Origin of the sequence: Agrobacterium sp. FDAARGOS_525 (assembly GCF_003938925.1) — a bacterium.
Lineage (GTDB): Bacteria > Pseudomonadota > Alphaproteobacteria > Rhizobiales > Rhizobiaceae > Agrobacterium > Agrobacterium pusense.
The window spans coordinates 1-115343 of record NZ_RKIU01000008.1; the positions used below are offsets into that span (position 1 = coordinate 1).

At 60.4% G+C, this 115343-nt stretch carries 95 protein-coding genes and 11 pseudogenes (1 of these 106 running past the window's edge); 44 read left to right on the top strand and 62 right to left on the bottom strand.

Annotated elements, in window-relative coordinates:
* The 7 genes and pseudogenes from EGT36_RS29410 to EGT36_RS29435 all read left to right on the top strand — a co-directional run.
* Positions 1 to 1326 (top strand): annotated as a pseudogene (locus EGT36_RS29410) (ABC transporter permease); the annotation flags it as partial.
* Positions 1327 to 1329: 3 nt separating this feature from the next.
* Positions 1330 to 2430: pseudogene (locus EGT36_RS29415) on the top strand (ABC transporter permease).
* A gap of 92 nt (positions 2431 to 2522) precedes the next feature.
* A pseudogene (gene adhP, locus EGT36_RS29420) lies at positions 2523 to 3560 on the top strand (alcohol dehydrogenase AdhP).
* A 164-nt stretch (positions 3561 to 3724) separates the two neighbouring features.
* Complete coding sequence (locus EGT36_RS29425) at positions 3725 to 3931, top strand: hypothetical protein (protein ID WP_125271718.1); 207 nt, start codon at positions 3725 to 3727, stop codon at positions 3929 to 3931.
* Between the two features lie 133 nt (positions 3932 to 4064).
* A pseudogene (locus EGT36_RS29430) lies at positions 4065 to 5973 on the top strand (phosphoketolase family protein).
* Positions 5877 to 6455 (top strand): annotated as a pseudogene (locus EGT36_RS31475) (phosphoketolase family protein); the annotation flags it as partial. The pseudogenes EGT36_RS29430 and EGT36_RS31475, both read left to right, overlap by 97 nt.
* Before the next feature lie 33 nt (positions 6456 to 6488).
* Positions 6489 to 7133, top strand: a complete 645-nt coding sequence (locus EGT36_RS29435; protein ID WP_286084382.1) for a CBS domain-containing protein — start codon at positions 6489 to 6491, stop codon at positions 7131 to 7133.
* A gap of 1521 nt (positions 7134 to 8654) precedes the next feature.
* On the opposite strand, the gene EGT36_RS29440 is transcribed toward EGT36_RS29435, so the two are convergent.
* The gene (locus EGT36_RS29440; protein WP_035226475.1) at positions 8655 to 9407 is read right to left on the bottom strand and encodes an IS6 family transposase; all 753 of its coding nucleotides are present in this window, start codon (positions 9405 to 9407) and stop codon (positions 8655 to 8657) included.
* Positions 9408 to 9607: 200 nt separating this feature from the next.
* Between EGT36_RS29440 and EGT36_RS29445 the strand changes: the two genes are divergently transcribed.
* On the top strand, positions 9608 to 10585 hold the full coding sequence (locus tag EGT36_RS29445; protein WP_035226480.1) for a Gfo/Idh/MocA family protein: 978 nt from the start codon (positions 9608 to 9610) through the stop codon (positions 10583 to 10585).
* 2 nt (positions 10586 to 10587) lie between these two features.
* Positions 10588 to 11577, top strand: a complete 990-nt coding sequence (locus EGT36_RS29450; protein ID WP_035226482.1) for a Gfo/Idh/MocA family protein — start codon at positions 10588 to 10590, stop codon at positions 11575 to 11577.
* 18 nt (positions 11578 to 11595) lie between these two features.
* On the opposite strand, the gene nagA is transcribed toward EGT36_RS29450, so the two are convergent.
* The 9 genes from nagA to EGT36_RS29495 form a co-directional block, all read right to left on the bottom strand.
* Complete coding sequence (nagA, locus tag EGT36_RS29455) at positions 11596 to 12726, bottom strand: N-acetylglucosamine-6-phosphate deacetylase (RefSeq protein WP_035226484.1); 1131 nt, start codon at positions 12724 to 12726, stop codon at positions 11596 to 11598.
* The gene (locus tag EGT36_RS29460) at positions 12726 to 13757 is read right to left on the bottom strand and encodes an SIS domain-containing protein (RefSeq protein ID WP_035226486.1); all 1032 of its coding nucleotides are present in this window, start codon (positions 13755 to 13757) and stop codon (positions 12726 to 12728) included. Before EGT36_RS29460 ends, nagA begins: the two co-directional genes overlap by 1 nt.
* On the bottom strand, positions 13754 to 14740 hold the full coding sequence (locus tag EGT36_RS29465) for an ABC transporter ATP-binding protein (protein ID WP_035226488.1): 987 nt from the start codon (positions 14738 to 14740) through the stop codon (positions 13754 to 13756). Before EGT36_RS29465 ends, EGT36_RS29460 begins: the two co-directional genes overlap by 4 nt.
* Positions 14737 to 15753, bottom strand: coding sequence for an ABC transporter ATP-binding protein (locus EGT36_RS29470; RefSeq protein ID WP_035226491.1), 1017 nt, complete (start codon positions 15751 to 15753; stop codon positions 14737 to 14739). The genes EGT36_RS29465 and EGT36_RS29470 overlap by 4 nt, the downstream gene beginning before the upstream one ends.
* A gap of 8 nt (positions 15754 to 15761) precedes the next feature.
* Positions 15762 to 16679 (bottom strand): dihydrodipicolinate synthase family protein, encoded by a 918-nt coding sequence (locus tag EGT36_RS29475; RefSeq protein ID WP_035226493.1) that lies wholly within the window; start codon positions 16677 to 16679, stop codon positions 15762 to 15764.
* A gap of 20 nt (positions 16680 to 16699) precedes the next feature.
* Positions 16700 to 17608 (bottom strand): ABC transporter permease, encoded by a 909-nt coding sequence (locus tag EGT36_RS29480; RefSeq protein WP_125271719.1) that lies wholly within the window; start codon positions 17606 to 17608, stop codon positions 16700 to 16702.
* Complete coding sequence (locus EGT36_RS29485; protein ID WP_035226499.1) at positions 17574 to 18533, bottom strand: ABC transporter permease; 960 nt, start codon at positions 18531 to 18533, stop codon at positions 17574 to 17576. The genes EGT36_RS29480 and EGT36_RS29485 overlap by 35 nt, the downstream gene beginning before the upstream one ends.
* A gap of 84 nt (positions 18534 to 18617) precedes the next feature.
* Positions 18618 to 20204 carry an ABC transporter substrate-binding protein gene (locus EGT36_RS29490; RefSeq protein WP_035226501.1) on the bottom strand — a complete coding sequence of 529 codons (1587 nt, stop codon included), beginning with the start codon at positions 20202 to 20204 and terminating at the stop codon, positions 18618 to 18620.
* Positions 20201 to 20932 (bottom strand): FadR/GntR family transcriptional regulator, encoded by a 732-nt coding sequence (locus EGT36_RS29495; protein WP_035226504.1) that lies wholly within the window; start codon positions 20930 to 20932, stop codon positions 20201 to 20203. Before EGT36_RS29495 ends, EGT36_RS29490 begins: the two co-directional genes overlap by 4 nt.
* A 255-nt stretch (positions 20933 to 21187) precedes the next feature.
* On the opposite strand from EGT36_RS29495, the gene EGT36_RS29500 reads away from it, so the two are divergent.
* The 3 genes from EGT36_RS29500 (at position 21188) to traR (ending at position 25134) form a co-directional block, all read left to right on the top strand.
* Positions 21188 to 22762 carry a putative N-acetylmannosamine-6-phosphate 2-epimerase gene (locus EGT36_RS29500; RefSeq protein ID WP_035226507.1) on the top strand — a complete coding sequence of 525 codons (1575 nt, stop codon included), beginning with the start codon at positions 21188 to 21190 and terminating at the stop codon, positions 22760 to 22762.
* A 26-nt stretch (positions 22763 to 22788) separates the two neighbouring features.
* Positions 22789 to 23955, top strand: coding sequence for an N-acetylneuraminate epimerase (locus EGT36_RS29505; RefSeq protein WP_035226509.1), 1167 nt, complete (start codon positions 22789 to 22791; stop codon positions 23953 to 23955).
* A gap of 474 nt (positions 23956 to 24429) precedes the next feature.
* Positions 24430 to 25134 carry an autoinducer-binding transcriptional regulator TraR gene (traR, locus tag EGT36_RS29510; RefSeq protein WP_035226512.1) on the top strand — a complete coding sequence of 235 codons (705 nt, stop codon included), beginning with the start codon at positions 24430 to 24432 and terminating at the stop codon, positions 25132 to 25134.
* Positions 25135 to 25137: 3 nt separating this feature from the next.
* Here traR and EGT36_RS29515 read toward each other — a convergent pair whose 3' ends face one another.
* From EGT36_RS29515 to traA, 5 genes are all read right to left on the bottom strand, one after another.
* Complete coding sequence (locus EGT36_RS29515; RefSeq protein WP_035226514.1) at positions 25138 to 25446, bottom strand: transcriptional repressor TraM; 309 nt, start codon at positions 25444 to 25446, stop codon at positions 25138 to 25140.
* A 320-nt stretch (positions 25447 to 25766) separates the two neighbouring features.
* Entirely contained in the window at positions 25767 to 26390 is a 624-nt protein-coding gene (locus tag EGT36_RS29520) for a TraH family protein (RefSeq protein ID WP_035226516.1), read from the bottom strand.
* Between the two features lie 18 nt (positions 26391 to 26408).
* Positions 26409 to 27626, bottom strand: coding sequence for a conjugal transfer protein TraB (locus EGT36_RS29525; RefSeq protein ID WP_051796455.1), 1218 nt, complete (start codon positions 27624 to 27626; stop codon positions 26409 to 26411).
* Positions 27595 to 28125, bottom strand: coding sequence for a conjugative transfer signal peptidase TraF (traF, locus tag EGT36_RS29530; RefSeq protein WP_035226518.1), 531 nt, complete (start codon positions 28123 to 28125; stop codon positions 27595 to 27597). The genes EGT36_RS29525 and traF overlap by 32 nt, the downstream gene beginning before the upstream one ends.
* The gene (gene traA, locus EGT36_RS29535) at positions 28122 to 31718 is read right to left on the bottom strand and encodes a Ti-type conjugative transfer relaxase TraA (RefSeq protein WP_035226520.1); all 3597 of its coding nucleotides are present in this window, start codon (positions 31716 to 31718) and stop codon (positions 28122 to 28124) included. Before traA ends, traF begins: the two co-directional genes overlap by 4 nt.
* Positions 31719 to 31963: 245 nt before the next feature.
* Between traA and traC the strand changes: the two genes are divergently transcribed.
* The 5 genes from traC to EGT36_RS29560 all read left to right on the top strand — a co-directional run bounded on the left by traC (position 31964) and on the right by EGT36_RS29560 (position 35320).
* Positions 31964 to 32260 (top strand): conjugal transfer protein TraC, encoded by a 297-nt coding sequence (traC, locus tag EGT36_RS29540; protein WP_035226521.1) that lies wholly within the window; start codon positions 31964 to 31966, stop codon positions 32258 to 32260.
* A 4-nt stretch (positions 32261 to 32264) separates the two neighbouring features.
* Entirely contained in the window at positions 32265 to 32480 is a 216-nt protein-coding gene (gene traD, locus EGT36_RS29545) for a type IV conjugative transfer system coupling protein TraD (RefSeq protein ID WP_035226523.1), read from the top strand.
* Entirely contained in the window at positions 32467 to 34395 is a 1929-nt protein-coding gene (traG, locus tag EGT36_RS29550) for a Ti-type conjugative transfer system protein TraG (protein WP_080823609.1), read from the top strand. Before traD ends, traG begins: the two co-directional genes overlap by 14 nt.
* Positions 34396 to 34642: 247 nt before the next feature.
* Positions 34643 to 34900 carry a WGR domain-containing protein gene (locus tag EGT36_RS29555; RefSeq protein WP_035228306.1) on the top strand — a complete coding sequence of 86 codons (258 nt, stop codon included), beginning with the start codon at positions 34643 to 34645 and terminating at the stop codon, positions 34898 to 34900.
* 141 nt (positions 34901 to 35041) lie between these two features.
* Positions 35042 to 35320, top strand: coding sequence for an HU family DNA-binding protein (locus EGT36_RS29560; RefSeq protein ID WP_035228304.1), 279 nt, complete (start codon positions 35042 to 35044; stop codon positions 35318 to 35320).
* A 41-nt stretch (positions 35321 to 35361) separates the two neighbouring features.
* On the opposite strand, the gene EGT36_RS30775 is transcribed toward EGT36_RS29560, so the two are convergent.
* From EGT36_RS30775 to EGT36_RS29590, 5 genes are all read right to left on the bottom strand, one after another.
* A complete protein-coding gene (locus tag EGT36_RS30775; protein ID WP_167378254.1) occupies positions 35362 to 35532 on the bottom strand; it encodes a hypothetical protein in 171 nt (56 codons plus the stop codon).
* 306 nt (positions 35533 to 35838) lie between these two features.
* Positions 35839 to 36156 (bottom strand): DUF736 domain-containing protein, encoded by a 318-nt coding sequence (locus EGT36_RS29570; RefSeq protein WP_035228302.1) that lies wholly within the window; start codon positions 36154 to 36156, stop codon positions 35839 to 35841.
* An 801-nt stretch (positions 36157 to 36957) separates the two neighbouring features.
* Positions 36958 to 37362, bottom strand: coding sequence for a type II toxin-antitoxin system VapC family toxin (locus tag EGT36_RS29580; protein ID WP_035228300.1), 405 nt, complete (start codon positions 37360 to 37362; stop codon positions 36958 to 36960).
* Entirely contained in the window at positions 37362 to 37604 is a 243-nt protein-coding gene (locus EGT36_RS29585) for a type II toxin-antitoxin system VapB family antitoxin (RefSeq protein ID WP_035228298.1), read from the bottom strand. Before EGT36_RS29585 ends, EGT36_RS29580 begins: the two co-directional genes overlap by 1 nt.
* A 146-nt stretch (positions 37605 to 37750) precedes the next feature.
* On the bottom strand, positions 37751 to 38671 hold the full coding sequence (locus EGT36_RS29590) for an ArdC family protein (RefSeq protein WP_035228295.1): 921 nt from the start codon (positions 38669 to 38671) through the stop codon (positions 37751 to 37753).
* Positions 38672 to 38828: 157 nt separating this feature from the next.
* On the opposite strand from EGT36_RS29590, the gene EGT36_RS29595 reads away from it, so the two are divergent.
* A complete protein-coding gene (locus EGT36_RS29595) occupies positions 38829 to 41804 on the top strand; it encodes a Tn3 family transposase (protein ID WP_125271721.1) in 2976 nt (991 codons plus the stop codon).
* On the opposite strand, the gene EGT36_RS29600 is transcribed toward EGT36_RS29595, so the two are convergent.
* Both EGT36_RS29600 and EGT36_RS29605 read right to left on the bottom strand, forming a co-directional pair.
* Entirely contained in the window at positions 41744 to 42631 is an 888-nt protein-coding gene (locus EGT36_RS29600) for an alpha/beta fold hydrolase (protein WP_080823613.1), read from the bottom strand. The two genes, EGT36_RS29595 and EGT36_RS29600, sit on opposite strands and share 61 nt — an antisense overlap.
* Positions 42632 to 42736: 105 nt before the next feature.
* The gene (locus EGT36_RS29605) at positions 42737 to 43699 is read right to left on the bottom strand and encodes a GlxA family transcriptional regulator (RefSeq protein ID WP_080823616.1); all 963 of its coding nucleotides are present in this window, start codon (positions 43697 to 43699) and stop codon (positions 42737 to 42739) included.
* 121 nt (positions 43700 to 43820) lie between these two features.
* Here EGT36_RS29605 and EGT36_RS29610 point away from each other — a divergent pair, with 121 nt between their 5' ends.
* Positions 43821 to 44627 (top strand): SDR family NAD(P)-dependent oxidoreductase, encoded by an 807-nt coding sequence (locus tag EGT36_RS29610; protein ID WP_080823618.1) that lies wholly within the window; start codon positions 43821 to 43823, stop codon positions 44625 to 44627.
* A 341-nt stretch (positions 44628 to 44968) separates the two neighbouring features.
* On the opposite strand, the gene EGT36_RS29615 is transcribed toward EGT36_RS29610, so the two are convergent.
* From EGT36_RS29615 to EGT36_RS29630, 4 genes are all read right to left on the bottom strand, one after another.
* Positions 44969 to 45394, bottom strand: coding sequence for a cupin domain-containing protein (locus EGT36_RS29615; protein ID WP_080823620.1), 426 nt, complete (start codon positions 45392 to 45394; stop codon positions 44969 to 44971).
* 48 nt (positions 45395 to 45442) lie between these two features.
* Positions 45443 to 46156: an SDR family oxidoreductase gene (locus tag EGT36_RS29620; RefSeq protein ID WP_080823622.1), complete on the bottom strand. Its 714-nt coding sequence runs from the start codon at positions 46154 to 46156 to the stop codon at positions 45443 to 45445.
* Between the two features lie 37 nt (positions 46157 to 46193).
* Positions 46194 to 46502 (bottom strand): putative quinol monooxygenase, encoded by a 309-nt coding sequence (locus EGT36_RS29625; protein ID WP_080823850.1) that lies wholly within the window; start codon positions 46500 to 46502, stop codon positions 46194 to 46196.
* A gap of 88 nt (positions 46503 to 46590) precedes the next feature.
* Positions 46591 to 47610 carry a zinc-binding alcohol dehydrogenase family protein gene (locus tag EGT36_RS29630; RefSeq protein ID WP_080823624.1) on the bottom strand — a complete coding sequence of 340 codons (1020 nt, stop codon included), beginning with the start codon at positions 47608 to 47610 and terminating at the stop codon, positions 46591 to 46593.
* Positions 47611 to 47726: 116 nt separating this feature from the next.
* On the opposite strand from EGT36_RS29630, the gene EGT36_RS29635 reads away from it, so the two are divergent.
* From EGT36_RS29635 to EGT36_RS29650, 4 genes are all read left to right on the top strand, one after another.
* Positions 47727 to 48131: a winged helix-turn-helix transcriptional regulator gene (locus tag EGT36_RS29635; RefSeq protein ID WP_125271722.1), complete on the top strand. Its 405-nt coding sequence runs from the start codon at positions 47727 to 47729 to the stop codon at positions 48129 to 48131.
* A 104-nt stretch (positions 48132 to 48235) separates the two neighbouring features.
* On the top strand, positions 48236 to 48994 hold the full coding sequence (locus EGT36_RS29640) for an SDR family oxidoreductase (RefSeq protein ID WP_080823627.1): 759 nt from the start codon (positions 48236 to 48238) through the stop codon (positions 48992 to 48994).
* A 58-nt stretch (positions 48995 to 49052) separates the two neighbouring features.
* Positions 49053 to 50210: an MFS transporter gene (locus EGT36_RS29645; protein ID WP_286084383.1), complete on the top strand. Its 1158-nt coding sequence runs from the start codon at positions 49053 to 49055 to the stop codon at positions 50208 to 50210.
* 108 nt (positions 50211 to 50318) lie between these two features.
* A complete protein-coding gene (locus EGT36_RS29650; protein WP_210211253.1) occupies positions 50319 to 51023 on the top strand; it encodes an ImmA/IrrE family metallo-endopeptidase in 705 nt (234 codons plus the stop codon).
* Positions 51024 to 51180: 157 nt separating this feature from the next.
* Here the strand turns inward: EGT36_RS29650 and EGT36_RS29655 are convergent, their stop codons facing one another.
* Positions 51181 to 53187 carry an ATP-binding protein gene (locus EGT36_RS29655; RefSeq protein ID WP_080823660.1) on the bottom strand — a complete coding sequence of 669 codons (2007 nt, stop codon included), beginning with the start codon at positions 53185 to 53187 and terminating at the stop codon, positions 51181 to 51183.
* A 232-nt stretch (positions 53188 to 53419) separates the two neighbouring features.
* Positions 53420 to 54601, bottom strand: a complete 1182-nt coding sequence (locus EGT36_RS29660; protein ID WP_080823662.1) for an RHE_PE00001 family protein — start codon at positions 54599 to 54601, stop codon at positions 53420 to 53422.
* Positions 54602 to 54615: 14 nt separating this feature from the next.
* Between EGT36_RS29660 and EGT36_RS29670 the strand changes: the two are divergent.
* A pseudogene (locus EGT36_RS29670) lies at positions 54616 to 56289 on the top strand (IS66 family transposase).
* Positions 56290 to 56294: 5 nt separating this feature from the next.
* Here the strand turns inward: EGT36_RS29670 and EGT36_RS29675 are convergent.
* Positions 56295 to 56642, bottom strand: coding sequence for a hypothetical protein (locus EGT36_RS29675; RefSeq protein WP_125271724.1), 348 nt, complete (start codon positions 56640 to 56642; stop codon positions 56295 to 56297).
* A 426-nt stretch (positions 56643 to 57068) separates the two neighbouring features.
* Between EGT36_RS29675 and EGT36_RS29680 the strand changes: the two genes are divergently transcribed.
* Positions 57069 to 58139: a site-specific integrase gene (locus EGT36_RS29680; RefSeq protein ID WP_172965757.1), complete on the top strand. Its 1071-nt coding sequence runs from the start codon at positions 57069 to 57071 to the stop codon at positions 58137 to 58139.
* A 91-nt stretch (positions 58140 to 58230) separates the two neighbouring features.
* Here the strand turns inward: EGT36_RS29680 and EGT36_RS29685 are convergent, their stop codons facing one another.
* Positions 58231 to 59106 carry a hypothetical protein gene (locus EGT36_RS29685; RefSeq protein WP_125271725.1) on the bottom strand — a complete coding sequence of 292 codons (876 nt, stop codon included), beginning with the start codon at positions 59104 to 59106 and terminating at the stop codon, positions 58231 to 58233.
* Positions 59107 to 59187: 81 nt separating this feature from the next.
* Here EGT36_RS29685 and EGT36_RS29690 point away from each other — a divergent pair, with 81 nt between their 5' ends.
* Complete coding sequence (locus EGT36_RS29690; RefSeq protein WP_112934546.1) at positions 59188 to 59814, top strand: hypothetical protein; 627 nt, start codon at positions 59188 to 59190, stop codon at positions 59812 to 59814.
* A 638-nt stretch (positions 59815 to 60452) separates the two neighbouring features.
* Here EGT36_RS29690 and istB read toward each other — a convergent pair.
* The 5 genes and pseudogenes from istB to EGT36_RS29720 all read right to left on the bottom strand — a co-directional run bounded on the left by istB (position 60453) and on the right by EGT36_RS29720 (position 66836).
* Positions 60453 to 61187: an IS21-like element helper ATPase IstB gene (gene istB, locus EGT36_RS29695; RefSeq protein ID WP_003501246.1), complete on the bottom strand. Its 735-nt coding sequence runs from the start codon at positions 61185 to 61187 to the stop codon at positions 60453 to 60455.
* Position 61188: 1 nt separating this feature from the next.
* Positions 61189 to 62688, bottom strand: coding sequence for an IS21 family transposase (istA, locus tag EGT36_RS29700; RefSeq protein ID WP_052821263.1), 1500 nt, complete (start codon positions 62686 to 62688; stop codon positions 61189 to 61191).
* A gap of 114 nt (positions 62689 to 62802) precedes the next feature.
* Positions 62803 to 62901, bottom strand: a pseudogene (locus EGT36_RS29705) (IS6 family transposase); the annotation flags it as partial.
* 92 nt (positions 62902 to 62993) lie between these two features.
* Positions 62994 to 65969, bottom strand: a complete 2976-nt coding sequence (locus tag EGT36_RS29710) for a Tn3 family transposase (RefSeq protein WP_125271726.1) — start codon at positions 65967 to 65969, stop codon at positions 62994 to 62996.
* Positions 65970 to 66185: 216 nt separating this feature from the next.
* Positions 66186 to 66836 (bottom strand): TetR/AcrR family transcriptional regulator, encoded by a 651-nt coding sequence (locus EGT36_RS29720; RefSeq protein WP_234823816.1) that lies wholly within the window; start codon positions 66834 to 66836, stop codon positions 66186 to 66188.
* A 141-nt stretch (positions 66837 to 66977) separates the two neighbouring features.
* Between EGT36_RS29720 and EGT36_RS29725 the strand changes: the two genes are divergently transcribed.
* The 6 genes from EGT36_RS29725 (at position 66978) to EGT36_RS29750 (ending at position 76209) form a co-directional block, all read left to right on the top strand.
* The gene (locus EGT36_RS29725; RefSeq protein WP_125271728.1) at positions 66978 to 68654 is read left to right on the top strand and encodes an electron transfer flavoprotein-ubiquinone oxidoreductase; all 1677 of its coding nucleotides are present in this window, start codon (positions 66978 to 66980) and stop codon (positions 68652 to 68654) included.
* A 92-nt stretch (positions 68655 to 68746) separates the two neighbouring features.
* Positions 68747 to 69868: a thiolase family protein gene (locus tag EGT36_RS29730; protein ID WP_092938768.1), complete on the top strand. Its 1122-nt coding sequence runs from the start codon at positions 68747 to 68749 to the stop codon at positions 69866 to 69868.
* 2 nt (positions 69869 to 69870) lie between these two features.
* Complete coding sequence (locus EGT36_RS29735) at positions 69871 to 72168, top strand: 3-hydroxyacyl-CoA dehydrogenase/enoyl-CoA hydratase family protein (RefSeq protein WP_125271729.1); 2298 nt, start codon at positions 69871 to 69873, stop codon at positions 72166 to 72168.
* Between the two features lie 23 nt (positions 72169 to 72191).
* On the top strand, positions 72192 to 73955 hold the full coding sequence (locus EGT36_RS29740; RefSeq protein WP_125271730.1) for an acyl-CoA dehydrogenase C-terminal domain-containing protein: 1764 nt from the start codon (positions 72192 to 72194) through the stop codon (positions 73953 to 73955).
* 130 nt (positions 73956 to 74085) lie between these two features.
* The gene (locus EGT36_RS29745; RefSeq protein WP_092938774.1) at positions 74086 to 75735 is read left to right on the top strand and encodes a long-chain-fatty-acid--CoA ligase; all 1650 of its coding nucleotides are present in this window, start codon (positions 74086 to 74088) and stop codon (positions 75733 to 75735) included.
* 12 nt (positions 75736 to 75747) lie between these two features.
* Positions 75748 to 76209, top strand: a complete 462-nt coding sequence (locus tag EGT36_RS29750) for a MaoC family dehydratase (protein ID WP_092938776.1) — start codon at positions 75748 to 75750, stop codon at positions 76207 to 76209.
* A 280-nt stretch (positions 76210 to 76489) separates the two neighbouring features.
* Here EGT36_RS29750 and EGT36_RS29755 read toward each other — a convergent pair whose 3' ends face one another.
* Complete coding sequence (locus tag EGT36_RS29755) at positions 76490 to 77701, bottom strand: IS256 family transposase (RefSeq protein WP_125271731.1); 1212 nt, start codon at positions 77699 to 77701, stop codon at positions 76490 to 76492.
* A 131-nt stretch (positions 77702 to 77832) separates the two neighbouring features.
* The gene (locus tag EGT36_RS29760) at positions 77833 to 78786 is read right to left on the bottom strand and encodes an HlyD family secretion protein (protein ID WP_172965758.1); all 954 of its coding nucleotides are present in this window, start codon (positions 78784 to 78786) and stop codon (positions 77833 to 77835) included.
* 84 nt (positions 78787 to 78870) lie between these two features.
* Between EGT36_RS29760 and EGT36_RS29765 the strand changes: the two genes are divergently transcribed.
* Positions 78871 to 79539 (top strand): TetR/AcrR family transcriptional regulator, encoded by a 669-nt coding sequence (locus EGT36_RS29765; protein ID WP_125271732.1) that lies wholly within the window; start codon positions 78871 to 78873, stop codon positions 79537 to 79539.
* Between the two features lie 208 nt (positions 79540 to 79747).
* On the opposite strand, the gene EGT36_RS29770 is transcribed toward EGT36_RS29765, so the two are convergent.
* From EGT36_RS29770 to EGT36_RS29790, 5 genes and pseudogenes are all read right to left on the bottom strand, one after another.
* Positions 79748 to 80907 (bottom strand): IS3 family transposase gene (locus EGT36_RS29770; RefSeq protein WP_125271733.1). Its coding sequence is split into 2 segments (ribosomal slippage): positions 79748 to 80643 and positions 80643 to 80907, totalling 1161 coding nucleotides; the frame shifts between segments, so codons are not numbered across the junction.
* A 64-nt stretch (positions 80908 to 80971) separates the two neighbouring features.
* Positions 80972 to 81148: pseudogene (locus EGT36_RS29775) on the bottom strand (phosphoketolase family protein); the annotation flags it as partial.
* A gap of 535 nt (positions 81149 to 81683) precedes the next feature.
* The gene (locus EGT36_RS29780; RefSeq protein ID WP_125271734.1) at positions 81684 to 82796 is read right to left on the bottom strand and encodes an ABC transporter permease; all 1113 of its coding nucleotides are present in this window, start codon (positions 82794 to 82796) and stop codon (positions 81684 to 81686) included.
* A gap of 2 nt (positions 82797 to 82798) precedes the next feature.
* Entirely contained in the window at positions 82799 to 85585 is a 2787-nt protein-coding gene (gene rbbA, locus EGT36_RS29785) for a ribosome-associated ATPase/putative transporter RbbA (protein WP_125271735.1), read from the bottom strand.
* Positions 85582 to 86652: an HlyD family secretion protein gene (locus tag EGT36_RS29790; protein WP_125271736.1), complete on the bottom strand. Its 1071-nt coding sequence runs from the start codon at positions 86650 to 86652 to the stop codon at positions 85582 to 85584. The genes rbbA and EGT36_RS29790 overlap by 4 nt, the downstream gene beginning before the upstream one ends.
* Positions 86653 to 86928: 276 nt before the next feature.
* On the opposite strand from EGT36_RS29790, the gene EGT36_RS29795 reads away from it, so the two are divergent.
* The 6 genes from EGT36_RS29795 to EGT36_RS29820 all read left to right on the top strand — a co-directional run bounded on the left by EGT36_RS29795 (position 86929) and on the right by EGT36_RS29820 (position 92580).
* Positions 86929 to 87543 carry a TetR/AcrR family transcriptional regulator gene (locus tag EGT36_RS29795; RefSeq protein WP_125271737.1) on the top strand — a complete coding sequence of 205 codons (615 nt, stop codon included), beginning with the start codon at positions 86929 to 86931 and terminating at the stop codon, positions 87541 to 87543.
* 169 nt (positions 87544 to 87712) lie between these two features.
* Complete coding sequence (gene glgP, locus EGT36_RS29800; protein ID WP_286084391.1) at positions 87713 to 90214, top strand: alpha-glucan family phosphorylase; 2502 nt, start codon at positions 87713 to 87715, stop codon at positions 90212 to 90214.
* 77 nt (positions 90215 to 90291) lie between these two features.
* Complete coding sequence (locus EGT36_RS29805; protein ID WP_125271739.1) at positions 90292 to 90501, top strand: hypothetical protein; 210 nt, start codon at positions 90292 to 90294, stop codon at positions 90499 to 90501.
* 81 nt (positions 90502 to 90582) lie between these two features.
* Complete coding sequence (locus tag EGT36_RS29810; protein ID WP_125271740.1) at positions 90583 to 90813, top strand: DUF2934 domain-containing protein; 231 nt, start codon at positions 90583 to 90585, stop codon at positions 90811 to 90813.
* A 133-nt stretch (positions 90814 to 90946) separates the two neighbouring features.
* Entirely contained in the window at positions 90947 to 91528 is a 582-nt protein-coding gene (locus EGT36_RS29815; protein WP_286084385.1) for an HdeD family acid-resistance protein, read from the top strand.
* Positions 91529 to 91902: 374 nt separating this feature from the next.
* Entirely contained in the window at positions 91903 to 92580 is a 678-nt protein-coding gene (locus tag EGT36_RS29820; protein WP_125271741.1) for a TetR/AcrR family transcriptional regulator, read from the top strand.
* A 226-nt stretch (positions 92581 to 92806) separates the two neighbouring features.
* Here the strand turns inward: EGT36_RS29820 and EGT36_RS29825 are convergent.
* Both EGT36_RS29825 and EGT36_RS29830 read right to left on the bottom strand, forming a co-directional pair.
* Positions 92807 to 93379: pseudogene (locus tag EGT36_RS29825) on the bottom strand (IS630 family transposase); the annotation flags it as partial.
* 61 nt (positions 93380 to 93440) lie between these two features.
* Positions 93441 to 93803, bottom strand: a pseudogene (locus EGT36_RS29830) (DDE-type integrase/transposase/recombinase); the annotation flags it as partial.
* 150 nt (positions 93804 to 93953) lie between these two features.
* On the opposite strand from EGT36_RS29830, the gene EGT36_RS29835 reads away from it, so the two are divergent.
* The gene (locus EGT36_RS29835) at positions 93954 to 94892 is read left to right on the top strand and encodes an IS110 family RNA-guided transposase (protein WP_037093109.1); all 939 of its coding nucleotides are present in this window, start codon (positions 93954 to 93956) and stop codon (positions 94890 to 94892) included.
* A gap of 16 nt (positions 94893 to 94908) precedes the next feature.
* Here the strand turns inward: EGT36_RS29835 and EGT36_RS29840 are convergent.
* Positions 94909 to 95298, bottom strand: a pseudogene (locus EGT36_RS29840) (IS6 family transposase); the annotation flags it as partial.
* Between the two features lie 409 nt (positions 95299 to 95707).
* Between EGT36_RS29840 and EGT36_RS29845 the strand changes: the two are divergent.
* Positions 95708 to 98059, top strand: a complete 2352-nt coding sequence (locus EGT36_RS29845) for a phosphoketolase family protein (protein WP_125271742.1) — start codon at positions 95708 to 95710, stop codon at positions 98057 to 98059.
* Positions 98060 to 98196: 137 nt separating this feature from the next.
* Here the strand turns inward: EGT36_RS29845 and EGT36_RS31255 are convergent, their stop codons facing one another.
* Entirely contained in the window at positions 98197 to 98379 is a 183-nt protein-coding gene (locus tag EGT36_RS31255; protein WP_286084394.1) for a hypothetical protein, read from the bottom strand.
* Here EGT36_RS31255 and EGT36_RS29850 point away from each other — a divergent pair.
* Complete coding sequence (locus EGT36_RS29850) at positions 98335 to 101070, top strand: cation-translocating P-type ATPase (RefSeq protein ID WP_286084393.1); 2736 nt, start codon at positions 98335 to 98337, stop codon at positions 101068 to 101070. The two genes, EGT36_RS31255 and EGT36_RS29850, sit on opposite strands and share 45 nt — an antisense overlap.
* An 18-nt stretch (positions 101071 to 101088) precedes the next feature.
* On the opposite strand, the gene EGT36_RS29855 is transcribed toward EGT36_RS29850, so the two are convergent.
* The 5 genes from EGT36_RS29855 to argF form a co-directional block, all read right to left on the bottom strand.
* Positions 101089 to 101469: a universal stress protein gene (locus tag EGT36_RS29855; protein WP_125271744.1), complete on the bottom strand. Its 381-nt coding sequence runs from the start codon at positions 101467 to 101469 to the stop codon at positions 101089 to 101091.
* Positions 101470 to 101472: 3 nt separating this feature from the next.
* On the bottom strand, positions 101473 to 101955 hold the full coding sequence (locus EGT36_RS29860) for a universal stress protein (RefSeq protein ID WP_125271745.1): 483 nt from the start codon (positions 101953 to 101955) through the stop codon (positions 101473 to 101475).
* Positions 101956 to 101967: 12 nt separating this feature from the next.
* Positions 101968 to 102327 (bottom strand): hypothetical protein, encoded by a 360-nt coding sequence (locus EGT36_RS29865; RefSeq protein WP_125271746.1) that lies wholly within the window; start codon positions 102325 to 102327, stop codon positions 101968 to 101970.
* A 122-nt stretch (positions 102328 to 102449) separates the two neighbouring features.
* Positions 102450 to 103355, bottom strand: coding sequence for a carbamate kinase (arcC, locus tag EGT36_RS29870; RefSeq protein WP_125271747.1), 906 nt, complete (start codon positions 103353 to 103355; stop codon positions 102450 to 102452).
* A gap of 1 nt (position 103356) precedes the next feature.
* Positions 103357 to 104346, bottom strand: coding sequence for an ornithine carbamoyltransferase (gene argF / locus EGT36_RS29875; RefSeq protein ID WP_125271748.1), 990 nt, complete (start codon positions 104344 to 104346; stop codon positions 103357 to 103359).
* Positions 104347 to 104413: 67 nt separating this feature from the next.
* Here argF and EGT36_RS29880 point away from each other — a divergent pair, with 67 nt between their 5' ends.
* Together EGT36_RS29880 and EGT36_RS29885 are read left to right on the top strand one after the other, a co-directional pair.
* Positions 104414 to 105166 (top strand): IS6 family transposase, encoded by a 753-nt coding sequence (locus tag EGT36_RS29880; protein ID WP_125271749.1) that lies wholly within the window; start codon positions 104414 to 104416, stop codon positions 105164 to 105166.
* A 42-nt stretch (positions 105167 to 105208) separates the two neighbouring features.
* Positions 105209 to 106357 carry an ROK family transcriptional regulator gene (locus EGT36_RS29885; RefSeq protein ID WP_125271750.1) on the top strand — a complete coding sequence of 383 codons (1149 nt, stop codon included), beginning with the start codon at positions 105209 to 105211 and terminating at the stop codon, positions 106355 to 106357.
* Positions 106358 to 106494: 137 nt separating this feature from the next.
* On the opposite strand, the gene trbI is transcribed toward EGT36_RS29885, so the two are convergent.
* The 11 genes in view from trbI to trbB are tightly spaced (at most 17 nt apart) and all read right to left on the bottom strand, a layout consistent with a single transcriptional unit that may run on beyond the window.
* The gene (trbI, locus tag EGT36_RS29890; protein ID WP_125271751.1) at positions 106495 to 107808 is read right to left on the bottom strand and encodes an IncP-type conjugal transfer protein TrbI; all 1314 of its coding nucleotides are present in this window, start codon (positions 107806 to 107808) and stop codon (positions 106495 to 106497) included.
* A gap of 10 nt (positions 107809 to 107818) precedes the next feature.
* On the bottom strand, positions 107819 to 108295 hold the full coding sequence (gene trbH / locus EGT36_RS29895; protein ID WP_125271752.1) for a conjugal transfer protein TrbH: 477 nt from the start codon (positions 108293 to 108295) through the stop codon (positions 107819 to 107821).
* Positions 108295 to 109149 (bottom strand): P-type conjugative transfer protein TrbG, encoded by an 855-nt coding sequence (gene trbG / locus EGT36_RS29900; RefSeq protein ID WP_125271753.1) that lies wholly within the window; start codon positions 109147 to 109149, stop codon positions 108295 to 108297. The genes trbH and trbG overlap by 1 nt, the downstream gene beginning before the upstream one ends.
* A 16-nt stretch (positions 109150 to 109165) precedes the next feature.
* Positions 109166 to 109843, bottom strand: a complete 678-nt coding sequence (locus tag EGT36_RS29905; protein ID WP_125271754.1) for a conjugal transfer protein TrbF — start codon at positions 109841 to 109843, stop codon at positions 109166 to 109168.
* Positions 109844 to 109860: 17 nt separating this feature from the next.
* Positions 109861 to 111051, bottom strand: a complete 1191-nt coding sequence (gene trbL / locus EGT36_RS29910; protein WP_125271755.1) for a P-type conjugative transfer protein TrbL — start codon at positions 111049 to 111051, stop codon at positions 109861 to 109863.
* Complete coding sequence (gene trbK, locus EGT36_RS29915) at positions 111045 to 111272, bottom strand: entry exclusion protein TrbK (protein ID WP_125271756.1); 228 nt, start codon at positions 111270 to 111272, stop codon at positions 111045 to 111047. Before trbK ends, trbL begins: the two co-directional genes overlap by 7 nt.
* A complete protein-coding gene (gene trbJ, locus EGT36_RS29920) occupies positions 111269 to 112078 on the bottom strand; it encodes a P-type conjugative transfer protein TrbJ (RefSeq protein WP_125271757.1) in 810 nt (269 codons plus the stop codon). Before trbJ ends, trbK begins: the two co-directional genes overlap by 4 nt.
* Entirely contained in the window at positions 112050 to 114512 is a 2463-nt protein-coding gene (locus tag EGT36_RS29925) for a conjugal transfer protein TrbE (RefSeq protein WP_125271758.1), read from the bottom strand. The genes trbJ and EGT36_RS29925 overlap by 29 nt, the downstream gene beginning before the upstream one ends.
* Positions 114513 to 114522: 10 nt before the next feature.
* Positions 114523 to 114822, bottom strand: coding sequence for a conjugal transfer protein TrbD (locus tag EGT36_RS29930; protein ID WP_125271759.1), 300 nt, complete (start codon positions 114820 to 114822; stop codon positions 114523 to 114525).
* Positions 114815 to 115219 (bottom strand): conjugal transfer pilin TrbC, encoded by a 405-nt coding sequence (gene trbC / locus EGT36_RS29935; protein WP_125271760.1) that lies wholly within the window; start codon positions 115217 to 115219, stop codon positions 114815 to 114817. The genes EGT36_RS29930 and trbC overlap by 8 nt, the downstream gene beginning before the upstream one ends.
* A protein-coding gene (gene trbB, locus EGT36_RS29940; protein ID WP_125271761.1) for a P-type conjugative transfer ATPase TrbB crosses the window boundary here: on the bottom strand, positions 115209 to 115343 show its final stretch. Its footprint extends 837 nt past the window's final position; 135 of the gene's 972 nt are visible here — the last part of the coding sequence; its start codon lies beyond the right edge, outside the window; it ends in the stop codon at positions 115209 to 115211. Before trbB ends, trbC begins: the two co-directional genes overlap by 11 nt.

A 115343-nucleotide genomic window follows, 5' to 3' on the forward strand; every position in this document is an offset into this window, starting at 1 on the left:
CTCATGCATGCCGGCAAGGTTCTCGTCAGCGATACGCCGCGCGCCATTGTCGAAAAGCGGTCCGCCGGGACATTGGAAGAGGCCTTCATTTCCTACCTGGAAGAGGCCATCGGTGAGGCTTCAGCTGCGCCCGCCCCAATCGCGCAGCGTGAAGAGGCGGATGAAGTCATCGCCCCCAAGCGGCTTCATCCGCCAACTCCACCTTCAACCTGCGCCGCATGTTTGCCTATACCCGGCGTGAGGCGCTGGAACTGCGCCGCGATCCGATCCGCGGGACGCTCGCCATCCTTGGCAGTGTCATCCTCATGTTCGTCGTCGGATTTGGCATCAACATGGATGTCGAAAACCTGGCGTTTGCCGTTCTCGACCGGGACGACACGACGATCAGCCGCGACTACACGCTTCAGATCGCCGGATCGCGCTATTTCACGGAGAAGGCGCCGATCATCGACTACAATGACCTCGACCGGCGCATGCGCAACGGCGAACTCAGCCTCGCCTTGGAGATACCGCCAGGCTTCGGGCGCGATGTCGCGCGCGGCAGCAAGGTCGAGATCGGCGCCTGGATCGACGGCGCGATGCCTTCACGAGCCGAAACGGTGCGGGGCTATGTGCAGGGCATGCATCAGACATGGCTGACCCAGAAGGCGCGTGAACTCTACGGAGACGCGGCAACGACCGGCAACTTCCAGATCGCCCTTCGCTACCGCTACAATCCGAGTGTCGAGAGCCTCAAAGCCATGGTGCCGGCCGTCATTCCGCTGCTTTTGATGATGATCCCGGCCATGCTCGCGGTTTTGAGCGTGGTGCGCGAAAAGGAACTGGGGTCGATCATCAACTTCTACGTGACGCCCGTCACCCGCATCGAGTTCCTGCTCGGCAAGCAGTTGCCTTATATCGCGCTCGCCATGCTCAACTTCTTCATGTTGACGGCATTCGCAGTCTTCATCTTCGATGTACCGCTGACGGCAGCTTCCTGACGCTGACGGGTGCGGCTCTTCTGTACGTCACGGCGGCGACCGGCTCGGACTGCTGATCTCCACCTTCATGAGCAGCCAGATCGCCGCGATTTTCGCAACCGCGCTGATCACGCTCATTCCGGCCGTCCAATATTCCGGCATGATCGATCCGGTGTCGTCCCTTCAGGGAGCAGGCGCCTATATCGGCCAGATCTATCCGACGACCTATTTCGTGACGATCGCGCGGGGCACGTTCTCCAAGGCGCTGGAGTTCAAGGATCTTGCGGCGTCTTTCATTCCGCTGCTGATCGCTGTCCCGGTTCTTCTTGCCAGTGGCGCGGCGCTCCTCAAGAAACAGGCGGGGTGATCCATGCGCTTGGCCAATATCGCCAACTCGGCGTCAAGGAGCTCCGCGGTCTCGCCCGAGACCCGATGCTCGTCGTCCTGATCCTTTATGCCTTCACCCTGTCAGTCTATACGGCATCGACCTCCATGCCCGAGACGCTCAACAAGGCTGCCATCGCCATCGTCGATGAGGACCAGTCACCCGTCTCGTCCCGCATCCTGACCGCCTTCTACCCGCCGTATTTTTCCATCCCGAAGATCATATCGCAGCACGACATGGACAGCCGCATGGATGCGGGCATCGATACCTTCGCCCTCGACATCCCGCCTAATTTCCAGCGCGATCTGCTCGCCGGCAGAGCGCCACGATCCAGCTCAATGTCGATGCTACACGCATGTCGCAGGCATTCAGCGGCGGCGGCTATATCCAGTCCATCATCTCCAGCGAAGTCAGCGAATATCTCAACCGCTACAGGGGAGAAGCGACGTTCCCGTCGATCTCACTCTGCGTTCCGCTTCAACCAGGAGCTCAACAAGGGCTGGTTCGGCGCCATCACCAATGTGATCTCGTCGATCACCATGCTCTCGATCGTGCTGACCGGTGCGGCCCTGAACGCGAACGCGAACATGGTACGATCGAGCACCTGCTTGTGATGCCGGTGACGCCGACGGAGATCATGCTGAGCAAGATCTGGTCGATGGGGCTCGTCGTCCTTGTCGCTTCGGCCGTGTCGATCGTGTTCGTGGTGCAGGGCGTTCTCCAGGTGCCGATCAGGGTTCTGTCGGTCTTTTTCTCGCAGGCGCGGCGCTGCAACTCATCGCCACCACATGCATGGGATCTTCCTGGCGACGGTCGCCGGTTCCATGCCGCAGTTCGGCCTGCTGCTGATGCTGGTCCTGCTTCCACTTCAGGTCCTGTCGGGCGGCGTCAGCCGCGCGAAAGCATGCCGCTGATCATCCAGGATATCATGCTGGCGGCGCCTAACACTCACTTCGTGATCCTGGCTCAGTCCATTCTGTTCGCGGAGCGGGCTTCGACGTTGTTGGCCGCAGTTGCTGGCGCTGGTGCTGATAGCGCGGCGCTTTTCGTCCTTGCCCTGCGCCGCTCCGAAGCTTCCTGCGATAGCAAAGGTTGGGCCACGATGACCGTGAGACGTAATCCGAGCCGCTTTAATTGAAAGGCATACCATTCAATCCGCAACAGGAGAAAACCTAGCCATGCAAGAACACATGAGGGCTGCGGTCGTTCATGAATTCGGTGCGCCGCTGACGATTGAAAGCGTTCGGGTACCGTGCCCGGACCTGGGGAACTGCTGGTCAAAGTGATGGCCTGTGGCGTGTGCCATACCGATCTGCACGCCGCCTCCGGCGACTGGCCGGTCAAACCATCCCCGCCCTTCATTCCCGGCCACGAGGTTGCCGGTACCGTGGCGGCCATCGGCCCGGGCGTGACGGACTTTACGATCGGCGATGCGGTCGGCATCGCATGGCTGCACGACGCATGCATGCGATGCGAACACTGCGAGACGGGTTGGGAAACGCTTTGCGAACATCAGCACAACACGGGTTACAGCTGTGATGGAGGTTTCGCGGAATATGCGATCGCCAACGCTGCATTCGCCGCAAGACTGCCCGGCATGTCGATTTCACAGCCGTGGCGCCCATACTGTGCGCGGGCGTGACGACCTACAAGGGGCTCAAGGAAACCGAAGTCCGACCCGGCCAGTGGGTGGCGATCTCGGGCATCGGTGGCTTGGGGCCAGGTTGCCATCCAGTACGCCAAGGCAATGGGATTGAAGGTGCTTGCATTGGATGTCGCACCTGAAAAGCTTGCTCTGGCCAGGCAAACCGGTGCCGATCTGGCTCTCGATGCGCGGAGTCCCGATGCGGTTACTGACGCGCTTCAGGCGACAAATGGCGGCGCACACGGCGTTCTGGTCACCGCCGTATCACCGCCAGCATTCTCGCAGGCGCTTCAGCTAGTTCGACGAAAAGGCACCGTTGCCCTCGTTGGACTGCCACCTGGTGAGTTCCCGACGCCTATCTTCGATGTCGTCTTGAAGCGCATTACCGTGCGGGGCTCCATCGTCGGCACACGCCGGGATCTGGATGAGGCAATCGCCTTCTTTGCCGAAGGCAAAGTCAAGGCGCATGTCACCTCGGCGCCGCTCGAGGACATCAACCGGGTTTTTGGGAGTGAAAGCTGGCCGTGTTGAAGGCCGCGTCGTGCTCGACATGACAGGCAAAGCCGCCTGATCAGATCAAGGCGCGTTTCAAATGGGGATGAGCATGAGTGCGTCTGACACCATGGCCCGCGACGTCGCCAAGATCAGTGTGGATGCTCATGTGCGCCACGCTATTTCGCTCAGCGTTTGCCGTCTGGCAGCACCCTCAGCGCCTCAAGAAGGATTGGAACGGCTATGACGATAGACCCGCCTCCGGCACCGCTTCATCTCGAGCACATTATCGCAGAAACAGTGACGGCGGATATGCGTGATGCCTTACGCCTTTCTGCCGCTCGCGTTTGGAATACGGGAGAGATTGCCTTCGGCGGCGATGTCGGCTTTGCGATTGATTCAATCGCGCAATCGTTGATGTCGACGAGCCAGGACGTGTTCGGCTTCTGATACAAGAATGGAGGAACGAGTCTGATTTCGTTGCCATGCCGGCCTGCAACGAGAAGACTATCGGATCCGACGTCTCAGAAGCATTCCTATTAGATAGCCCGTTCCAAATTCAATGATATTGTAAGGACCGACTATGACTGAAACCCGAAGCAACGCGGCTCCAGAGCTCAGCGCCAATGAACTCCACAAGATTGACGGTTGGTGGCGAGCAGCGAATTATCTGAATGTGGCGCAGATCTATTTGTTGGCCAATCCTCTGCTGCGCGAGAAGCTGACCGTCGATCATATCAAGCCACGCCTGCTCGGGCACTGGGGTACATCCCCCGGCTTGAACCTAATCTACGCGCATATGAACCGGCTGATCAAGAAATACGACCTGAACGCGATCTACATGGCCGGTCCCGGACATGGTGGGCCGGCGCTTGTTGCCAACGTCTATCTCGAAGGCAGCTATTCAGAGCTTTATCCGGAGGTGACCCAGGACGAAGCCGGTCTCCTTCGTCTCTTCCGGCAGTTTTCGACGCCAGGCGGCGTTCCAAGCCACGTCAGCGTACCGACGCCCGGATCTATCCATGAAGGCGGCGAACTGGGCTATGTGCTCGTCCACGCCTTCGGCGCCGTCATGGACAACCCGGGTTTGCTTGTTACTGCAGTCGTCGGCGACGGAGAGGCCGAGACCGGTCCCCTCGCCGGCAGCTGGAAAAGCATCGACTTCATCAATCCAACCCGGGATGGGGCCGTGCTGCCGATCCTGCATTTGAATGGCTATAAAATCGCCGGTCCCACGGTGCTGGCCCGCCACAGCGACGAGGATCTCGCCAAATTCTTCGAGGGGCAAGGGTATGAGCCGCATTTCGTCGAAGGCGATGTGCCGGAGATCGTGCATCAGATATTCTCGAAAACCTTGGAAGAGGCTGTCCTCAGGATCCGCCAGATCCAGTTATCGGCGCGCTCAGGAGAGATTCGCGGACGACCACGCTGGCCGATGATCGTGATGCGCACACCAAAGGGTGGACAGGCCCGAAGATCGTCGACGGCCTGCCGATCGAGGGCACTTTCCGGGCGCACCAGGTGCCGGTTTCGGAAGTGCTGACCAAACCCGACCATCTGCGCATTCTCGAAGACTGGATGCGCAGCTACAAGCCAGAAGAGCTGTTCGACGAGAATGGCGCATTTCGGCCTGAGTATGCCGAACTCGCTCCGGCAGGTGAACGGCGCATGGGAGCAAATCCCCACGCCAATGGCGGTAAACTCTCCATCCCATTGAAACTGCCGGATTTCGAGGATTATGCGGTGAAGTTCGACGAAAGAGCCAAACTGCGTGCCGGTTCGACATCTCGTCTAGGGGAATACCTTCGCGATATCTACAAAAGCAATCCCGACAACTTCCGCCTGTTCTGCCCCGACGAAACAAACTCAAACCGCCTCGGCGCTGTCTTTGAGGTCTCTGATCGCTGCCTGGTCAGTGAAATCCTGCCTGGCGACGATCATATCTCGCCGGAAGGCCGCATCATGGAGGTGCTCAGCGAGCATTGCTGCCACGGGTGGCTGGAAGGCTACACGCTGACCGGTCGGCACGGCCTGTTTGCCACCTATGAGGCGTTTGCCATGGTTGTGGACTCGATGTCGATGCAACATGGCAAATGGATGGAGCACGCTAAGCACGTGCCCTGGAGAGCCGACATCCCGTCACTGAACTACTTGCTGACTCGACGTGCTGGCGAAACGACCACAACGGCTTCAGCCACCAGGGTCCGGGTTTCATCGACACTGTCATCCACCGCAAGCCGGCTGTTGCCCGCGTCTACCTGCCACCGGATGCCAACTGCCTTCTGTCGGTCGCTGACCATTGCTTCCGCAGCTACAATTATCTCAACCTCGTTGTTATCGACAAACAGCCTCAGTTGCAGTGGTTGACGATGGAAGAGGCTAAGCACATTGCGCCAAGGGCGCGGGCGTGTGGGACATGTATAGCAATCAGCCGGAAGAGCCTGACGTGGTTCTCGCCTGTGCGGGCGACATTCCGACACAGGAAACGATAGCCGCTGCCTGGATCCTGCGCGAGCTTGCTCCCGATCTAAAGGTGCGTGTCGTCAACGTCGTCGATCTCATGCGGGTGTGCCCGGCTGATCGTCATCCACACGGGATGAGTGATACGGAGTTCACCGAGATCTTCACCACGACTGCGCCCGTGATCTTCGCCTTCCACGGCTATCCAGGTGTCATCCACGATCTTCTTCACGGGCGCCAGGCGCATGACCGGTTTCATGTGCGCGGCTATCTTGAAGAGGGCACGACAACGACACCCTTCGACATGGTGGTTCTCAACAAGATCAGCCGGCTGCATCTCTGCCTCGACGTAATGCGTTACGTGCCGGCCATGATGGAGAAGAACGCCGATCTCGCCGCGCATTGTACCGGCCTGCTTCGCGAACACGAGATCTACATTCGTAAGCATTTCGACGATCTTCCCGAGATCAAGGACTGGGTATGGTCGGAGCGGTCCGTTTCCGCTCATCAGTGAATAGGAGACGAAAACGTGTTTGCGAAAGACATCATGACCAGAAAGGTCAGGACCATCCACTCGACCAACAGCGTTCGTACGGCGATCGAGCTGATGGTGAACGAGGGTATCAGCGGCATTCCGGTGGTGGATGAAAACGACGTCGTCACCGGCATAATTACCGAAGGCGACTTGTTGCGGCGTGTGGAATTCGGCGCAGGTGCCAAGCGTGAGAACCCGGTGCGCGACACGCCCCTGCGTGACCTCGAAACGTATATCAAGGGTCACAGCTGGCGGGTGGGCGATCTCATGTCCACGCAGGTCGTTACTGTGACCAGCGATGCGTCGGTCGCAACGGTGGCCGAGTTGCTATTCCGGTACAAGATCAAGCGCGTACCGGTGGTGGAAGATGACCGGCTGGTCGGACTCGTTAGCCGAGTCGATCTTCTTCGGTCAATCGTCGATATACGATCAGATGCAATCGCCTCCGGGGAAGAGGCGATGGAGCGTGCCATCAGAGCCCGTCTCAACGCAGACCTGGGCATTGACAAGGAGCGGGTTTCAGTTTCAGTCCATGGCGGATGCATCTACCTAGATGGCAATGTCACCGACAATCTCGAAAAGCGCGCGGTCCAGGTGCTCATCGAGAATATCCAGGGCGGCTATAGCTTCGTCAATCGCTTGTCAGTCTCCCCTTAATTTTAACGAACTGCCAGGTGGCCGCCTTGAGGCCATGAAATGACAAAATTATCATCGCCGACTCGCGCCATGCCCACAGCTGGGAAAGGCACGTCGGCCGTCGTCAGAGGAGGCGCTAACGTCGGTTCCGTAACGTAAGATAGCTTCGGAAAGTAGGGCTAAACGCTTATGTCCCTGTGCCACAAAGTTCGATGGTGTAGTGGGGGTCTGACCTTGGAGTCGTCCGCAGCCGTAGCGCGATAGCTGTGAGGTCTCCACTCCGTTATCCGGGTCGATGAGGAGGGAGCCAGATGGAGACGTACGAGTACTTCACCGCTACCGTTGCCGCGTCGCCCCATGCAGGTACTCGGGGCTGTCTATGGCTGCTGCATCGATCCATCGTGCCGTGGGGACCACAACGATCAGCAGCGAAAGGTCGGATACATACTCCCTTCCGCTTCAGCTCCTCAAGCGCGAGCAGCGTACGCGCTTAGGCTATCGCTGCGTTGTTGAGGCTGAAGTGGGCCCAAGCGGATCGGCGCCGACGCGTTCCGGAACAGCCAATCTTTGAGACGGGAAGCATCAATTCCTTCTGGCCCCGCACGTCTTTCTCCATTCGTAACCGCACGAGGCTGCGTACGCAACTTGTGATTGAAATATACTGTGCGATTTGCTTCGCAAAGGTGTGACCTAAATCGCCTCTAGTAGTGGTAGGAGAAGTGAGGAATCAAGGTAGGCCGCCAGAATAGAAGACCATGTGCTCATCGTGTGTTAAAAGGACGGTGCCGCGATAAAGGAAATCGTGCGACGTACCGGTCATAGCCTTGGCTTGGTCCGCCAAGTGGCCAATGCCGATGAACCTCACCGCCAAACCTCCTGGTCGTGAGAACCTCCACTGTACTCTCCATGGAGAAACTCCCGTTGCTCGTCCACTAAAAGGCGACCACAGATCTCAGCGGCGGTGACGATTTGGCATCGGGACAGCGGTTACTGATCTCAGGCATTCGTGTCAGGTGAAAAGGAGGAAGCGCCAGCTTGACGGCCAAGTGCCTTCCAAAGGGCATAAGCTGCGAGTCTTCTGCTCGGAAAGCGTTTCGACCTTCTCAGAGTGGCGACAGCGTACGGAAGCTATTTTGACACCGTCCGCACTTGCTGACTGACGACTACATCATGTTACCCAAGACGGCAGTAGCATCTCCGGCGTGATTCTCAGCCATCCGGCGCCAAGTAGTCTCTCAGGGCACGTTTCCTTTCATCGCCTAAGATCCACCGACCGCTTCCAAAGCTCGTTCGATCGCCTCTAGCAGCATGGACGGATCGGCGGGCTTCGTCACCCAGGGAAGGCCTGCAAGGCCTCCCGGTGCAAATCCTGTGAGAAATAGTACCCTGTGAACACGACCGTGGGGATCAGGCGCTCGCGAAGAACCTTGGCCAGAGGTTCAGATGTGCCGTCAACCAGCTGGTAGTCAATGATCGCGAGCTGGACTGGGCGTGTCGCAAAGTTTTTCGGCGGGCGCAGTCATGCCGTAACGGGCTGCATTTTCATGCTTTGTTAACTTTTTGAAGTCCGAAGAGGCATGCGATGAGATCATTCTGGTCGTTGACAGACCAGCCGCCGGAAAAGCCGAAGCCCTTCCGCAGCCACAGCATGGCTTCGAACCCGGCGATCGTTCGCCTCGCGGTGTTGAACGTTCGGAAGCCGCCCACCTTGGGCATGTTCTTCTTCACCCGGAAGTGATCGCTTTCAATGCCTTGCTGCAAATGCTTGGTGACGTAATGGACCGGGTCCGGCGGGAGAAGCCTTTCCTCCACACCGTTCTTGATTGCAGGCGGAAAGGTTCCAGCGCCATCGGTGCCGATCTTGCCGGGTGAGAGCAACGGTTCGTCCTTCAACATCTTGCGGAAGAAGCGTTTGGCGGCATCCCGATCACGCCTTGCGGTCAGCAGGAAGTCCACCGGATTGCCGTGTTTGTCGATGGCGCGATAAAGATAACGCCACTGGCCCCGGATTTTGATGTAGGTTTCGTCGATCCGGATTGAACCACAATGCGGCTTTCGAAAGCGTCTCAGCCGCTTTTCGATCATCGGCGCATAGGCCAGAACCCACCGGTTGATGCTGCTATGATCCACGTCGAAACCGCGCTCTTTGAACATTTCTTCCAGATCGCGATAGCTCAACGGGTAACGCAAATACCACGACACCGCCTGAATAATCAGCCATGCCTCGAATTGCCGTCCTTTGAAATCGTCCTTCGACCGGCGCTTCAGCTTTTCGACAATGGCATTGAGAATCATAAATCCGCACTCCAACAAATCGGAGCGCCTTTTCATCACCGAAATCTCAAGTCAGCGTTAACGAAAAACTTTGCGACACGCCCCCCAATCCTCCCGGGGACCTCCTGTCGACACATCCTTGCGCTCGGCAATGTTATATGGGATATGGATAATCCTCTTGTAGGATATCTGTCAACACATTGAGCGCGGGAAGATCGGATATGAAAATGGCATTCTTCGGCGTTGGTCACTGGCACGCAGGAATGCATGCTGAAGCGGCCAAGGCTGCGGGCGCAGAAATTGTCGCGGCCTGGGATGAGGTATCGACCCACGCCACGGCGTTCGCCGACACATACGGCGGCAGGGCGACTGCCAGTGTTGATGAGGCAATAGCAGCGAAACCCGAGTTGGCCGTGGTCATGGGGCGCCCGGCGGAAATGGCCGAGATGGCAAGCCGGTTTGTTTCGGCCGGGATACCGATGCTGATCGAAAAGCCCGTCGGTGTTTCCGGAGCGGTGCTGAAGCCGATCGCCGATTTGGCTGAGCGACATGGATCGTTTGTTTCGGTCGCCCTTGCGCACCGTTTCAGCCCACTGCTGGCTGAGGTCTCGGCGCTGCGCCAAGCGGATCGGCTCGGCGAGGTTTCGCACTCGCATTTCAGGCTGATCAACGGGCCTCCACAGCGCTATGTCGATGACGGCTGCGGTTGGGTGCTCGACGCCTCGATCAGCGGCGGCGGCGCTTTGCGCAATCTTGGCATCCACGGCGTGAACGCCTTCGTCAATCTCTCCGGTGGACAGAACATCGACGTCGAGAGTGTCAGCTTCGGCCGGCAGCTGCATGGCACGTCAGTCGAGGATTACGCTCTCGTCGTTCTTCGAGCCGCAGACGGGAGCATCGGGCTTGTGGAGGCCGGCTATACCTTCGCTTCGATGACGCAAGGGATCTTCGAGTGGCGCGTGTCGGCGAGGAATGCGAGCCTGACTGACTTTGGCGGGCATCTGCAGGTCGCTACCCTGGACGACGGCAAGGTTCGCGACGTTGCCGCAACTCCGGTGGCGCGCCGCTACGACAACGTGATGGCCGATACGATCGACCGCCTCGAGAGCGGAAAGAAACCCGCCGTAACGCTCCAGGATCACTGGCGGGCGATGGACATCATTGACCGCTGCTATGCAATGGCAAAGAAGGAAGCTTGAACATGCTGGGCGTTGGTATCATCGGAGCAGGGTATTTTGGTGCGGCGCACGCCCGCGCGCTTCAAAAAGCAGGGACGGCCCGGCTGGTCGCTTCCTGCCGCAACGATGCGATCGGACTGAAGGCTTTCACGTCTGAATTCGGCGGCAAAGCCTATGTCGATTACCACGATTTGCTCGCCGACGGCGAGGTCGATGCGGTGGTGGTCGCCTTGCCGCACCATCTCCACACCGATGTAGCACTGGCGGCAGCCGAGGCCGGCAAGCACATCATGATCGAAAAACCGATCGCGCCGACGGTTGCGCAGTGCCGCCAAGTTCTCAGCGCCGCAGCCAAGGCTGGAGTAACGCTGATGCCCGGCCATACGATGCGGTTCACTCTTCCTTTCCTTGCTGCCCGTCGCATCATCGACAGCGGCGAAATCGGCGGCATGCGATTTGGTTCAAGCCGCATGATCAAGCTATGGATGGAAGAAAACCGTCGCGACTGGCATCTCGACGCCACCACCGGCGGCGGCATGCTCTTTACCGCTGGTATCCACGCGCTCGATCGGCTGCTGGCATTCGCCGGTCGCCGTGCTACGCACGTCAGCGCCGTCACCGCGACGGCCTTCCACAAGCAAAACGCCGATGATGTAGCGCTGATGCTCATCCGTTTCGGTGACGACACGGCGGGACAGGTCGCGAGCATCGGCTACCGCGACGGGGCCTTCATTTCTGGCGACGAGATCGTCTGCGACGGCGGCGTGCTTGCCGTCGATTTCTTCAAGGGCGTGACGCTTGGGCGCCGCATGCACTGGGAGCCGCTCGACAACTCGATGGAGCCGGATATCGCCGGGCAGGCATTAGTGCGTCAATGGCAGGCATTTGCCGAAGCCGTGGCATCAGGCTGCGAGCCCCCGGTCACCGGTGAGGACGGATTACATGTTGTCGCCTGTATCGAGGCTGCGTTCAAAGCTTCGCGGGAACGGCGTGAAGTCGCCATCGAAGGGTGAGGGCGGTCCTTGCCCCGGTCACGGGGCAAGGATGTCGCGCACGGTAAGATCGTCGTCGAGATGAACGAACTCAGCCGCTGCGCCGGGCTCAATGCGGCCGCGGCGGCCGTCGCCGATCAGCTCGGCGGGATAGAGCGAGGCCATGCGCAACACCTCTTCCACACTCAGCCCGAGATTCGCCACGGCAAAGCGAACGGTAGCCGACATGTCGATGTCGGCGCCGGCCAGCGTTCCGTCGGAAAGCGTCAGTCGACCATCGCGGCGGTGGACCGTGCGCTGGTTAAGCACGAAGCTGTCCCCTTCCATGCCGACCGATGCCATCGCGTCGGTGACAAGATAGAGACGCCCGGGCGCTCGTTTGGCGGCCAAAGCGGCTCGCAGACTTTCCGGATGGACATGGTGGCCGTCGGCGATGATACCCGCTGAAACCGTCGGTGACGCGAGAACCGCCCCCACCACGCCGGGATCACGGTTTCCAAGCTGGGTCATGGCGTTGAACAGATGAGTGGCCGAACGTGCGCCTGCGTCGATGGCCGCCATCGTGGAATCGTAGTCCGCGTCCGTATGGCCGAGGCTGACAATTACCCCCGCTTCAGCCAGGCGGCGGATCAACCGCGGTCCGACCTGCTCGACCGCGACGGTGACCAGGAGGACACCGATGCGTTCGCGGGCGCTGATCAGCTGCTCGACATCCGCATCGCTCATCGGTCGCATCAGTTCAGCCAGATGCGCACCCTTTCGCGCCGGGGCAAGATGCGGCCCTTCCAGGTGCAAGCCGAGAACGCCGGGCACGTTTCCAACCGCTTGTGCGGCGGCTTCGATCGCGGCGTCAGTGATGGCCTTGGTATCGGTGATCAGGGTGGGCAGGAGGCCGGTTGTTCCAAAGGGACGATGTGCCGCGGCGATGGCAGCCATGGTTGCGGCGCTCGGGCCGTCATTCAGCATCACACCGCCGCCGCCATTGACTTGCAGGTCGATGAAGCCCGGCGCAACGACGCCGATCCCGAGATCGCGAACGAAGCAGTCTGCCGGGATTTCTGCACGAGAAGCGAGGTCGACAACCATGCCATCGCGAATGAGAATTGCGGCCTCGTCGCGCATCGCGTTGCCGTCGAATATTCTCGCGGCGGTAAGTGCGGTAATGGTCATCACACGGTTTCCGTAACCTTGCACAGGTTGACCGGCCGGTCGGGATCGAACCCGCAGCGACGGCAGACCCGCTCGATCAGCACGTAGAACGAAACGATCATCGACAGCCCGTCCAGGAACGCATGGCCGGTCGATGCGACCGGCAAGTTCGTGCCCGGTGCGCTTGCCGTAGCCGCCGAAAAGACGCGGCCCCCGGCCGCTGCGATGCGATCAAGGCCGGCGCGGCCGACGTCGGCTGCGGCATCCTCGGGAAGGAGGGCAAGAACCGGGAAGCCGTTCTGGACGAGCCGCAACGGGCCGTGCATGACCTCAGCGGACGAAAAAGCCTCGGCGTGGATCGCGGCCACTTCCTTGCTTTTGAGTGCGGCCTCCTGTGCAACCGCGTAGGCGGGGCCCCGGCCCAGTACATAAAGTGAATCGCATGCCGTCAGCATCTCCTCGGCGGCCGACCAGTCGGCGTCGAGCGCCTTTGCCAGTGCGTCCGGCAGGTTGCGAAGAGCGGCAACGAGTTCCTGGTCGCCGGTCCAGCCTGCGGTAATGGCCGCGCCCGCCACTGCCGCCGCAATGAAGGATTTTGTGGCGGCAACGCTTTTTTCCGGTCCCGCCTCGAGCGGCACCACAATATCGGCACCCCTGGCCGCCGGACTCTCGACGACGTTGACCATGGCGATCGTCAGCGCTCCGGATGCCTTGGCACTGGCCTGCAGAGCGACCAGATCAGGGCTCTTGCCGGATTGAGAGACGGTGACGAGTGCTGCCCGTGACAGCTGCAGCGGCGCGCGGTAAACTGACGCCACAGAGGGCCCGATCGACACAACAGGGGTGCCCGTCTCTATCTCGAGCATGTACTTCAGGTAGCTGGCTGCGTGGTCGGAGGAACCGCGCGCGCAGGTGGCGACCAGCGGGGGCGCAAGTTTCGACAGTCTCCTGCCGAGGGCAAGCATTGACTCCAGTCGCGTATCGAGGAGACGTGCGATGGTCGCGGGCGTCTCTCTGGTTTCGCTTGCCATGGCACTCGTTTGATCGGTCAACAAAGCTCTCCTGCAACGCGGGTTTCAACATCGAGGTCATCGCGGATGCAGGCCTTGAAATGACCCGGCGCGACTTCGCGTAATTGTGGAACCGCTGCGGCACAGGCATCGAGCGCCTTCGGGCAACGGGTACGGAAGACGCAGCCGCTCGGCGGGTTGGCCGGACTCGGAATGTCACCCTTGAGGATCTGGCGCTCGGTCCTGGCGTCCGGATCCGGGGAGGGGATGGCCGACATCAGCGCCCGCGTGTAGGGGTGTTGCGGGCGAGCGTAGAGTTCCTCGCTGGTGGCGATCTCCATGATGCGGCCGAGATAGAGCACGATAACGCGGTCACAGATGTACTCGACCACCGCGAGATCGTGCGAGATGAACAGCATGGTCAGTCCGAGGCGCTGCTGCAGATCGCGCAAAAGGTTGACGACCTGCGCCTGGATTGACACGTCGAGTGCCGAGACCGGTTCGTCAGCAACGATGAATTCAGGCGCAAGCGTCAGCGCCCGGGCAATGCCGATGCGCTGGCGTTGGCCGCCTGAGAATTCGTGGGCGTAGCGGTTCAGGGCATCCTGCGGCAGCTCCACTTGCTCCAGCGCCTTGCGCGCGCGTTCGACGCGCTCCTGCTTGGTGCCGATGCCTTGAATTTTCAGGCCCTCCGTCAGGATCTCGCCGATGGTCATGCGCGGCGACAGCGAGGCGTAGGGGTCCTGGAAGATGTACTGCATGCGTGGGCGCTGGCGCCGCATTTCTCTGTTGGAGAGCTTGATCAAATCAGCGCCGTCGAAGACGACCTCGCCCGATGACGGCTCGATGAGCCGCAGCACCGAGCGGCCGATGGTGGTCTTGCCGCTGCCGGATTCGCCGACGAGGCCGACCACCTCACCCTTGGCGATGTCGAAGGAGATGTTGTCCAGGATCTTCAGCGTGGCACTGCGCGTCTGGTAGTGCTTGGCGAGGCCACGGACGGAGAGGAGAGGAGCGGTGGTCATGCGGCGATCTCCTGCCAGCGGATGCAGCGGCTGCCATGGGCTTCGTTGACGGCGGCAAGTTCGGGCACGGCTCTGCTACAGGCATCAATCGCAAAGGGACACCGCGGGGCGAAGGCACAGCCGGTTGGCATGTTGGCAAGGCTCGGCACCATGCCTGGAATGGCGTTCAGCTTTTCGCCGTTGCGCTTCATCTCGGTCGCAGCACCCAGCCGCGGCATCGATTTGAGGAGGCCCATCGTGTAGGGGTGGAGCGGGTTGCGGAAAACCTCGGCGACGGGACCAGTTTCGACGATGCGACCGGCGTACATGACCGCAACCCGCTGGGCAATCTCGGCGACGACGCCGAGATTGTGGGTGACGAACAGCATGCCCATGCCGCGCTCGCGCTGCAGTTTCTGCAGGAGATCGAGGATCTGCGCCTGGATGGTGACGTCGAGCGCGGTGGTCGGCTCGTCGGCGATGAGGAGCGTCGGATCGCAGGCGAGTGCCATGGCGATGGTGGCACGCTGGCGCATGCCGCCCGACATCTCGTGCGGATATTGTCCGGCGCGGCGACGGGCATCCGGAATGCCGACCTTGTCGAGCAGGGTCACGGCCGCCGCAAGGGCTTCGCGCTTGCCGGTGCTCCGGTGGACGCGCAGCGATTCCGAGATCTGGTCGCCAACGGTGAAGACCGGATTGAGGCTGGTCATCGGTTCCTGGAAGACCATGCCGATGTCGTTGCCCCGGATCTGGCGCATCGACTCCTCGTCGAGCTTGACGAGGTCCTTGAGCTTGCCGTCTTTGCCGCGGAACAGCACCTCGCCAGCGTCGATCGAGCCGATATTTCTTGCGAGAAGCCGCATCACCGACAGGCTGGTCACCGACTTGCCTGAACCCGACTCGCCGACCAGCGCCACCGTCTCGCCGGGACGGATGACGAGATTGACGCCGTCGACGGCAGCGATCTCCCGGCCGCGCACGCGGAAGACGGTTTTCAGGCCTCTGATCTCGAGAATGGGTTCGAGCGTCATCGGCAGCCTCAGCCGAGCAGGCCGACGGAACGCAGGATCTCGTCGACCTTGCGCGCCTCGGCGTCGTTGAGCGGCGCGCGCGGACGTGCCATGACGTTGGTGGAGATGACGCCCAGGCTGCGCATCGCGGTCTTGAAGCCGCCGACGCCGGTAGCCCCGCCGCTGACGCGGCCGGATGCGACCCAGACGATCTCGAACAGGCGGCACAGCCGCTCCTGTTCCTTACGGGCCGCATCCCAGTCGCCCTTCCGGGCGTGGTTCCAGAGGCGGACGTAACCGGCCGGGTCGACATTGGCGAGCCCGGGAACGACGCCATGCGCACCCATGTGCAAGGCGCTATCGACGACGATCTCTGAACCCGTCATCAGGAATACGTCCTTGTTGCCGGCCAGATCGCTAAGCGCATAACGGAAGTTACCGTCGTCGCCGGAGGAGTCCTTGACGCCAATGATCGTACCCTCGTTGGCCAGCGTCACCACTGTCTGGCGGGAGAGCTTGGTGTGGACGCAGACCGGAATGTCATAGGCGATGAGCGGCACGTCCACGGCGTCGCGGATCATGCGGAAGTGATCGATGGTCTCTGCCTGGTTGGTGAGGGTGTAGAAAGGCGCGGTGACAACCACGGCGTCGGCGCCGACCTCCCTGGCAGTGCGGGCGTGGCGGATGACACGGTCGGTCGTCGGGTCAATGACGCCGGCGATGACAGGCACGCGGCCGTTGGCGACCTTGACGGTGTGCTCGAGGATCTTGCGTCGTTCGGCGTCGTCGTAAAACACCACTTCGCTGGTCGAGCCGAGGGCGAACAGGCCATGGCAACCGTTGTCGATCAGATAGTCGAGAACACGCGTGTAGGAGGCGTAGTCGACCGAGAAATCGTCGTTGAGGGGGGTGACGACAGGAGGAACGACACCGAAGAACTTGGACATGATGCTTCTCTTTCAGGGTTTCAATTGAGTTCGGCGCGCGGGTCGAAGGCATCCCTAAGGCCGTCGCCGATGAAATTGATGGCAAGGACGGCCAGCACGAGCGCGCCACCCGGGAATAGCCATTGCCAGGGGAACTGCTCGAGCACCGCCGTGGAGCGCGCCGCATTGAGCATGTTGCCCCAGCTTGCGGCCGGCGGCGGCACGCCAAGGCCGAGGAAGGAGAGACCCGCCTCCAGCAGGATCGCATTGGCGACCTGCAGGGTGGCGTAGACGACCAGGATGTCGATCGAGTTGGGAAGGCCGTGTCGGAACAGCAGATGCCCGATGCCGGCACCCATGCCGCGCGATGCCATGACGAATTCGCGTTCGCGCAGTTCGAGCAGGCGGGCGCGGATCATGCGCGACAGGACCGGCCACGACAGCAATGCGATGACGACGACGGTCGACCAGATACCGGATCCGACGATGGAAGCGAGCACCAGAAGGAAGATCACCGGCGGCAGCGTCATCGCGAGGTCGACGCTGCGCATGGAGATGGCGTCAGCCCAGGAACCGCCGAAGGCGGAGATGGCCCCGACGAAGAAGCCGATGGCTGTCGACAGGACGACCGAGGAGACCGCGACAAGCAGCGAGATGCGGCCACCTTCGAGTGTGCGGGCAAGCACGTCGCGGCCGACGCCGTCGGTACCGAACCAGTGCTTCCATGACGGCGCGGCGTTCATGGCCAACAGGTCGATGTCGTTGGGCCTGTAGGGAAACCACAGCGGATAGGTCAGCACCGCAACGAGCAAGGGCAGCAGCAGCGCAATGCCGAACAGGGCCGCCCGGTTCTGGGCGAAGCGGTTGGTGGCGCGGGCCAGCGGGCCGGGAGAGGAATGGGCGATTACACTCATGTCAGGACACCTTGATGCGCGGATCGATGACCGCATAGGCAAGGTCGGTCAGGATGTTGACGACGATAACGCAGGCGCCGATGACAAGCGTCGCACCCATGATGACGGGGTAGTCGCGCGTCTCGACTGCGCTGATCAGCAAAAGGCCCATGCCCGGCCAGTTGAATACGCTTTCGATGAAGATGGCGCCGCCGACGGCAAGGCCGATGGTCGAGCCGATGAGGGTAACGACCGGCAACAGCGCGTTGCGCAGTGCATGCTTGGTCACGACCCAGAATTCCTTGACACCCTTGGCGCGGGCGGTCCGGACATAGTCCTGGTTCAGAACCTCGAGCATCGAGGCGCGCATGTAGCGCATGATCAATGCGGCATGGCCGATGGAGAGGACGAACGCCGGCAGGATCAAGTGATGCATTAGATCCCCGAGCGAGAAGTCGGTCGCGGGCGTCAGCATTCCGCCGGAAGGTGCCCATCTCAGCCGCACGGAGAATACGTAGAGCCCGAGCAGCGCGGTGAGGAAGGCAGGGCTCGAAATTCCGAGCAGCGCGAGCACCGAGAAGGAATAGTCGGGCAGCGAGTTGCGACGCACGGCGCTGACGATACCGGAAGCGATGCCCACGACGATGGCGATGGCGAGGCCCGCTCCCATGAGCAATAGGGTCGGGCCGATGCGCGAGGCGATCAGACCGCTGACGGTCTCGTTGAAGCGCTGAAGCGAATGGCCGAGGTTGCCCTGAACAGCCTGCGACAGCCAGGCGAGGTACTGGACAGGCAGTGGCTTGTCGAGGCCCAGTTGCGCGCGCAAGGCGTCCATCGCCTCCTTCGACATGGCGACATTAGGATCGATATAGGCGTCGATCGGGTCGCCCGGCGTCAGCTGCAGCAGCACGAAGATGAGTATCGTCAGCGCGAGCAGCATACCGAGCCCGATCAACAGGCGATGGAGACAATAGCGAAGCATACGGGTTCAGTGCTCTTTCCGGGCGTGATTCCAAACAGGAACGGGACGGCCATTGAATGGCCGCCCCTCCGAGTGGAAGTTGGCCTATTCGGCGATCGACCACTTTTCAGGGTGGGCCTGGTAAGGGCCGCCGGCGGGAGCCGGAGTCCAGACGAAGTCCTTAAGCTTGGCGGAGGCCACGCCGTAGCGGTTGGCGACCCACATCGTGCCCCACGGCAGGTTGGCGTTGGTGGCCTTGCAGACGTCCTGGTAGCGGGCATCACGCTTGGAGGCGTCCGTTTCGGCCAGGGCCGCGTCGAGCGCATTGGTGACGTCCGGCATGCGGATACGCATGAGGTTGGCGCCCGCCGGGGGGATCTGCTTCTCGTTGAGGCCGATGTTGATGTTGGAGGCATCGGGACCGTTCTGCAGACCGGCGTAGATCAGCGGGAAGTCGCCGGCATTGCCCGACTGCTGGTAGACGATCGAGTTGTAGGTCGGGGTGTCGACGGCGCGCGGTACGATGTTGATGCCGACCTGGGCGAGCATCGCCTGCATGGCGGCCAGCACGTTGGTCACCAGCGGCGAGTTGTAGTAGGTCAGGATCGTGATCGGCTTGTCGCCGTTGATCTTGTCCCAGCCGGCCTCGGCCAGCAGTTGCTTTGCCTTTTCCGGATCGTAGGCGTATTGGTCGATGCCTTCGGGGACCAGACGATCGGCCACGTAGACGCAGTTCGCCGGTTTGGCGGCACCGCCGTAGAGGCTCTGGATGATGGCGTTGCGGTCGATGGCGTGCATGAAGGCCTGACGGACCTTCAGGTCCTTCCACAGCAGCACTTCCTGGTTGAAGCCGACATAGTTGACGACATAGGAGTCGCCCTCGATCACCTTGAAGGCAGTGTCGTCATTGAAGGTCGAGACGTCGTTGGAATCGACATAGGTGAACTGGATCTCGCCTGAGCGCAGCGCGGCGATGGCGGCTGCCGGGTTGGCGAAGTAGCGGTTGATCAACTTCTCGGCCGCCGGCTTGCCACCGCGATAGTCGGGATTGGCGGCGAGCTCGACATACTGGTCGGTGACGTATTTGGTGAACTTGAACGGGCCGGTACCGATAGGCGAAGTCGACCACCAGGCGTTCTTGGCGATCTGCTCGGCCGGGATCGAGGCCAGCGCATGCTCGGGCAACATCATCACCTTGGTAAGTGTGTCGAGCATGCTCGGCGTCGCTGCCGAGAGCTTGACCACCACGGTGCGGTCGTCTGGGGTCTCGACCGCCTCGATGGCGCCAAGACGGGCGGCGAATACCGAGCCCGCCTTCTCGTTCTTGGCAAGCTCGATGGTGAACTTCACATCCTTTGACGTGAAGGGCTTGCCGTCGTGCCACTTGGTGTCGGCGAGCTTGAAGGTATAGACCTTCTGATCAGCGCTCACATCATAGGACTCGGCCAGCGCACCAATGACGTTAGCGAGCTTTTCGTCATAGATAACCAGCGGCTCGTAGTAGGTGACAAGCCACGTGAAGCCGCCGGTCGCCGCAAGCGGATTGAAGTTGCCCTGGAAACCGCCGGGGCCGACGTCGAAGCCGCCGGAGATGGTGCCGCCTTCGGCGAGGGCCGGGGTAAACGTTGCGCCAACGCCGCCGAAAAGCGCCACCGACAAGGCGAGTGCTGAGATCGTCGTTCTGAACTTCATGTATTCCTCCCTTTTGATGAACTGGTCTTGTTTTCGTCGATCACGCGACCGATCCCGGCATAATGCTTATCAAGGCGGTCTTTAGCGGCGGCGAGGTCGCCAGCTTCGACGGCATCGACAATCGCCGCATGTTCGCGCCAGGTCTGCATTGGATCGGCATTGTTGAGATTGACGAAATCGGATGCCTTGTAGAAGGCGAGCCAGAACACCTCGATCAGGCGCAGCAGCACCTCGTTGTCCTGGCAACGAAACAAAAGCTGATGGAAGCGGCGATCTTCGTCGGGAAAGCTCTCGCCCCGCTCGGCCCGCTCACGCATCCTGTCCAACGTCTCGCGCAATTCACGAATGTCTTGTGGACCAATTGCGTCGAGCGTCTTTTCAATCAGCCCGACTTCAAGCGTCCTCCGGATTGTGATGACTTCCTCGATCTGTTTGAGCGCACTGCCCAGACCATAGGCCAGGTTCTCCAGCAAGGGCTCGAACGAGAAGGCCTTCACAAAGACGCCGATTCCGCGCCGCGACTCCAAAACGCCCACCGATTCTAGCGCCTTGATGCCCTCGCGAACCGAATTGCGGCTGACGCCGAGCTGATTTGCAAGCTCACCCTCTGGCGGCAAAGGCGCACCTGCTTCGAGGCCGTTGTCGTCAATATATGAGCGAAGGCTCTCCTGCACCGATACGTGCAGGAGCGGCGCTCTCTTCAGCGGCTTGATCGATTTCAAATTCATTGTCGTCTCCGGTTGCTCGTTTCCGGGCGGAAAATAGCAACTATTGGTTAATTACCCACTTGTAGGATATCTGTCAATAGGATATTCGTTCTTCCGTTTTCCACCCATTAGGAACACAGCAATGTTCGACCGCCACAAAGATGCTTCCCGCAAACGACCCGCCTGCGGCTGGCAGGATTCGATGTTCGCCGACGCCAGGTGTTGCGTGACCGCATCATCGATAGTCGTGCCCCTCTCGACCAGGGAGCGGGGATAATGACGGAGCGCCTGACTCTCGCGGATCTGACTGCGCGACTGCAGGGTGGCCTTATCGTTTCCTGCCAGCCCGTGCCTGGCGGTCCGTTCGACACCGTCGATGCAGTTGCTGCCTATGCCCGTGTCGCCGAAGCCGGCGGCGCCGTCGGCCTGCGTGTCGAAGGTGTGCGCAATGTCGAAGGTGCGGTCGGCGCCAGCCGACTGCCGGTGGTCGGCCTGATCAAGCGCGACCTTGACGACAGCGCCGTACGCATCACCCCGTATGACGAGGATGTAGAGGCGTTGGTGCGTGCCGGCGCTACGGTTGTCGCCGTTGACGCCACCGACAGGCCGCGGCCGGTTCCATCCGCGCAGCTGATCGCCACCATCAAGCGGCTTGGCGCGATCGCCATGGCCGATATCGCGACGCAAGCCGAGGCGCGGGCCGCGCTGGCGGCCGGCGCCGACATCACCGGCACCACCATGTCAGGCTACACCGGACCGGAGCCGGCTCCAACGATGCCGGACATTGAGCTTATCCGTGCTTGTTCAACGCTCGGAGCGCCCGTGCTGGCCGAGGGCCGGTACAATTCCCCTCATCTCGCCGCCGCCGCCATCCGCGCCGGTGCTCTTGCCGTCGTCGTCGGCTCCGCGATCACCCGGCCCGAGCACATCGTCAGCTGGTTCAAAGAGGCCGTCGAAGTCGCTGCCCGGCCGTCTGAACCTGTTCTGGCTTTTGACATCGGAGGCACCAAGACACTCGCCGCCCTGGTACGGGGCAGCAAGGTTCTTGACCGCAAGCTCATGGCGACCCGCCGCGACATCGGCGCGCCCGGCTGGATCGCGGAACTCGTCGCCATGGCGGATGGCTGGCGGGGCAAATACGCCAGTGCCGCCGCCGCCGTTACGGGCCTTGTCGTTGATGGCAAATGGTCGTCGCTCAATCCTGGCACACTGGTTATTCCGGACAACTATCCGATCACCCGAAAACTCAGTGATGCGCTTGGTGTGCCGGTTGAAGTGGTCAACGATGCGCAGGCAGCGGCGTGGGGCGAGCATCGGTTTGGCGCAGCGCGAGGCCGCGACATGGCCTTCCTGACCGTATCGAGTGGCATCGGCGGCGGGCTCGTGCTCGGCGGGCGTCTGCTGCGCGGTGCGCGCGGACTCGCCGGAAGCCTCGGACAGTCACCGCGCATCACAGCCACAGGACCGGTTCGCCTCGAGGCACTCGCCTCGGGCTTTGGCGTCGCCGCGGCCTCCCGCGCTGCCGGCCACAATGGCGATGCCAGAACCGTCTTCGCGGCTGCTCAAACCGGAGAAGCCTGGGCCGAAGATATCCTCGGCGCATCGGTGACCGAGTTGGCAGCCGCCGTGGCTGGCTTGCAAGCCGTTATCGATCCCGACTGCATCGTCATTGGCGGCGGCGTTGGCCTTGCCGAAGGCTATCTTCAGCGGCTGCGGCATGCCCTTGATAGCTTTCCCAACGTCTTGATCCCCAATTTGGTCCGTCCCGCGCTAGGCGTCGATGCCGGCATCATCGGCGCGGCGGATCTGGTCGCTCACCCACATGGTGACGGTTGCGGCCGTCATGCTTAACCGATTGATAGGAGAGGAGAATATGAATGTCCTGGAACTGTGTGGCAAAACTCATTGCGCTGAGCTCTGCGACCATCGCGCTGTCGACGGTGACCGCCATGGCCGGTGAAGCTTGGCCGGATCTGCCGGTCGGCATCAAGAACGGCATTTCTGCGCGGGTCGGTGATACGGCATATGTCGGGCTCGGATCCGCAGGCACAGATTTCTATTCGCTCGATCTCGCCAATCCGGCCTCGGGATGGGCCAAGCGCGCTCCCTTTACCGGACCAGCCACCAACGGCGCTGCCGTTGCCGCCTCGGGCGGCAAGATCTTCGTCTTCAGCGGCAACGGCAAGGCAAGCGCGGACGCCAAGTCGCCGATCATCTTCGACACAGTCTATGCCTACGACACCGCCTCCGACAGCTGGTCGAAGCTCGACACCCAGACGCCGGCAGGGCTTTCGGGCGCCAAGGCGCTGCCGCTGAACGACGGTCGCATCGCCATCGTCGGTGGCTACAACAAGGAGCTGTTCGACAAGTACCTTGCCGACGTCGCCTCCATCGACAAGGACAAGGACCCGGAAGGCTTCAAGAAGCTTGTCGATTCCTACATGGGCATGGCGCCTGAAGATTATCGCTGGAACACCAAGGTGCTGTCCTACGACCCGGAGGCCAACAGCTGGGGTACCCTCGGCGACAACCCCTTCCTGCCCAATTGCGACTCGGCCGTCGTCGCCCAGGGCGTCGATGCCTTCATGGTGGTCAGCGGCGAAATCAAGCCAGGCTTGCGAACGCCGGCCGTGAAGTCGATTAAGGTCGAAGGGCAGCAAACAGTTTGGAAAGAACTCGCCGACCTGCCCAAGCCAGCCGCCGACAACCGTCAGGAGGGAGTGGCCGGCGCTTATGCAGGAGAGGTCGCCGGCGCGCTGCTGGTCGCCGGTGGCGCAAACTTCAAGGGTGCCCAAGCAAATGCGGAGGCCGGCAAATGGTTTGCACATGACGGTCTCAAGAAGGACTGGCGTGACGAGGTGTATTCATTTGACGGCGCCGGTTGGAGCGAAGTTGGAAAACTACCCCGTGGCCTGGCCTATGGCGCTTCCTTCTCGACGCCCGACGGATTGTTGCTCGCTGGCGGCGAAGATGACGAAGGCAAACCTCGAAGCGAAGTGTTCCTACTCAGATGGGCCGGCAAGGGCGTCACCATCGAGAACTGATCTCTGCCAAAGTGGGGACCATTCAATCGTGTGCGCTCGTTCCGATTTCGGCCCGACTCGCCCTTCACCGCCAAACGGAGAACGTGCTGCCCACCTGCGGGCAGCACGACGTAAGCCGAGGTTCGAGTGGCGGTCGTGATATTGAGGTTCTGCAAATTCGCGGCCGAGATGCCCGGCAAATGCGCGCGCTGGCGACTGAAATCTCGCGAATGTCGGCCTGGGCGAAGCCGTGTATCCCACCTCAGTAGAGCTTGATGGTCGAGCGTCGTCGTCCCACGGAATTCGAGTCAGTTTGGCTTCTTACATCAACTTATCCGATATGCTATAACATAACATCCTCAATCGAAAGCGACACGTTGCGGTAAACTTGTCGAATGGCGAACGATACACTTGGTGCAGCCTGCCGGAGGCGAGAGGCGGCCAGCTGTCGGACAGCGACAGCAACTAAACGACACCTCGTCAAGGAGTAAACGAATGCAGCACTGGCTGGATAAGCTTACCGATCTCACCGCGATCGAGAGCGATCAGTGCACCCTCGAGGACGCGCTGGCAGGCCTAGCTGAACAAATCGGTTTCGGCGGCTATGCGTACCTCAACATCCAGCCGGGCCATGTTCGTGCAATTACGAACTATCATCCAGAATGGCAGTCTGTGTACTTTGAACGAAACTACTCGGCGCTCGATCCGGTCGTAAAGCGCGCGAAATCCATGAAGCGCACCTTCACATGGGCTAGCGAGCAGGAGGGGTCTCGCCTTTCAAAGCCCGAGCGGTCATTTTACGCGCACGCCGCCGATTTCGGAATCCGCTCAGGCATTACCATCCCGATCAAAACTGCGAACGGTTCGATGTCGATGTTCACCCTGGCCTCGGAGAAGCTGACAATCGACCTCGACCGAGAGATCGATGCAGTCGCTGCCGCAACTGCCGTCGCCCAGCTCCACGCCCGTATCGCCTTCCTGCAAGCAAGGCCCAGTGCGGAGAACGCAGCCTACCTTGACCCCAAGGAAGCCGCCTATCTTAAGTGGATCGCCGTCGGCAAAACGATGGAGGAGGCCGCGGATCTTGAAGGGGTCAAATACAACAGCGTGCGCGTCAAGCTCGCCGAAACCAAAAAGCGTTTCGACGTTCACACAACAACGCACCTGACTGCTCTCGTCATTCGCAGAAATCTGATCTGAATCTCAGTTCACGCAGACCTTCGGGATATAGCCAAGGATGTCGACCAACGTGTTCACCACACTCATCTGAGCATGCATGTCCATGCAGGCTTCGATATAGGCAATATGCTGAGCGCCGCCTACGGCGGCTCCTGACTTATAGTCTTCCGGCAGAGCCTGAAACAACTGGTCGGCTTTCTCGACCAGATTTCGGTGGGTATGAATGGCGCCGACCGTTAGGCCCTCCAGATCGGCCAAAGGCAGACCGCGTGTGAGCCCAATCACGGCCCGAAGCTCGAGCTTGTCTGTCACCGTCGCATCTTCCGGTTCCATGCTGTTCCAACCTTGGTAAGTCTGCGGTACGCCCCCGCAAACGCTAATCTCTGATCCCAAGCCGGGGGTTGGAAACTGTCCTAGACAGTCCTGAGACCTTTAGCACCGAGGCGCCTGGACATACGTCACAGGCCCCCGGCCATAAGGTCAGAGGATTCTGGCGCCGTCTCGGCCGGCGCCAACCGCTAGGAGGGGTTTCCACACCCCAGGACAGCGCGTACTGCCCTACTCGGCCTTATAAAGGGCGATTGCTGTTTTCGCCAGCGCAAACAGTTGGATAATCGCTTCAGGCCGGCGGGCAATTTTCTCCGCCCTCAAGGTCACCTGGCACCGATCCCCGAAAGATCGATCCGAATGCCCGCCGCGTTCGGATCGGATATCGCGCCCTTACGTACAGGTTCGGTATCGTCCACGGCCGTTTCGTCACCACTCTGCTCAGCGGTTTCGCTTTCGCTTGCAGATGCTGGCTCCTGCAGCTTCACCTCACCGGGGTCGGGCGCCCGAAACACGGCGGTCCCCTCAAAATACCCCGTCTGCCAAGCGATGATGGCATCATCGAAGACCTGAGGCATGACCTCGTTTGCGGAAGGATTGCCGTACCATTTGGTGACGATGCGGTAGACCTTGGCAAATAGGGCCGTACCGATGCGCAGGTTCGCGCAGGGATTCACCAGGTCGGGTTTCAGTTCGCGGGCTTCGACCAGGCCGAGACCGGCCGGATACTGCGTCAGCCCGACGCGCACGACCGCGCGCCCGACATGCTGGCGAATCAGCTCCATCGCCTCGTCCACTGTTGTAGGCCTCGGGACGAGCACGACGCGATTGCCGGAACGAACCGAGATCGCGAGCGGGTCCTGCGCCCCTCCCCGCTCGATGAACCGTTCGACGATCGCAGGCGTCAGGCTTGGATCGGCGCATTGTTTTATGAGGGCGGCGTCAACCATCCGCGGTCTCCTTGGTTCTCAGGAATTGAATGCCGTGACGAAGGGCAAGCCGAAGAGCTTCGCCCAGGCTATGGTGCTCGCCTGCTGGATCGCGACGATCGAGGTGCCGGCGGTCCACCAGCCGTTTCCAGTCGCGACGATGACGTCAGGCCCATGCAACATCGACTGCAGCGCCGGCCAGACGATCAGTTGCTCGTAGCAGATCAGCGGCGCAATCTTCATCCCGCTGACCTCGACGGCGGGGTTGGCGAAGAAGGACGCGCGCGCACCCCCGCCCTGCCCCGTCCAGGCGCGCCATGGCTGCCACATGGAAACCGGAACCGGCATGCGCTCGCGATAGAGGATCGCTGATCGGTCGGCCGAGACCGCCACCAGCACATTGTCGTAGCCCTGGCGCTCGAGGACAGCGGCGCCAGCAATGACGGTGACGTCGCGGTCGCGTAAGGCCTCTCGCCACAGTTGGTCGACGGTTGGTGTCCAAAAGCCGAGCGCGCTTTCGGGAAGGACGATGACACGGGTTTGCGAGTCCACGGAGGACAGCACCGTTGCGATGAGGTCACGGTGGTGAGCGAGCGAGCCGTCCCGCCCGAGGTTTCGACCCTGTTCGAGGTCGACGCCCTTCCATCCAGGCGGTAAAAGTGGTGGCGTCCAGCTTGCGGCGGACCAGGCCCAGAATCCTCCCAAGACGATTGCTGTGGCCGGCCAGCCTCGCGATATCATCGTCGCGAGGCTGGTGGCTGCTGCCGCAAGACCCCACCATCCCCATCCGGGAAAGAGCACGCCAGCCGCGGTGATCGGCTGCGCCCATCCGGTCATGCCGAAGGGGGGCAGCGCCATCAGCACCGTCGCCACGAGATAGCGCACCACCCTCCCTCTTCCCGGATGGACCTTCCCCTGCCTTCCTTCATCGGGTTGGTTTGCCCACGCCGCTGCATGCACGACGACGAAGGAGACCGAAGCCGCCAGCCAGAGCAGCAGGCCAGGCCAAAGGTCGGCGGCGAAGAAATTTGCAACCCCGTGGGGCAGGCCGCGCGATGCGGCCAGGAAATATCCCGCCGATACAAGGGCTGCGACCACACGCGAGGGCGACAACGCCCACAGTGCCGGAAAGATCATGGCGGCCGGAAGCGCAAGGACGTAGCCGCTCCAGCCGATCGCGCCCGCGGCAACCGCCAGCAGAACAAGAAGGGCTGGTTTCGCCCGGTCAGGGATTGAAGGTGAGAACCGGCCGGGCAAGGCCAAGAAGGCCGGAATCCGGGACCGGCCCAAAATATCGGGAGTCATAGGAGCTCGCATAGGATGAGTGGAGAAACAGATGAGCGGCGGGCACCAGGCCGCCGGCATAAGGCCGGATCGCCCTGCCCTCGCCGTCAGTGGCCCGAAGATTGGAGGCCGGGAGCTTCCTGCCGTCGATGACGACGCCGGCGCCAATCTCGACACGCTGGCCAGGAACGGCGGCGACAGTCTTGATGAGCGGCGCCACGCCACCCGGGCAGAGCCCGTGTCGCAGATATCCGCGGTGGCGTGCTTCCTCGAAGAGGGCCGTAATCGGCGGGCAGACAAACACCAGATCGCCGGCGGAAACGGTTCGGTGAAGCGGTTGTATACGCCAAAGCCCCAGCGGCTCGCTCGGCGTCAGGTTCAGTCGGAAACCGCCGACGAAGGCCACAGCGATCGCACCGAACATGAACGTGACGACGGATACGACCGGCAACAGACTGCGCCGCCTTCTCATTGCTTCATGACCGGGGTCTGGCGCTGCGACAGCCGCAATTCCTCGACCTGCTTCAAGGTGGCGGTCGTGCGTTCATGGGCGGCAAGCTGCTGGGCCGCGCGCATGACCGGCCAAGCCTCCATCAGCCGTTCCCTTTCCTGCGGCGCAAGCCCGTGTGCGAGCTTCTCGAACGGCTTGCCGGAGGGGTCCCGCGCGGCGTTGGTGAGCAGGCTGCGCTCGCCGAAGCGCTCGGCAATGGCCTTGTTGAAACCGTCGATTTCGAGCTTCGCCTCGCGGTTGCTGAGCGCAAATCCGAGGGCTGCGGGCAAGTCGTTGCGGTCGATGGCGTCGCGCACCCGCTCGAGAACGGAGCGCGCCGATGGCGACAGCGCCGGGATGTCGATCGAGACACGATGGCGCAGCGCCCTCTCTTCCGCCTCCAGGCGCCGGGCAGCGCTCTCGCGCATCTCAAGATAACGCTCGAGATCACGGGCGAGTGCGGGCGCATTGAGCCTGGCGGTGCTGCGGTCCTCTCTGTCGGCGCGGCTCGCCAGCAATCCCGTCTTGCCCTTGAGCGCGCCGAAGCTTTCCGGCTCGTTAGCAAGCCTGGCCGAGGTTGACTTCGCTGCCGTCGGATCCTTCAGCATGGCATCGACATTGGCCGCACGGAACGCGGCTTCCGGATCGGCGTAGACGAGACGGAAGCGCGTCGAAACTTCGTCCCATTGCTGCTTCAGCGCCGGATCCGAGACGAGCTTGTCCTCGACCGCCTGTTCGACGGATTTCGGGAAGATGGTGATGCCCGCAACCATGGGCCTGGTCTCCTTCATGTCGCTGGAAATCGAGCTTTGCTTTGCGCCGGCAACGAGGCCGAGCTTCGTGCCGACGGCGATCAGGCGGGCGCGGAGATCGCCGAGCCGTTGCTTCTGCCGAACGGTCCATTCGTTCCGGTCGCGGACGATCGTGCGCGCGACCTTCATAAGATAGAGGCCGCGGATCTGGGCGAAGCGAAGGGCGCCGCGATAGGAGGATGCCTTCTCGTAGTCGAGCGTCGTTTCCTTCGACCCGTCGCGCGACAGCCGCTCCGAGAGTCGATCGAGCGCGATCGCCTTGACGTCGACGACCTCCCAGCTGTGGCGCTTGACCTGCTTGCCGTCCGCAAGGCGAACTGTCTGCGAACCCTTGTAGTCGAGACCGATGCGGTCGCCGATCCCGGAGCCGGCGGCGGTGATGGCGCGCTCGAGGTCGACACCCCAGATCGTGTGGCGCTGCCCCTCGCCGGTCTCCAGCGTCACGAAATAGCTGTCGTGGTTCTTCGGATCGTTCTCGTAGGGTGCGGCGCCATGATCGATCAGCACGCCGCCGCGGTTGGTGAGCTCGTTCAGACCGACATAAAGCCGGGCGGCATCGCGATGACGCGTGAGCGCGACATAGGTCAGATGGCGGTCCATCGTCCGTGAGGCGAAGACCCTGACGTCGTCGACGGTCGCGCCCTGGGATTTGTGCACGGTCGTCGCATAGCCGTGGTCGAGATTGGTGTAGAAGCGCTGCTCGACCGTGACCTGACGCCGTTCGTCGCCCCCGCCGATTTCGGCGACGATCCGTCCGGCGGCCGCCGCGACGACCGTACCCAAAACGCCGTTCTTGACGCCGAGCGAGCCCTCGTTTTTCAGGAACACGATCCGGTCGCCGGCTGCGAAGCGGCGCGCGCCGTCTTCGGTGCGGAACAGATGACCTTCATCGATGATGCCGCGCTCGACGAGTTTCTCGCGCGCCATCTCATTCAGGGCACGGACATCGCTGCGACGGTGTGCGAGGATGAGCGAGGTTCTGGTTGGATCGTAATCGCGGTTCCAATCCTCGATCAGCGCACGGGCCGTCTCTTCGCGGGTCCATTCCGTCCGCACCATTCCAGCTCTCTCGTAAGCGGCGAGCGCGTCACCGACACGACCGCGCGAGAGGTCGATGGAGGCGTGGCGCATCCATTCCTCGCGCTGGCGATAGATCGTCCCGAGTTCGGCATATCCGATGCGATCGGTGATGGCGCGGAAAGCCGCGCCTGCCTCGATCGGCTGCAGCTGATCAGGGTCGCCGACGAGGACAAGTTTGGCGCCAGCCCTGGTGGCTGATTCAACGAACAGCGCCATCTGGCGCGAGGACATCATGCCCGCCTCGTCGAGCACGAAGACAAACTTATCGTCGAGACGATCACGGCCCTCGTTCCAGCGTAGCTCCCAGGACGAAAGCGTGCGCGAGACGATGCCCGCTTCCTTTTCCAGGCCTTCGGCCGCCTTGCCGGCGAGCGCCCCGCCGACGACACGATAGCCGGCCGCTTCCCACGCTTCGCGCGCCGCCTTCATCATCGTGGTCTTGCCGGCGCCGGCACGGCCAACCACGGCCGCGATGCGCTCGGCCCCGGCGACATGTTCGATCGCCGAACGCTGTTCGTCGGACAGACGTTCATGCCGCGCGAAGATAGCGCTCAGAATGTCGGATCGGACGGCGTGAGAGGAGCGGCGCGACAGCCAGACAGCCTGCTTCGCCATCTCCGCTTCGAGCCGGATCAACGCGCGCGTCGTGTATTTCGCGGGCTCGCGGATCCCGGTCGCAAGCGAGATCCCTTCACGTTCGAGCCGCATGGCCTCGGGGTTCTGCAGAATGCGCGGCATGAGGCTCTGAAACAGCGCCGCGTCGTCGATATAGCGATGAAGCACCCTGGCGACGTCGCGCTCGTCGAAGACGCTCTTTTCGCGGGTGATGAGATCGAGAACCAGTGCGGGATCGCGCCGGATGCGCAGCGCGTTTTCCTCGCGGCGCTCCGCCTGAATTTCGCTGAGTTCGAGCTTCAGGGAACGCGTCGCTCCCTGGCTTTCGGCAAGTTTTGCTTTTCGCTGCATCGCCTTGGTGCCGACACCAAGGTGGATGGTCGGAACGAGATCGATACCCTGCTTTTCGTAGGAGCGCCCGTCGACGCGAAGATCGATCCCGTTCAGCGCCAGATGATGGTTTTGGCGCTCGAACCAGCCATCGCGCAACGCGTTGAAATCGTCCGTGCCGCCGGCCCAGAGCTCGTAGACGATCTTGCCTGCTTTGGTCCTGAGCGGCTGGCCGTCCTCGCCGATCACCGCGACCTTCTTGGCCCCGAATCCGTCCTCGGTCAGGGGGCGGAGCGTCGTCATCAGGTGGATGTGCGGATTGCCGGGATTGTCATGGATGACCCAGTCGGCGACCATGCCCTTCGACACAATCTGTTTTTCGACAAAGTCGCGCACGAGCGCGATGTTCTGCTCGGTCGTCAATTCCACCGGCAGGGCGATGGTCAGGTCCTTGGCAAGCTGCGCGTCGGAGCGTTTCTCGAAGCATTCGACCTCGTTCCAGAAGGCTTCCGAAGCGCCGGCGATCGACCGATCGGCGATCAGCGCGCGCGCCCATGCCGGCGCGCCGGCCGGAAGCAGGAACTCCTCATGCACCAGTCCCTGTTTGCGGGTGTAGTCGACGGTGCGGGCTTCGCGCTCGTAATCCATCCTGGCGCAGTGGCGATAGGCCGCCGACAGCACGGCGCTGCGGCCGGAGCCGCGGGCGACGATGCTGACGGAGAAATGGGCGATGGCCACGGCGACGACTGCTCCCGAATTGAACCCGGTTCGTCGGGAGCGGCAACCAGGGACAAGCCTCTGAGCAACGCGTCGCGCCAGCGACGTATAATTGCGCCCTTGGCTCCGCTCCTTCGGAACGGCGGGATGATCTCGCAAAGTGTCGGCCTTGCCGACGTGCAAATCTGCACATTCCCTCGAGGGGTCATCCGGGAGAGGTTTGGCGCTGCGAATGCAACGCCAAACGAAAAGGACGGACGACCGGAATGAAGAAGCCATCATCGAAGATCAGGGAAGAAATCGCCCGTTTGCAGGACCAGCTCCGGCAGGCGGAGACGCGCGAGGCCGAACGCATCGGCCGGGTCGCGCTTAAAGCCGGTCTTGGCGAGATCGAGATCGAGGAGGCCGAGCTTCAAGCCGCGTTCGAGGAAATCGCCGGGCGCTTTCGCGCCGGCAAGGCCGCTGCAATCGGAAGAAAGAATGGAGGTGATGGCAATGCCGCCGGCGAGAAAGGCTCGACGGTCCCGGCTGGCGCGGCTGCGGGCAGCGCTGGCGAGGCTTGAACGGATGGCCCGGACCATGTCGACCGACGCCCGCAGACAAGACACGCGCGAGAAGATCGAGCTGGGCGGCCTGATCGTGAAGGCCGGCCTGCGCTACGAGAAGCGGGCGCTTTTGCTCGGGCTGCTCATCGATGCGGCCGCACGCTTCCGCAACGATGCTGCCGAGCGCGCAAGGTTGATGGCGATCGGCACGGAGGCGTTCCGTCGTGACGCCGAGTAGGCTGCTCCTCGCCATCGTCCCCGCCACGATCATGTGTGCTGCGACGATCGTCATTTCGGGTATCGAGCAATGGATGGCCGCGTTCGGAACGACGGGACAGGCGAAACTCGTTCTCGGGCGCATCGGACTTGCCCTTCCCTATGCGCTTGCCGCAGCTGCGGGGATGATCTCGCTGTTTGCTGTCAACGGCGCGACGAACATCAAGACGGCGGGCTGGAGCGTTGGAGCTGGAAGCCTGGCGGTCATTCTGATCGCCGTGCTGCGCGAAACGGTCCGGCTCGGCGGCGTTGCCGATCGCGTTCCGGCCGGCCAATCGGTTCTGGCCTATGCCGATCCCGCTACAATGTTGGGCGCGGCGACAGCACTTGTCTCTGGCGTCTTCGCAATGCGGGTTGCCGTCAAGGGCAACGCGGCGTTTGCGAAGCCCGCGCCGCGGCGCATGCACGGCAAGCGGGCCGTTCATGGTGAGGCCGACTGGATGCGCATGACCGACGCTGCCAGGCTGTTTCCGGAGAGCGGCGGGGTCGTTATCGGCGAACGCTACCGCGTCGACCGCGACAGCGTCGCCGCCGGCGCGTTCCGAGCCGATACTCCCGAAACCTGGGGTGCGGGTGGAAAGAGCCCGCTCCTCTGCTTCGACGGCTCGTTCGGCTCCTCGCATGGCATCGTGTTCGCGGGTTCGGGCGGCTTCAAGACGACGTCGGTGACGGTCCCGACATCGCTCAAATGGGGTGGCAGTCTCGTCGTGCTCGACCCCTCGAGCGAGGTTGCCCCGATGGTCATCGATCAGAGGCGGAAGGCGGGCCGCAAGGTGATCGTGCTCGATCCCGCGACGCCCGCCATCGGCTTCAATGCACTCGATTGGATCGGCCGCTTCGGCGGGACGAAGGAGGAGGATATAGTCGCGGTCGCGACCTGGATCATGACCGACAATGCGCGCGCTGCGTCGGCGCGCGACGACTTCTTCCGCGCCTCGGCGATGCAGCTTCTGACCGCGTTGATCGCGGACGTGTGTCTCTCGGGTCATACGGAAGAAAAGGACCAGACGCTGCGGCGGGTGCGCGCCAATCTGTCCGAACCCGAACCGAAGCTGCGCGAGCGTCTGACGCGCATCTACGAACAGTCGGAATCCGACTTTGTGAAAGAGAATGTCGCGGTGTTCGTCAACATGACGCCGGAGACATTCAGCGGTGTCTACGCCAACGCGGTGAAGGAGACGCACTGGCTGTCCTACCCGAACTATGCATCGCTCGTGTCGGGCGACAGTTTCTCGACCGACGATCTCGCGGGAGGCGGCACGGATCTGTTCATCGCTCTCGACCTGAAGGTGCTGGAAGGCCATCCCGGTCTCGCCCGCGTCGTCATCGGCTCGCTGCTCAATGCCATCTATAACCGCAATGGCGATGTGACGGGACGCACCCTCTTCCTGCTCGATGAGGTCGCCCGCCTCGGCTATCTGCGCATCCTCGAAACGGCGCGCGACGCCGGCCGCAAATACGGCATCACGCTCGCTATGATCTTCCAGTCGATCGGCCAGATGCGCGAGGCTTATGGCGGGCGTGACGCGACAAGCAAATGGTTCGAATCCGCGTCCTGGATCTCGTTCGCTGCGATCAATGATCCGGACACGGCCGAGTACATCTCGAAGCGCTGTGGTGACACCACGGTCGAGGTCGATCAGACAAACCGCTCCACGGGCATGAAGGGATCGTCGCGCTCACGCTCGAAGCAGCTCAGCCGTCGGCCGCTGATCATGCCGCACGAGGTCCTGCGCATGCGCAGTGACGAACAGATCGTCTTCACCGCAGGCAATCCACCGCTCAGATGCGGTCGCGCCATCTGGTTCCGGCGTGACGACATGAAGGCCTGCGTCGGGCACAACAGGTTTCATCGCGAAGAAGAGAGAGGTGGATGAGAGCCCCGATCGAAGGGGCTTGCATGTGCCGGCTGCAAGCCGGTCCGCGGGAGGATCGCAACCCGCATGGGACGAAACCGCTTGGCGGGTTCGGTGCGCTTCAGCGCATAGAGCCGTGCGGCAAAGCCGCCTCGCCCACTCCCTATTTCCTCCAGAGGGGAAAACCATCAGCGAGATGAATCAATCACGCGGGATCGATTCATGGAAGTCGTTGGACGCTGCTTCAAAACGAAGCGAGAATCCAATCATGGAAAACGAGGGGACAGGCCAGGTTAATCTTCACCGCATCGACGCGGCCCAGAACATGCGTCGCTTCTATACGCTCACGATCCAGCCGACCCTGTTTGGTGGCGCCTCCATCATCCGCAACTGGGGCCGGATCGGATCTAACGGCCAGACGATGATGGAAACCTTCGACGGCCAAGAGGATGCAGACAGGGCGCTATCGCGCCTGGAGCGCACGAAACGAAAGCGGGGCTATCGCGACGCCCACCGCGCCAAATAACAGACTTTGAACAGCCCGAGCCTGCTTGTTTCCGGTGGTTTTCTCGCATCTGCCAACACTTCCAGCATTCGCGCCTCTATCGGCGCCGCGTCTTCATCGTCATAGCTGAAGGACAACCACCAGCAGAGGAGACTGTCCTTCATGACTACCACCAACGAAATCGCCGACAAGATCGCATCCGAGCAGAACCTGACCAAGACACAGGCCAAGGCCATCGTCGAAAGCGTGTTCAGCCAGATCGCAGAGGCGGCAAAGAGCGGCGCGGAAACTTCCATCCCATCCTTCGGCAAGTTCAAGATCAAGGACACGCCGGAACGCGAGGGCCGCAATCCCGCAACCGGTGCGACGATCAAGATCGCCGCTTCGAAGAAGCTGACGTTCACGCCCGGCAAGGCGGTCAAGGACGCACTGAACGGCTGAGGCGAGTGGGCTGCTGAGATCGGCAGCCCTATGGAAGTCTCCTAGAAAGGAGGCTCCCCGCTGATGCGGCCGTCCTGTTCGGCCTCAACGGCCGCAAGCTCGGCCTGCGCCAGTTCCAGCTCCACCGCAATCTGGCAGCGCTCGCTCGCGTCCAGAACGGCCCTGAGCTCAGCTTTCAGTTCCTCGATTTGCATTTCGAGAGAAATCGACATCGTCGTCTCCTTGACGTTTGTGAAAGACGACGCCGCGCGTCATGGCGGAGCGGAGGAGTCCAGGATCGCGGAACGCGACCGCCGGAGGCGGCGAGCGGGGGAGCCGAAATGCGCCAGCATTTTGGGGGTACCGCTCGTGCTGGACGCCTTCGGTCCGCCATGGCATTCTCGGACGAACTGAGCAGACCCCCCAGCTCTCCGGATGGCACCCGAAAGGCCGGAAGCGGGCTCGATGCCCGCGACCGGCTTCCTCATGCGACATAAGAAGAAGAGCCCGCCCGGTGGCGGAGCTCCTGGGCGTGGCGATCAAGCCTCCCGCTTCGGGCGGTTCCAGATGAGGGCGTATTCCCCTTCCTTCTCGCTCGGCCAAAGCGCCGCGGTGATCGGGGCGTTGAAGCTCGGGTCGTCCAGCTTGACCGAGATATATTCCTCGCCGTCGTTGGAGACCGCCTTCCAGCCTGCGCCGACCTCCACGCCGTTGCCGGCGGTGATGCGAAAGTCCGGGGCGTCGCGCGAGACGCGCTCGATGGGATGCAGGCGGGCCTTCATGCTGACCGTGAGCGTGCGGACGTTGCCGATGATCGAGTTGTTGCCGTTGGTGGTGAATTCGCCGATGACTGCCATTGTCGTGATCCTTTCCGGTTTGTTCGGGCGCGCCTGTCGCGGCCTCGATGACGGTGTAAGAACCGGGGGCGATCGACACTGCACCCTCTGGGCCGAAACGAAGTGGAGGGCGGCCGGGAGCGGCTTTCTTGGACCGCGAGGAATGCGAACCTGTTCGCAGGGGAAGAAAGTTGCGGATGGCCGTTGCGGGATGGCGATCGAGACGAAGTCGTCCTTCGGTCACACCAGATCCATCGAGGTCCGCGCGGGTGCGCCCCGCTTCAATCGGGCAAGGAACACCGATCATGGCCCGGAGTTTGTCTGCGATCCCCGACGGCGACCGCGGTGATGGCACCGCTCGCTCACGATGGCTCCCGTCTGCACGGCCCGCCGTGTCGGTCGATCCCTCACCGACGCCCCATCCGCGTCATCTCACCGGCAAACGCGCTGACCGGCACCGATCGCATGGCGGCTCTTGCATCGGCCGCGTATGCTCGGACATGCGGGCGGCACGGGTTTCAGGACGCCTAACTGGAGGTCGGTCGAGAGGAAGGGACGGGAACGCTTCGAGACGAACAGGCTTGTGGCTTGCCATTATCAGCCAACCGGATCCGCAGTCGAGGCGGGGCTCGTTCCGTGCGCGCCGCCGGTTGCGCCCGCCCGATCAAAAGGGGGCCACAAGTGCCGTTCGCCGACGCTGCACCGTGCCCTTAGACGCGCTCGGCGAAATGTGCTTCGGCTTGTTTGTCGGGAGTGTCGGCGCGGGAATCTTCCAGAGCCGCCTGCACCTTCGCCCGGAACCAGCCGTCATGGCCGGCCGCGTCAGGGTACGGTGTCGATGTCTGTCTGTCTGAACTCATCTGCCGTCGCCAGAATGGGCACGTTGTAATATTTGGCGCATGCGTAATGCAAGCAGTCGCCGAGATTGAGGCCCCGGCGGCCCGCGCGATAGCGATGCGCGGCGGAAAGAGCGATCCGGGTCGTCGCGTCCGCAGGCGGGAGATCGCGGATTTCGATCCCGCGCTCATCGAGGAACTCGATGACGATCGGTTCTACCTCCGCCACGGCGAGGCCAAACTTGTCGGGGCGGGCAAGGCCGAGCACCGCCTCAAGCACGGCGACCGGGGATGTGAAGGCGACCTTCGCTGACGCGATCGCATTGGAGACACGCTCCGCTTCCGGCTCGTCGGAGAGGAGCGCGATGATGGCGCAGGCATCGACGAACATCAGCTTTCCCACAATTCGTCATAGGCTTCGCGCGGAAGCGGCTGTCTCTGAGCCTCATCGAGCTTGACGCCATGCTGTTTGCGGAGCCGGGCGGCGGTTTGCAGCGGCGTCTCCTGGTGGCGGCGGCGTTCGATCGCCTCTTTCATGGCAATCACGATTGCATCGGTAATGCTGACGCCGGCTATATGCGCGAACTTGCGCGTGAGAGCGTCCGCTTCGGGATTGTTGACATTGATCGGCATGGGCCACTCCATGTTGATAAATTCAGGAAATAATGTAGATCGCCTCGCCCATATCTGCAAGGTTCCTCCAACGGGGGACACGGAGGTCGCACCTCCGACCGGGGAAGACGTCTTACCCTCCCCTTCGACCTTAGGGGCGAAAGGCATCAGGCGGCCTCCCGCTCGGTCTTCGAATTCGCCTGGAGGTCATGAAGATAGGCGACAGCGCGTTGCGCATGTGCGGCCGCCTGGAAGATTGCCCGGCGGTCACCGTCGAGCAGCTTCAACCACGAGGCCACATAGCTCGCGTGATCCGGCCGCGGCTCCAGTTCCGGGACGATCCCGAGATCGGCGCAGAGGAAACATGCCCCTATGTCGGCACAAAGCTCTTCGCGCGCGCGATCCGTGCGATCCTTGTGATAGCGGCTCAAATCCCGATTCAGCCGGTGGCTTGCGCCGACCCAGTGGGTGATCTCGTGACCGAGGACGGCGTAATAGCTTTCGGCATCCCGGAACGCCTCGAACTTCGGCATCTGAACGGTGTCGCTGGATGGCTGATAGAAGGCTTGGCGTCCGCCGTGCCGGATTACTGCGCCGGTATTGGCGAAGAAGCGGTCCGCATACTCGATGCGCTCGAGCGGCTCTGCGACCGGTTCCGGGCGGCGATAGTGGTGATCCGGAAGCCCCTCAATTTGATCGCAATTGAACACCGTGTACGCCTTGAGGAATGGAATGTCGCGCTCGACTTCCCCGCCGCCGGCATCCTTCTCTGTCTTCGTGAATCGACTGGCATAGACGACGGTCGCACCGCTTTCGCCCTTGCGCACATGGGCGCCAAGTTCGTTCGCCTGCCGAAGCGTCATCCATGTCGTCGATGTAAAACCGCGCGCGATACTCTCCGACCAGAGCAGGAGGACATTCAGCCCCGTATATGGCTGTCCGTTATGGCGCAGCGGCCGGGTGATACGGCCGGACATGTTGCCGGCACTCCAGGGCTGCACCCACGGGCGCACCCCCTTCTCCAGATCGGCGACGATGCGCTCCGTGATCCGTGCATAGATGGGGTCAGAACAAGAGCAGGCCGAAATCGTACGCTAAGGTCGAACAAATCCGGAACGATGCCGTAGATCGGATGTGCAACATCCGATCTCTGTGGATTGCCATCGACATGCGCCAATTTTGATTTCTCTGTCCGGCCCGACTCGACAACGCTTCACGCAGATTGGTCATGAATGGGGTCGGGCGATGGCAAAGCGCAAGCTTCTCAAAGATCAAGATCGCCGGAAGCTTGTCGATATCCCGGTCGACGAGGACAGCCTAATCCGCCACTATTCGTTGTCATTGGCGGATCGCCTGGAGATCGAACTGCGGAGACGTAATCACAATCGGCTCGGCTTTGCCATCCAGCTATGTCTGATGCGATACCCAGGTCGAGTGCTTGGAGCAGAAGAAACTCCGCCTCGCGCCATGCTGAAGTATGTTGCTGATCAGATCGGCGCCGCTCCAGACGAATTTGCTCTCTATGCACGTCGTGAAGAAACTCGTCGGGATCATATGGCGCGGCTAATGGTCTATCTGGATACGAGAAGCGCGACGCCGCCAGATCGCCGCGCCGCGCTATTAGCGGCAATTCAAGCGGCGACCATGTCAGACGACGGTGCTGCGATAGCCAGTTCGGCTGTCGCCGCATTTCGCGAACGCGGAGTTCTTCTGCCGGCGATCGACACGATCGAACGCATTGGCCTTGCCGGCCGTGCCATAGCCCGTCGCCGGGCAGAAAAAACTCTGATTGAAGAAATCCCGCTCGATAGGCTTCAATCACTGGATAGGCTGTTAGAGGTTGACCCGTCGATCGGCAAGACGCGCTTCCACTGGCTGCGCTCGGCGCCAGAAGCGCCGGCTGCGTCGAACCTCGTCGGGCTGACCGAGCGAATAGCTTTTCTGCGGCGGCTGGAGATCCATCCGGAACTGCAGGCGCGGGTATCATCCGGACGGTGGGACCAGATGATCCGGGAGGGCAACGCAACGCCGGCCTGGCTTGCCAACGAATTCAACGCCAGCCGTCGCCACGCTCTGATCGTGGCTCAAGTCATCAAGCTTTGCCAGAAGATCACGGACGATGCTGTGACGATGTTCATCAAGCTGATGGGCAAGTTGTTCTCGCAAGCCAATAATCGGAAGAAGCAGCGGCAGATGGACTGCAGAGCGAACACCGCCAAAGCGCTGCGCATGTTTCTGGATACGATCACGGCCCTGCAGTCTGCCAACGACTATGGTCGGAACGCATTAGATGTTCTCGACCAAAGAGTCGGCTGGGACCGGCTGCTTCGGATAAAGCCCGAGCTCGAGTCGATGGTCGACGACAACGAGGCGCCGTCGTTGATCGTAGCAGCCGAGCAATATTCGACCGTCCACAAGTACGTTGGTGCATTCCTTCAGGCCTTCACGTTCCGCTCGGCGCATCGCCACGACCCGCTTCTGGCGGCAATTGCGCTACTGAAACGGCTTTATACCGAGAAGCGGCGGACACTCCCGGATCGCTTGCCGATCACCCACCTCAGCCAAACTGATCGACGGCTTATCTTCGAACAGGGTAAACCCGATCGCCGTCTCTACGAGATCGCCACGCTCGCGGCTTTGCGAGACCGGCTTAGTTCTGCGGAGATCTGGGTCGATGGCAGCCGATCTTTCCGGCCCATTGATGAGCATCTGATGCCGCGGTCGACATTCATCTCGATGAAGGAAGACGATCGTCTCGGTTTGGGGGTCCAGAGCGACGGCGCGCAGTGGCTTGCCGAAGCGCGTCAGATGCTCGACTTCAACCTGACGCGTCTGGCGCACAGAGCACGATCTGGAAAGCTCGAGGGAGTTCGTCTCGAGGCAGGAACCTTGATTGTCACACCAACCGCCAGCGAAGTCCCCGCAGCCGCCGAGGAGCTGAATGCCGAGATCAGCGACATGTATCCGTTGGTGGAGGTTCCCGACTTGCTGAGGGAGGTGCATGAATGGACCGGCTTTGCAGATACATTCACGCATGTTCGCACCGGCGACGTTCCGAAAAATGTCTCTGCCATGCTGGCGGGCGTCCTGGCGGATGCGACCAATCTCGGGCCGAAGCGAATGGCTGGCGCATCCAAGGGGATCAGCGCTCATCAGATTGGGTGGATGCGCACATTCCATGCTCGATCGGAGACTTACCGCGCGGCGCAAGCATGCATCACCGATGCCCACACCCAGCATCCACATTCCCGCCTTTGGGGCAATGGCACAACGTCATCGTCCGATGGCCAATTCTTCCGTGCGAGCGATCGAGCTGCAAAGCGCGGCGACATCAACTTGCATTACGGCAGCGTGCCCGGATCGAAATTCTATAGCCATCTGTCAGACCAGTACGGCTACTTCAGTATTTTGCCCATCAGTCCAACCGAGAGCGAGGCGGCCTATGTGCTCGATGGGCTCTTCGATCAGGACACGGTCCCAGACATCCAGGAGCACTTTACCGACACGGGCGGTGCCAGTGATCATATCTTCGGGCTGTTCGCCTTGATCGGAAAGCGGTTCTCACCGCGACTGCGTAATCTCAAAGACCGGAAGTTCCACACGTTCGACAAGGGCGATGCACATCCGGCGCTGTCGAACCACATCGGGGCGCCGATCAATGCCAATCTGATCATCGATCATTGGGACGATCTGCTCCATCTCGCGGCGTCGATCACGACGCGGTCCGTGGTCCCGTCTACGATACTCAAGAAACTGTCCGCATCTCCGAAGCAAAGCCATCTTGCGAGGGCGCTCCGCGAACTCGGCCGTATCGAGAGGTCGCTCTTCATGATCGAATGGTACTCAAGTCCGGCACTACGGCGGAGATGCCAAGCGGGTCTCAACAAAGGTGAGGCCGCCCATAAGCTCAAACGCGCTGTCTTCTTCCACGAGCGAGGCGAGATTCGCGACAGGTCGTTCGAGAGCCAAGCGTTCCGCGCCTCTGGTCTCAACCTCGTCGTCAGTGCGATCGTCCATTGGAATACCGTCTATCTCGACCGTGCAATCACACAGCTGAAGCGAGCGGGTCGAGACATTCCTGATACTCTGTCGAAGCACATCTCGCCGCTCAGTTGGGAACACATCAACCTTACCGGCATCTACACTTGGGATGCCGAACATCAGATGCCGAACGGATTTCGATCGCTTCGTATGCCAGCCGGGCTGCGGCGGGTCGCATAAGTTCTCAATCTGTTCGCCCTTAGCGTACGATTTCGGACTGCTCTTGTTCTGGCCCCCTGGAAGAGGAAAGCGTGACCGGCATCCGGATAGAGCATGAGCTTGGCATTGGGTGCTTGCTGCGAGAGCACATAGGAGCGATATGCCGGGATCATCACGTCATGCGCTCCATTGGCGACCAGTATCGGCAGCCTGAGCTCGCTCGCCCGGTGCAATATGCCGGGCCAGGAAGACATCGCCTTCACCTGCATCATCAGCGCTAGCGGTGACGTTGCCGGTCCACAATCAGGCTGCGACCGGATACGGGCAAGAGAGGCGCGGCCTGCGGCGGTGGCGCATTCGCTTGACGGATAGAACAGGAAAAGAAAGTCGTCCTCGTCATTCTCGCTCTTCGTCATGACGTGCGGCACGCGCGGATGTTGCTGCGGGCCGTCTGCAACGGGTCCGGGACTTGAGCCCGCGACAATCAGCCGGCGGACCAGATGCGGGAAGTTCAGTGCAAACTCCAGGCCAGCCGCTCCACCCAACGACCAGCCGAGGACATCAACCTGAGACAACCCGAGCACTGCCACGACGTCGGCAGCGATGGCTGCCATCCCGCCGATGGTCGCCGGCACGGTGCCGTTCGATCGTCCAACGCCGGCGCTGTCGAAGCGAATGATGCGGCGATCCCTGGCAACCGCTACAATGAAAGCCGGATCCCAATCATCCATGGTGCCCCGAAAGCGCTGCAGGAGAAGGAGCGGGATGCCTCCTTGCGGTCCGTCGAGGCGGATGGCGAGCCGGCCATGGCTGGTCTCGATTCCATCATTGTATTTGGAAGAGAACATTAGGTTTTCCTTTCATCACCCGCCGTGAGGTCTTCTGATGAAAGAAGATAGATCCGGTCGGCCGCGTCTTGAATGACATAGAAACGTCAATTCAGGACGCGCGCATCAATGCACCAGATCAGGGTCTTCGACGCCCTCTATCAGCTTCAGGCTGCGGCGCAGGCCCTGCGGCGGCTGGCCGAAAAAGCGTAAGAATGCTCGACGCATCCGATCGCGGTCCGCAAAGCCTGTATCGCGGGCGACGATGTCGAGGGGATGACGGCCGTCTTCAAGCATCACTTTTGCCGCCTCCAGCCGCAGGCGCTCTACGGCCTTTGCCGGCGATTGCCCCGTCTCCTCCCGAAAAAGGCGACTGAACTGGCGTGGGCTGAGGCTTGCGGCTTCCGCGAGTTCCTCCACCGTCAACGGATTTCGCAGATGCTCCTTGGCATAGACAAGCGCACGTCGCACCCGGTCCGAGCGCGGCTCCAACTCCAGTAGCGCCGAAAACTGCGACTGCCCTCCTGGCCGTCGATGATACACCACCAGTTTGCGCGCAATGGATCGCGAGAGCTCGGCCCCATGATCATCTTCGATCAGTGCCAGCGTCAGATCGATGGCGGAACTCATGCCTGCCGACGTCCAGATCGAACCGTCCTGGATGAAGATGCGGTCGTCATCGACATGGATGTTGGGGAACCGTTCCTGCAGGCTGCGCGCGTGAGCCCAGTGGGTGGTGGCGCTTTTTCCATCCAGAAGGCCGGCCTCGGCCAGCAGAAATGCGCCGGTGCAGACGCCAGCCACCCGTCGGCTTTCTCGCCCCGCACGAGCGATGTAATCCCTCAATACCGCGGAGACAGGCTTCGGAAGCAATTCGCCGACGACCATCAGCGTGTCGGGGAAGTCTGCGAGCGGCTGTGTCTCAATACCGATGCCAAGCGAGGATCGAATTGAACCACCGTTTTCGGACATGACGGTCAGCCGGTACGCCTCCGCGCCAAGGGTCTCGTTGGCGAATTCAAAAGCGCTCAACGCCGCCATGCCCATCACCTGAAACCCATTCTCCATGATGAAGCCAATGTGCCGCATGCTCGTATCCTTGTCCTGTTTTGCCGTTTGTATGTCATTTCAGCCATCATTGTCTACGGCTAATGTCCCTCCATCGAAACACGGGGTTGGACGTTCCAATCCACAGCCAAAGGAGCGAACAATGAGCAACACACACGGGACCATTCTGATAACAGGCGCATCATCCGGGATCGGCGCAGTCTATGCCGACCGCTTTGCCCGGCGCGGCCATCATCTCATTCTGGTGGCGCGCAATCTCGCCCGCTTGAAGGATGTCGCCGCCGCATTGACGGAGCGTTACGGCGTGTCGATCAGGACACTTGCCGCGGATCTCGGCACCGACGACGGCCTGGCTGCGGTGGAAAAGGTTATTGCACAGGACGACACCATCACGCATCTGGTCAACAATGCAGGTTTTGGCAGTGCCGCGCCTTTGGCGACTGCCGACATTTCCGAAATGCAGGCCATGGTGGCCATCAATGTCACGGCGCCGATGCGTCTGACCTATGCCATCGTCCCGCTCTTCAGGCAGCGCGGCAAGGGTACCATTATCAACATCTCTTCCATCGTGGCGATCGGACCAGAAATCTTGAACGGCGTCTATGGCGGCACCAAATCCTTCCTGCTGGCCTTCAGTCATTCGCTTCGCAAGGAACTGCACGAGACAGGGGTCACTGTTCAGGTCGTGCTTCCCGGCGCAACGGGAACCGAGTTCTGGGACATTGCCGGACTGCCGGCAAGCAACCTGCCGAGCGAATGGGTGATGTCGCCTGCGGATCTCGTCGACGCTGCGCTCGTCGGCCTTGATCGCGGCGAATTCGCCACCATTCCTTCCCTCATGGATGCAGCTGAATGGGACAAATGGGAAGCTGCCCGGGCAGCCATGCTTCCACATTTGTCCAGTGCCCAACCGGCAGGCAGATACTCCGCGCACGGCCGGACGGCTTGATGGGTGCCATGGAGGGGAATGGTCGTCACCGGCATCCCCCTCCCCTCCCTCCGTTAAACGATATCCGCGGCGGCGGCGCTATCCTCTGCAGCTCCACCTCGGCCAGCCGTTCGTTGAGCGCCCTTGTGATCGCGCCATAGGCATCACTGCGAGCACCAGCCGACGGGGCGCCCGCGATTGATCAACCGACGCAATCATGGCCTGAACTATATTAATCGGATCCCCGAGCGGCTGGCGGCTCGGCCATCTCGCGACCAAAGCCGCTGCTGACGCCGGTGATAAACCAGGTTCGGACCACGGGTCACATTCCCTTAAATTAGACTACGACCGGAAAGCGCCGCTCAACCGCGCTTTGAGGCAATAAAGGTTTCGGGCGATCCGTCCGCACTGTGCACGAAGACAATGTCTTTCGGATCGCGGCGGGGCGTATCGACGGAAAGGAACACGACCGGCTCCTCAAGGATGGTTGGCAGCGCATGAACCGTGCCCTTTTCGAAGAACAGGAGTTGTCCGGGCTGGAACTCGGCCTCCGTTGCAGGGTCTTCCATCCAGAAGGTGCCCCGCCCGGACAGGACGTAAAGATACTCATCGCTGCCCCGATGGTAATGCGGCGGCGTCCCCTTGTAGACGCGAAACACCCGCGAGCTTGCTGCAGGCGTATCGCGTAGATACGTGTCCACCAGCAACGTCTCCGCTGTTTGCGGAAACTCATTCATGATCGCCAGGATGTCGAAACGCGCGGATGTTGCAGTGCTTTGATCAGACATGGTGATCTTCCCTATCTTTGCTTCGCCTCTACAAGTATCCGACCACGCTCAGGCGATCGCACCGCCGCCATCAACCCGCACGTTCGACCCGGTGGCGAATGGCGTGGTCATGAGGAATAGCACCGCGTTGGCGATGTGCTCAGGCTTGCCGATGGTCTTTGCCGGCAGGTTTTCCGACACGCGAGAGAACATCGCCGCCTTGGCATCGTCGGCCATCTTCGACCACAGCGGCGTATCGATCAGTCCGGGTGACACGGTGTTGACACGCACCGGCGAAAATTCGAGCGCAAGACCACGCGCCAGACCTTCAAGCGCTGCATTGATCGCTCCTTGCAGAACCGAGGACGCGGATGGCCGTTCGCTCAGATAGCCGGAGATCAATGTCAGCGAGCCCCGCTCCGCGATGCGGGCCGCACGCGCAACCCGATAGGCACCCCAGAACTTGCTCTCCATTGCCGCCTGGGCATCGGTAAGAGCTAGCTTGCGCAGTGGACCAGTCGGCGTCTGTGCCGCTGAGACCACGACGTGGTCGAAAGCCTTCCGTGACACGAAGAAGCTCTGAAGCGACGGCTCATCCGTGGTATCCAGTACCGCGCTATCGGTCCCAGGTCCCAGCTTCTCAATGGCGGCGAGCAGTTTATCTTGTGAGCGAGAGGCAATGGTGACATGCGCGCCTGCGGCGACTGCGGCTTCGGCGACCGCAAGTCCGATACCGGAGCTGCCGCCGATCACCAGGACGCGTTGATCTTTGAGCAAAGTCATAAACCTTTTCCTTTCCTTCAAGTGTGAATTTGCGCTGTCAGGCTAGATGCTGGAGGCGTTGCAAACGCAGAGGTTCGGCAAGCAGCTCATCCAGACGCAAGGCCAGCGATTGAAACGGCGCGCCGGCGGCGTGGGCAGCGAGAGCGGCCTCATCCCGCCAGCTCTCGATCATGACCGCCATTTCCGGATTGTCGCGATCGACGTGAAGATCGTATCGTAGGCATCCATCTTCCTTGCGGACGTCAGGCACGATGGCAGCCAGTGCACTGAACAAGGCTACGCTCTTGTCCGGCTTCGCGCGCAAAAGCGCAATGAGTTCAATTTGGTCTGAGAGCTGGGCGCTCATGACGGTCATCCTTTTTCGTTGCAAGTCACTGCAAGTAGCTCAGGCGGTGAACGACTGTGAGCGATCACCGCCTCAAGATCCGGCTGCCTCAGTCGGAAAACCCTTCGAGCACCACCTTGCCCTTTGTTCGCCCACTTTCGATGGCGGCATGCGCCTTGCGCAGATTTGCGGCATTGATGGGCGACAAAATTTCAGTCGCGGTGGTCCGGATCTTGCCCTCGTCGATGAGACGAGACACCTCGTTCAACAGCCTACCCTGCTCTGCCATGTCGGCGGTCTCGAAGATCGAGCGCGTGAACATCAACTCCCAGTGGATGGATACGGCCTTCCGCTTGAAGCCGAGTACGTCGAGGCTTTCCGGATCATCGATCAGCCCGAACCGGCCCTGCGGCGCGATGAGCTCGATAATTTCTTTGAGATGGCGATGGCTTTCAGTCGTTGAGAACACAAAGGCTGGCGCGCCGATGCCGAGAGCTGCCACCTGTTCCGCGATCGGCTTGGAATGATCGATCACGTGATGGGCACCAAGCGTCTTCACCCAATCCTGGGTTTCCGGCCGCGAGGCTGTGGCAATGACGGTGACATCGGTAAGCGCTCGCACGAGCTGAATGGCGATCGAGCCGACCCCGCCGGCGCCGCCAATAATGACTATGGCGTTTGCTGCACCCGGCACCGCTTTTCGGATATCTAGCCGGTCGAACAGCATCTCCCAGGCGGTGATTGCCGTTAGCGGAAGGGCCGCGGCCTGCGCATCGGAGACCGATTTCGGCTTGGACCCAACGATACGTTCATCGACGAGGTGAAACTGGCTGTTGGCTCCGGGGCGGGTCAGAGAGCCGGCGTAAAATACCTCGTCGCCGATCTTGAAGTCCTTGGCTGTTGGTCCGGTCTCTACGACAGTGCCGACCGCATCCCAGCCGAGCACCTTCCACTGTCCGGCTTCCGGGCTGGCGCCCTTACGGACTTTCGTATCGACCGGATTAACGGAAATGGCCTTCACCTGAACGAGAATGTCCCGGCCTGCCGGAACCGGCCGGGGAAGTTCGATGTCCTGCAATGCGTCCTCGCGCTCGATAGCTCCCGGCGCCTTGTAACCGATGGCCTTCATGATGTGCTCCTTTAATGACCGACTGCGATGTCGATTGATATGGAGCTAAAATGAGCTATCATCGAAAAGACGCAATACGCACAAAACACACACGTAGTATCAAAAAGGATACTGTTATGGCCAAAGCCCGCCATTCGCGCTTCGATTGCTCTCCCGGCTGCTCGGTAGAAGCCGCCATCGGCCTCATCGACGGCAAATGGAAGTCGGTTGTGCTCTTTCACCTGCTTTCAGGGACACTGCGGTTCAACGAACTGCGCAAACACATCGTCAACGCGACCCCCCGCATGTTGACCAACCAGTTGCGCGAGCTTGAGGACGACGGCCTGATCGAACGCAAGGTTTATGCTCAAGTGCCGCCAAAGGTAGAGTACAAGCTCTCAGAGCTCGGCCGCAGCATGGAACCGATCCTGCTCGCCCTTAAATATTGGGGTGACGCCAATATCAGTCTCTATGGCAAACCACGCGGGATGGATCCGCGCGATACGATTGCCACGGAGACGCCGAGCAGTCGATCAGCGTGATGTCCTGAATTGACGTTTATGCGTCATTTCAGACATGAATTACTTGATGCAAGATCTCTCCATCGAAGCGCGGCCTTCAGCCGCTCGGTTCAAAGGAGAGACCCATGCAACTCGAAAACAACACGATCTTTATCACTGGCGGCACATCCGGCATCGGCCGCGCATTGGCGGAATCCTTCCATCGCCTTGGCAACAAGGTCATCATCGCCGGCCGCCGCAAGGCGTTGCTCGATGAGGTGACCGCCGCCAATCCGGGCATGGAAGGCATCGAGCTCGACATTGCCGATCCGGCCGATATCGATCGCGTCGCTACTCTACTGATCCGCGACTACCCGACGCTCAATGTCCTGGTCAACAATGCGGGCATCATGCCTTTTGATGATGCTGGCGCAAAGATCGATGACGCTCAGTCACGTCGGATTATCGACACGAACCTGCTTGGTCCGATCCGCCTGACTTCGGCTCTTATCGACCATCTCAAGGCTCAGTCGAAGGCCACGATCATCCATAACACGTCGGTTCTGGCCTATCTGCCGCTCGCTTCCACCGCAGTCTATTCCGCCACAAAGGCAGCGTTGCATTCTTATGCGCTATCGCAACGCTTCCAGCTGCGCGGCACCAATGTCAGCGTCCAGGAAATCGCGCCGCCGTGGGTCGATACCGACCTCGTCAAGAAGAGCGGCGATCCTCGCGCCATGCCGCTCGACATTTTCATCGAGAAGACCATGAAGGGCCTCGGCACGGAATCCGAAGAAATCTATGTCGAGGAAATCAGGGCCATCCGCGACAATCCGGGCAGCGGAGAGCACGTGCTTTTCAACGCCTTCAACGAATCTCTCGCCGCCAACCCGATCCCCGTCTGACAGGACAGGCCGACACCCGGTTGCCGAACGGGCAGCCGGGTGTCGGCTGGAGGTTATCATGCTGCAGAAACATGATCTCAAATCCGCCACTCCCGTAAACGGCGAGCATCTGGGGCAGCCCAATCCATCCATGCTGCCGGCATGGTTCCTGGCACTCGGCACTTTCGCGATCGGTACCGAAGGTTTTATGATCGCCCCATTGTTGCCGACCATCGCTTCCGATCTGGGCATGAGCCTTTCCGCGACGGCGATGCTTGTCGTCGTCTTCACTCTCGTGCTGGCGCTCAGCTCTCCTATCGGAACGGTCATCGCGGGCGGGCTGCGCCGGCGAGACACATTGCTGCTCGCCATGACGATATTCAAAGTCGGCAATCTGATTGCGGCCTTCGCGCCCGGGTTCAGCACGCTGATGTTTGCCCGTATCCTGATGGCTGTCGCCGCCGGTCTTTATGCGCCGAACGCAAACGCGCTTGCCGGCATGATCGTACCGGCAGAAAAGCGTGGGATGGCACTTGCCATCGTCAGTGGTGGCATGACCATTGCGATTGCACTTGGCCTACCGCTCGGTTCGATCACCGGTCATGCATTCGGCTGGCGCTCGACATTTCTCATGGTCGCCGCCATGGGGGCTATCGCGATCATCGGCATCCTGGCAGGCGTCGGGCGCAACGCGGGTGCTCATTTGGCCATTGCGAGCATTGCTGAGCGTGTCAGCGTCATCCGCCAGGCGCCCGTTCTGAAACTCCTCTCCGTAACGCTGTTCTGGTCGATCGGCGCCTATACAGCCTATCCCTATATCGCGCCCTATCTCTTCCAGACGCTGGGATTCGCCGACAAGGGCGTCGCCGCCACAGTCACGCTCTGGGGCATATTCGCGGCACTCGGCGTGTTCACCGGCGGCGCGTTGAACGACCGGCTCGGATCGCTCAAGGTCGCGGGCTTCTCACTTGTCGCACTCGCCCTGTCATTCACAGCTTTGGCTATAGCCACGGCACTGCCGGGCATGGCTGCCGTTTCTGTGGCACTTCTCGCCGTCGCCGGATGGGGCTTCAGTGTCTGGTCCTTTTTCCCCGCTCAGATGGCCCGTCTGATCGTTGCGGGTGGTCAGAGCCATGCTTCTATCGCACTCTCCCTCAACACGTCGACAATTATCTCGGCTTTTCCATCGGTAGCGCGATCGGCGCGGGCATTATCGCAGTGGGCGATGTTTGGATGATCGGGGCAGCGGCTGCAGTGATGGAACTGGTAGCCTTGGCTCTTGACAAGATCTGGAAGCGAAACGGAAGCTGATCCGCCGCCAGCGCCCCGTGCGAAAATCCAGCTCTTGAACGGAATCGAACCGTCGGCCCCTTACAGCGGCGAGCAACCGATCAAGAACATGGTCCATTTGCTCGAAGCCAAGGGTGTGCGGGTCTTTTCGCTCGTCGAGAACACACGAACCGTCGACGCATTTTCAGTGTGGAGAGGCACCCGGCCCTTCGTTTTTCTTAGTACGGTAAAGACGGCCGAACATGGGCGCTTTGATGCCGCCCATGAATTGGGCCATTTGGTTTTGCACCGGCATGGAGGCCCGAGCGGCAGACGAGCCGAGGAGGAGGCAAATCGGTTTGCTTCCTCCTTCTTGATGCCGTCCGCGGACGTCATAGCGCGGCTGCCACGCATTCACACATTGAATCAAATCGTCGAAGCTAAAAAGCGATGGGCAGTGTCGGTCATGGCGATGATTTATCGCCTTCATACATTGGAGATCATATCCGACTGGCAGTACCGCATGTTCTGCATCCAAGCTTCAGACCATGGATACCGGACATCGGAACCATTCGGGGTTCAACGGGAACAATCGGTCGTATGGCAAAAGGTGCTGACCGCCCTTTGGAACGAACGGATAACGAAAACGGAAATTGCTGAGCGGCTGTCAGTACCGGCGGCCGAAATAGAGAACTTGCTTTTTGGGTTAGCGGGGGCCATTTCCATGACCGCCGAGAGGAACAAGCCTCCCGAACTGCGCCTCGTGTCTCGTTCGACTTGAGCATCTACGGATACCTTGCGTCCAACGAAAGTGGCTTCAACGAGGGCACTACCGAACTAACTGGTGTCGAGCGTAAATCCTCTGACCTCGCCCGCAGCGATCATGCCTCTTATTTCATCAGCATCATATTGCGGCACTCGCTTCCCCCTCTTTAATCTTACGCTGTCGCTTCCACAGGATCATCGACTTCTGTCCGAAGTCGCTGATGTGCTGCCGCTTGCGCCTCTGTAAAAAAGCTCTTCCCGGAAATGCCGGCGCGATCGAAGAATGCCTGGTTTCTCTCCCTCGCGTCATTCAGGAGAGTGTCCCATGCGATCAACTCTATCGACCCCTTGAACCCGGAACGTGGCTGATAAAAACGACCACGACCATCCGCCGTGCGATCCCGGGAGTAGGTCCAATCGTCCATTTTTCCGACGATGTCCGCGACGATGAAGCAGTAGAAGACCGTGTCGTCCTTGAGCTTTATAGGACGGCCCCTAACGTCCAGCTTGCCCCCCTCCAGCAACCTTCGAACGTAGCGCTCGACCTGATGCTGTGGGTTTTCATCGTCAGCGTAGCCGGTACGACCTGGACGTTTGAACTCGACCAACAGAACACGGGACGGATCATCGGTTTGGCGAAGTCCATGCACATGGTCGAAGATCAGCACATCGGGACGTTCATCACTCTCGACAGCGCTCGAGAGGTTCTGGAATTCTTCATCGGAACTAAAATATTGGGCAAAGGTCAGCCGCTCATCGATGATCCAGAGGTCGTGAGATGCGGCAGGAACGACCTTTCGTGTTCCATCGCCCAACGTATTGACACGCAATGGGCAGATGAACGAATGCAGGACGACCTTCGGGCGGACGATGTATTCCGCAAGGCTTTTTTGCTCAGTCTCCTCGATAGCCTTGCTGGCAGCCTCGATTGCGCTAGCGAAGGTGTGCACATCGACGGAGGGTTCTTTCAGTCGCTCGAGCACCGTGCGAATTTTCTCAGCTTGCCTCTGGTCTCGCCGGTAGCGTTCACGGGAAAGGTGGCCGAAGATGGCGTCGTCGTTCAACTCACCGGAGGGGATCTTCTTCTGCAGTTCGTCAACGTCTCCGAAAGCCACCGACGGGTATGACTCCGCGATTGCCTTAACCCGCGTACGCTGATCGAGACGAAGAGCGGTCAGGGGCTCCGCAAGAAAGGCCTCAATATGGGGCGTGCAGACTTCGTTGACGATTCGGTCCAGGATAGCGTCCTCGAAGACGAACTTTGTGCGCTCCTGATTCACGTTTCGGTCTAGGAAGTCGCCTGTGAGGACAGCGTGGAACACTCTGTCCTCATTCGGGCCGAAGTATTTCAGGCCGAGCTTAGCGTCGATCTTGTGTGAATGCACGGTTCGGTCGTGTGCGATAAAATGAACGAAATGCGAACCTTGCAGATCGGCGCTGGCGACCTTGTCACATTCCATGAGCGTTAGCGTCAGCGGTCCGTAGTCGGCGGTCGGAATATCCTTCACCGTCGTCCTGCGATGGATGATTGAGTTGATTTCCTCTGGGTAATGCCGTGTCTCGTCGCCACAATGAACCGTTATTCTCGGTGACCGAGACCCGATGAACGTCGGCAGAAAATGCGAGGTGAAATGCTGAAATATGAAGGCTGCCCGCCCAGGAAATTTGGCACGATAACCGTTGTCACGCAGACCATCGAATTCCACCGTCATGCCTGTACCCGCGTTCCGATCCGCGACGCCTCCTTCCTCGTAATCCTCAATCTGGTCGGTCAACGACAGGACAAAACGGAAGCGCCGGCGCTTGAGGGTATCATCTTCGGTGAAGAGACTGGACACCGTGGTTCTTTCAAAGCAATCAAGCCACAGAAGTCGACCTACGCCTTTCCCACCACGAGCAATCTTATTGTCGGTGTCGGTGGTCGTGAATGCCTCGTAGTTCTTTCGGTCCAGGCCTGTTCCATTGTCCTCAACGACAATCTTAACGTGGGCCTGCTTGCGTGCAGTAACAATGTTTACGATCACCCGGCCGCTGTTGGCAACGTCGTCTCGAAAACGGTCCTGCGTGCTGTGAATTGAGTTGCTGATGGCTTCAAACAGCGGCTGCATAGCATCTGCGGTATTCGCAGGCTTCGGTAGTCGCTCGATTCTTTTGACAAGATTGCTTTGAAGCGAAGCCATCTTTTCCCCCCAGGTAGCGATACAGCTTATGCGTCTATTTGGTGATTGGGCAACGCCGTCGACTCGTCACTAACAGTATTCTTCTCATGGACTAACGATTGATGCATTGCTCCGGTAGGTTTTGCAGTCATAGTTTAGTCGGGGGCCAGTCGCATGATATCGATATTGGGACCGGAGTTAGTTCATCACCGATCAGCACGCGGTGTCGGAGCTGCATCTGGTTTCGAACATCCTATATCACCCCCCACGCCCGAAACCTCCCCCTCCCCGTCATCTCGCGCAGGCCCAGCTCCAACACAATCCGCCGCGCCCCTTGCGGCGTCACGTCAAGCGTCTTTGCCACCATCCCGGCCGACACCAATGGCTTCGCCATCACCAGCTCGACCAACTCCGGCAGTTTTGAAGACGTTCGTCTTCCCGCCAATTTGCGTTCCATCATCTGCCGAGCAAGCGCCAGCCGGTCATGCTCTTTTAGTCCGATCTCGGCTGTTGCGATCAATCCCTGCGCGATCGCCAGCAGCCGGGTTTCGCGGTTGCGATGACGGCGGCGATCGACGGGAATGGTTTTCAGGCCGAGGTTGATGGCGGCGAGGTGGCCACCTGATGTGACACCACCCTGGCGCAGGAGGGAGGCCGCCAAGAGCCGGCCCATCCAGCCGGCGTGCTGCAGCACACCGATCTCGTTCCAGGCATCCAGCGCAACGATTACCTGCAGCACCGCCGGAAACTCTTGCACCCCGCGCAGCACCACCCGCCATTCCTCCAGCCGTTCATCCTCGTCCCAGTCGAGATCGTAGACGAGAGGGTCGCGTTCCCGGCCGGCGCCCGAGCTTGGAGCGCTTTTGGCGGGACCTGGCTTCCTGGCCTGTTCGATCGTCGCCTCCGAACGCGCCAGCAGGGCATCGATGGCAGCGAGCTCGGCATCCAGGACGTCCTCGCCAGCCTCACCGTCCACGTCACTAACCTCCGCCCCCTCCCCTCCCCCATCAGCCACTTCACGCGCGGTGGGCTGGTCGGCCACGCCAGCGCCCCCATCTCCCAAAGATGCTGCAGGCCACGCCTGCCGCAGGCCGCGCAGGCCCTCTTCAGACAGAGCCCAGGCGGGTGGATGGTCGGCGATGCGCCGGCGGGTTCGTAAAACGTCGCGGGCGATGGTGAGTTCGTGGGTTGGGGTGCGGATGTCTCGGAGAGCGTCGTGGAGGACGAGGTCTTCGAGGTGGACGAGTTCGCCGTCGATCCAGAGGGATGCGCAGGCGTCGGTGAAATGTAGCCGTTCGATCCAGCCCTGCCCGACGGGGGAGCGGGCGGTGCGCTCGTCGAGACGTGCGAGAGCGCTGCTGGCGTCGGCGACGGGTTTTAGCAGTAACTGGAGCAAATCCGGTGGCAGCAGGGATTCCTGTTTCTTGTAAATCATGATTCACTTCCTTGATGACGAAGCGCCGCCTGCCCATGGCCGAGCATGCTGACACGCTGTCGCTGAAGGCGCTGCGAGAGCTCTTGACCGGTCTGGTGGAGCGGGCTGGTCGGGCAGACGCCCGGATTGAGAAGCTCGAGGCGGAAAACCAGAGGCTTCGTGAGGAAAACGAGCAGCTCAGGCTCGAAAACACCCGGCTGAAGGTCGACAACCAGCTTCTGCGCGATGAGATTGCGCGGCTGAAAAACCTGCCGCCCCGCCCGCCCTTCAGGCCTTCGTGCATGGAACGGGCAACGAGTGACAAACCGGCTTCCGGCAGCCCAGGGCCTGCGCCGCCACGCGGTCCGAAGAACGACACGAAGCGCGTGACGCGTGAAGAGGTGCTGCCTGTTAGTGTACCGGCCGGATCGCGCTTCAAGGGCTACAAGGACTGCTTCGTCCGTGACCTGGTGCTGCGGGTCGAGGTGGTCCGTTACCGGCGGGAATGCTAGGTGACGCCGGAGGGAGACACCATCATCGCGCCGCTGCCTGCGGGGATACGAGGTGGCTTTGGGCCCAATCTGCGGCGGTTTTGTCTGATGCTGCATGCGCATGGGCAGGTCACGACGCAGCGACTGACGACGTTGCTGAACGACGTCGGTGTCGAGATCTCCAAGCGCCAGGTGGTGCGTTTTCTGACGGAGCGGCTGGATGGCTTTCATGCCGAGGATGCCGCCGTGCTGCATGCGGGCCTCGTGTCTGCGCCTTACGTGACGGTCGACGACACCGGTGCCCGTCATGCCCACCGCAATTTTCATACGACGCAGATCGGCGGTGAGCATTTCACTGCCTTTCGCACGGCGCCGGCGAAGTCGCGGCTGAACTTTCTGGCCCTGCTGCGGGGCAATTATCAGGATTATGTCCTCAACGACGCCGCCTTCACCATTCTGGACGGCCGTCCGGTGGACCCCGTCCTTCTGGCACGGTTGAAGAGAAGTGGACCGCGGCGGTTTGCCAATCAGGTTCCGTTTCTCCAGCATCTGGCCGCCCATGGTATCGACATCTTCGACAAGGACATCATCCGGCCGTTTGCCGAGGCTGGCATCTGGGGCGCCATCCGCCATCATGGTCTGGTCGGCAATGCCATGATTGTCTCCGACGATGCCGGGCAGTTCCGGGTTGGCACCCATGCGCTGTGGTGGGTCCACGCCGAACGGCTGCTGCACAAGCTGATGCCGGCGACGCCACAGCAGGTGAAACAGGTCGAAACCCTGCGGGATCTTATCTGGCACTTCTACAAGGCTCTGAAAGCGTATCGACGAAGGCCTGATCCCCGTGCAGCTCAAGGCCTTCGGGCCCGGTTCGACCGGATTTTCTCCATCCGCACCGGGTATGGCGAGCTCGACAAGCTGCTGGTTCGGCTCAGGCGCCGCAAGCCAGAACTGCTGCGGGTTCTGGAGCGGCCCGAGATCCCGCTCCACACCAATGCGTCGGAAAGAGATCTTCGCGGCTTTGTTATCAAGCGCAAGATTTCCGGGGGGACGGTCAGCCGCAACGGGCGGCAGGCGCGCGACAGCATGCTGGGCCTGATGAAGACCTGCCAGAAGCTCGGCCTTTCGTTCTGGCACTATCTCGGCGATCGGCTGGGGAGCTGCACATCGCACCCAGCCATTCCCCCACTGGCCACCATGGTCGTTGCCAGCCCCTGAGCGCATCACCGACGTTCTGGCTTCAGGAAGGACACGACCTTGCCGTCGTCGGACTGGATCTGATTGATGGTGTCGAGCACGTGGGTGCCGGTGAGCTTCAGCAGCGTCGGCGATACATTCCATTGCCGGTCATCATCGGCATGCACCGTCACCGTCTTCTTATTCCGACGGATGACGACACCACGGACTTGGACCCCGCCAGGACCTTCGAACGTGACGCCACTTCCGACCCGGATATCCTGAAGGGCTGCAGCGGTTCGCTGATGATGCAGGAATTGCAGACGCTCGACGATGCGGGCGTTGAGTTCGATGAGGGTCGCCTCGTCCAGGCTGTCAATATCGATCTGCCGCAAGCGCTCCGCCCTCCTCTCCTAATCCTTAATTTCACCATGCCAACGGCCACACGTGGAGGCAACGACTGACTACTGTCCAAGCACTGCCACCCGATCTGCCCCGCTTACTTTCAGCAGGGTGTGAATGGGCAGTTTCGCGAGATCGTAAGCCATTGTTTTTATGGTAAACGATCTCTTAAACGAAAGCTAGTTGTCCTCTAAGGTTCCTCACATGGCATAAAGAAGCTCGCGGTGGCTCACCGCCGATAAGTATCTCTTATCGGCGGTGATTGATTTCGAGTCGCAAATCAGAAAAAGTGGTGGCAATGGACGGCCGCAGCGCCGCCTGGAAGCACTGTTTCGGAGCCGCCTTTGTCACCCTCCAGTCAAAAGTCACCCGTCGATCGTCGCGCCGAGGAACTCGACACGATTGCCGCGGTGCTGCCGATGGAGCGGCGCGACGAACTGGCCGAACTGCTGACCGATCAGGATATCCAAACCCTGAAGCATCTGGTCAACGAGGGCATGGGCGAAAACACACTTCGCGCCCTGACCTCCGATCTCGCCTATCTGCAGGCGTGGTCGCTGGCAGCGACGAAGCACCCACTGACCTGGCCTGCCCCGGAAGCGCTGTTGCTGAAGTTTGTCGCGCATCATCTTTGGGATCCGGAAAAGAAAAAGTCCGATCCCGATCACGGGATGCCGGAAGCCGTTTCTGAGATCCTCCGCGCGCAAGGATTTTTGCGCACCGCCGGTCCGCATGCGCCCGACACGGTGCGCCGACGGCTAGCATCCTGGTCTACGCTGACGAAATGGCGCGGGCTGTCCGGCGCCTTCGCCTCCCCTGCCCTCAAATCTGCCATTCGTCTTGCAGTGCGTGCCACGCCGCGCCCGCGTAGAAGAAAAAGCGCCAAGGCGGTCACCGGCGACGTGTTGGCAAAAATGCTAGCGACCTGCGCTACGGAAAGCCTACGGGACGTCAGGGACCGGGCGATCCTCATGGTCGCGTTTGCCTCCGGCGGCCGTCGGCGTAGCGAGATTGCCGGATTGCGTGTCGAGCAGATCACCGTCGAGCCGCCGATCGAGACCGAAACCGGACCTCACCTCCCCTCTCGCGCCATCCATCTCGGCCGCACCAAAACCTCCGGCGCCGATCACGACGAGGTCGTCTATCTCACCGGCCGGCCGGTCGAGGCGCTTGATGCCTGGATCGCATTGGCAAAAATTGACAGTGGCAGCGTGTTCCGAAAGGTCGATCGCTGGGGCAATGTGTCGAAGCGGGCGTTAGAGGCAGGCGCGGTCAATGCGATTGTCAAGCAGCGGGCGGAGATGGCCGGGTTGGACAGTGAGGAGTTTTCGGCGCACGGGCTGCGATCCGGATACCTAACGGAAGCCGCCAATCTCGGAATTCCACTGCAAGAAGCCATGGATCAATCACGCCATCGATCTGTGCAGCAGGCGTCTAGTTACTATAACAGTGCGACACGGCGAAATGGACGTGCAGCTCGTATACTCTAACCGAGCCCGCGCGATAATCGTAGCCAATGCCTAACTTGCTGCGTCGCGGCCAGAGGAAATCAGACGTCCGGTATTCTAATATTATTTCCGGTCAGAACCGCATCTTCATTGTTCGAGCCACGCTAAACGGCGGAAAATTCGGCTGTCGGAGCGATCCCTGCATTAGCTCGAAGAACTGGGCCCAAGCAAACCTATTGACGATCTCGGTTGGCCGTTCGAACGTGAATAACTCCAAGCCATCGACATTCCCTGTCACTGTGTATCGTTCAAGAGCCACCGGGGTGATGTAGAGCCGGATCGCATAACGGATGTTGTTCAAGAACTCCGCAATTGTGCTGGCGTGGTAAGCGAGCAGGTGGGTGTGGAACCAATCCCAGCAATCTGGCAGCGCCAAGTAAGCATCGCTCTCATCGATCTCGACGTTGTTATCTCCCAAGATCCTACGGAGGGTATTGGCTTGCCCGGCCAACCGCAGGAAGTTGTGCTTTCCTATATCACCACTCATCCGGATAAAGTCGATCCGTTTGATCCGCAGATCCACCTTCTGACTGATATTGCCGAACCAGACTTCCTCGACGAAAGCATAGGCCTCAAGCCAGTCGCTGAACTCCTGCACGATCCGACTGAGGTGGTCGATTTTCGTTCCGATCAACGGCTTCTCGCAGACGCGCTTTAGATAGTAGAGTGTTGTGTGATCGACTTTGCTGCCATCCTTTGGCGGCTTGGGCAGGTCAAATGGTAGGGGCGAGCCACCCTTACCAGTCACCGGTGACAGAAAATCCCGGAGAAAGGTTCCGAACTGCCGTAAGCTTCCGGCGGTCTGTGGAAGGAGGTTGGTATCAGTACGCTTCTCGTCAAGAGGACAGAAGATGGCGTGATTGACCATATCGTCGACCATGCTGACGACAGCACTGAGGACAATTGCCTCCTGTTCGATTTCAGAGAATGTGCCCGGTTCGATCGTCATTGATACGCCGAAATTGCCAGAAAAATCAGATGGTGCGAATGTGCGGACCACAAGACCACACCGCAAAAAGGAAATCGAGATATGGCACGCCGAAAAATGCCCGTGTCGATGGACCAGCGCGCCGCTTTGCCGCTCGCCGAAGAAAATCCCGACATCGAATACCTTCGGCTAAACAGGCAAGCAATCTGCGAGCGCGAGATTAATGCAGCGATCAGGCTCTTCCTGATCGACGAGGATCCGATCTCGGCGCACGTGCTAGCAAGCGCCGCAACGCACATCATGGAAGCCATCGGCAAAGGTCGCGACGACGTGGGATTGAACAGCGTACGAGCGATGCTGAAGGACGCAGAGGTCCCACCTGATCTTGAACACGAGGTGTTCGCCGGGCTGCGGCATTCCTACAATTTTCTTAAGCACTCATCCTCCGATCTCACGGTCGAGAACGACTTTTCGGTCGACTACATCGTGATGACGATCTACGGCGCTGCCCATAGCTACAAGCTGCTTTTTGAAACCACGACAGCAGAGATGCGGGTGTTCAATGCAATCGTCCAGGCATGGCGACCGCAATGGTGGCAGCACGATCCGAACCTCGACGGAAAAATCGCCGTCGCTCGGCAAATGGGGCTGCTCGGAGCCACACGGCTCGAGTTCTGCGAGATAGGTCGAAGATATCTCAAGCGTGAGTGGGACCAGGAAGGCTCCTGAACAAAAGCTGGCAACCTCCTGGCTGCCTGCTCTCCTGAAATCAGATGGCTGTCCGCGAATGGGTTATAGAGATCGCCGTGTGGAATCGAAGCTCCTGGAGGAGCGCATCATCCGGTAAGGTGATGGCCGGTACCAGACCGGCTAGCTCAAGTCTGAAGGCAAAACCTAGCCAACCGTCTTTGCGAGCGCCGCAATCGACTGTTTTGCAAGCGGCCTACTCGATATTGACGATGTCGTTCCCTTACAACGTCGCCATGGCAAGGCAGAACATCCCCTCATCGTCCCTGGGCACCCTTGAGCTTCCCACGGATAACTTCTGCGGCCATCATATAAACTTGTGAAGGCGAGTTGAATTGCAACTGGGCTGCCAAACCGATGGTTAGGGATATGGGACCCGTTCTCAAAGAAAGCTTTTCTATCGCGGCTCGGTGCTCAAGTCTTCCGACCGAATTGAGCTCTAAGCCTTTGATGGTTCTGTGACCCTTCATTGTGCGCTGTCAATCGGCGTCGTAACGGGACCCCTTATCGGCTCCCAAAAGGGACCCCTGCCTCTAGTTGCATCGGGTCAGCGCGCGTAGGCCCGGGGCTCTCCATTTAGCGCAAGGGCCTGCGGGCGCGGGTTGTTTGTCTTTTCGGCTTTAGCTTTGAGAGCGGTTTTTAAAGCGCCAGGATTCGTTCCCGGTTTCCACGATCTCGCAATGGTGGGTGAGCCTGTCGAGCAGAGCGGCGGTCATCTTGGCGTCGCCGAATACGGCCGGCCACTCGCCGAAGGCCAGGTTCGTCGTGACGATGATGGACGTCCGCTCGTAGAGCCTGCTGATGAGGTGGAAGAGGAGCTGGCCGCCCGCCTGGGCAAATGGGAGATAGCCCAGTTCGTCCATGATGACGAAGTCGAGCCTGGTGATGAAGTCGGCCAGCCGTCCCTGTTTGCCGCTACGTGCCTCCGTCTCGAGCCGATTGACGAGGTCGACGACGTTGAAGAAGCGGCCGCGTGCGCCATTGCGGATCAGAGCACGAGCAAGGGCGATGGACAGGTGAGACTTTCCCGTGCCGGTTCCGCCGACCAGAACGATATTGTGCTGCTCGGCGAGGAAGGCCCCGGTTGCGAGTTGGCGCACCAGGCCTTCGTTGACCGGCGTGTCGGTGAAGTCGAAGTCGTCGATGTCCTTGGCCAGCGGCAGCTTGGCGACGGTGATCTGGTATTTGATGGAGCGCGCTTGCTTCTCGGCGATCTCCGACTGAAGCAGGTCACCGACGATGCGCGGCGGTTCGTGCTGTCGCTTGATGCCGGAGGCCATGATCTCGTCATAGGCGCTACGCATGCCGAACAGCTTCAGCGTGCCCATCATGTCGAGGATTTGGGATCGTTCCATATCAGCTTGCCCTCCTCAGGCTGTCGTAACGGGCGCAGTCGGCCAGAGGCTCATGGGTCAGGCGAAGCGCATCGGGGATGGAAAGGATGGCGGCCGGCTGCGGATCACGCTTGCGGGCCAGAATGTTGATGATGACGGCGGCCGAGAACACGCCCTGATCGATCGCCTCCTGGCAGGCCGCTTCGACGGCGGGGAGCCCGTCCAGGCCCACGCATTCGAGGATCGACACCATCTGCCGGTCGCCGTCATGCATTGCCTTCAGCCGGCGGCGCACCTTCTCCATGGCGGCGGGCAAAACCCAGTCGTGGAACGGCGCACCGTTGCGCAGTGCTCCCGGTTTGCGGGTCAGGACCGGCACGTAATGCCAGGGATTATAGATCGTCTCGCCACGGCCGAAGCAGCGATCGTGTTGGCCGATTTCCACGCCATCCTGCCGGATGACGATGCGATCTGCATAGGCATGTATCTCGGCAGGGCGGCCGACTGCCGTAGACAGTACCGAGTATTTGTTGTTGTCGAAACGCACGAGGCAGGTCTTGCCGATCGAGGCCTGCACAGCGTGGAAGCCGTCGAATTTGCCGGGATAGCCGACCAGGTGCGGCCGCTCCGCATCGAACACCTCCCAGATCGTGCGCTCCGTCTGATCGACGTGCTTATGAGCGCGGGCGTAACTGATGCACTTGTCCAGCAACCAGCCATTCAGTTCATCGTAGGATTTGAAGCGCAGTCGCGGCGTGAAGAAGCGTTCGCGCACCAGATTGACCTGGTTCTCGACCTGGCCTTTCTCCCACCCCGACGCCGGCGTGCAGGCCACCGGTTCGATCAGGTAATGGCTGCACATCTGTAGGAAGCGGCGATTGTATTGCCGTTCCTTGCCGACGAAGACCGTCTCCACCGCGGTCTTCATATTATCATAGATGCCGCGCGTGCAGGCCCCGCCGAAGAAAGCGAACGCCCTGTCATGGGCGTCGAAGACCATCTCTTGCGTCTCGCGCGGATAGGCTCTCACATACATCATCCGGCTGTGGCAGAGCCGGATATGCGCAACCTTCACCGTCGTCGTCACGCCGTTCAGCACGACAATCTCGTGGCTCCAGTCGAACTGGTAGGCCTCGCCCGGCGCGTAATAGAGCGGCACATAGGCTTGCGCCGTCACGGACCCGCGCTCCTTCGCCCATGTTCGGGCGTAACGCCGGACTGTGTCGTAACCGCCCTCGTAGCCGAGGTCGCGCAAGTCCTCGAATATCCGGATCAGTGTCAGCCGTTCGCGAGAAGATTTGGCCTCATTGGCGAGGAGCATTCCATCGAGCTGACCGCGCCAGGGGCCGAGCTTCGGCTGAGGTTGACGGGTCCGTTCGTATTTGAACTCCGTCTCATCGGTGCGCAAAACCTTCCGCACCACTTTCCGCGATATGCCCAACTCCCGGCAGATCGCCTTGATCGACTTGCCCTGAACATGGGCTAGCCGCCGTATCTTCAGAATTGTTTCCACAATAAGCATCCGAACAAAAAGCCTCCGATGAAACCGGAGGCTGTTGTAACCCCATTGCAAATGGGGGTCCCGTTTGGACGCCGATCACCCCATGTGCGGGGTCCTTATTCCATGCCTAATCACAGTCACTGCCTGCACGATCAGCCATGCCTCGAAATGCCGCCCTTTGAAATCGTCCTTCGACTGGCGCTTCAGCTTTTCGGCAATGGCATTCAGAATCATGGCTACGCTCCGCTACATCGGGAGCTGAATTTCCACCGTTGTGGTCAACAGCTAGTTAACCAAAAGAATTTGCGACACGCCCGAATGAGAACTTACGCGGCGTTCCTTAGCCTAGCCGGAAGGCGGAGCGATCGAAATCCGTTCGGCATCTGATGTTCGGCATCCCATGTGTAGATGCCGGTAAGGTTGATATGTTCCCAACTGAGCGGCGATATGTGTTTCAATAGAGTATCAGGAATGTCTCGCCCCGCTCGTTTCAGCTGTGTGACCGCGCGATCAAGATAAACCGTATTCCAGTGCACGATCGCACTGACGACGAGATTGAGCCCCGAGGCGCGGAAAGCTTGGCTCTCGAACGACCGGTCGCGGATTTCGCCCCGCTCGTGGAAGAACACAGCGCGTTTCAGCTTATGGGCGGCCTCGCCCTTGTTTAGACCGGCTTGGCATCTCCGCCGTAGTGCCGGACTTGAGTACCATTCGATCATAAAGAGCGACCTTTCGATACGGCCGAGTTCGCGGAGCGCCCTCGCGAGATGGCTCTGCCTTGAAGACGCGGACAGTTTCTTGAGGATCGTAGACGGCACCACGGACCGTGTCGTGATCGACGCCGCGAGATGGAGCAGGTCGTCCCAATGATCGAGGATCAGATTGGCATTAATCGGCGTCCCGATATGGTTCGACAGCGCCGGATATGCGCCGCTCTTTTCAAACGTATGGAACTTCCGGTCTTTGAGATTGCGTAGTCGCGGTGAGAACCGCTTTCCGATCAGGGCGAACAGCCCGAAGATATGATCGCTGGCTCCGCCTGTGTCGGTAAAGTGTTCTTGGATGTCGAGGACCGTGTCCTGATCGAAGAGCCCATCGAGCACATAGGCCGCCTCGCTTTCGGTTGGACTGATGGGCAAAATACTGAAGTAGCCGTACTGATCTGACAGATGGCTATAGAATTTCGATCCTGGCACGCTGCCGTAATGCAAGTTGATGTCACCGCGCTTTGCAGCACGATCGCTCGCACGGAAGAATTGGCCATCGGACGATGACGTTGTGCCATTACCCCAAAGGCGGGAATGCGGATGCTGGGTGTGGGACTCGGTGATGCACGCTTGCGCCGCGCGGTAAGTCTCCGATCGAGCATGGAATGCGCGCATCCAACCAATCTGATGAGCGCTGATCCCCTTGGATGCGCCCGCCATTCGCTTTGGGCCGAGGTTCGTAGCATCGGCCAGGACGCCCGCCAGCATAGCAGAGACATTTTTCGGGACGTCGCCGGTGCGAACATGCGTGAATGAATCTGCAAACCCGGTCCATTCATGCACCTCCCTTAGCAAGTCGGGAACCTCCACCAACGGATACATGTCGCTGACCTCGGCATTCAGTTCCTCGGCGGCCGGGGGGACTTCGCTGGCGGTTGGCGTGACAATCAAGGTTCCTGCCTCGAGACGAACGCCCTCGAGCTTTCCGGATCGTGCTCTGTGGGCCAAACGCGTCAGGTTGAAGTCGAGCATCTGACGCGCTTCGGCAAGCCACTGCGCGCCGTCGCTCTGGACCCCCAAACCGAGACGATCTTCGTCCTTCATCTTGATGAATGTCGACCGCGGCATCAGATGCTCATCGATGGGCCGGAAAGATCGGCTGCCAGCGACCCAGATCTCCGCAGATCTAAGCCGGTCTCGTAAAGCAGCGAGCGTCGCGATTTCGTACAGACGGCGATCGGGTTTTCCTTGTTCGAAGATAAGCCGTCGATCAGTTTGGCTGAGGTGAGTGAGCGGCACGCGATCCGGGAGTGTCCGCCGCATCTCGGCATAAAGCCGTTTCAGCAGCGCAACTGCCGCTAGAAGTGGATCGTGGCGACGCGCTGAGCGGAACGTGAAGGCTAGAAGGAACGCACCAGCATATTTGTGGACGGTCGCATATTGCTCGGCCGCTACGATCAGCGATGGCGCCTCGTTGTCGTCGACCATCGACTCAAGCTCAGGCTTCATCCGAAGCAACCGGTCCCAACCGACTTTTTGGTCGAGAACATCCAATGCGTTCCGACCATGGTCGTTGGCAGACTGCAGGGCCGTGATCGTATCCAGAAACATGCGCAGCGCTTTGGCGGTGTTCGCTCTGCAGTCCATCTGCCGCTGCTTCTTCCGATTGTTGGCTTGCGAGAACAATTTACCCATCAGCTTGATGAACATCGTCACCGCATCGTCCGTGAGCTTCTGGCAAAGCTTGATGACTTGGGCCACGATCAGAGCGTGGCGACGGCTGGCGTTGAAGTCGTTGGCAAGCCAGGCCGGCGTTGCGTTGCCCTCCCGGATCATCTGGTCCCACCGTCCGGATGACACGCGCGCCTGCAGTTCCGGATCGATCTCCAGCCGCCGCAGAAAGGCTATTCGCTCGGTCAGCCCGACGAGGTTCGACGCGGCCGGCGCTTCTGGCGCCGAGCGCAGCCAGTGGAAGCGCGTCTTGCCGATCGACGGGTCAACCTCTAACAGCCTATCCAGTGATTGAAGCCTATCGAGTGGGATGTCTTCAATCAGGGTTCTTTCTGCTCGCCGCCGGGCTATGGCACGGCCGGCAAGGCCGATGCGTTCGATCGTGTCGATCGCCGGCAGAAGAGCGCCGCGTTCGCGAAACGCGGCGACAGTCAAACTGGCTATCGCAGCACCGTCGTCGGACATGGTCGCCGCTTGAACTGCTGCCAATAGCGCGACGCGGCGATCTTGCAGCGTCGCGCTTCTCGTATTCAGATAGACCATTAGCCGCGCCATATGATCCCGACGGGTTTCTTCACGACGTGCATAGAGGGCAAATTCGCCTGGAGCGGCGCCGATCTGATCAGCAACATACTTCAGCATGGCGCGAGGCGGAGTTTCTTCTGCTCCAAGCACTCGACCCGGGTATCGCATCAGACATAGCTGGATGGCAAAGCCGAGCCGATTGTGATTACGTCTCCGCAGTTCAATCTCCAGGCGATCCGCCAATGACAACGAATAGTGTCGGATTAGGTTATCCTCGTCGACTGGTATGTCGACAAGCTTCCGGCGATCTTGATCTTTAAGAAGCTTGCGCTTTGCCATCGCCCGACTCCATTGATGAGCAATCTGCTCGAAGCGTTGTCGAGTCGGGCCGGACAGAGAAATCAAAATTGGCGCATGTCGGTGGCAATCCACAGAGATCGGATGTTGCACATCGGATCTACGGCATCGTTCCGGTTTCGTTCGACCTTAGCGTACGATTTCGGACTGCTCTTGTTCCGACCCCAAATAATCTTGAGCAAGATTTGTTCACAAAAATCAATTCCGACCGCGATGTCTGAAAATAGTTGCGATCTGGCGGCCTATATCTGAAGGATTCATGCGTCCTGGCCTATACCAATTTGAAACATTGTTTAGTAGCGTCAGTAGAAGCAACCGATAGATGCCGCGATCATATTCGGCCTCTAGCGGAAGTTCTGCGATCAAGTCGCGAAATACGAGTTCGAATCTGTCACGCTTGTCGACCAAGCGATCTCGGATTTCAGCCGGCGCAGAAATGAAATCATTCATTAGGGGCATCGTCAATGAGGCGGGATCCAGTTGAATCTCCATCATGGTGATGCATGCCATCTCCAAGCGTTCCCATGGATCCGTTATCGGCTCGATCGCGGAGCGAACGCGATCTTCAGCAATCTGCAGGGCGATATCGTGGATGCGGACGAACAGTGCCTCTTTCGACTTGATGTAATGGTATAGAGAGCCGCCAAGGAGTCCAACGCGTTCGCCGATATCACGAACTGAAGTCGCAGCGTAACCTCGCTCGGCAAACAGCGCTGCAGCGGCTTCCAGGATCTCACAGTGGCGGTCGGTTATGCCCGTATCCCGCAACGCCACAGCCAGTAAACCGCTGACGTCTTTCGTGCTTCTAGGACCGTTTCCTGCCGTCATCGCCTCACCGGTTTCATTCATATTTCCTTTGCTAATAGCGCAGAGCTGTCATTTTCCCAAACTCTGGCTTCGTTACGAGACGAAAAGCGTCCGCCAGATTCCTCTTGCCAATTGTAACAATCGTTTGATACCACATCTCTCGTTCAGCTGAAGGAGGTAAAGTTGAGCGAAACAACCAGAGAGGCCATGGACTTCGACGTGGTGATCGTTGGCGCGGGACCGGCCGGTCTTGCCGCCGCGATCCGCCTGAAGCAGCGCGCGGCCGAGGCAGGCGCGGAAATCTCCGTCGTCGTCGTGGAAAAGGGTTCGGAAGTCGGCGCGCATATCCTGTCGGGCGCGGTGATCGATCCTTCCGGCCTCGATGCGCTCCTGCCCGACTGGCGGGAAGATCCCGACCGACCGCTCACCACCGAAGTCACCGACGACCGCTTCCATGTGCTGACCGCCAGCCGTTCGCTGCGGCTTCCCAATGCGCTGATGCCGCCGCTGATGAACAATCACGACAACTTCATCGGCTCGCTCGGCAATGTCGCCCGCTATCTCGGGGCACAGGCCGAGGCGCTCGGCGTCGAGATCTATCCGGGCTTTGCGGCAACCGAAGTTCTCTATGACGACAACGGCGCGGTCACAGGCATCGCCACCGGCGACATGGGTATTGGCCGCGACGGCGAGCCGAAGGATGATTTCACCCCTGGCATGGAGCTTCGGGCGAAATACACCGTGTTTTCCGAGGGTGCTCGCGGCAGCCTGACCAAGCAGCTTCTCGCCCGCTTCAACCTGACCGAGGGACGCTCGGTGCAGAAATTCGGCATCGGCATCAAGGAACTCTGGCAGGTGAAGCCGGAGAAGTTCAGCAAGGGGCTGGTGCAGCATTCGTTCGGCTGGCCGCTCGACATGAAGACCGGCGGCGGCTCGTTCCTCTACCATTTCGACGATCATCTGGTGACCGTCGGCTTCGTGCTGCATCTCGATTACAAGAACCCGACGCTCTCACCCTTCGACGAATTCCAGCGTTTCAAGACGCATCCGCTGATCCGCGACACCTTCGAGGGGGGCAAGCGCATCGCCTATGGCGCCCGCGCGCTAACCGAAGGCGGCTACCAGTCGGTGCCTCAGCTTGCCTTTCCGGGCGGGGTGCTGGCCGGCTGCGCGGCTGGCTTCATGAACGTGCCGCGCATCAAGGGTTCGCACAACGCCATCCATTCCGGCATGCAGGCGGCGGATGCCGTGTTCGACGGGCTTGCGGGCGGTCGCGCCAACGATACGCTCGAAGCCTATGAGGCCGGCTGGCGCAGCTCGGCCATCGGGCGGGACCTGAAACCGGTCCGCAACGTCAAGCCGCTGTGGTCGCGGTTCGGCACCGTGCTCGGCGTCGGCCTCGGCGGCATCGACATGTGGCTGCAGACGCTTTTCGGCGTCTCTCCCTTCGGCACGATCAAGCACAAAAAGGCCGATTTCCAGAGCCTGAAGCCGCTTTCGGAAGTCACGCCGATCCAGTATCCGAAGCCGGACGGGAAGCTTACCTTCGACAAGCCGTCCTCGGTCTTCCTGTCGAACACCAATCATATCGAGGACCAGCCTGTTCATCTGAGGCTTGCCGATCCCGCCATCCCGGTCGAACGCAACCTGCCGCTCTATGGCGAACCGGCGCGGCTCTACTGTCCCGCCGGGGTCTACGAGGTCGTCTATGACGACGAACAGGCGAAGACCGGCCCCCGTTTCGTGATCAACGCGCAGAACTGCGTGCACTGCAAGACCTGCGACATCAAGGATCCCTCGCAGAACATCACCTGGGTGCCCCCCGAAGGCGGCGGCGGCCCGAACTATCCCAACATGTGACGCCCGTTCCATCCCTTTGTTTCTACGCATTATCCGACGCCAACCGCTTCGCAGCTTTGCCGGAAATGCTTCCAGACAGGAAGAAGAAGACCATGACCGCAATCTATATCGTCGACACTTTGCGCAGCCCGTTTACGCCCGCCTATCGCGGCGCGCTGGCCGGCGTTCGCCCGGATGATCTCGTAGCCGGCGTCATCAAGGTGCTGGTCGGCCGCTCCGGCATCGACCCTGCCGAACTTGAGGACGTGAACCTCGGTTGCGCCTTCGCCGAGGGCGAACAGGGCCTCAATATCGCCCGCTGTGCGGCACTGATCGCCGGACTTCCTCAATCTGTCTGCGGTTCCACGGTCAACCGCTGGTGCGGCTCCTCCATGCAGGCGATCCAGATGGCCGCTGGCGCCATCGCCATGGGCGCGGGTGACGCCTTCGTCGCGGGCGGCGTGGAAAGCATGAGCCGCGTGCCGATGATGGGCTTCAACCCCATGCCGAACCCGGCCTGGAGCGACGCCCAGCGCATCGCCTTCCTCAACATGGGACTGACCGCCGAAAACCTCGCCGACCGCTACGGTATCTCGCGCGAGGAACAGGACGCCTATTCGCTGGAGAGCCAGAAGAAGGCGCTCGCCGCCCGCGCCGATGGCCGGCTGGCCACCGAGATCGCCCCTATCGGCGATGTCGCCGCCGATGGCTGCCCGCGTGAGACGGACGCCGAAAAGCTCGCGGGCCTCAAGACCGCCTTCAAGGCCGGCGGTTCGGTCACGGCCGGCAACTCCTCGCCGCTCACCGACGGCGCATCCGCGACGCTGGTCTGCTCGGAAGACTTCGTCAAGCGCCATAACCTTAAGCCCCTCGCCCGTATCTCGGGATATGCCATTTCCGGCTGCGCGCCCGAGATCATGGGCATCGGCCCGGTCGAGGCCAGCCGCAAGGCGCTGAAGCGCGCCGGTATTTCCGCAGGCGATCTCGACGTGATCGAGATGAACGAGGCCTTCGCCGTGCAGGTTCTCTCCTGCTGCCGCGACCTAGACATCGATCCGACCCGCCTCAACCGCGACGGCGGCGCGATCGCGCTCGGCCATCCGCTGGGCGCGACCGGCGCCCGCCTCGTCGGCAAGGCGTCGCTGCTCCTGAAGCGCGACGGCGGACGTCACGCGCTCGCCACCCAGTGCATCGGCGGCGGTCAGGGCATCGCCATGGTTCTGGAGGCCGCTTGATCATGGCTACGATCAAAAAAGCCACCGTCATCGGCGCGGGCGTCATGGGTTCGGGCATCGCCGCCCATCTCGCCAATGCAGGGCTGGACGTGGTGCTGCTCGACATGGAGAAGAAGTTTGCCGATGGCGGCGTCGCCCGCCAGCTCAAGGCCAACGGCTTCATGGACCCGGCATTCGCGAGCCGCATCGCCACCGGCTCGACCAAGGACGACCTGGCGCTGATCGCCGACGCCGACTGGATCGTCGAGGCTGTCGCGGAAAAGCTGGAGATAAAGCAGACGCTCTACCGCGCCATCGACGGTGTCAGGAAGAAGGGCTCCATCGTCTCTTCCAACACTTCGACCATTCCGCTGCATTCGCTGGTCGAGGGACTGCCGGAGGGTTTCGCCGCCGACTTCCTCATCACCCATTTCTTCAATCCGCCGCGCATCATGCGGTTGCTGGAACTCGTCTCCGGCAAGGCGACCAAGCCCGAAGTGACCGCGACCATCCGTGATTTCGCGGATCGCGGCCTCGGCAAGAGCGTGGTCGTCTGCAAGGACACGCCCGGCTTCATCGGCAACCGCATCGGCAATTACTGGATGGTGGTGGCGCAGAACGAGGCCATAGAACTCGGCCTCGATGTCGAGGAAGCAGACGCCATCATCGGCAAGCCCTTCGGCATTCCCTCCACCGGCATCTTCGGCCTGCTGGATCTCGTCGGCATCGACCTGATGCCGACCATCCTGCGCAGCCTGCAGAACGCGACGCCGGAAGGCGATGCGGTGAAGGACTACGACGCCGAACCGGCGCTGATCGCCCGCATGATCGCGGAAAACCGTCTCGGCCGCAAAAGCGGTGCGGGCTTCGTGCGCCTTTCGCCCGACCGCAAGTCGCGCGACGTGACCGACCTGAAGACCGGCGAATACCGGCCGCAGAAGGCGGTTTCCTCCGAAAGCCTCGATGCCTCGGGCGGCGATCCGCGCGCGCTGATGGAGCATGCCGGCCTCGGCGGCCGCTATGCTGCGATCGTCATGGAAAAGGCACTTGCCTATGCCGCGTCGCTGGTGCCGGACATCGCCGACACGCCGGACGCCGTGGACGAGGCCATGCGCACCGGCTACGGCTGGAAGCAGGGTCCGTTCGAGCTGATCGACCGGCTCGGCGCCGGCTGGCTGAAGGCCCGGCTCGAAGCGCGCGGCGTTGCCGTGCCCGCCTATCTCTCGCTCGCAGCAGAAAAGGGCGGCTTCTATTCGGTCGTCGACGGCAAGCGCGCCAACCTGCTGCCTGACGGCACGGTCGAACCGATTGCCAGGGGTGACGGCGTGCTGCTTCTTTCCGACCTCAAGCTCGCCGGCAAGCCGGTCGAGGACTGGGGCGCGGCAAGCCTGTGGGATCTTGGCGACGGCGTCGCCTGCCTCGAATTCCGAACCAAGATGAACACCTACAATCCCGCCTTGCTCGACGCCATCAACAAGGCTGTCGAACGCACGGCGAAGGATTTCAAGGCACTGGTGATCGGCAGCGATGCCGCCGTGTTCAGCGCGGGCGCCGACCTGCGCGTCTTCCTCGATACGGTGGAAAAGGGCGGTCGCGAGGCGCTGGGCGTCTTCATCGACCATGGCCATCGCACCTTCAAGGCGGTGAAATACGCCCCCTTCCCGGTGGTCGGTGCCGCAGCCGGGCTGGCGCTCGGCGGCGGCTGCGAGATCCTTCTGCATTGCGACGCGATCCAGGCCCATGCGGAGCTTTCCATCGGCCTCGTCGAAACCCGCATCGGCGTCGTGCCGGGCTGGGGCGGCTGCAAGGAAATGATGCTGCGCTTCTCGGCATCGACCGCCGCGCTGCGCGGGCCGGTCGCGCCTGCGATTGCCGCCTTCAACCTGATCGCACCCGCCAGGGTTTCGGCCAGCGCCTTCGACGCCCGTAGCCTCGGCTATCTCAAGGCCACCGACGGCATCACCATGAACCGCAGCCGGCTGATCGCCGACGCCAAGGCAAAGGCGCTTTCGCTGGCGGAAGGCTATGTCGCGCCGGAACCGCCTGTCATCGCCATGGCCGGGCCGTCAGGGGCTTCCGCGATCCACAACATCATCGAAGGCGAAGCGCTCGCCGGTCGGGCCACCGCGCATGACAGGGTGGTCGGGCGCGCGCTTGCCAATGTTCTGACCGGCGGTCCCTCCGCCGATCCGCTGAAACCGCTCTCGGAAGACGATGTGATCGCGCTGGAACGCGAGGCCTTTGTCGACCTGCTCGCAACACCTGCAACCGTGGACCGCGTCAAGCACATGCTGGCGACCGGCAAGCCGCTGCGCAACTGAACAAGAAGAGGCAAGGAACTCCCATGGCAGGCTATATCCCTCCCGTCGACGACATCTCCTTCCTGCTCGGCGAGGTCTTCGACTTCGACGCGCAGATGGCCACCCTTCCCGGCTTTGAAGAGGTCAATACGGAACTCGCAACGAGCGTCATGGAGGAAGGCGGCAAGTTCTGCGCCGAGATCCTCGAACCGCTCAACCGTCCCGGTGACGAGGAAGGCTGCAAGCTGGAAAACGGGCTGGTGACGACGCCGAAGGGCGTGTCCGACGCCTACAGGGCTTTCGTCGAAGCCGGTTGGGGCGGTTTGTCAGGCGATCCGGAATTCGGCGGACAGGGCCTGCCGCGCGCGCTGCAGATCCTGCTGGACGAAATGCTATCTTCCGCCAATCTCTCCTTCGGCCTGTTTCCGGGTCTGACCCGCGGTGCCGTCGAGGCAATCGCCCACCATGCAAGCGACGAGCTGAAGCAGACATATCTGCCGAAGATGATCTCGGGCGAATGGACGGGCGCGATGGCGCTCACCGAATCCTCCGCCGGCACCGACCTCGGCCTGCTCACCACTCGCGCAGAGCCGGTGGGCGACGGTTCCTATTCCATCAAGGGCACGAAGATCTTCATCTCCTCTGGCGATCATGATTTCGGCGGCAACATCGTGCATCTGGTGCTGGCCCGCCTGCCCGACGCGCCGAAGGGCGTGAAGGGCATCAGTCTTTTCCTGTCGCCCAAGTTCCTCGTCAAGGAAGACGGTTCGCTCGGAGACCGCAACCGCATGTCGGTCGGCTCGCTGGAGCACAAGATGGGCATTCACGCCCAGCCGACCTGCGTGATGAACTATGACGGCGCCATCGGCTGGCTGGTCGGCGAACCCGGCCGCGGCCTCAACGCCATGTTCACGATGATGAATGCCGAGCGCCTGTTCGTCGGCATTCAGGGACTGGGCATCGGCGAGGCCGCCAACCAGAAGGCCGTGACTTACGCCCGCGAGCGCCTGCAGGGCCGTTCCGCCGACGGTGCGCGTGGCCCCGTATCGATCATCGAACATGCCGACGTGCGCAAGATGCTGCTGACAGGTCGGTCGCTGACCGAGGCCGGTCGCGCACTCGCCATCTGGACTGCGTTGCAGATGGATATCGCCACCCGTCATCCCGATCAGGACACCCGCCGCAAGGCCGATGGCTTCGTCGCGCTGCTGACGCCGGTGGTGAAGGCCGCCTTCACCGATTTCGGCTTCGAGATCGCCGTCCAGTCGCAGCAGGTGTTCGGCGGCCACGGCTATATCCGCGAATGGGGCATGGAGCAGTATGTGCGCGATGCCCGCATCGCCCAGATCTACGAGGGCACCAACGGCGTGCAGGCCATGGACCTCGTCGGCCGCAAGCTGCCGATGGAAAACGGCGACGTGGCGCGCGGCTTCTTCGCGCTGGTGCGCGATGACCTTTCGACCACGAAGGGTCCGGCCGAACTGGAAACGGTTAAGGCCTCGGTCATCGAGGCTCTTGCCCGGCTGGAGAAACTGACGGAAGACTTGCTGGCCAAGGGTGCCGATCCGGTGGAGGCCGGAGCAAGCGCCACCGACTACCTGCGCTTCTTCGCGCTGGTGAGCTTCGGCTGGCTCTGGGTGCGCATGGCCGAAAAAGCCTCGGCCGATGCGACGACGCCGCTGAAGCAGCGCAAGCTCGCGCTTGCCCGCTTCTTTGCGGCCGGCCTCCTGCCGCAAACCGTCAGCCTCGACGCGGCCATCCGCGCCGGCGCTGCCGATATCATGGCGCTCGACGCCGACCTGTTCTGATTGAAGTCAGAGCATTTCCGGCGAGAACGGAGTCGCCGGAAATGCTCTATCCCTTTGTTTTCATGTAATTCCGGACGCAAAGCCGTTTCACACTTTCGCTGGAATTACTCTTGCCCGGGAGGAGAAGACCATGCTTGGCATGATGATGAATGCACCGCTGCTCGTGTCGTCGATCCTGCGTCACGCAGCGACCTATCACGGCAGCACGGAAGTGGTTTCGAAGACCGTTGAAGGCCCCATCCATCGCTACACCTATGCGGATCTTTCGAAGCGCAGCCAGAAGCTCGCCAACGCCTTGCAGAAGCTCGGCCTTGAGCATGGCGACCGGGTGGGCACGCTCGCCTGGAACGGCTACCGCCACATGGAGCTTTACTACGGCGTGTCAGGCTCGGGCTTCGTGTGCCACACGATCAACCCGCGCCTCTTCCGCGAGCAGATCGGCTACATCATCGAACATGCCGGCGACAGCGTGCTGTTCTCCGACCTCACCTTCCTGCCGATCCTCGAAGCGCTGGCCGACCGGCTGGCACCGCTGAAGGCCGTGGTCATCCTGACCGACGAGGCGCATATGCCGAAGTCGGAGGTTCTGCCGAACCTCGTCTGCTACGAAACGCTGATCGCGGACGAGTCGGACGAATTCGAATGGCCGGTATTCGACGAGAACACCGCGTCCGGCCTGTGCTACACCTCAGGCACCACCGGCGACCCGAAGGGCGTGCTCTACAGCCACCGGTCCAGCGTGCTGCATGCCATGGCGATCAGCTTCATGGATGTGCTCAGCCTTTCGGCCAATGACGCGGTGGTGCCTGTTGTGCCGATGTTCCACGTCAATGCCTGGGGCCTGCCGTTCGCCGCGCCGATGGTCGGGGCGAAGCTCGTGATGCCCGGTCCCAACCTTGACGGCGCCAGCCTGCACTCGCTGTTCGAAAGCGAAGGCGTGACGGCAACCGCCGGCGTGCCGACGGTCTGGCTCGGCCTGCTCGACTGGATGGATGCCCATGGCCAGAAGTTCACGAGCCTGAAGCGTGTCGCCATCGGCGGCTCGGCCACGCCGCCGATCATGATCAGCCGCTTCCACAACATGGGCGTCACGGTTCGCCATGCCTGGGGCATGACGGAAACGAGCCCGATCGGACTTGCGGCGACGCTTCTTCCCAAGCACGAGAAGCTTTCGGCGGAAGAAAGGCTCATGCTCGAATCCAAGCAGGGCCGCCCGCTGTTCGGCATGGAATTCCGCATCGACGGCAGCGACGGAAAGCCGGTGGCCCGCGACGGCAAGGCCTTCGGCGCCATGCTGGTGCGCGGCCCCTGGGTCGCGGCCGGTTACTACAACACGGAAAAGAGCCCGGCGCATGCCGTCGAAGGCTGGTTCGACACGGGCGATGTCGTCACCATGGACGAGGACGGCTTCGTGCAGATCGTCGACCGCACCAAGGACGTGGTGAAATCCGGCGGCGAATGGATCAGCTCGATCGAACTGGAAAACATCGCGCAGGCCCATCCGGCGATCAAGGAAGCGGCCGTGGTCGCCGCCCCAGACGCCCGCTGGGGCGAGCGTCCCGTTCTCGTCGTAGTGGTCAAGCCCGGCCAGACGTTCACGCGCCACGACATGCTCGATGTCTATACCGGCAAGATCTCCAGGTGGAGCATTCCCGACGACGTCATCATCGTCGAGGAACTGCCGCACACGGCAACCGGCAAGCTGCTCAAGACCGCGATCCGCCAGATCGTTCTCGACGAATACGAAAAGCGCTCGCCGGACGCGACGCTGGCTGGCTGAGGAAGACGCGACATGACCGAAGATGCGCAGGCAGTGAAGCTCTATCTCGACGACCTCACAGTCGGGCAGCGCTTCACCAGCCCTTCCCATGTGATGGAACTCGATGAAATCCGGGAATTCGCAGGGCGCTACGATCCGCAGTTTTTCCACCTCGACGAGGAACTGGCGCGCGACAGCCTGTTCGGCAAGCTCGCCGCCAGCGGCTGGCACACGGCGGCGGCCACCATGCGGTTGCTCGTACAGAGCCTGCCGCTGGCCGGCGGGCTGATCGGCGCGGGCGGGGAAATCGCCTGGCCCCGCGCTACATGGCCGGGTGATCGCATCCATGTGGAAAGCGAGATCGTCACGATTGCGCCATCACGCTCGAAACCCGAACGCGGCCTCGTCACCTTCCGAAGCGAGACGATCAATCAGGACGGCGAGATCGTTCAGGTGTTCACGCCGAAAATCATTGCTTGGTGGCGATCGTCGTGAAATCTTGGAGCTACGCGGCGAGACGCTATGGTACTGAGCGCTCATAGACACCAGATTTCCAGACACCCTCTTTCCCATTAATGGCAAAGGGGCCTCATCAGCAAATCAGATTTCAGCGAATTCACCTTGCAGCGGGCGCTGTCAGGCCTTCAACATGAAGCGCTTTTTTCGGTGGGGGCGGATCTTCTTCGGATCCATTCCAGTCGGCAATGCTATTTTCTTAGAATGATAGCGTCCGTCAAGGTGGTGTAATTTCGGGTGTGGGACCGGGCCGTCATGATCAGGCGGCTTTCGGTGTAATTTGAAGTGTCTTTTCCTCCTCGATTGTTGGTGTGTTGAGCTCTGCCATGCCCTCGATCTGCATGTAGCGGTGCTGAAGCTGCCATTCGTCGTTGGCTTCGAGGAGGACCGCTCCGATGAGCCGGACAATGCTGTCCTCGTTGGGAAAGATGCCAACGACATCAGCGCGGCGTTTCACTTCCTTGTTCAAGCGCTCCAGAGGGTTCGTGCTGTGGAGCTTGGTGCGATGCTGGGACGGGAACGCCATATAGGCAAGCACGTCAGCCTCTGCATCGTCCATGAATGTCCCAAGCTTCGGCCATCTGACGCGGAGCTGGTCGGCGACATGCCGCCATGTCTGAACGGCTCCGTCATGGTCGGGCTGGAGGAAGGCTTGGCGGATCGCAGCTGCCACCATGGTGTGCTGCCCCTTGGGCACATAGGCGAGCGCATTGCGCATGGCGTGAACCCGGCATCTCTGCCACGTCGCGCCGAGCACGCGGGTGATGGCGGCCTTCAATCCCTCATGAGCATCGGAGATGACGAGCTTCACGCCGGTCAGCCCTCGGCGCACCAGGTCACGCAGGAACGAGGTCCAGAACGGTTCGGCTTCAGAAGGGCCGATATGCAGGCCGACGATTTCCCGCTTGCCGTCCGTGTCGACAGCCACTGCGATTATTGCCGCGACCGAGACGATGCGTCCACCTTCGCGCATCTTCAGATAGGTCGCATCCAGCCACAGGTATGGCCACGCACCGGAAAGTGGGCGCCTGAGGAAGGCGTTCACACGCTCATCGATATCCTTGCACAGCTTGGAAACGGAGGATTTGGAGATACCGGTCATCCCCATGGCCTGCACCAACTCATCGACCTTGCGGGTCGATACACCATTGATCCAGGCTTCTTGAATGACGGCCACCAGCGCCTTCTCCACCGTCTTCCTCGGCTCCAGAAAGCCGGGAAAATAGCTGCCGGAGCGCATCTTCGGGATCTTCAGGTTCAAGGTGCCGAGCCGCGTGTCCAGCGTCCGGTCGCGATAGCCGTTGCGCCAGGTCTGGCGGCTTTCGCCGCGCTCGTAGCGTCCGGCTCCGATCAGGCCGTCCACATCGGCCTCCATGATCATTTGCAGCACGCTTTCGGCAATCAATCGAAGAAAATCCGGATCGCCGCTCTTCGCGGCAAGCTCGGCAAGAGGTAATCTGTCGTCGGTCATCGGGTATTCCTTTCGGTCAGGTTGAAGTCTCGCAACTCCACCTTCTCCGACGGGCCCGGTGCCCACCTGACGTCTCGCGGAAAACCAAAGCGAAATCTCCACCGCTTTCTCCACGAAAATCGCCCCCGAATTTACACCAGTTGCGCGGACGCTATCGACACGGGAGCAGCCGGCTCTGCTCGGACCGAGAAGGTTCGCAGATCGAAATCTCCGGTCGCCTTGGTCGCGCGCCAGTTGGCATAGCTACCCTCGACATTGATCGCAGTGATCTTGGCCGTCACCATCAGTTCGCCGAGTGCGGGCACCCGCACGTCCAGTTCCTGCCCGACGGCAAGTCCGTCCAGCAGGTCCTCACGCAGGTTGAAGGTGAACCATGCATTCTCCACGTCCACTACCGAGATCAGCGGCGCGCCCGCGGAAAACACCTTACCAATTTCGGCCATGCGGGCGGTGACTTCACCGTCGATGGGTGAGGTCACAGTCAATTCGGCGATATCCGCCTGTGTCTGGGCGACAGATGCTGCGGCTTGCTGGACCTGGGCCTCCGCCACCGCCTTCTCTTCGGCGCTATTGCCATTTTCCGCAAGGAGCAGATTTGCTTCTGCAGCTTCCCGTGCACGCATCGAAGCAGCAAGCGTGTTCGAAGCCTGATCCATATCAGCCGCGGAGGTGACAGTCGATTGAAGAAGCTTCTTGATTCGGTCGTACGTTTTCTCCGCCAAGACAAGATCTGCCTCGGCCTTAGCCAGCTCGGCCCTGCGCGCCGCAATGGTTTCCGGCCGGGTCGAGAAAGCAAGGTTCCGGTTCGCCTTCGCCACCGCAAATGCAGCCTCTCCGGTCGCAAGCCCGGCGTCGAGTTGCGGGCTATCCAGTTCCACCAGCAGCTGTCCGGCGGAGACACGGTCGCCGAAAGCAACAGGTGTCGCCTTTACGCGCCCCGAAACCCGCGCGGACAAGTCGATCCGGGTTGCCTCCACCTCTCCTTGTATCAAGAGGCCGCGAGACTGGCTCGCAGACCAGAAAAGGTAGCCGCCAATCCCGGCCGCCATGACCACTGCGGCCACCATTGTTTTTCGTACTGGCATTTGCAAATCCGGTAGCGGGCAGGATCACTTGCCCTAGTTAGGAAAATATGTATTTTCCTTATTGCAGAGACTTGGAGATTGTCAATGCCCCTCAAAGCCGATCCGCTCGACAAGCCACACCGGCGTTCACCCGGTCGGCCACCAACACGACCAGCTTCAGAAACGCAGCGGCTCCTGATCGAGGCCGCTGCTGCGGAGTTTCTGGCTAGTGGCTATGCCAAGACCGGTATAGAAACTGTCGCGCGGCGAGCGGGGATATCCACCCGCACCCTTTACAGATTCGTCGCGAACAAGGCCGACCTGTTTCGGATGGTTGCCGATCAGCGGATAGAGGTAAGTATCTCCGCGCTGGGGGAGCTGGTTACGGAGCCAATGTCAGGCGAGGCTGCCTTGTCACAGCTAGTAAGGGCCTATACCCGGCAGGCCCTCAGCCCCGAAGCATGCCTGACTGCAAAAATGATTATTTCCGAGGCCGACCAGTTTCCGGAGGTCGGGGAAAACTACCGCTCGTCGATTGTGCGAGTAGCAACAGCTTTTGATGAAAGGGTAGCGGCCTTATACGGGGACGGGGCACTGGACTGCTGTTCTTCGGCAACCGCCAGTGAACTCTTGCGCTGCATGATCATCGGTGTGCAGCGCCAGATACTCCTTGGACAGCGCGACAGAATGAGTGAAATTGAAATGGATGAACTCGCGGATCGATGCACGCAATTATTTTTACGTGGATATCGCGGTAGAAAGGTTGAATGCTAGACTGGATGAGGCAGCGTCCCTCGACTGTTACCAGCCTTTCTTCGGAAGTATCCCGCCTCATACGCCGAGGCCGGCATCATGGACGGGCGCACCGGTCCAGCCGCGGACAGTTTGGTGAAGCGCTGCCCGCCCTACAAAGCCGGCTTTGGCAGTTCAGTCGGGAAATCGGGCGCCTGGCCTGCCCCCATGGGGTGATCCGGTTTGAATGTTAGTGCATGCTCGGTCTGCTGGCCACCGCTGGTGTTGAAGCAGGTCCATTCCGGCGAGGCCAAACAGAGGCTTCGGGGGACGGTGGCTTATAGCCCAGCGATGAGTGCGGCCGCACAGTGTTGTAGTGACGTCGCCAGTTTTCGATGACGATCTTTGCCTCCTTGAGCGTGTAGAAGATTTCACCGTTGAGCAGTTCGTCACGGAGCTTCGAATTAAAGCTCTCGCAATATCCGTTTTCCCAAGGGCTGCCCGGCATGATGTAGGCGGTCTTGGCTCCCACTGCCGCGATCCACTCCCGTAGCGCCTTGGCGATGAACTCCGGCCCGTTGTCGGAACGAATATGGGTAGGGATGCCGCGCAGGATGAAGAGGTCGGACAGCACGTCGATGACATCGACGGCCTTCAGCTTTCTCTCGACCCTGATGGCGATGCATTCCCGCGTGAACTCGTCGATCACGTTGAGCATGCGGATTTTCCTGCCATTGTGCGTCCGGTCCTCGACGAAATCGTAGGACCAGACATGGTTTGGATATTCCGGCCGAAGCCGGATGCACGAACTATCGTTCAACCATAGCCGCCCGCGCTTGGGTTGCTTGTGCGGCACTTTCAGCCCCTCCCGCCGCCAGATACACTCGACCCGCTTGACGTTCACAATCCAGCCCGCCTGATGCAGCATCGCCGTGATGCGGCGATAGCCATAGCGGCCATACTGGAGGGCGAGCGCCATGATGTCGGCGGTCAACGCCACCTCATCATCCGGGGTCTTGGCGACCTTGCGCTGCGTCGAACGATGCTGACCGAGAACCCGGCATGCCCGTCTCTCGGACACTTTCAGTTCATTGATGACATGATCCACGCAAGCGCGACGACGGGCGGGGCTCAGAAGTTTCCCTTGGCGGCCTCCGCAAGAATCATCTTGTCCAGCGTGAGATCGGAAACGGCGCGCCGTAGCCGGGCATTCTCCACTTCCAGCTCCTTCAGGCGCTTCACCTGGTCGCCCTTCAAGCCGCCGTATTCGGAACGCCACCGGTAGTATGTAACTTCCGTCACGCCTATCGACCGGATCGCCTCCGCCATCGATTTTCCCTGCGCATTCAGAACGTCAACCTGACGAAGCTTCGTGACGATTTCTTCTGCCTTGTGTCTTTTCGCTGCCATTTCAATTTCCTTCTGAGGCTCATAAGCCATACTTCATGAAGGATCACTTCGCAGGGGGCAGACCACCGAGAAGGCGCGGCTTGATGTGTTCCGGCTTGAGCGGTTCCTTCAGCAGCGGATTGTCGAGAAGATAAATCTGCCCGACGGAAAGATAATTCGCCGCTCGCCAGTAACGATCGATCAGATCAATCTCACCATGAGACTGGGTTCCAAATCTCGCGTTATTTTCCGTAGTTATCATGGGTGTCCCTGCGGCTTCCAAAGGCTGCTTACATTCAATTTCAGTCGGATCTTGCTTCCAGCAGGATCAATCTAAGAATTCCATGAGCGCTGGACATCCGCGAATATTCTGGAAGCGAATGATCTCCATGTCACCACCCACTGTTCTGCCGGAAAATACAAGCTCATAGTCATCTTTCCTGAGTAGCCTCAGGCAACAAAGACCCGAGTTGTAGGCAATGTTTCTCGCCATCGACTCGTTGCAAGTGCCAAGGGAACGGTGGTTCCTGTAAATTTGGGATTCAGTACTTCTAGATGACCTTCCCTGTTCGCCTGCGTAGCCCGCCACTGAAGCGAACACCAAACCAAAGCCAACGAGGATAACCGTAGCGCGACGTGCGGCGTCAGATAAATGGAGGCTTTTAGTCAAAACACCGCCTCTTTGTTGTCGGAGCCGGTACGGATACGACGGACGCGCCTCTCGCTTCCAAATTCACTGGGCCAGCCTGATAACCTTCGCGCGGAATCTACTGTGGAGTTATCTTCTTGTGTCCGCATCATCGTAGAAATGCTCGAAAACGGCGAAGAGAGAAGAGAAAGAAAACAATTCCTATTGTCAGAAGAGCGACCAATTGTGGCCAGACGATACCAAGGCCCGCTCCCCGAAATAGAACTGATTGCGCCAACATGACGAAATGCGTATTTGGCGCAGCAAGCATGATGTCCTGGATAAACTGCGGCATGCTCTCTCTTGGAGTGAGCCCCCCGGAAAGTACCTGCAATGGCAGGAGAACCAGGATCAGCAGCATTCCGAACTGGGGCATGGAGCCGGAGATCGTCGCCAAGAAAATTCCAAGACTCGTCGTTGCAAACAGATGCAACGCGGCTCCCGTCAGGAAAAGCAACAGCGATCCGTGTATCTGGACATCCAGTGCGCCCTGGACAACGAATACAAGCGAGAAGGCAGTTGCTGTCAGCACCACAACGCCCATAGACCAAATCTTGCTGAGCATAATCTCCGTTGGCGTCACTGGCATCACCAGTAGGTGTTCAATCGTGCCGTGTTCCCGTTCGCGAATGAGTGCGGCGCCCGTTAGAATGATCGACAGGATCGTCGTGGAGAAAATGACGTTTGTTACGGCGCCGAACCATGCCCTGTTCAGTTCCTGGTTGAACTTGGTGCGCATGGCAAGATCCACCGGCAGGGATGTTGATCCTCGGTGGCGTCTAACGAACTCGCTAACTTCGCTGGAAAGGATCGATTGAATATAGCTACTGCCGTTGAAAGCCTGTGTCATGCGTGTCGCGTCGACATTGAGCTGGATCGTTGGTGACTTTCCACCCAAGAGATCCCGCTGAAAATTCGGGGGGATATCGATCGCAAAGGTATCCAGCCCGGCATCCATGCGCCTATCCATCTCATATTGTGAGATCAACTTGGGTGGACTGAAGTAGGGAGGGTAGAAAGCGGTGAGAATTCGCGATGACACCGGAGACTGATCTTCATCAACAACAGCGATCGCCGCATTGTTCAGTGTTTCAGGAACTGCCGTCGACGCCGTGTAGATAGACAGGGTGAATGCATACACGATCAAGAAAATCAGCATGGGATCCCGACCGAGGCCGCGCAATTCCTTGATGCCGAGATGTAGTGTGTTTGATATCCGCATGACTACACAGCCTGTTTCTTCAGCATGAGCGATGCCGCGCCGAGCAAAACGGGAACCGCAATGACCAAGGGGACGAATGCAGATGCGAGATCCCCGAAGGCGAGCGCTTTTGAGAATGTGCCGCGCGAAATCGTGACGAAGTATGTCGTCGGATAGATTTCCCCGATGAGCGCCCCCACGCCGCTCAACGAGGAGACAGGATGGATGAGGCCGGAGTACTGAACCGCCGGGATCAGCGTGATCAATGCCGTGCCGAAGAGCGCCGCGATCTGGCTCTTTATGAAGCTCGAGACCACAAGGCCCATACCTGTGGAGATGACGACATAAAGAAACGCCGCGGCGGTCAATGTCCAGAAACTTCCGGTCAGCGGCACCTGGAACACGACAACGGCGAAGGCTGCCAGGATACCAAAGCTTAACATGGCCAATACGACGTAAGGTATCTGCTTGCCGATCAGGAATTCCAGCCTCGTCACCGGAGTGACGTAGAAATTGATGATCGAGCCCAGCTCTTTTTCACGTACCACGCTAAGAACGGCAAGCATCGCCGGGATGAGAAGGAGCAATAGCGGTATGATCGCCGGCACGATTGCCACCAGGCTCTCGATTCCTGGATTATAGCGATATCGGAGCGCGACCTGATAATCGCCGACGGTCGCTGCGTCGCCGTAGATTTCGCGGGCTTTCTGCGTGATCCAATGCAGATGCATACCCTGCACGTATCCGCGGATGGTTTCACCACGCATCGGCATCGCGCCATCCACCCAGACACCGATCTCGACATCGCGCCCACGGGAAACGTCACGTGCAAAACCGGGTGGAATTTCAATTGCCAAGCTTATTTCGCCGCTACTCATTCGATAGTCGAGATCGGAATAGTCCGTAATAGGACGTTTCTCGGTGAAGTATCGGGAGCCAGAGATCTGGAGTGCATAGTCGCGGCTGACTGTCGTGTCGTCACGGTCCAGCACAGCGAATGTCAGATTTTCGACATCCATGTTGATCCCGTAGCCGACGACGAACATCAGAATGACACTGCCGAGAATGGCCAAGGTAGCACGTATCGGATCGCGCTGAAGTTCGAGGGTTTCGCGGCGCGTGTAGGCAAGCATACGGCGCAGGTCGAAGAAACGATGGACGGATGGAGCATGGGAGTGGGGTCCATTTGCCCCACCCGTCCTGTCAGCCAGCCGGTCTGGGGCGACTGAACCGGTCGGCTGACTGGCTGAACTCTGGATCGCATCCTCCAGATAGCCGATAAAAGCTTCCTCGAGATCAACTGCGGACTTGTTCTCGACAATGCTTTTCGGCGTATCGCTGACCAGAACCTTTCCGGCATGCATCAACGATATGCGATCGCATAACTCAGCCTCATTCATGAAATGAGTCGATACGAAAATAGTGACCCCATCCTTACGTGACAGATCGGCGAGAATCTGCCAGAAAGCGTCGCGGGCGACAGGATCAACACCGGAAGTAGGCTCGTCGAGAATGAGGATATCCGGTCCGTGGATCATAGCCACGCCGAGCGACAATCTCTGACGAATACCGAGCGGCAGCGATTCTGGCAAAACATCGGCGACGTCAACCAGATCGAAGCGCCTCACCATTTCTTCCACGCGGGCAGGAATAATTTCCTGCGGCAAGTGGAAGAGGCGAGCATGGAGTTCAAGATTCTGACGAACCGTCAGCTCAGAATACAATGAGAATGCTTGGCTCATATATCCGACACGTTTGCGGATCTCAATGTCGCGCGGGTCGACTTCCTCTCCAAAAAGCTTGGCAGTGCCTTCCGTTGCGCCGAGCAACCCGGTCAGCATCTTCATCGTTGTGGTTTTCCCACAGCCGTTGGAGCCGAGAAAACCGAATATCTCGCCGCGGGGGATACGGAAACTGACATTGTCGACAGCCGTGAACGTACCGAAGCGCATCGTCAGATTCTGCGCCTCGATCGCAATCTCCTGGTTTGCGGCCTCCGGGCGTGGCGGTATGATCACCTCGTGATGTCCGAGACGCTTTTCCTCTGGCAAAAGGGCTACAAAAGCGGCGTCAAGATTCTGCGTTCCAGTTCGCTCCAGCAGTTCTGCGGGCGAACCCGATGCCAGGACACGGCCTTCGTCCATTGCGACGAGCCAGTCGAAGCGCTGGGCCTCTTCCATATAGGCGGTTGCCACGATCACGCTCATCGTAGGACGTTCGCGCCGAATATCGTCTATGAGTTCCCAGAATTGCCTTCGGGATAGCGGGTCCACGCCAGTTGTCGGTTCATCAAGGATCAGCAGATCCGGATCATGAATCAACGCGCAGCAGAGGCTGAGTTTTTGCTTCATGCCGCCAGAAAGTTTTCCTGCCGGACGATCCGGAAATGGAGCGAGCCCGGTGCGTTCGAGCAGATCGGCAATTCGGCTCTCGCGCTCTCGGCGGCTTTGCCCGAACAATCGTCCGAAAAATTCGACGTTCTCAAAGACGGAAAGGGTTGGATACAGGTTTTTGCCCAGTCCCTGTGGCATGTAGGCGATGCGAGGGCACGTCAGGTGGCGGTGCCTCGAATCGGAAATATCTCCGCCGAATACCTCGACATGGCCAGCCTGAACTACCCGTGCACCGGCTACCAAAGAAAGCAGACTGGATTTTCCGACGCCGTCCGGGCCGATCAGGCCAACCATTACGCCTGAAGGGATATCGAGATTTACATCGTCCAGAGCTTTGACCTTGCCGTAAGACAACGACACCGCCTGCAATCGCGCAACCGAAGAGATCATCGCAGCGGAGGAGCAAGCTGCGGTCATCGCACGATCGCCTCTATAAGATGAGGCGGCCAGACTGCATCAGCGGCGATCTGAACGTAGGCCATGCCAGGAAGACCAGTCTTGACCTGCGAAACATATTTGCGCAACAAATCAGGCGATATCTTCGCCTTGATGCGGAACATGAGCTTTTGGCGCTCCTCCTCCGCCTCAACAGTCTTCGGCGTGAATTGAGCGACATCTGAAACGAAACTGACCTTCGCGGGGATGACATATTGGGGAGCGGCATCCAAAACCAAGAGTACATCCGCACCGATCGCCACGCGCCCAGCCTGACCCGTGGGAAGAAACAAGGTCATGTAAACATCGCCAAGATCGACCAGATTGAGAACCCTCCCTCCGGCCGAGAGGACTTCTCCCGGCTGTGCTACGCGGTATTGCACGCGTCCGTCACGCGGTGCGAGCAGCGTGCTGTCATCGATGTCGGCCGTTACCGTTTCTATCGCGGCCCGGGCTGATGCGACCGATGCTTCCGCGTCCACCACTTGTGCTTTCGCCGCGCTGATTCCTGCACGGGCGGCCGCAACAGAAGCCTTGGCTGCTGCGAGCGTCGCTTTCGCCCCTTGCGCCGCAGCCCTGTCGTTGTCGTAGGTCTGTTGAGACGCAGTATTTGCGGCGACAAGTTGCTCGGTTCGCGCAAAACGCCTCTCGGCGGCATCGAGCTCCGCCTCACGCTGGCCAACTACCGCAGTTGCCGCTTCATGCTGAGCCTCACTTTGCTGAACTAAGCTGCGGGCGGTGTCAACGCCGATAAGAGCACGCTGCAAAGATGCATCTGCTTGTCGACGTTGCGCCTCAAGCTGCGCCGTATCCATTCGTGCCAGAATCTGACCAGCGGTCACAAACTCACCCTCGTCAGCCAGGATCTCCTTTATCCGACCAGGAATTTTCGTGGAGATGTCAATCTCCACTGCTTCGATGCGACCATTTCCACTTGCGATGCCGTCAGGAAGACCGTCGCCCCCGTAATAACCGGCAGCTGTGTACCCCAATCCAGCGACAGCCATCCCTGCGACCACCAAAATCCAGCGCTTTCCAAGTCCAGCCATTCCCACAATCCACGCTCAAGCGACGGCGCTCATCGCGCACAATTAAATTCAGTCCTTGAATAGAATTACTCCAAGGAGATGCCATTCTTTGGCCAGTAATATGGGATGATACTTGGTGCATGTATACAAACATATACCACATCCACTTGTATTACTTAAGTCAAAATCGAATAACGTCTTTTGTCATTAAGTGTTGACCTCTTTAGTCACCGACTGTTGACTGCGTTGATAAATGCAGTTAATTCTTTCACGAGTCAACCGGGAACATGAGAAAACATGACCAATATGATTGTCACCTCCCGACCAGAGGAGGCTACCCGGGACCGGATATTGAAGGCCGCCATCCTGCGCTTTTCAACGCACTCCTATGAGACGGCCAGTCTTCGGGATATTGCCTCCGATGTAGGGATCGACGCGGCCTATGTGCACCGCAGTTTCGGCTCGAAAGAAAAACTGTTTCGCGAGGTCCTTCGAGTGGTCTTGCAGTCCGCTCGTCTGTCCGACGCGGCTACCGACGACCTTCCCCAGGCGCTTGCGTCCCAGTTGTTGGCACCAGTGTCCGAGCACGAAGTGCGCCCTCTGGATGTTATCGTGCGCTCGTTTTCCAGCCCTGAGGCGTCAAACGCGTTGCGAAGCGCCCTTATGGAGCACTGCGTTGTTCCGCTCTCTGAACGGCGTGAAGAGTTGTCGAACCGGAAAGCTGCGCTGATCCTCGCAGCGCTCGGCGGCATAGGTATCATGCGATATGTTGTCCGTAGCGAGCCACTTCTGGGTGGCGGTGATGAGGTGCTGCGGGAGATGATCGCGCTGATGATCGAGGCAACGATGAGCCTTGATGAGCGTGCGCTCCTGTCTCCGTCGACATTTCACGAAGAAGAACGGCTGCAGTAAGCCCTCCCTCGACGCAAAAGCGGGGGCGGCGAATATGCGCAACTGGAGATCGCTGGTACCTGAAGCCAGCAATAGTCAACGCACTAAAGCAACCGCCGCCATTTGGAGCGAGTGTGCCGCGGCCCCTGAAGAATGTTTCTACTGAGGAGAAGAAAGATTGCCTCAAAATGTGGAAAAAACGGAAGGTTATTCATCTCTTAGGGAGTTAGCTCTGGATCTGCGCTGGTCGTGGAACCATTCTTCAGATCTCCTTTGGCAGGAGATTGATGCGGAAACATGGGCAGCGACTCGTAACCCGATCGCTGTGCTTCATACGGTCTCGCGCGAAAAGCTCGCGGGCCTTTTGCAGGACGGTGGTTTCATGGGCAGGCTCGATCGGCTCCTGGAGGAAGAGCGGCAGGCGGAGAGCGCGCCTTCCTGGTATGATCGCGTCGATGACGATGCGAAACCGAAGGCCATCGCCTATTTCAGCATGGAGTTCATGCTAACCGAGGCTTTGCCGATCTATTCGGGTGGGTTAGGCAATGTAGCGGGAGATCAGTTGAAGGCGGCAAGCGATCTCGGTGTTCCCGTGGTCGGTATTGGGCTGCTTTACGGTCAGGGCTACTTCCGCCAGGCCATCAGCCCGGACGGTGACCAGGAGGCCCTTTATCCGACGAACGAACCTGATCAACTGCCGATACGACCCGTACGGGCCGCCGATGGAGAGCTATTGCGCCTGCAAATCGATCTTCCTGGCATGTCCATCTGGATAAGGGCCTGGGAGGTGAGGGTCGGCAGGGCGCGGCTCTACCTTCTCGATACGAACGATCCGGCCAATCCGGTGACGCTGAGGAGCGTGACCAGCCAGCTTTACGGCGGCGGACCGGAGACGCGTCTGAAACAGGAGATGATCCTGGGGCTTTGCGGCTGGCAGCTTCTGAAAGCGCTCGGGATCGAACCGGCAGTCTGCCATCTGAACGAGGGGCACGCCGCCTTCGCCGCCATCGAGCGGGCCCGGTGCTTCCAGGTGGAAAGAAAGGTGTCGTTTGCCCAGGCCGTCGCCGTCACCCGCGCTGGCAACGTCTTCACGACGCATACGGCGGTCAAGGCAGGTTTCGATCGTTTCGCGCCGGAATTGATCCGCAAATACTTCCGGCTCTACACGGAAAAGCATCTCGGCATAGAGATGGAGGAGTTTCTGGCGCTCGGCAGGCAGGATGCCAGAAATCCCCTCGAACCGTTCAACATGGCCTATCTGGCGGTTCGCGCGAGCGGGGCCGTCAACGGCGTCAGCGCCTTGCACGGGACGGTCAGCCGCAAGCTGTTCCAGCCGCTTTTCCCGCGATGGCCGCAGAACGAGGTGCCGATCGGACACGTCACCAACGGCATCCATGTCCCCACATGGGATTCCGTCAGTTCGGATAAACTCTGGACCGAGCATTGCGGAAAGGACCGCTGGAGAGGCAATCTCGACAATCTCGGTGATAAAATCAGCAATGCTGGAGCATCCCACCTGTGGCAGATGCGCTACGAATCGCGCAAAGCCTTGTGCGCGCAAGTGCGAAAGCAATATCTGGTGCAAAAGGTTGAAGATGGCGATATAGGGATCAGCCCGCAGGCCGCAAGAGACGTTTTCGATCCCGGCGCGCTGACATTGGGCTTTGCCCGCCGCTTCGCTACCTACAAGCGCCCCGCCTTGCTTCTTCGCGACCCCAACCGTCTGATCAGCATCCTGACGAACAGGGACCGGCCGGTGCAGCTGGTCCTTGCGGGCAAGGCGCACCCGCGGGATCTGGATGGCCAGGGACTTATCCGCCTGTGGCATGGCTTCGCCCGTAATCCCGAACTGCGTACCCGGCTTATTTTCCTGCGCGACTACAACATGCGGCAGGCCGAATGGCTGGTTCAGGGTGTGGACGTGTGGATCAACACGCCGCGCCGGCCGTGGGAGGCGAGCGGCACGAGCGGCATGAAGATCCTCGCCAATGGTGGATTGAACCTGTCGGAACTGGACGGCTGGTGGCAGGAGGCGTTCCGCCCGGAGGTCGGATGGGCGATCGGCGACGGACAGGAGCATGGCGACGACCCTGCCGTCGACGATGCGGAGGCAGAGGAACTCTATCGTCTTCTCGAAGACGAGATTATTCCGGAATTCTACGACCGGGATGCCGATGGTGTGCCCGAACGATGGATCGAAAGGGTTCGGGAAAGCATGGGGAGCCTTGCGCCACAGTTCTCCACCAATCGAAGTGTGCGCCAGTATGTGCAGGAATTCTATATTCCATCTGCGCAGGCCTATGATGCCCGCGCCAAGGCGCTGGGCGAGCCAGCCACAGATGTGGCCTTGTGGCAAGAGCGCTGGCGCGATCACGGCTCTTCGGTCCACTTCGGAACCGTTCACGCCGAGCGGCGGGGCGACACCCATTCATTCTCGATCGAGGTCTACCTCGGAGAGCTTTCTCCTGCGGATCTGGCGATTGAAATCTATGCCGATGGCATCGGCGGGGAAGCCCCGTTCCTGGGAAAAGCGGACCAGGAGGACAACGGCTCCAATCCGGATGGATACCATCGATACACATGCACGGTGCCGGCGGGCAGGCCTACAACGGACTACACGCCAAGGCTGGTTCCCTATCATCCCCTGGCGCGGATCCCGCTCGATCTGGCGGCCATCGTCTGGCGCGGATGAAACCGGCCATAGTGGGCGCCTCGATTTATAGAGGCTTATGTTCATCGCGACGACACAGAAAACGAAAGGATAGTGCAATGAGCAGACCTGAAAATGGGCAAGACGATAGGAGCGAAGACGATCCATCGGCGGTAGTGACCTCGAAGAATTCTGTACGGTTTTCTCGCAAAGTGGCGAAGGTGGGAGGATCTAAAAAGTCGCTTCGCGACGGACGAAAAGATGATCAGGATGACGGCGCTGTCTTCCGCTCCTGGGTAGTGCCCGAGGATGACGGCAAGCGAAGCTGACGCCGATAACGCTTGTGGGGACCGTCACATCACAGCCTGATCGGTCACGGCGTCATCCACAAGCTTCAGAAAGGAAGAAGAATGCACGATCTCGATGAAAACTGGATCCGCAACCGCGCCTACGAAATATGGGAGGCAGAGGGACACCCGGAGGGACGAGACCTCGATCACTGGCTGCAAGCCGCGAGCGATTATCTGGCAAAGGAGGGCGAGGCCCCTGCAGACCTGACGGTCGCGATTGACGGTACGGGCGCCGAACCGAAGGCTCCCGTGAAGAAACGATCCAGATCGGTTGGAAACGCCAAAGGCTGAGAACACTCCCGGCCGAGGGCACGTTTCACGCCCCCATCCGAAGGGCCGGCGTGCCCCCAAGACACGCGAAACGAATGAACGCGGCGGTTGCGCGTTTCGGCGCTCACCGAAGCGGCCCCAAAAGGAGAGACTTATGCCGTTAATGATCTCAACGAAGGCAACCCAGGACGATCTCGATCTCCTGCAAACAAAATGGGGATGGTTGGCGGCGGCCGGAATTGCCTTGGCGGCCCTCGGCTTGATCGCGCTCGGCGATGTTCTTCTCGCCACTGTCGCCACCGTCTTTTTTGTCGCCGCCGCGATGCTGGCCAGTGGCCTCGTGCAGGTCATCTATGCGTTTCAGGTCAAGGGCTGGGGGCGTTTCTTCGGTTACCTCTCGATCGGGATACTGTACGTTCTCGCGGGTATCTTCGCGTTCACCGATCCGTTGCTCGCCTCGACCGTCCTGACGCTTCTGCTGACGCTGAGCCTGTTCGCCGCCGGCGTTCTCCGTATCTTGGCGGGCTTTGCCTTTCGCGAAGCGAAGGGATGGGGTTGGCTCGTGGCGGCGGGGATCGTCACGGCCGTCGTCGCGGCCGTCATCCTTGCCGGATGGCCGGTCAACAGCCTGTGGCTGATCGGCGGGTTGCTCGGATTCGACCTTTTGCTCAACGGGGCCGCGTTGTGCATCTTCGCGTTCGCCTTGCGGCGGGGTCGCCCAAGCCCTCCAGCCTGACACGTTTCATAGAGCACCGCTTCCGGCAACTCCTCGGTAAAGTCATATCGTTCGCCAGATATCATGCTTACTCTCGATTTTATTCTCTGCGGGAGGCCAATGCGAATGGCTACGCATTGCGGTCAGATCCTGAGCTGGCAAGTTAACTTGATGTCAATCGCCTCAACTTCATGATCTTGTCGTTGAGTTTCCCTGCCTCTCGACCCCCATATTACGGATGGCCACCGCAAACCTTGATATTCCCGAGAAAATCGGACAATGGTCGAATTAAAAGGAAATTGGGTGAGTACGTGTCGCAATGACAGCCGCAAGCTACAAGCGATCAAACCGGTTGAGTGCGGGCGAACCAGGAGAAGGCTCAGGCCGTCAAAAGTATGCGAGAAAGAAAACAAGGCATTCCAGAAAATGGGATCGTTTCACGCGGCCAGTTCGTCAATTCGTCCGATATTGACTCCGCTGCGTGTTCTTTGTTCGCCCAACGCGGGTTCTCTCGCACAACGATGCGTGACATTGCGCAGGCCCTTGGAATCCAGGCGCCCAGTCTTTACAATCACATCTCCTCAAAGGGAGAGGTGCTTGACAGGATTCTGCTGACATCGATACGTGCTCAGCACGCAGATCTTGAGGCAGCATTGAAAGCCCTTGACGATCCTTTCTCCCGATTGCAAAGAGGAATGCAAGCTCAAATCGCATTTCGCACAGAGCATGTTGATGAGCTCCTCGTCGGCTCACGCGAAACCCTTGAACTTGATGACGAAGTGAGAACGGAGTACCTCTCATATCGTGATCGTCAGTATGACCTTTGGGCCGAAGTTGTAACGCAAGGGGTTTCGACGGGCGTTTTTCAGGTCCCGTCCGTCCGACTGGCGTCAATCGCCTTGTATGATATGTTCAACTATGTTGAACTACTCTTGCTTTACATCAATGAACGTCGTCCGGTTGAAGAACTCACCGCCTGGTATACGCAGTTGGCTCTTCAGATGTTGACGTCGGCGCCGACATCAGTTGCCGATATGCCTTTGGCCTCCAGCGCCAGAACGAAGAAAAATTAAGGGTGATCAACTCGCCCTGATCGTATCCTGCCTGCACCGCTTTCGGTACGCATCAGGATCGAGAATTTCAATCATCGCCTTCAGAGATGATCGCATGGTCCTTTGTCCGGCGGCCGACGCCTGGGTGGATGACCGCATCCGCACGTTCGCGTCTTCGGGGGAGTGCCGAAGTCGAGCATATCTGACAATGATGGTTGCCTGGGTGGCTAATACGCACCCTCATTGATCAGAACCCATTGGCCCATTCTCTGCGTCCGATAGACATAATCCGCCATGGCTGGCTTTCGAGTTTACGCCAGGCGTCGCAGCAGTGAGCGACGATATCGTCGTAAGATTTGAAGATGCGGTTCGACAGCCAGTTCTCGCGCATGAAGTGCCAGAGATTTTCGACCGGATTGAGCTCCGGTGATTTCGGGGGCAGCGGCAGGATCGTTATGTTGTTGGGTACAACGAGTGCGTTCGACATGTGCCAGCCCGCCTGATCCATGATTAGGACGGCATGCGCGTCATCGGCGACATGGTGGGATATCTCCGCCAGATGCTGCGTCATAGCGTGGGTATCGCACCAAGGCATGACCAGAGCCGCCGCCTTGCCGAGCTTGGGGCAGATTGCACCGAAGATATAGGCGGATCGGGTTCGCTGGTCGTGTGGCGCGCACGGTCTTGAGCCGCGCTTTGCCCAGCGGCGGGTGATCTTGTTCTTTTGGCCGATCCGGGCCTCGTCTTGGTACCAGATTTCTATTCGTTTTCCTCGTGCCGCTCCGCTTGCGATCTCTGCCATTGCGGCGGGGAAGTTTTTTTAAAGGCATCGTAAACTTAACGGCAACGAAGACACACCATGACGCCGGCCGAGTTTTTGGTCACGCTCGGGCGATTTTCGCCCATAGTTTCATCGCCGCTGAACGCAATTCGCGATGATGGCCGGAGGAGATGTCGTGGCGGGGGATTTGGAACAGGTTGGCGATGGGATCGTGGATGGAGACGAAACGCTGAAGATGTCGCCTCGACTTGAAGCGTTTCATGATCCACTCTCGCCGTCGGATTGGCTGATGGGAATTCTCAGCGCGATTGTTCAAGCCCTTGTGTGAGCGATGCTCGACACCCGGCATGATCTCCCGCTTTGCGGCATCGTAGGAGCGAAGCTTGTCGGTGACCATTACCCGCGGAGCTTGTCTTATGGAATTCTTGGCTCTTGATGCAAAAAGGAGCCGCTGCCCAGCACCGCAAATTGCGGGGCAGCGGCGGGGGTGGCGTCGTGCGGAGCTTGGTCTTGCAGGACCGCGGTCGAGTTTGACGAGCCCCCGTCTTTTCTAACGACCTGAACAGATACGTGGGCTGCGGGCCCGAACGACAAGCATAGGTAGAAAGAAAAGATGGCTAAGGATACCATTGGTATTGACGTGTCGAAAGACCGTCTTGACGCATTCTGGCACTCCCGGACGGAGGCGTGCTGCTTACCCAATACGCCCGAAGGTTTTGGGCAATTGTGCGACTGGCTGGCAAAAGAGGAAGACGTTCTCATCGTCTTCGAAGCAACCGGTGCCTATCACCGGGGACTTGAGCGACATCTCAGCCTGGCAGAGCTCCCCTTCATAAAAGTCAATCCAAAGCAGGCGCGGCGTTTTGCGCAGGCCATCGGGCGACTGGCAAAGACTGATAGTGTCGACGCCAAAATGTTGGCGCGCATGGGCGTTGTGCTTGACCTGACGCCTCAAGTCGTTGAGGGCGAAGATGTTCATGATCTCAGAGAGTTGCTGACTGCCCGCCGCGCTTTGGTCAAAGATCAGGTAACCGCAAAGACGCGGCTTGCTACTGCGCTGAACCCGCTCGTACGAGAGCAACTTGGTCGCCGCATTGAAGATATCAGTGCCGATATTCAAGCGCTTGACGAGGTCATCGCCCAGATCGCCAAGCAGCGGGGTACCCTTGAAGAGCGCATCCGCCGTTTGATGACCATCCCGGGGATCGGTCGACTGACCGCGACCACCATGCTGATCGACATGCCAGAGCTTGGGTACCTCGACGGCAAGAAGATCACTGCTTTAGCAGGACTTGCGCCAATGACGCAGCAATCTGGAAAGTGGCAAGGCAAAGAGCGGATCACCGGGGGGCGGTCATCAATTCGGCGCGCAATCTACATGCCCGCACTTGTCGCCATCCGCTTCAACCGGGACCTTCACGACAAGTATCAGCAGCTACTTAAGGTCGGAAAAGCCAAGAAAGTTGCCATTACCGCCATCATGCGGCGCATCATCATTCTTGCAAACACCTTGCTGCGCGAAAGCCGGGATTGGCTGCCTGACCGCCCTTGACCAAGACAGATACTCGTCCTTGGCCCTTCAACAGCTTGCGCATCAGGCGCTTGGCCGCCTTGGCATTGCGGCGGCTTTGCACCAGAACCTCCAGGACGAAACCGTCCTGATCCACTGCGCGCCAGAGCCAGTGCTTCTTTCCACGGATCGAAACGACGGCCTCATCGAGATGCCACTTGTCGCCGAGCCGACCAACTGAACGGCGGCGGATCTCGTTGGCGAAGGCCCGTCCGAATTTCTCCGCCCACAGCCGGACCGTTTGGTGCGAGACAATGACGCCGCGGGCATCCAGCAAGTCCTCGACCATTCGCAGGCTGAGAGGGAAGCGGAAATAGAGCCACACGGCATGGGCAATGATTTCAGCGGGAAAGCGATGGCAGCGATATAGTGGATTAGGCTCTGTCATGACCCATCATCGCATATCGAGTTCCACATTCCGTTAAGTTGACGATGCCAGATTAAGGTCCCGTGCCTGGGCTCAGATCTGGTTGGATCTCTTACGGCGACCGCGCTGACTCCATCGGTGCGGTTCCGGGAGACTCGCGTCTCTCGCATTCGGACACGCTAGCGTCGTTGGTGGAGGAGTGGCTGTTCGCGAACGAACGCGAGTAGACTACCTTCATCGTTTCACCCGCGCCTCGTTAACTTGCCGGTTGTCATCAATCGTTGACTGTCATGACTGGGAAATGTAGCTTGCAGAATCGGGGCAGCCGCCGCCGCATTGGTCGTCGCGTTTGCACAAATTGCCCCTCGGTTTTTCTTGGGGGCGTGTCCTTTCGTGACCCCTAACCTATGATTAAGGCGAGGAGAAACTTATGGCATTCGATGCCGGGAATTTGTTGCTGGTCGATCGCTACTGGCGTGCGGCAAACTATTTATCCGTTGGCCAGATCTATCTGATGGACAATCCATTGCTCCGCGAACCCCTGAAGCCGGAGCACGTCAAACCGCGCCTGCTTGGCCATTGGGGCACGACGCCGGGCCTGAACTTCATCTATGCGCACTTGAACAGGATCATTACCGATCGCGATGCCGATATCCTCTATATCTGCGGACCCGGCCATGGCGGCCCCGGCATGGTCGCCAACACCTGGCTGGAAGGCGTCTATTCAGAGACCTATCCCGAGATAGGTGATGATGAGCCCGGAATGAGACGGCTGTTCAAGCAGTTCTCATTTCCGGGCGGCGTCCCCAGCCATGTCGCGCCCGAGACGCCGGGCTCGATCCATGAGGGCGGCGAGCTGGGCTACGCGCTGGTGCACGCTTTCGGCGCCGCCTTCGACAATCCGGGCTTGGTCGTGGCTTGCGTGGTCGGCGACGGCGAGGCGGAGACCGGGCCGCTCGCGGCCGCATGGCATTCTAACAAATTTGTCAATCCGGCCCGTGACGGAATGGTTCTGCCCATCCTGCACCTCAACGGCTACAAGATCGCCAACCCCACCGTGCTGGCCCGCCTGTCCGACGAGGAACTGCGGCATCTCTTCGTCGGCTACGGCTACGAGCCGTTCTTCGTCGAGGGCAGCGAGCCGGCCGACATGCACCGGCAGATGGCGGCGACCCTCGACACGGTCTTCGACCGGCTGGCGGCGATCCGCGAGAAGGCCGCGTCGTCCACTGAGCGGCCGCGCTGGCCCATGATCGTGCTCCGGAGCCCGAAGGGCTGGACCGGTCCGAAGGTGGTGGACGGCAAGATGGTCGAGAACCACTGGCGCTCCCACCAGGTGCCGGTCGCGAACTGCCGCGAGGATGACGGCCACCGCGCGATCCTCGAAGAGTGGCTGCGCAGCTACGATCCCGGCGACCTTTTTGATGCCGACGGTGCGCTGAAGCCCGAGCTGAAGGCGCTGGCGCCGACAGGCACGCGCCGCATGGGCGCCAACCCGCACGCCAATGGCGGCCTCCTGCGCAAGGAATTGCACACACCCGATTTCCGCAGCTATGCCGTCGCGGTGGAGCGCCCCGGCGCGACGGAGGCGCAGGCGACGAAGGTTCTCGGCGACTATCTGCGCGACGTGCTGCGGCTGAACGAGGCCGAACGGAATTTCCGCGTGTTCGGGCCTGACGAGACGGCGTCCAACCGCTTGGGTAGCGTGTTCGAGGCGACGGACCGGGTCTGGATGGCGCAAACGCTCGAAAGCGACGATCATCTGTCACCCGACGGGCGGGTGATGGAGGTGCTGTCCGAGCATCTCTGCCAGGGCTGGCTCGAAGGCTATCTGCTCACCGGTCGGCACGGCTTCTTCTCCTGCTACGAAGCCTTCATCCACATCGTCGATTCCATGTTCAACCAGCACGCCAAATGGCTGAAGACCTCGCGGGAGCTGGAATGGCGCAAGCCGATCTCCTCGTTGAACTATTTGCTCACCTCCCATGTCTGGCGGCAGGACCATAACGGCTTTTCCCATCAGGACCCCGGCTTCGTCGACCTCGTCGCCAACAAGAGCGCGGACATCGTGCGCGTCTACCTGCCCCCGGACGCCAACACGCTGCTGTGGGTCGGCGACCACTGCCTGAAGACCTGGGACCGCGTGAACGTCATCGTCGCCGGCAAGCAGCCGGCGCCGCAATGGCTGAGCATGGCGGAGGCCGAGCAGCACTGCGAGGCGGGCCTTGGCATCTGGGACTGGGCCGGCACCGAGGACGGACTGGAGCCGGATATCGTGATGGCCTGCGCCGGCGACGTGCCGACCATGGAAACGCTCGCCGCTGTCGACCTCTTGCGGCAGGCTCTGCCACATCTCCGAATCCGCGTCGTCAATGTCGTGGACCTGATGGCCCTGCAATCGCCGCAGCATCACCCGCACGGACTGTCGGACGAGGCGTTCGACCGCATCTTCACGCGCGACCGGCCCGTCGTCTTCGCCTATCACGGCTATCCCTACCTCATCCATCGGCTGGTCTACAAACGCGCCAACCATCCGAATTTCCACGTACGCGGCTTCATCGAGGAGGGCACGACGACGACGCCCTTCGACATGGCCGTTCTCAACGAACTGGACCGTTTCCATCTCGCCATCGAGGCCGTCGAGCGCCTGCCGGTCCTGAAGGACAAGGGCGCGGAGATCACCGCGGCACTGCACGAAAAGCTCGTCCTCCACAAGGCCTTTGTCCGCGAGCATGGCGAGGACATGCCCGAGATTCGAGATTGGACGTGGCCTCATCCCTGAGTCCCTCAGGACGCAGGGAATGTTCGGGCAAGTGGACTTCGAAAAACTTGCGGAGCGGTATTCCGCCTGACTTTTCACGCGCCTTTGGCTGCTCTCCCAATCGCCGCCGGGCTTATCCTCGGCCATTCCTGGGATGCTCACAGATCGCTGGAAAGGAATGCCGTATGAAGGGCGATGCAAATCCAGTTGGAGCCGTAATCCCGGCGCCGACCGACTATTCGCAAAATGCTGCTGCGCATGTCGTAGACGTTCTTGCCAGCCATGCCGAGCGCGGTCTGACGAGAGCGGAAGCCGCGCGGCGGCTTGCGGAATATGGCCACAACCGATTGCGGGCAGCCAAGGCGATCCCGGTCTGGCGACGCGTGCTCGCGCAATTTCAGGATCCACTGGTCTATCTGCTGCTCGGAGCGATTATCATAGCGTTGGCGGCCTGGGTCATAGAAGGCCGCCACGGCTGGCCGATCGATGCGGTCGTCATCGCCATGGTGGTTCTGGCCAATGCCATCCTCGGCTTTGTGCAGGACGCCAAGGCGGCTAATGCCGTCGCCGCGCTGGCGCGGATGACAGCCGCGAACACCTCCGTTCTGCGCGACGGCGAGCGAATCCGCATTCCCAGCGCGGATCTCGTGCCAGGCGACATCATGCTGCTCGAGGAAGGAGACGCCGTCGGCGCCGATGGTCGGTTAATCAGCGCCGCAAGCCTTAGAATTCAGGAAGCCTCGCTGACCGGTGAAAGCGAGGCTGTCCTCAAGGATGCGGCCATGCTGCGTAAGCCTGCGCCGCTGGCCGAGCGGTTCTGCATGGTGTTCAAAGGCACGGCGGTCGTACAGGGAACCGCACGCGCCATCGTCACGGCGACAGGGATGCGGACCGAGATCGGCGCGATCGCTCAAATGCTCGACGCCAGTAAGGAAGATATCAGCCCCTTGCAGAAGGAAGTCGCGAGAGTTGGCCGCGCGCTCGGCGCTGCGGTGATCGCGATCGCTCTCATTGTCGTTGCGACTGTGCTGCTCGTCTCCGACATCGATGGTCCGTCAGATGTTATTTCGGTGTTACTGATGGGTGTGTCGCTGGCCGTCGCGGCCGTCCCGGAGGGCCTCCCCGCCATTCTGTCTCTGGTTCTGGCGATCGGCGTCCAGCGCATGGCAAAACGCAACGCCGTGGTCAAGACGTTGTCATCGGTCGAGACGCTCGGCTCGGCCTCAGTCATCTGCTCGGACAAGACCGGAACGCTGACACGGTCCGAGATGACCATCGAGCGCATCATGACGGCATCCGGCAACAGCCGTTTCACCGGCGTAGGATATGTGCCGATTGGCAAGCTGGAGGTCGAGAGCGGTGAAGGCGGACCCCAGGGTCCCGCACGCGCTGAGCAGATCGTCGTTCTCAGCGGTGGCAGCATGGCCGGCAATGCCGCGCTGCGTCAGACGGAGAACGGAGTGTGGGAAATTCAGGGCGACCCGACCGAAGCCGCGTTCCTTGTCGCCGAGCGCAAGCTCGGCATCGACGAGCGCCGCAAGCGCCGCTTCGAACGCATCGCCGAGATCCCCTTCAGCTCGGACCGCAAGATGATGTCGACGGTCGAGCGCGACCATGAACATGGCGGCGCGCGTGTCCTGATTGCGAAAGGCGCGCCGGATGTTCTGATGACCCGTTGCACGCATGTGCGGGTCGGCATGGACGTGGTCCCCTTCGACGCCGTGCAGCGTGCGCGCGCCACCGCTGACGTCGACCGGTTGTCCGACGAGGCCCTGCGAACTCTCGCAGTCGCTTATCGTCCGATGGCCGACACCGAAGGCATCGAGCACGGCGAGGGTCTGGAGCATGATCTGATCTTCGTGGGGACCGTCGGGATCATCGATCCGCCCCGGAAGGAGGCGGCGGTCGCCATATCGCAGGCCCGGCGCGCCGGGATCCGCGTCATCATGATCACCGGCGACCATCCGCGCACCGCATCGCGCATAGCCGGGCTGCTGGGAATCGTCGATCATGGCGCGCGGGCACTGACCGGTGCCGAGCTCGACGCCATGGACGAGGCCGCCTTCGCTGCTGCAGTCCGCACGACTTCCGTCTATGCCCGCGTGGCGCCCGTGCACAAGCTGCGTATCGTCGATACCCTTCAGGCCGACGGCAATGTGGTGGCGATGACGGGGGACGGCGTCAACGACGCGCCCGCGCTGAAGGCCGCCGATATCGGCGTCGCCATGGGGATCACCGGAACCGAGGTGACGAAGGAGGCGGCGAGGATGATCCTGGCCGACGACAATTTCGCAACCATCGTCGAGGCTGTGCGTGAAGGACGCGGGATCTTCGACAATATCCGGAAATTCCTGCGCTACTTGCTATCGTCCAACATCGGAGAGGTGCTGACCGTCTTTCTCGGCGTCGTCGGAGCCGGCGTGATTGGATTGACCGACGTCGGGGGCGGGGGACTGGTGCTGCCTTTGCTGGCGACCCAGATCCTCTGGATCAATCTGATAACCGATTCCGGTCCTGCTCTTGCAATGGGGATCGACCCGCAGGACGACGGTGTCATGGCGCGTCCGCCCCGCAGACCCGACGAGCATGCGATCGATGCCCGGATGTGGCGAAGCGTTGCCGGAACCGGCCTGGTGATGGCGCTGGCGACGCTGCTGACGATCGACCTCTATCTGCCCGGCGGACTGATAGAAGGCTCGCAGAACCTGGAGCGGGCGCGCACAGCGGGGTTCACGGTGCTGGTGTTCGCTCAGCTGTTCAACTGCTTCAACGCCCGATCGGAATTCAAGAGCGCGTTCAGCCATCTGTTTTCCAACAAATGGCTTTGGGCGGCCGTCGGCCTGTCTGTGGTCCTACAGATCGCCGTCGTCAATCTGAGCTTCCTCAACACCGCCTTCGGAACGCTGCCACTGTCGCTGGATCAATGGTTGTTCTGTGTGGCGATGAGCAGCAGCGTTCTTTGGTTCAGCGAAATCCGCAAGTGGATCAGCCGCCGGTACCATCCGTCTGGCCCGAATGCCGTTACCGCCTGATTGATATGGCTTCTGGTTTCAGTTTTGCGCATGACTTGGCACTATCAGGATATCGCACTGCACTTCATGAAGAATTTGCCCTGCGACACTCTCCACAAACAAGTTCATGATGGCATGCCTCCCATCTGTCCCGGCCACGACCAGATCAATGTCGTTCTCATCGACGTAGACGGCCAGCTGGCGCGCAGGATCGCCCTCGAACGTGACGATTTGAATGTTGTGAACTCCATGGTCGTGCTTGAATTGCTCTGATAAGTTTCTGATCTGCTTGACGGCATCTTTCGATAATTGCCTACTGTAGGCTTCCTTGTCGCCAACCCAGTTTTTGAATGGGGGCTCAAACGCATGGAAAACAACGAGGCTTTCGGGTTGAAAGAACCTGACAGCCGTGTCGAACACTCCCTACGCTGCAGGCGACAGGTCGATTGCGGCGACAATACGGTCGCGTCTGTCGTCTGGCTTCTTTTTCACCACAAGCACAGGCAGTCCGCTCTCCCTTAGAAGTGACGTCGTCGTGCTCCCCAGCAACGACCGACCGTCAACTTCGTTTCGCGATATACCCGTGACAATCAGATCAGCCTTGTCCCATAAAGCTATTTCGTTAATCTCGACAATGGGACGACCTCGTCTCACGACGACCGCACTGTTGAGCCCCTCAATAGCCGAAAGCTCCTCACGCAGGAGGGTGGAGCTGTGCGCAACGGCGCGGGGAAGGGACTGCGTTTCCGGCTGTTCGAGAGCCCCATCGTCGCTTTCGATGACATGGATCACAGTCAGCCGGGCCTGCCACTGAAGAGCCAACTGAATGGCGCGAACCTGTGCCCGATCACATTGGGCCGAGAAATCCGTTGCGAAAATGATATGCTTCGGATGGCGGTGCTTCATAATCTTCCTCAGCTACAGTCCGCGAACAGCTCGCCCTTCACCATCAATCGGCTGGTGTGCAGGAATGGGAGCCTGCGCACCAGCACGAATGCGCAAAGGCCGGAAAGTCTTGCTCGGCCTGTCCTCGATCAAAACGAAACCCTCCGAGGCGTGCAGCCATTCCTCTATCATCAGTTCGACAACTTCGTCGCGCGAGAGGGCAAGAACGTCCGCCACGGCATCGACAGCCTTGGCGAGCTCATGATCGAACGTGACTTCGCCGGTGTTCCAGGCATGAGCGGCGGCAATGAACAAAGCGTCCCGCATTTCCCGCGGCACCACCAGCGCAACCGCCTGGTCCAATCCGATTACCGTTTGTCCAGTGTTCGACACCTTACTTCTCCTCGCGACCTATGCGTCAGCACCTGAGTTCAAACACCTTTTTATGAGCGACGGAGAACCTGCCAAAACCTCCCCTGAAAATTGGTTGGGCGCTTGTCTGAAAAACCCCTCGTCTACAGCTTGACCAATGTGCCCTGGCGCCCCTCGAGAATCCCACGCGCATCTTCAAGCCGGCCAATACCCGCGAGCCCGCCCGTGTTTGCAAAGGCGCACGCCGCCTCCACTTTTGGCCGCATGGATCCGGCAGCAAAAACACCGCTGTCCAATTCGGCGGGCGCAGCTTTCCTGATCGGTCGCGACACCGCTGTGCCCCAGCCCTGGTAGACGGCATCAACGTCGGTGAGCATCAGGAAAGCGTCAGCGCCGAGCGCATTGGCGAGCAACCCGGCCGCTCTGTCCTTGTCTATGACGGCCTCAAGGCCATGAAGCATGCCATTCTCGTCACGCGCCACGGGGATGCCGCCGCCGCCGGCGCAGATGACCGTGACGCCGGCGTCCACGAGCAGCCGGATCGTCTCGATCTGGGTGATGCGCGCGGGTAGCGGGGAGGGCACGACCCGCCGCCATCGTCCTTGCGCTTCCTCCACCATCGGCCAGCCATGCGCCTTCTTCGCCTTGGCCGCCTCTTCCTGATTATAGACCGGCCCTATCGGTTTTTCCGGCCCTGCGAAGGCTGGATCGTCCCGGTTCACCTCGATCTGGGTCAGCAGTGTCGCGATCCTCGATCCCGCAGGCATGGCATTGGTCAACTCCTGCTCGACGAGATAGCCTATCATGCCGACGCTTTCCGCCCCGAGAATATCGAGAGGATAAGGATCGACATCCGCAAATGCCGCCGCCTGGAGCGCCAGAAGTCCGACCTGTGGCCCGTTTCCGTGCGCGACGATAATATCGTGATCTCGCGCCAGATCCGCGATCGCGATCGCCGCCTTGTGAACATTTGCGCGTTGGACGTCGGCGGTCAACGGCTCGCCGCGCTTGAGCAGCGCGTTGCCTCCCAGTGCTACCACTATCCTCATGTCAGGACCCCAGCGTGGCGACAAGCAAGGCCTTGATCGTGTGCATCCGGTTTTCGGCCTGGTCGAAGACGATGGAGGCTTCCGATTCAAAGACCTCTTCGGTCACTTCCATGCTGTCGATGCCATATTGCCGGAAGATCTTCTCGCCGATCTCGGTCTCGCGATTGTGGAAGGCGGGCAGGCAGTGCATGAACTTCGCATGCGGATTGCCAGTCGTCGCCATGATCTCGGCGGTGACGCGATAGGGCGTGAGCAGTTCGATGCGCTCTTTCCAGACCGAATCCGGTTCGCCCATGGACACCCAGACATCGGTATAGACGAAATCGCAGCCGTTGACGGCTTCGGCAGGGTCTTCGGTGAGGGTGATCTTCGCACCAGTCCTGGCTGCGATCTCCCGGCACGACAGCACCAGATCGTCCTCGGGCCAGCAGGCCTTTGGCGCGCCAAGGCGCACATCCATGCCGATCTGCGCCGCACCCGCCAGCAGCGAGTTGCCCATGTTGTTTCCTGCATCACCAAGGAAGGCAAAACTGATCTGCGACAGGTGTTTGCGTGTATATTCCCGCATGGTCAGGAAATCAGCGAGAATCTGCGTTGGGTGAAACTCGTCGGTCAGTCCATTATAAACCGGTACGCCGGCATAGGCCGCCAGCGTTTCGGCCTGTTCCTGCCCGAAGCCGCGATACTCGATGCCGTCATACATGCGGCCGAGGACCCGTGCAGTGTCCTTCATCGATTCCTTCTTGCCGATCTGAGTGCCGGTCGGGCCAAGATAGGTGACATGGGCGCCCTGGTCATAAGCGGCCACCTCGAAGCCTGTTCGGGTACGCGTCGAATCCTTCTCGAAGATCAACGCGATGTTCTTGCCTTTTAGGCGCTGCTCCTCGTAACCGCCATATTTCGCCTGCTTGAGCGAGGCTGACAGCTTGAGCAGGAACCGGATTTCATCGGGCGTCAAGTCGAGCAGTTTCAGGACGGGCGTGTCGCAAATTCTTTTGGTTAACTAGCTGTTGACCACAACGGTGGAAATTCAGCTCCCGATGTAGCGGAGCGTAGCCATGATTCTGAATGCCATTGCCGAAAAGCTGAAGCGCCAGTCGAAGGACGATTTCAAAGGGCGGCATTTCGAGGCATGGCTGATCGTGCAGGCAGTGACATGGTATCTACGGTATCCGCTCAGCTACAGAGATCTCGAGGAGATGTTCCGCGAGCGCGGCTTCGAGGTCGACCATAGTACAATCAACCGCTGGGTCCTCGCCTATGCACCTGTAATCGAGAAGCGCCTACGCCAGTTTCGCCGACCGCATTGTGGCTCAGTCAGGATTGACGAGACCTACGTCAAGATCCGGGGCAAGTGGCGATACCTGTACCGCGCCATCGACAAGCACGGAAACCCGGTCGACTTCTTGCTCACCGCGAAGCGCGATCTCGACGCCGCCAAGCGCTTCTTCCGTAAGATGCTCAAGGATGAGCCGCTACTATCGCCGGGCAAGATCGGTACAGATGGCGCTAACACGTTTCCTTCAACGATCAAAACAGCCATCGATGACGGGCTCCTGCATCTGAGCCCGGTACATTATGTCACGAAGCACCTCCAGCAAGGCATCGAGAGCGACCACTTCCGGGTCAAGAAGAACATGCCCAAGATCGGCTGCTTCCAGTCATTCAAAACGGCGCGCCGGACGATCGCTGGGTTCGAAGCGATGTTGTGGCTGCGCAAAGGCTTCGGCTTTTCCGGCGACTGGACAATCAACGACCAGAATGACCTGCTCGGGCGCCTCTTCGGACTTCAAAAGGTTAACAAAGCGTGAAAATGCCACCGTTCGCGGGGTAGTCTCAGCCTACTGCAAGGTTTGCGACAAGCCCCTTTGATCTCTCCGCGGTTCTTTCGCCCGACCGACGATGCCGTTGCGACGCCCAATGAACGAACACTCCTCCGGGTCATCTGGCGCAATGCGGGGGTTTCTCGAACGGAACTGACCGGCCTGACAGATCTGGCACAACAGACGATCCATCGACTGCTAGACCAACTGGCAGAGCGCGGCGTTATCAATCTGGGTTCTCCCAAGGCGGGTCTCGGGAAGGGACAGCCGAGCCCGATGTTGACGCTCGAAAGTCGATACGCATGGTCTTGCGGCATGTCCGTCAACACAGACGTCATCGATGTCTGCCTGATGGATTTCGGCGGAAAGGTTTTGGCCGAAACGAACGTGCAGTTGCGTGAACGTACGGTTGCCCAGGCGCTTGAGCGCGTCCGCGACTGGGTCCGCGAACAGCAGGTCGCGCTCTCGCTTTCAGACGAACAATTCTTTGGCGTCGGTCTCGGGATCGCTGGGTTCCACGTCAGCGGGACAAGCTTCAACGCATCCCTGCCCCTTCATGAATGGTCGCTGATCGAGCTTGGACCGCTGTTGACGAGCTACTTTGAACGGCCGGTTTGGGCGCTGAACGGCGGAAAGACCGGTACAGTCGCGGAGTCCATGTTCGGCGTCGGACGGTATGTCAAGGACTTCGCCTATCTGAGCTTCAACTACGGTTTTGGCGGCGGTCTGATCTGGAACGGCGAACTGCTTCATGGTGGCAACGGCAATGCCGGCGAATTTTCGCAGATGTACGACGACGAGGAAGTTCACCGGCGCCCTGCCCTTCAGCTCATCATGGAGAAGCTTAGAGCTCGCGGTGTAGATGTTCCGTCGATCACCTATTTCCGGAAACACTTCAACCCGAAATGGCCCGGCGTGCAGGAGTGGCTGGATGAGGTGACCCCCGCTTACAATCGCTTGGTGAACGCGATCTGGGCTGTGTACGACCCGCAGGCCATCGTGTTCGGTGGTCAGATCCCGCCAGCGCTGGCAGAAATGATGATCGAGCGGACACACCTGTTTGGCAAGCCGCGCTACGGCGTATGGCGTGCAAGCCCGAAGTTAATCGTGTCGGAGATCGCTCCGGATGCCGCAGCGATGGGCGCCGCCGCGACCCCATTCAAGCTGACATTTTTCTGACAGAAGCAGTCTGGGTGCCGGCGGCAGAATTGCTGCTAAACATCACGCAGTCCCACTTCACGTCGAGCAAGTCATCCTGATTGGGACTGACGGCGCGCCAGGTCTCGCCATCGTGTGTCGACAGTTCAAAGCGACGATCAGCCCTTGAAGGCTCCCGGGAAAACAATGTCTTGATCGACGATGACATTGAACTTGTAGCCTGGGCGAATTTCCAGCGTCGGCTGAACATCCATGTTCCGTTGGATGGTACGATCAGCAACCCGCCCGAAAGTCTCCGCGAAATTCCGCCTCGCAGCATCTGACGCTGTGTCCTGCATTGCGAGGGTCGAACTTTGCGGCACTGACATGTCGATCCCGGTCCCGATCAGCGCAATCATCACCGCCGAGCCGAAGGTTTTCAGATAGTGGTTGTTCACCTTATCCTTGAAGCCGCCATAGCCCGCAGCATCGGTCCCTGCCATGCCGCCGATCTGCAGCGTCGAGCCGTTCGGGAAGATAATATCGGACCAAACGACGAGCACGCGGCTCTGACCGAACGAAACCTTGCTGTCGTAGCGGCCGAAGAGTTTCGTCCCTTGCGGGATCAGCAGGCGATGTCCGGTCGCGCTGTCATAGACGTTCTGGCTGACCTGGGCGGTGATGCGGCCGGGCAGATCGGAATTAATGCCAGTGATCAAGGTCGCCGGAATGACCGAGCCACGCTTCAGTTCGTAGAGCGACTGTTGCGGCACAACGCGGTTCGGCAGATAGCCGAGATCCTTGAGATCGGTGTTGAAGAAGTCTTCCTTGCTCTTCTGTCCATTGGGATCGATGTTCTGGCCGCCGAGGCCGGCACGCAATGCGGCGGCATAGAGATCGGAAGCGCCTGCCGTCGTCGAGATCGCAGTCGATGTATTAGAGGCCGAAGTATCGTTGGTCGCTGCCTTTGCCTCCAGTTTGCCGCGATCGATCGCGAGTGGCGCCTCATAGGCAGCATCGTTCGCCTGCATGCGCGCCATCCGCTGACGCTGTCTCTCACGCAGGTATTGTTCCTGTTGCTCGCGCTCAAGGCGCGCGCGCCAGACCGCCTCCGGTTCCAGTTCCTGTGCACGCCTGTGTTCCTGGCGTTGCTCCGGCGTCGGGCTGAACGGATTGCTTACCTTCTCTTCCACCTGCTTCGTCTCGACAGGTGTAGGCTGAAACGTCGTCTGCTGCTGCGGTTCGCCGATAATACCGTCGGTGACACCGCGCTTGATCTGATCGGCAAAGGTTGAGGCGGGATCGCCGGAACTGGTGTCCGGGCCTTTATCCTTCCCGAAATATAACCCGCGCGAGGCGAGCCCATAAAAGATGATGCCGAGGAAGGCGACTGCCAGCACGATGACCACGACGATCGGAAGACGATTGATACGGCGAATGCCTGATGCCGCCTGACTGTTCTGCGCGCCACCGAGTTTGAGGGATTGCACCATGATATTCCTCTTATCCGCGCCGCATCAGTGAAAGCGCGCTCGCCGGCGTCGCTCCGGTCGACGTCACTGTGTAGGCGCGCCCGAGCTCGACGCTGTTGGTCGAAAGCCGAGCAAGTACCTGCCCGTCGAACGGCGTGATCACATAGGCAAGCGAGACGACGGTCGTGCCGACATCTGTCTTCTGGTCGGTGACGACGGCATAGCCCCATCCCTTCAGCGCAGCCTCAAGTGCCTGTCCGAAGGGTGAGGTATCCGCCTTCAGGGCAACGGTTGCCTTGCCCGGCCCGATCTGTTCGGCCAGGCGGCTGACCATGTCGCCGGCGATGGCGCTGGCAGCTGGCCCGGAAATTTCCGGCGGCGCGTTGCTGGCGACAAGCCCTTCTGTGTCGATCGATTGGCATCCGGAAAGGAGGATGGTGAGGGTGCACGTGGCGGCAAGGCCGGGGATCTGGTTCAGGGCACGCCGCACGGAAAAAAGAATACCCATCACCGCCCTCCCCTGCTGATCGTCACCTTCTGTTGTTTCCAGCCGACGCCCGAGACGAGCACAGCGCGATCGATGTTATAATCGACCACCATCATATTGCTCTTCATGCGGTAGTTGACGATACGGTTCTGGCCACCGGATACCACGAAGAGAACCGGCGCATCCTGACCCGAAATCGACCGCAGGAACTGGATGTAGGTTTTCAGGCCATCGGAATAGACCCGAGTCGGCCGCCAGCCGGCACTGCCCGATATGGAATAGGAAAAGCTTAAGCGCTCCGCTGGCACCCCGGCGCTGGGGATCGTACTGGCTTCAAGCCGCGCGTTGATGTCGGCAAGTTTCGAGGAGACATCCTCCGGGTATTCGAAGCCGACCCGGGCCATATATTGCGTGGGATGTGACTTGAGCTGGATGTGATAGGTCCGCCGGGATGTGGTTACCACCATCGAGGTGACGAGACCGGGCTCTGAGGGTTTGACGATCAGATGGATGGCCTGGCCACCGGCAGCACCCGATGTTGCAGGCTCGACCTTCCAGCGCACCGTATCGCCGACCAGCACATCGCGCACCACCTCGCCGCCCTGAAGTTCGATGTCGCAGACCTGCAACGGTGAGCAGACGACCGATGGCTGGATCTCGCCGTAAAGAAAGATCACCTTGCCATCCGCGCCTTTGGTGACCAGGCCTTTCGACCCGCGCCATTGGGTCGACAGCCCAATGCCTTTCGCCTCGTTGGCGGTGACACCATCAGCGGCAAGCGCAGTCAGGGGGGCGAGGACGGTCGAGGGGACGATCGCCAAAACCAGGAGGCCGATGGCCAGCGTAGCCCGTTGTCTTCTGTGTCTGATATTCATGCTCGGGCCATGCCTTTCAAAGCTGTGCAGTCCAGTCGAAGTCGCGGAGATAGAGACCGATTGGATTGAGGCGGATGACGCCCTCATCCTGGGGCGGTGTCAGCGTCACCGTGGCGATGCCGCGGAACCGGCGTGTCGCCGTTTCCTTGCCGCGGCGGTCGCGCTCGAATTCGGTCCAGTCGACTTGATAGCTCTGGTTCGACAGCGCGACGATGTTGTTGACCTCGATGGCCACGGTCGCGGTCTTCGCCTTTTCGAACGGCGAGTTCGAGCGGAACCAGGCATTGACCTTTTCGGTCGCAGGATCGGATGTCCGAAGCAGCCCGTAGGTCCGGTCGATGTATTGCTTCTGGACGATGGCGTCGGGGGTCACCGATCGGAAACTCGAGACGAAGCTGCCAAGTGTGGCGCGTACGACGCGCGGATCGGCATATTCGATCTGCTGCGGGAATCCGGCATTGACGGCCGTGCCGAGTTTGTCGACCTCTACGATAAAGGGAATGAGCTTGACCTGCGTGCTCTGGTAGAGCGCGTAGCCAAACCCGATCACCGCCATAGTCATGCCGGTGATGCCGACGATGCGCCAGGCGGCGGCCGCTTTCACATACGAGCCGTAGCGCTCGTTCCATTCGCTGCGTGCCGCGATATAGGGATTGCCAGTATCGAGATTGTTGAGCGGGTTCTGTCCGGCCATCGGTCATGTGCCTCCAGTCATTTGGTGTCATTGATCGGTGGAGGTGGAGGCGGCGTTCCAGGCCGGCCGGATTGCTGGTCGAGCTTGGCGTTGGCAAGGCCCAGCAGTGACCCCGCATAGGCGCCGGGGGAACTGATCGCTTTGTCTTTCGCAGCGGAGCCGACTGCGCCGGCCGCGCCGCCGACCCCGGCTTCCAGGCCGCGCATGGCGGCGCTGGCGAGTGTTGCTCCCCCTGCCCTTGCGGCGGTTGCAGCCTCAAGACCCCGATTTGCAGCGCCGGTCGTGAGGAACCCGGCACCCAATGCGGCAGATGCGGCCTGCCCGCCATGGCGGATAGCTGCCATGCCGACGCCTACCGACGCACCCTGGACCACGCCCTGCAGGATCGGCGGCACATACATGGCGATGACGAAGACCACGACGGAGATCCCGGCGATGGCAAGCGTCGTGATGAACTGCTCGGAGGTCGCCGTCGGCGCTTCGGCAAGACCGAGCAAAATATCGGAGCCGATCTTGGCGATCATCACCAGCGCCATCAGTTTCATGCCGACCGAGAAGGCATAGACCAGATATTTGACGGCAAAATCCTTGGTGTAGGACGAGCCGCCAAGGCCGAGCATGATCATGCCGGCGAGCAGGCCGACATACATCTCGACCATGACGGCGACGAAGATTGCCGCAACGAGAGAGAAGGAAACGACGACGACGACCATGGCGAAGACGGCGGCGATCGCCAGCGCGTTGTCCTCGAAGACGCCGAACTTCGCCTGCTCCGACATTTTCGTCGCAACGCGAATGCCGGCATCGAAGATATTGGCCGGTGAGGCCGAACCGCCGCCGGCGCCGATCTGATAGAGGCTGTCGACCACGGCCTTGGCGAACGCTGGCCCTTCGTTGAGGATAAAGGCGAAGAGACCGATGAACATGATGCGCTTGACGAGTTCCGCAAACCAGCTGTCGAGCGAGGCTGCATTGATCGCCAGCCAGACGGCGGCGATGCCGACCTCGATCCCGGCGAGGATCCAGAACAGCGACCGCGCTGCATTCATCACGGTCGTTTCCCAACCCTTGGCGGCGGTGACGACCGAGTTCTCCAGAGTGGTCAGCACTTGACCCTGTTGCGCGAAGGCGGGGGTGGTGGCGATCAGCGCAATGCCGATTGCCATGAAAGCAAGTTCAAACTTGCGGGAAGGAGGCGCAGCTACCATCGTGGCTTCATCTCCTGGCCGCCGCGAATATCGCGGGTGGTATCACCGCCAAAGAACTGTTCGCGGTGTTGGCGCTTTTCTGCATCGGAGGCGCGACCGGTTGCGGCCGCACCTGAACCGGGTATCAGGGTAGGCTCGGGCTGGATCAGCATCCAGCTGACAGCGCCACCCGCAGTGACGATCCCTACCACTATGAGGATAATGATCAGGCGCGGGCTCACCACCGAGGCTCCATCGTTTGTCCACCGCGGATATCCCGCTCGCTCCCACCGAAGAACTGTTCACGTCGGGCCTGCGCCAGGTCTTGTCTCGCCTGTTCCGACTGGAACCATGTGCCCATCATGGTCATCTGCTGGGAAACGAGACCGCGTAGCTTTTGCATCTGTGCCACCTGCTGGGCGGCGATCTGGTGGCCCACCTGCAGCGCCTTCATCTGGCCGTCGGCCGATTCCGACATCGACCTGAGCTGCGACATCGTGCTTTCCTCACTGGAGAATTGCTCGGCGGTCAGATTGGCGGCCTTCAACGTGCCGGCGATCGTGTCGCGATTGGTGTCGGACCAGTTCTGATAGGTCGTGGAAAAGCTCGCGCCGTCCGGCAGGTTGCTCTTCATGTCGGCAAAGCTCTGGAAACGCTGCTTCAGGACATCGTCGACATTGCCCATGGAGAAGGCGACGCCCTGTCCCTGATTGACGACGTTCTGGAGGTTCTTCAGGTCATTTTCGATCTGACCCCAGATGTGGTTCGGAAGCTGCGCCGTGTTCTGCAGCATGTTCTTGTAGATGTTGAGCTGGTTCTGGATCTGCTCGGCCAGCTGCGAGATCTGGGTGATCTGGTTGTTGACCTGCTCGGCGGACTTGCCGACGAGGCTGATCAGTTCCGCATTGTTGGCAAGCTGGGTCCATTCGGTCGCCTGTCCCGTGACGCCACCGGCCCGAGCAGGAAAGGGGAGAGCGGACGAGAGCGTGAGGACCACACCGAGCGCGGTGTGCCCAATCCTATTCGGTTGGGAAGAGCGTGTCGGCATGGGCGATCCCCCTTTGCTGGAGCCAATGGAGAGGCCAGGAGGCCCCATGTTCAAGATGCAGGGCACGGATGCGCTTGAGGTCTTCCTTTCCGGACGCTCCGACAAAGGAGCGCGCGACGGGACCGAGCGCCATGTCGAACAGACGGCGCCCCTCGGGCGACACGACGTAATAGTCCCGCTTCGGGATAGCGGTCGCGACGATCTCGATCTGCCGCTCGTTGAAGCCGATGCGCTCGTAGAACTCGCGCGTGCCCGGTTCGCGGGCGGCCCCGTTCGGGAGACAAATTTTGGTCGGGCAGCTTTCCTTCAGCACGTCGATGATCCCGGAGCGCTCGGCATCCGAGATCGACTGCGTGGCGAGCACCACGGCGCAGTTGGCCTTGCGCAGCACCTTCAGCCATTCCCGGATCTTGTCGCGAAACACCGGATGACCCAGCATAAGCCATGCCTCGTCGAGGATGATCAGGCTGGGCGCACCAGTCAGGCGTTTCTCGATCCGGCGGAACAGGTAGGTGAGAACGGGCACGAGATTGCGCTCGCCCATGTTCATCAGCTCCTCGATCTCGAAGCACTGGAAGGTGCCCAGCGACAGACCGTCCTCCTCGGCGTCGAGAAGCTGGCCCATTGGGCCATCGACGGTGTAGTGATGCAGCGCATCCTTGATCTCGCGCATCTGTACGCCCGACACGAAGTCCGATAGCGACCGCCCGCGTGATTCCGCCATCAGCCCGACCTGTCGGGATATGGCGTTGCGATAGTCTGGTGTGATCGTCACACCCTGCAGCGCCACAAGCATCTCGATCCATTCGGCCGCGAAGGCGCGGTCGCCGTCGGTAGACAGTTCGGCCAGCGGGCAGAAGGAAAGTGCCCTCCCCTCCCCGTCTCCGGAGGCATCGCCGCCGATCTGGTAATGATCGCCATCAATCCCGAGCGTCAGCGGCAGCATCGAGCCGCCCTTGTCGAAGGCGAAGATTTGTGCGCCGGCGTAGCGCCGGAACTGTGCGGCGATCAGCGACAACAAGGTGGATTTGCCGGAACCGGTCGGCCCGAAAATCAACGTGTGGCCGACGTCATCGACATGCAGGTTCAGCCGAAATGGGGTCGAGCCCGACGCCACCTGCATCAGCGGAGGCGAGGCCGGGGGATAAAAGGGGCATGGTGCAGTCGGACTTCCGGACCAAACCGAGTTCAGCGGAACCAGATCTGCGAGATTGCGCGTATTAATCAGCGGCTCGCGGATATTGGCATAGGAGACGCCGGGCAGGCTTCCGAGGAAGGCATCTGTCGCGTTCAGTGTCTCGATCCGGGCGCCGAATCCCTCGGCCTGAATCAGGCGGCGGATAGCTTCGGATTTCTCCTGCAGGCGTGCCTGGTCTTCCTCGAACAACACGATGACCGGCGTGTAATAGCCATAGGCCACGAGCTGCGATGAGGCCTCGGCGATTGCGTCCTCGGTTTCCGCCACCATCATCATGGCGTCCTGATCGAGCGATCGCGATTGCGTCTGGAATAGCTGGTCGAAAAAAGGCCGAACCTTTTGCTGCCATTTCTTGCGGGTCCGCTCGAGCTTCGCCCGTGCTTCCTCCGCATCGAGAAAGACAAAGCGCGACGACCATCGATAGGTCAGCGGCATCAGGTCGAGCGCGTTGAGAATACCGGGCCAGCTTTCCGCCGGCAGGCCGTCGATGGCGACGATGCCAAGAAAGCGGTTCTCGACCAGTGGTGTCAGACCGTGCTGGAGTTCCGCCGTCACCAGCCAATCGAGATACATGGGGATTTCCGGCAGGCGAACCGGATGGTTCTCGCCGGTGACGCAGAAGCGGATGAACTGGAAAAGCTCGACATAGCGGGCAACACGAAAGCCGCCCTGCTCCGACGTCTCGCGTGTCATCATCCGGCGGATGGACACGACATTGGCGAGGTACTGCTCGACCTCGCGGATCGAGGTGCGGAAGCTTTCGAGCGCCTTGTCGGCATAAGTTGCGGACCGGCTGGCGGTGTCTGAATAGATATAGCGCGTCATGCCTGAGCGCCGCGGTTCCGGCGGCCGCCAAGTCAGGATCAGCGCATGCCGGCTCTCGAAATGCCCCCTTTCCTTCTGGAAATGCGCGCGGCGCTCCGCATCGATAGCGCGGGTGACAAGATCGGGGAAATGGCAGTCGGCTTCAGCCGGGTAGTCACCGGTCGGCACTCGCACGGCCTCGACCTGGATCATCCAACCGGAACCGAGCCGCGACAGGATGGCATTGATCTGTCGCGACACCTCGTTGCGCTCGGCGTCGGTCGAGCTTTCGCTATCAGGGCCAGCAAAATACCAGCCGGCCATCAGCGAGCCGTCTTTCAGGAGAATGACGCCGTTATCGACCAGACCGGCGTAAGGCACCAGGTCGGCAAACGAAGGACCGGAATGACGAAAGGATTTAAGGGCGACCATTTCGACCCCCTCAGAACTTGCGCCACGGCGACGAGGTCGCACGGTAGAAGGCTTTGTAGGAGATGTGGCGAATGTAGACGCGCCGCATAAGGGGATCGGCTTTCGCCATCATGCGCAGGGCACCAACCGCGATTAGCCAGATCGCGATCCCAAACAGCGCGGCGTACCAGGTCAGCACCACGAAGATCAGGATGATGGCGGCTAGCGCCGTCAGCAACACCAGCTCGCGATCGGCACCCATCAGCAGGTTGGGACGTGATAGCGCCCGATGAACCCGCGACCGCACGAGAGCCGAGCCAGATTCAGCCACGATCCCCCTCCCCACTTTCAATGAGCGTGGCGAAGGGCGAATAATCGAACGGGTCAGCCTGCGAATGAAGCTCGCCGATCGACGCCCCTGTCGCGCCGAACAGGGCGACGATCTGGGTGGCGCCGAGCAGCACGCCACCGACCAGCGCGACGTAGCAAAGCCGTCGGGCAAAGTCGTTCAGCTCCCCGCCGAAGATCAGCATCGCACCAGCGATGGCCACCGCCGCAAGCGCGATGAAGCCGGCGACAGGACCGGTGATCGACTGCTGTATCTGCTGGAGTGGGGATTCCCATGGCAGACTGCCGCCACCCGAGGATGCAAGTGCCTCATCCACGGAGCCGACCGAGACGAGCGCCAGAGCTATGACTGTGAGAATGAGATGGGTCTTACGCGACATGGCTGTCCTCGTCGATCTGGGCGTAATGTTCGGTCTGGTATCGATTGTTGCGGTATCCCTCGATGTGGATGACCTCGCGGACCCGCCTCCCCTTCCCTGTGCGTTCGATGGAGACGACGAGATC

What these genes read in the sequence shown, in the direction of transcription:
- EGT36_RS29425 (WP_125271718.1), top strand. Translation starts at nt 3,725, where the DNA reads ATGACGATAGACCCGCCTCCGGCACCGCTTCATCTCGAGCACATTATC.
- EGT36_RS29435 (WP_286084382.1), top strand. Translation starts at nt 6,489, where the DNA reads ATGACCAGAAAGGTCAGGACCATCCACTCGACCAACAGCGTTCGTACG.
- EGT36_RS29440 (WP_035226475.1), bottom strand. Translation starts at nt 9,407, where the DNA reads ATGATTCTCAATGCCATTGTCGAAAAGCTGAAGCGCCGGTCGAAGGAC.
- EGT36_RS29445 (WP_035226480.1), top strand. Translation starts at nt 9,608, where the DNA reads ATGAAAATGGCATTCTTCGGCGTTGGTCACTGGCACGCAGGAATGCAT.
- EGT36_RS29450 (WP_035226482.1), top strand. Translation starts at nt 10,588, where the DNA reads ATGCTGGGCGTTGGTATCATCGGAGCAGGGTATTTTGGTGCGGCGCAC.
- nagA (WP_035226484.1), bottom strand. Translation starts at nt 12,726, where the DNA reads ATGACCATTACCGCACTTACCGCCGCGAGAATATTCGACGGCAACGCG.
- EGT36_RS29465 (WP_035226488.1), bottom strand. Translation starts at nt 14,740, where the DNA reads ATGACCACCGCTCCTCTCCTCTCCGTCCGTGGCCTCGCCAAGCACTAC.
- EGT36_RS29470 (WP_035226491.1), bottom strand. Translation starts at nt 15,753, where the DNA reads ATGACGCTCGAACCCATTCTCGAGATCAGAGGCCTGAAAACCGTCTTC.
- EGT36_RS29475 (WP_035226493.1), bottom strand. Translation starts at nt 16,679, where the DNA reads ATGTCCAAGTTCTTCGGTGTCGTTCCTCCTGTCGTCACCCCCCTCAAC.
- EGT36_RS29480 (WP_125271719.1), bottom strand. Translation starts at nt 17,608, where the DNA reads ATGCGGTCATCGATCCGCGCATCAAGGTGTCCTGACATGAGTGTAATC.
- EGT36_RS29485 (WP_035226499.1), bottom strand. Translation starts at nt 18,533, where the DNA reads ATGCTTCGCTATTGTCTCCATCGCCTGTTGATCGGGCTCGGTATGCTG.
- EGT36_RS29490 (WP_035226501.1), bottom strand. Translation starts at nt 20,204, where the DNA reads ATGAAGTTCAGAACGACGATCTCAGCACTCGCCTTGTCGGTGGCGCTT.
- EGT36_RS29495 (WP_035226504.1), bottom strand. Translation starts at nt 20,932, where the DNA reads ATGAATTTGAAATCGATCAAGCCGCTGAAGAGAGCGCCGCTCCTGCAC.
- EGT36_RS29500 (WP_035226507.1), top strand. Translation starts at nt 21,188, where the DNA reads ATGACGGAGCGCCTGACTCTCGCGGATCTGACTGCGCGACTGCAGGGT.
- EGT36_RS29505 (WP_035226509.1), top strand. Translation starts at nt 22,789, where the DNA reads ATGTCCTGGAACTGTGTGGCAAAACTCATTGCGCTGAGCTCTGCGACC.
- traR (WP_035226512.1), top strand. Translation starts at nt 24,430, where the DNA reads ATGCAGCACTGGCTGGATAAGCTTACCGATCTCACCGCGATCGAGAGC.
- EGT36_RS29515 (WP_035226514.1), bottom strand. Translation starts at nt 25,446, where the DNA reads ATGGAACCGGAAGATGCGACGGTGACAGACAAGCTCGAGCTTCGGGCC.
- EGT36_RS29520 (WP_035226516.1), bottom strand. Translation starts at nt 26,390, where the DNA reads ATGGTTGACGCCGCCCTCATAAAACAATGCGCCGATCCAAGCCTGACG.
- traF (WP_035226518.1), bottom strand. Translation starts at nt 28,125, where the DNA reads ATGAGAAGGCGGCGCAGTCTGTTGCCGGTCGTATCCGTCGTCACGTTC.
- traC (WP_035226521.1), top strand. Translation starts at nt 31,964, where the DNA reads ATGAAGAAGCCATCATCGAAGATCAGGGAAGAAATCGCCCGTTTGCAG.
- traD (WP_035226523.1), top strand. Translation starts at nt 32,265, where the DNA reads ATGGCCCGGACCATGTCGACCGACGCCCGCAGACAAGACACGCGCGAG.
- EGT36_RS29555 (WP_035228306.1), top strand. Translation starts at nt 34,643, where the DNA reads ATGGAAAACGAGGGGACAGGCCAGGTTAATCTTCACCGCATCGACGCG.
- EGT36_RS29560 (WP_035228304.1), top strand. Translation starts at nt 35,042, where the DNA reads ATGACTACCACCAACGAAATCGCCGACAAGATCGCATCCGAGCAGAAC.
- EGT36_RS30775 (WP_167378254.1), bottom strand. Translation starts at nt 35,532, where the DNA reads ATGTCGATTTCTCTCGAAATGCAAATCGAGGAACTGAAAGCTGAGCTC.
- EGT36_RS29570 (WP_035228302.1), bottom strand. Translation starts at nt 36,156, where the DNA reads ATGGCAGTCATCGGCGAATTCACCACCAACGGCAACAACTCGATCATC.
- EGT36_RS29580 (WP_035228300.1), bottom strand. Translation starts at nt 37,362, where the DNA reads ATGTTCGTCGATGCCTGCGCCATCATCGCGCTCCTCTCCGACGAGCCG.
- EGT36_RS29585 (WP_035228298.1), bottom strand. Translation starts at nt 37,604, where the DNA reads ATGCCGATCAATGTCAACAATCCCGAAGCGGACGCTCTCACGCGCAAG.
- EGT36_RS29595 (WP_125271721.1), top strand. Translation starts at nt 38,829, where the DNA reads ATGGCAAAGCGCAAGCTTCTCAAAGATCAAGATCGCCGGAAGCTTGTC.
- EGT36_RS29600 (WP_080823613.1), bottom strand. Translation starts at nt 42,631, where the DNA reads ATGTTCTCTTCCAAATACAATGATGGAATCGAGACCAGCCATGGCCGG.
- EGT36_RS29605 (WP_080823616.1), bottom strand. Translation starts at nt 43,699, where the DNA reads ATGCGGCACATTGGCTTCATCATGGAGAATGGGTTTCAGGTGATGGGC.
- EGT36_RS29610 (WP_080823618.1), top strand. Translation starts at nt 43,821, where the DNA reads ATGAGCAACACACACGGGACCATTCTGATAACAGGCGCATCATCCGGG.
- EGT36_RS29615 (WP_080823620.1), bottom strand. Translation starts at nt 45,394, where the DNA reads ATGTCTGATCAAAGCACTGCAACATCCGCGCGTTTCGACATCCTGGCG.
- EGT36_RS29620 (WP_080823622.1), bottom strand. Translation starts at nt 46,156, where the DNA reads ATGACTTTGCTCAAAGATCAACGCGTCCTGGTGATCGGCGGCAGCTCC.
- EGT36_RS29625 (WP_080823850.1), bottom strand. Translation starts at nt 46,502, where the DNA reads ATGAGCGCCCAGCTCTCAGACCAAATTGAACTCATTGCGCTTTTGCGC.
- EGT36_RS29630 (WP_080823624.1), bottom strand. Translation starts at nt 47,610, where the DNA reads ATGAAGGCCATCGGTTACAAGGCGCCGGGAGCTATCGAGCGCGAGGAC.
- EGT36_RS29635 (WP_125271722.1), top strand. Translation starts at nt 47,727, where the DNA reads ATGGCCAAAGCCCGCCATTCGCGCTTCGATTGCTCTCCCGGCTGCTCG.
- EGT36_RS29640 (WP_080823627.1), top strand. Translation starts at nt 48,236, where the DNA reads ATGCAACTCGAAAACAACACGATCTTTATCACTGGCGGCACATCCGGC.
- EGT36_RS29645 (WP_286084383.1), top strand. Translation starts at nt 49,053, where the DNA reads ATGCTGCAGAAACATGATCTCAAATCCGCCACTCCCGTAAACGGCGAG.
- EGT36_RS29655 (WP_080823660.1), bottom strand. Translation starts at nt 53,187, where the DNA reads ATGGCTTCGCTTCAAAGCAATCTTGTCAAAAGAATCGAGCGACTACCG.
- EGT36_RS29660 (WP_080823662.1), bottom strand. Translation starts at nt 54,601, where the DNA reads ATGATTTACAAGAAACAGGAATCCCTGCTGCCACCGGATTTGCTCCAG.
- EGT36_RS29680 (WP_172965757.1), top strand. Translation starts at nt 57,069, where the DNA reads ATGGAGCGGCGCGACGAACTGGCCGAACTGCTGACCGATCAGGATATC.
- EGT36_RS29685 (WP_125271725.1), bottom strand. Translation starts at nt 59,106, where the DNA reads ATGACGATCGAACCGGGCACATTCTCTGAAATCGAACAGGAGGCAATT.
- EGT36_RS29690 (WP_112934546.1), top strand. Translation starts at nt 59,188, where the DNA reads ATGGCACGCCGAAAAATGCCCGTGTCGATGGACCAGCGCGCCGCTTTG.
- istB (WP_003501246.1), bottom strand. Translation starts at nt 61,187, where the DNA reads ATGGAACGATCCCAAATCCTCGACATGATGGGCACGCTGAAGCTGTTC.
- istA (WP_052821263.1), bottom strand. Translation starts at nt 62,688, where the DNA reads ATGCTTATTGTGGAAACAATTCTGAAGATACGGCGGCTAGCCCATGTT.
- EGT36_RS29710 (WP_125271726.1), bottom strand. Translation starts at nt 65,969, where the DNA reads ATGGCAAAGCGCAAGCTTCTTAAAGATCAAGATCGCCGGAAGCTTGTC.
- EGT36_RS29720 (WP_234823816.1), bottom strand. Translation starts at nt 66,836, where the DNA reads ATGAATGAAACCGGTGAGGCGATGACGGCAGGAAACGGTCCTAGAAGC.
- EGT36_RS29730 (WP_092938768.1), top strand. Translation starts at nt 68,747, where the DNA reads ATGACCGCAATCTATATCGTCGACACTTTGCGCAGCCCGTTTACGCCC.
- EGT36_RS29735 (WP_125271729.1), top strand. Translation starts at nt 69,871, where the DNA reads ATGGCTACGATCAAAAAAGCCACCGTCATCGGCGCGGGCGTCATGGGT.
- EGT36_RS29740 (WP_125271730.1), top strand. Translation starts at nt 72,192, where the DNA reads ATGGCAGGCTATATCCCTCCCGTCGACGACATCTCCTTCCTGCTCGGC.
- EGT36_RS29745 (WP_092938774.1), top strand. Translation starts at nt 74,086, where the DNA reads ATGCTTGGCATGATGATGAATGCACCGCTGCTCGTGTCGTCGATCCTG.
- EGT36_RS29750 (WP_092938776.1), top strand. Translation starts at nt 75,748, where the DNA reads ATGACCGAAGATGCGCAGGCAGTGAAGCTCTATCTCGACGACCTCACA.
- EGT36_RS29755 (WP_125271731.1), bottom strand. Translation starts at nt 77,701, where the DNA reads ATGACCGACGACAGATTACCTCTTGCCGAGCTTGCCGCGAAGAGCGGC.
- EGT36_RS29760 (WP_172965758.1), bottom strand. Translation starts at nt 78,786, where the DNA reads ATGCCAGTACGAAAAACAATGGTGGCCGCAGTGGTCATGGCGGCCGGG.
- EGT36_RS29765 (WP_125271732.1), top strand. Translation starts at nt 78,871, where the DNA reads ATGCCCCTCAAAGCCGATCCGCTCGACAAGCCACACCGGCGTTCACCC.
- EGT36_RS29780 (WP_125271734.1), bottom strand. Translation starts at nt 82,796, where the DNA reads ATGCGGATATCAAACACACTACATCTCGGCATCAAGGAATTGCGCGGC.
- rbbA (WP_125271735.1), bottom strand. Translation starts at nt 85,585, where the DNA reads ATGACCGCAGCTTGCTCCTCCGCTGCGATGATCTCTTCGGTTGCGCGA.
- EGT36_RS29790 (WP_125271736.1), bottom strand. Translation starts at nt 86,652, where the DNA reads ATGGCTGGACTTGGAAAGCGCTGGATTTTGGTGGTCGCAGGGATGGCT.
- EGT36_RS29795 (WP_125271737.1), top strand. Translation starts at nt 86,929, where the DNA reads ATGACCAATATGATTGTCACCTCCCGACCAGAGGAGGCTACCCGGGAC.
- EGT36_RS29805 (WP_125271739.1), top strand. Translation starts at nt 90,292, where the DNA reads ATGAGCAGACCTGAAAATGGGCAAGACGATAGGAGCGAAGACGATCCA.
- EGT36_RS29810 (WP_125271740.1), top strand. Translation starts at nt 90,583, where the DNA reads ATGCACGATCTCGATGAAAACTGGATCCGCAACCGCGCCTACGAAATA.
- EGT36_RS29815 (WP_286084385.1), top strand. Translation starts at nt 90,947, where the DNA reads ATGCCGTTAATGATCTCAACGAAGGCAACCCAGGACGATCTCGATCTC.
- EGT36_RS29820 (WP_125271741.1), top strand. Translation starts at nt 91,903, where the DNA reads ATGCGAGAAAGAAAACAAGGCATTCCAGAAAATGGGATCGTTTCACGC.
- EGT36_RS29835 (WP_037093109.1), top strand. Translation starts at nt 93,954, where the DNA reads ATGGCTAAGGATACCATTGGTATTGACGTGTCGAAAGACCGTCTTGAC.
- EGT36_RS29845 (WP_125271742.1), top strand. Translation starts at nt 95,708, where the DNA reads ATGGCATTCGATGCCGGGAATTTGTTGCTGGTCGATCGCTACTGGCGT.
- EGT36_RS29860 (WP_125271745.1), bottom strand. Translation starts at nt 101,955, where the DNA reads ATGAAGCACCGCCATCCGAAGCATATCATTTTCGCAACGGATTTCTCG.
- arcC (WP_125271747.1), bottom strand. Translation starts at nt 103,355, where the DNA reads ATGAGGATAGTGGTAGCACTGGGAGGCAACGCGCTGCTCAAGCGCGGC.
- EGT36_RS29880 (WP_125271749.1), top strand. Translation starts at nt 104,414, where the DNA reads ATGATTCTGAATGCCATTGCCGAAAAGCTGAAGCGCCAGTCGAAGGAC.
- trbI (WP_125271751.1), bottom strand. Translation starts at nt 107,808, where the DNA reads ATGGTGCAATCCCTCAAACTCGGTGGCGCGCAGAACAGTCAGGCGGCA.
- trbH (WP_125271752.1), bottom strand. Translation starts at nt 108,295, where the DNA reads ATGGGTATTCTTTTTTCCGTGCGGCGTGCCCTGAACCAGATCCCCGGC.
- trbG (WP_125271753.1), bottom strand. Translation starts at nt 109,149, where the DNA reads ATGAATATCAGACACAGAAGACAACGGGCTACGCTGGCCATCGGCCTC.
- EGT36_RS29905 (WP_125271754.1), bottom strand. Translation starts at nt 109,843, where the DNA reads ATGGCCGGACAGAACCCGCTCAACAATCTCGATACTGGCAATCCCTAT.
- trbL (WP_125271755.1), bottom strand. Translation starts at nt 111,051, where the DNA reads ATGGTAGCTGCGCCTCCTTCCCGCAAGTTTGAACTTGCTTTCATGGCA.
- trbJ (WP_125271757.1), bottom strand. Translation starts at nt 112,078, where the DNA reads ATGCCGACACGCTCTTCCCAACCGAATAGGATTGGGCACACCGCGCTC.
- EGT36_RS29925 (WP_125271758.1), bottom strand. Translation starts at nt 114,512, where the DNA reads ATGGTCGCCCTTAAATCCTTTCGTCATTCCGGTCCTTCGTTTGCCGAC.
- trbC (WP_125271760.1), bottom strand. Translation starts at nt 115,219, where the DNA reads ATGTCGCGTAAGACCCATCTCATTCTCACAGTCATAGCTCTGGCGCTC.